111 protein-coding genes and 3 pseudogenes (2 of these 114 only partly in view) are annotated in these 115,343 nt (G+C 56.8%); 55 read left to right on the top strand and 59 right to left on the bottom strand.

Annotated elements, in window-relative coordinates:
- From I6L58_RS20305 to I6L58_RS20265, 9 genes are all read left to right on the top strand, one after another.
- Positions 1-224, top strand: partial view of a gp16 family protein gene (locus tag I6L58_RS20305; RefSeq protein WP_088208058.1) — the 3' portion only. The gene continues 172 nt to the left of window position 1, outside the view; 224 of the gene's 396 nt are visible here — the last part of the coding sequence; its start codon lies beyond the left edge, outside the window; the stop codon is at positions 222-224.
- Position 225: 1 nt separating this feature from the next.
- The gene (locus I6L58_RS20300; protein WP_088208057.1) at positions 226-675 is read left to right on the top strand and encodes a hypothetical protein; all 450 of its coding nucleotides are present in this window, start codon (positions 226-228) and stop codon (positions 673-675) included.
- An 84-nt stretch (positions 676-759) separates the two neighbouring features.
- Positions 760-1,158, top strand: a complete 399-nt coding sequence (locus I6L58_RS20295; RefSeq protein WP_088208056.1) for a M15 family metallopeptidase — start codon at positions 760-762, stop codon at positions 1,156-1,158.
- A gap of 20 nt (positions 1,159-1,178) precedes the next feature.
- A complete protein-coding gene (locus I6L58_RS20290) occupies positions 1,179-1,427 on the top strand; it encodes a DUF2644 domain-containing protein (protein ID WP_254082134.1) in 249 nt (82 codons plus the stop codon).
- Positions 1,420-1,899 carry a hypothetical protein gene (locus I6L58_RS20285; RefSeq protein ID WP_088208054.1) on the top strand — a complete coding sequence of 160 codons (480 nt, stop codon included), beginning with the start codon at positions 1,420-1,422 and terminating at the stop codon, positions 1,897-1,899. Before I6L58_RS20290 ends, I6L58_RS20285 begins: the two co-directional genes overlap by 8 nt.
- 31 nt (positions 1,900-1,930) lie before the next feature.
- Positions 1,931-2,092 (top strand): hypothetical protein, encoded by a 162-nt coding sequence (locus I6L58_RS20280; protein ID WP_254082133.1) that lies wholly within the window; start codon positions 1,931-1,933, stop codon positions 2,090-2,092.
- Between the two features lie 2 nt (positions 2,093-2,094).
- Entirely contained in the window at positions 2,095-2,361 is a 267-nt protein-coding gene (locus I6L58_RS20275) for a hypothetical protein (protein WP_088208052.1), read from the top strand.
- On the top strand, positions 2,361-2,882 hold the full coding sequence (locus I6L58_RS20270; protein WP_088208051.1) for a DUF1804 family protein: 522 nt from the start codon (positions 2,361-2,363) through the stop codon (positions 2,880-2,882). Before I6L58_RS20275 ends, I6L58_RS20270 begins: the two co-directional genes overlap by 1 nt.
- Positions 2,875-3,312 (top strand): hypothetical protein, encoded by a 438-nt coding sequence (locus I6L58_RS20265; RefSeq protein WP_088208050.1) that lies wholly within the window; start codon positions 2,875-2,877, stop codon positions 3,310-3,312. Before I6L58_RS20270 ends, I6L58_RS20265 begins: the two co-directional genes overlap by 8 nt.
- Here I6L58_RS20265 and I6L58_RS20260 read toward each other — a convergent pair.
- Complete coding sequence (locus I6L58_RS20260) at positions 3,284-3,541, bottom strand: hypothetical protein (RefSeq protein ID WP_088208049.1); 258 nt, start codon at positions 3,539-3,541, stop codon at positions 3,284-3,286. The two genes, I6L58_RS20265 and I6L58_RS20260, sit on opposite strands and share 29 nt — an antisense overlap.
- 81 nt (positions 3,542-3,622) lie before the next feature.
- Here I6L58_RS20260 and terL point away from each other — a divergent pair, with 81 nt between their 5' ends.
- From terL to I6L58_RS20145, 23 genes are all read left to right on the top strand, one after another.
- Positions 3,623-5,311, top strand: coding sequence for a phage terminase large subunit (terL, locus tag I6L58_RS20255; RefSeq protein WP_088208048.1), 1,689 nt, complete (start codon positions 3,623-3,625; stop codon positions 5,309-5,311).
- Positions 5,312-6,871: a DUF935 domain-containing protein gene (locus tag I6L58_RS20250; RefSeq protein ID WP_088208047.1), complete on the top strand. Its 1,560-nt coding sequence runs from the start codon at positions 5,312-5,314 to the stop codon at positions 6,869-6,871.
- On the top strand, positions 6,864-8,120 hold the full coding sequence (locus I6L58_RS20245; protein WP_088208046.1) for a phage head morphogenesis protein: 1,257 nt from the start codon (positions 6,864-6,866) through the stop codon (positions 8,118-8,120). The genes I6L58_RS20250 and I6L58_RS20245 overlap by 8 nt, the downstream gene beginning before the upstream one ends.
- Complete coding sequence (locus I6L58_RS20240) at positions 8,117-8,593, top strand: phage virion morphogenesis protein (protein WP_088208045.1); 477 nt, start codon at positions 8,117-8,119, stop codon at positions 8,591-8,593. Before I6L58_RS20245 ends, I6L58_RS20240 begins: the two co-directional genes overlap by 4 nt.
- Before the next feature lie 250 nt (positions 8,594-8,843).
- Positions 8,844-9,923: a phage protease gene (locus I6L58_RS20235; RefSeq protein ID WP_088208044.1), complete on the top strand. Its 1,080-nt coding sequence runs from the start codon at positions 8,844-8,846 to the stop codon at positions 9,921-9,923.
- Positions 9,920-10,351 carry a hypothetical protein gene (locus I6L58_RS20230; RefSeq protein ID WP_088208043.1) on the top strand — a complete coding sequence of 144 codons (432 nt, stop codon included), beginning with the start codon at positions 9,920-9,922 and terminating at the stop codon, positions 10,349-10,351. The genes I6L58_RS20235 and I6L58_RS20230 overlap by 4 nt, the downstream gene beginning before the upstream one ends.
- Before the next feature lie 17 nt (positions 10,352-10,368).
- Entirely contained in the window at positions 10,369-11,280 is a 912-nt protein-coding gene (locus I6L58_RS20225) for a Mu-like prophage major head subunit gpT family protein (RefSeq protein WP_088208042.1), read from the top strand.
- Positions 11,281-11,282: 2 nt separating this feature from the next.
- Positions 11,283-11,723 carry a gp436 family protein gene (locus I6L58_RS20220; RefSeq protein WP_088208041.1) on the top strand — a complete coding sequence of 147 codons (441 nt, stop codon included), beginning with the start codon at positions 11,283-11,285 and terminating at the stop codon, positions 11,721-11,723.
- Positions 11,723-12,373 (top strand): phage protein Gp37, encoded by a 651-nt coding sequence (locus tag I6L58_RS20215; RefSeq protein WP_088208040.1) that lies wholly within the window; start codon positions 11,723-11,725, stop codon positions 12,371-12,373. The genes I6L58_RS20220 and I6L58_RS20215 overlap by 1 nt, the downstream gene beginning before the upstream one ends.
- Positions 12,366-12,611: a DUF2635 domain-containing protein gene (locus tag I6L58_RS20210; RefSeq protein WP_088208039.1), complete on the top strand. Its 246-nt coding sequence runs from the start codon at positions 12,366-12,368 to the stop codon at positions 12,609-12,611. Before I6L58_RS20215 ends, I6L58_RS20210 begins: the two co-directional genes overlap by 8 nt.
- Positions 12,608-14,050 (top strand): phage tail sheath C-terminal domain-containing protein, encoded by a 1,443-nt coding sequence (locus I6L58_RS20205; protein ID WP_088208038.1) that lies wholly within the window; start codon positions 12,608-12,610, stop codon positions 14,048-14,050. Before I6L58_RS20210 ends, I6L58_RS20205 begins: the two co-directional genes overlap by 4 nt.
- 10 nt (positions 14,051-14,060) lie before the next feature.
- Complete coding sequence (locus I6L58_RS20200) at positions 14,061-14,429, top strand: phage tail protein (RefSeq protein ID WP_070135268.1); 369 nt, start codon at positions 14,061-14,063, stop codon at positions 14,427-14,429.
- A complete protein-coding gene (locus tag I6L58_RS20195; RefSeq protein WP_088208037.1) occupies positions 14,429-14,818 on the top strand; it encodes a hypothetical protein in 390 nt (129 codons plus the stop codon). The genes I6L58_RS20200 and I6L58_RS20195 overlap by 1 nt, the downstream gene beginning before the upstream one ends.
- 134 nt (positions 14,819-14,952) lie before the next feature.
- Positions 14,953-17,184, top strand: coding sequence for a phage tail tape measure protein (locus I6L58_RS20190; protein ID WP_088208036.1), 2,232 nt, complete (start codon positions 14,953-14,955; stop codon positions 17,182-17,184).
- Positions 17,184-18,503, top strand: coding sequence for a DNA circularization protein (locus I6L58_RS20185; protein WP_088208035.1), 1,320 nt, complete (start codon positions 17,184-17,186; stop codon positions 18,501-18,503). The genes I6L58_RS20190 and I6L58_RS20185 overlap by 1 nt, the downstream gene beginning before the upstream one ends.
- Positions 18,487-19,605, top strand: a complete 1,119-nt coding sequence (locus I6L58_RS20180) for a phage baseplate assembly protein (RefSeq protein WP_088208034.1) — start codon at positions 18,487-18,489, stop codon at positions 19,603-19,605. Before I6L58_RS20185 ends, I6L58_RS20180 begins: the two co-directional genes overlap by 17 nt.
- Entirely contained in the window at positions 19,598-20,260 is a 663-nt protein-coding gene (locus I6L58_RS20175) for a phage baseplate assembly protein V (protein WP_088208033.1), read from the top strand. The genes I6L58_RS20180 and I6L58_RS20175 overlap by 8 nt, the downstream gene beginning before the upstream one ends.
- Before the next feature lie 88 nt (positions 20,261-20,348).
- Complete coding sequence (locus I6L58_RS20170; protein WP_088208032.1) at positions 20,349-20,699, top strand: phage GP46 family protein; 351 nt, start codon at positions 20,349-20,351, stop codon at positions 20,697-20,699.
- 10 nt (positions 20,700-20,709) lie between these two features.
- Positions 20,710-21,780, top strand: a complete 1,071-nt coding sequence (locus tag I6L58_RS20165) for a baseplate J/gp47 family protein (RefSeq protein ID WP_088208031.1) — start codon at positions 20,710-20,712, stop codon at positions 21,778-21,780.
- Positions 21,777-22,358, top strand: a complete 582-nt coding sequence (locus I6L58_RS20160; protein ID WP_088208030.1) for a YmfQ family protein — start codon at positions 21,777-21,779, stop codon at positions 22,356-22,358. The genes I6L58_RS20165 and I6L58_RS20160 overlap by 4 nt, the downstream gene beginning before the upstream one ends.
- Positions 22,358-23,278 carry a phage tail protein gene (locus I6L58_RS20155; RefSeq protein WP_088208029.1) on the top strand — a complete coding sequence of 307 codons (921 nt, stop codon included), beginning with the start codon at positions 22,358-22,360 and terminating at the stop codon, positions 23,276-23,278. Before I6L58_RS20160 ends, I6L58_RS20155 begins: the two co-directional genes overlap by 1 nt.
- A complete protein-coding gene (locus I6L58_RS20150; RefSeq protein WP_088208028.1) occupies positions 23,275-23,847 on the top strand; it encodes a tail fiber assembly protein in 573 nt (190 codons plus the stop codon). Before I6L58_RS20155 ends, I6L58_RS20150 begins: the two co-directional genes overlap by 4 nt.
- Before the next feature lie 61 nt (positions 23,848-23,908).
- Complete coding sequence (locus tag I6L58_RS20145; protein ID WP_088208027.1) at positions 23,909-24,061, top strand: DUF1378 family protein; 153 nt, start codon at positions 23,909-23,911, stop codon at positions 24,059-24,061.
- Positions 24,062-24,123: 62 nt separating this feature from the next.
- Here the strand turns inward: I6L58_RS20145 and I6L58_RS20140 are convergent, their stop codons facing one another.
- From I6L58_RS20140 to I6L58_RS20120, 5 genes and pseudogenes are all read right to left on the bottom strand, one after another.
- Positions 24,124-25,221, bottom strand: coding sequence for an acyltransferase family protein (locus I6L58_RS20140; protein WP_088208026.1), 1,098 nt, complete (start codon positions 25,219-25,221; stop codon positions 24,124-24,126).
- A 234-nt stretch (positions 25,222-25,455) separates the two neighbouring features.
- Positions 25,456-25,719 carry a hypothetical protein gene (locus I6L58_RS20135; RefSeq protein WP_088208025.1) on the bottom strand — a complete coding sequence of 88 codons (264 nt, stop codon included), beginning with the start codon at positions 25,717-25,719 and terminating at the stop codon, positions 25,456-25,458.
- Positions 25,720-26,607: 888 nt separating this feature from the next.
- Positions 26,608-26,982, bottom strand: a pseudogene (locus I6L58_RS20130) (Ada metal-binding domain-containing protein); the annotation flags it as partial.
- 72 nt (positions 26,983-27,054) lie between these two features.
- Complete coding sequence (gene apbE / locus I6L58_RS20125; RefSeq protein ID WP_088208024.1) at positions 27,055-28,110, bottom strand: FAD:protein FMN transferase ApbE; 1,056 nt, start codon at positions 28,108-28,110, stop codon at positions 27,055-27,057.
- Between the two features lie 115 nt (positions 28,111-28,225).
- On the bottom strand, positions 28,226-29,332 hold the full coding sequence (locus I6L58_RS20120) for a porin OmpC (protein WP_058609847.1): 1,107 nt from the start codon (positions 29,330-29,332) through the stop codon (positions 28,226-28,228).
- Between the two features lie 742 nt (positions 29,333-30,074).
- Here I6L58_RS20120 and rcsD point away from each other — a divergent pair.
- On the top strand, positions 30,075-32,750 hold the full coding sequence (gene rcsD / locus I6L58_RS20115) for a phosphotransferase RcsD (protein ID WP_006176467.1): 2,676 nt from the start codon (positions 30,075-30,077) through the stop codon (positions 32,748-32,750).
- Positions 32,751-32,766: 16 nt separating this feature from the next.
- Positions 32,767-33,417 carry a response regulator transcription factor RcsB gene (rcsB, locus tag I6L58_RS20110; protein WP_006176468.1) on the top strand — a complete coding sequence of 217 codons (651 nt, stop codon included), beginning with the start codon at positions 32,767-32,769 and terminating at the stop codon, positions 33,415-33,417.
- Between the two features lie 110 nt (positions 33,418-33,527).
- Here rcsB and rcsC read toward each other — a convergent pair whose 3' ends face one another.
- Together rcsC and gyrA are read right to left on the bottom strand one after the other, a co-directional pair.
- On the bottom strand, positions 33,528-36,374 hold the full coding sequence (gene rcsC / locus I6L58_RS20105; RefSeq protein WP_088208023.1) for a two-component system sensor histidine kinase RcsC: 2,847 nt from the start codon (positions 36,372-36,374) through the stop codon (positions 33,528-33,530).
- Between the two features lie 140 nt (positions 36,375-36,514).
- Positions 36,515-39,151, bottom strand: coding sequence for a DNA topoisomerase (ATP-hydrolyzing) subunit A (gyrA, locus tag I6L58_RS20100; protein WP_088208022.1), 2,637 nt, complete (start codon positions 39,149-39,151; stop codon positions 36,515-36,517).
- A 146-nt stretch (positions 39,152-39,297) separates the two neighbouring features.
- On the opposite strand from gyrA, the gene ubiG reads away from it, so the two are divergent.
- From ubiG to yfaE, 4 genes are all read left to right on the top strand, one after another.
- A complete protein-coding gene (gene ubiG, locus I6L58_RS20095; RefSeq protein ID WP_006176471.1) occupies positions 39,298-40,026 on the top strand; it encodes a bifunctional 2-polyprenyl-6-hydroxyphenol methylase/3-demethylubiquinol 3-O-methyltransferase UbiG in 729 nt (242 codons plus the stop codon).
- A 332-nt stretch (positions 40,027-40,358) separates the two neighbouring features.
- Positions 40,359-42,644, top strand: a complete 2,286-nt coding sequence (nrdA, locus tag I6L58_RS20090; RefSeq protein WP_006176472.1) for a class 1a ribonucleoside-diphosphate reductase subunit alpha — start codon at positions 40,359-40,361, stop codon at positions 42,642-42,644.
- Between the two features lie 100 nt (positions 42,645-42,744).
- Positions 42,745-43,875: a class Ia ribonucleoside-diphosphate reductase subunit beta gene (gene nrdB / locus I6L58_RS20085; protein ID WP_042320295.1), complete on the top strand. Its 1,131-nt coding sequence runs from the start codon at positions 42,745-42,747 to the stop codon at positions 43,873-43,875.
- Positions 43,875-44,129, top strand: a complete 255-nt coding sequence (yfaE, locus tag I6L58_RS20080; RefSeq protein WP_042320298.1) for a class I ribonucleotide reductase maintenance protein YfaE — start codon at positions 43,875-43,877, stop codon at positions 44,127-44,129. Before nrdB ends, yfaE begins: the two co-directional genes overlap by 1 nt.
- Before the next feature lie 33 nt (positions 44,130-44,162).
- Here yfaE and I6L58_RS20075 read toward each other — a convergent pair whose 3' ends face one another.
- From I6L58_RS20075 to glpT, 4 genes and pseudogenes are all read right to left on the bottom strand, one after another.
- Positions 44,163-45,089, bottom strand: a complete 927-nt coding sequence (locus tag I6L58_RS20075) for a LysR family transcriptional regulator (protein ID WP_088208021.1) — start codon at positions 45,087-45,089, stop codon at positions 44,163-44,165.
- A gap of 29 nt (positions 45,090-45,118) precedes the next feature.
- A complete protein-coding gene (locus tag I6L58_RS20070; RefSeq protein ID WP_088208020.1) occupies positions 45,119-46,660 on the bottom strand; it encodes a GMC family oxidoreductase in 1,542 nt (513 codons plus the stop codon).
- Between the two features lie 165 nt (positions 46,661-46,825).
- Positions 46,826-47,886, bottom strand: a pseudogene (gene glpQ, locus I6L58_RS20065) (glycerophosphodiester phosphodiesterase).
- A gap of 11 nt (positions 47,887-47,897) precedes the next feature.
- Positions 47,898-49,250: a glycerol-3-phosphate transporter gene (glpT, locus tag I6L58_RS20060; protein WP_006176478.1), complete on the bottom strand. Its 1,353-nt coding sequence runs from the start codon at positions 49,248-49,250 to the stop codon at positions 47,898-47,900.
- 251 nt (positions 49,251-49,501) lie between these two features.
- Between glpT and glpA the strand changes: the two genes are divergently transcribed.
- The 3 genes from glpA to glpC are packed head-to-tail and all read left to right on the top strand — an operon-like array spanning position 49,502 to position 53,524.
- A complete protein-coding gene (gene glpA / locus I6L58_RS20055; protein ID WP_088208019.1) occupies positions 49,502-51,130 on the top strand; it encodes an anaerobic glycerol-3-phosphate dehydrogenase subunit A in 1,629 nt (542 codons plus the stop codon).
- Positions 51,120-52,337: a glycerol-3-phosphate dehydrogenase subunit GlpB gene (gene glpB, locus I6L58_RS20050; protein ID WP_088208018.1), complete on the top strand. Its 1,218-nt coding sequence runs from the start codon at positions 51,120-51,122 to the stop codon at positions 52,335-52,337. Before glpA ends, glpB begins: the two co-directional genes overlap by 11 nt.
- Entirely contained in the window at positions 52,334-53,524 is a 1,191-nt protein-coding gene (gene glpC, locus I6L58_RS20045) for an anaerobic glycerol-3-phosphate dehydrogenase subunit GlpC (RefSeq protein WP_088208017.1), read from the top strand. The genes glpB and glpC overlap by 4 nt, the downstream gene beginning before the upstream one ends.
- A gap of 33 nt (positions 53,525-53,557) precedes the next feature.
- Here the strand turns inward: glpC and I6L58_RS20040 are convergent, their stop codons facing one another.
- The 4 genes from I6L58_RS20040 to tctD all read right to left on the bottom strand — a co-directional run bounded on the left by I6L58_RS20040 (position 53,558) and on the right by tctD (position 57,589).
- Positions 53,558-54,757, bottom strand: a complete 1,200-nt coding sequence (locus I6L58_RS20040; RefSeq protein WP_058609857.1) for a nicotinamide mononucleotide deamidase-related protein YfaY — start codon at positions 54,755-54,757, stop codon at positions 53,558-53,560.
- A 94-nt stretch (positions 54,758-54,851) separates the two neighbouring features.
- Entirely contained in the window at positions 54,852-55,391 is a 540-nt protein-coding gene (locus I6L58_RS20035; protein WP_042320303.1) for a YfaZ family outer membrane protein, read from the bottom strand.
- 127 nt (positions 55,392-55,518) lie between these two features.
- Entirely contained in the window at positions 55,519-56,928 is a 1,410-nt protein-coding gene (locus I6L58_RS20030) for a sensor histidine kinase (protein WP_088208016.1), read from the bottom strand.
- Entirely contained in the window at positions 56,915-57,589 is a 675-nt protein-coding gene (gene tctD, locus I6L58_RS20025; protein ID WP_088208015.1) for a transcriptional regulator TctD, read from the bottom strand. The genes I6L58_RS20030 and tctD overlap by 14 nt, the downstream gene beginning before the upstream one ends.
- Before the next feature lie 152 nt (positions 57,590-57,741).
- On the opposite strand from tctD, the pseudogene I6L58_RS20020 reads away from it, so the two are divergent.
- The 3 genes and pseudogenes from I6L58_RS20020 to I6L58_RS20010 all read left to right on the top strand — a co-directional run bounded on the left by I6L58_RS20020 (position 57,742) and on the right by I6L58_RS20010 (position 60,690).
- Positions 57,742-58,721: pseudogene (locus I6L58_RS20020) on the top strand (Bug family tripartite tricarboxylate transporter substrate binding protein).
- A gap of 11 nt (positions 58,722-58,732) precedes the next feature.
- Positions 58,733-59,164 carry a tripartite tricarboxylate transporter TctB family protein gene (locus I6L58_RS20015; RefSeq protein WP_006176488.1) on the top strand — a complete coding sequence of 144 codons (432 nt, stop codon included), beginning with the start codon at positions 58,733-58,735 and terminating at the stop codon, positions 59,162-59,164.
- An 11-nt stretch (positions 59,165-59,175) separates the two neighbouring features.
- On the top strand, positions 59,176-60,690 hold the full coding sequence (locus tag I6L58_RS20010; RefSeq protein ID WP_058609861.1) for a tripartite tricarboxylate transporter permease: 1,515 nt from the start codon (positions 59,176-59,178) through the stop codon (positions 60,688-60,690).
- Here the strand turns inward: I6L58_RS20010 and menE are convergent, their stop codons facing one another.
- The 8 genes from menE to I6L58_RS19970 form a co-directional block, all read right to left on the bottom strand.
- Complete coding sequence (menE, locus tag I6L58_RS20005; protein WP_006176490.1) at positions 60,691-62,052, bottom strand: o-succinylbenzoate--CoA ligase; 1,362 nt, start codon at positions 62,050-62,052, stop codon at positions 60,691-60,693.
- On the bottom strand, positions 62,049-63,014 hold the full coding sequence (menC, locus tag I6L58_RS20000) for an o-succinylbenzoate synthase (protein WP_006176491.1): 966 nt from the start codon (positions 63,012-63,014) through the stop codon (positions 62,049-62,051). Before menC ends, menE begins: the two co-directional genes overlap by 4 nt.
- Complete coding sequence (menB, locus tag I6L58_RS19995) at positions 63,014-63,871, bottom strand: 1,4-dihydroxy-2-naphthoyl-CoA synthase (RefSeq protein ID WP_088208014.1); 858 nt, start codon at positions 63,869-63,871, stop codon at positions 63,014-63,016. Before menB ends, menC begins: the two co-directional genes overlap by 1 nt.
- On the bottom strand, positions 63,868-64,644 hold the full coding sequence (gene menH, locus I6L58_RS19990) for a 2-succinyl-6-hydroxy-2,4-cyclohexadiene-1-carboxylate synthase (protein WP_088208013.1): 777 nt from the start codon (positions 64,642-64,644) through the stop codon (positions 63,868-63,870). The genes menB and menH overlap by 4 nt, the downstream gene beginning before the upstream one ends.
- Positions 64,641-66,311, bottom strand: coding sequence for a 2-succinyl-5-enolpyruvyl-6-hydroxy-3-cyclohexene-1-carboxylic-acid synthase (gene menD, locus I6L58_RS19985; RefSeq protein ID WP_088208012.1), 1,671 nt, complete (start codon positions 66,309-66,311; stop codon positions 64,641-64,643). Before menD ends, menH begins: the two co-directional genes overlap by 4 nt.
- Before the next feature lie 88 nt (positions 66,312-66,399).
- Positions 66,400-67,686: an isochorismate synthase MenF gene (gene menF / locus I6L58_RS19980; RefSeq protein WP_390881733.1), complete on the bottom strand. Its 1,287-nt coding sequence runs from the start codon at positions 67,684-67,686 to the stop codon at positions 66,400-66,402.
- Between the two features lie 96 nt (positions 67,687-67,782).
- On the bottom strand, positions 67,783-68,088 hold the full coding sequence (elaB, locus tag I6L58_RS19975; RefSeq protein ID WP_042320308.1) for a stress response protein ElaB: 306 nt from the start codon (positions 68,086-68,088) through the stop codon (positions 67,783-67,785).
- A 53-nt stretch (positions 68,089-68,141) separates the two neighbouring features.
- The gene (locus tag I6L58_RS19970) at positions 68,142-68,603 is read right to left on the bottom strand and encodes a GNAT family N-acetyltransferase (protein WP_042320312.1); all 462 of its coding nucleotides are present in this window, start codon (positions 68,601-68,603) and stop codon (positions 68,142-68,144) included.
- Between the two features lie 72 nt (positions 68,604-68,675).
- On the opposite strand from I6L58_RS19970, the gene rbn reads away from it, so the two are divergent.
- A complete protein-coding gene (rbn, locus tag I6L58_RS19965; protein WP_088208010.1) occupies positions 68,676-69,593 on the top strand; it encodes a ribonuclease BN in 918 nt (305 codons plus the stop codon).
- A 64-nt stretch (positions 69,594-69,657) separates the two neighbouring features.
- Positions 69,658-70,662, top strand: coding sequence for a chemotaxis protein (locus I6L58_RS19960; RefSeq protein ID WP_006176501.1), 1,005 nt, complete (start codon positions 69,658-69,660; stop codon positions 70,660-70,662).
- A 99-nt stretch (positions 70,663-70,761) separates the two neighbouring features.
- On the opposite strand, the gene nuoN is transcribed toward I6L58_RS19960, so the two are convergent.
- The 14 genes from nuoN to lrhA all read right to left on the bottom strand — a co-directional run bounded on the left by nuoN (position 70,762) and on the right by lrhA (position 87,425).
- Positions 70,762-72,219 (bottom strand): NADH-quinone oxidoreductase subunit NuoN, encoded by a 1,458-nt coding sequence (gene nuoN, locus I6L58_RS19955; protein WP_088208009.1) that lies wholly within the window; start codon positions 72,217-72,219, stop codon positions 70,762-70,764.
- 6 nt (positions 72,220-72,225) lie between these two features.
- Positions 72,226-73,755: an NADH-quinone oxidoreductase subunit M gene (gene nuoM, locus I6L58_RS19950; RefSeq protein WP_006176504.1), complete on the bottom strand. Its 1,530-nt coding sequence runs from the start codon at positions 73,753-73,755 to the stop codon at positions 72,226-72,228.
- A gap of 175 nt (positions 73,756-73,930) precedes the next feature.
- Positions 73,931-75,772 (bottom strand): NADH-quinone oxidoreductase subunit L, encoded by a 1,842-nt coding sequence (nuoL, locus tag I6L58_RS19945; RefSeq protein WP_006176505.1) that lies wholly within the window; start codon positions 75,770-75,772, stop codon positions 73,931-73,933.
- Positions 75,769-76,071 (bottom strand): NADH-quinone oxidoreductase subunit NuoK, encoded by a 303-nt coding sequence (gene nuoK / locus I6L58_RS19940; RefSeq protein ID WP_006176506.1) that lies wholly within the window; start codon positions 76,069-76,071, stop codon positions 75,769-75,771. Before nuoK ends, nuoL begins: the two co-directional genes overlap by 4 nt.
- Complete coding sequence (nuoJ, locus tag I6L58_RS19935; protein WP_006176507.1) at positions 76,068-76,622, bottom strand: NADH-quinone oxidoreductase subunit J; 555 nt, start codon at positions 76,620-76,622, stop codon at positions 76,068-76,070. Before nuoJ ends, nuoK begins: the two co-directional genes overlap by 4 nt.
- A gap of 10 nt (positions 76,623-76,632) precedes the next feature.
- Complete coding sequence (gene nuoI, locus I6L58_RS19930) at positions 76,633-77,175, bottom strand: NADH-quinone oxidoreductase subunit NuoI (RefSeq protein WP_003861491.1); 543 nt, start codon at positions 77,173-77,175, stop codon at positions 76,633-76,635.
- A 13-nt stretch (positions 77,176-77,188) separates the two neighbouring features.
- Positions 77,189-78,166: an NADH-quinone oxidoreductase subunit NuoH gene (nuoH, locus tag I6L58_RS19925; protein WP_006176509.1), complete on the bottom strand. Its 978-nt coding sequence runs from the start codon at positions 78,164-78,166 to the stop codon at positions 77,189-77,191.
- Positions 78,163-80,886: an NADH-quinone oxidoreductase subunit NuoG gene (gene nuoG / locus I6L58_RS19920; protein WP_137272295.1), complete on the bottom strand. Its 2,724-nt coding sequence runs from the start codon at positions 80,884-80,886 to the stop codon at positions 78,163-78,165. Before nuoG ends, nuoH begins: the two co-directional genes overlap by 4 nt.
- Positions 80,887-80,992: 106 nt before the next feature.
- On the bottom strand, positions 80,993-82,330 hold the full coding sequence (gene nuoF / locus I6L58_RS19915) for an NADH-quinone oxidoreductase subunit NuoF (protein WP_088208007.1): 1,338 nt from the start codon (positions 82,328-82,330) through the stop codon (positions 80,993-80,995).
- Positions 82,330-82,830 carry an NADH-quinone oxidoreductase subunit NuoE gene (nuoE, locus tag I6L58_RS19910; RefSeq protein WP_006176513.1) on the bottom strand — a complete coding sequence of 167 codons (501 nt, stop codon included), beginning with the start codon at positions 82,828-82,830 and terminating at the stop codon, positions 82,330-82,332. Before nuoE ends, nuoF begins: the two co-directional genes overlap by 1 nt.
- 2 nt (positions 82,831-82,832) lie before the next feature.
- The gene (gene nuoC, locus I6L58_RS19905) at positions 82,833-84,635 is read right to left on the bottom strand and encodes an NADH-quinone oxidoreductase subunit C/D (protein WP_006176514.1); all 1,803 of its coding nucleotides are present in this window, start codon (positions 84,633-84,635) and stop codon (positions 82,833-82,835) included.
- Between the two features lie 89 nt (positions 84,636-84,724).
- Positions 84,725-85,399 carry an NADH-quinone oxidoreductase subunit NuoB gene (nuoB, locus tag I6L58_RS19900; RefSeq protein WP_006176515.1) on the bottom strand — a complete coding sequence of 225 codons (675 nt, stop codon included), beginning with the start codon at positions 85,397-85,399 and terminating at the stop codon, positions 84,725-84,727.
- A 15-nt stretch (positions 85,400-85,414) separates the two neighbouring features.
- On the bottom strand, positions 85,415-85,855 hold the full coding sequence (nuoA, locus tag I6L58_RS19895; RefSeq protein WP_006176516.1) for an NADH-quinone oxidoreductase subunit NuoA: 441 nt from the start codon (positions 85,853-85,855) through the stop codon (positions 85,415-85,417).
- Positions 85,856-86,486: 631 nt separating this feature from the next.
- A complete protein-coding gene (lrhA, locus tag I6L58_RS19890; RefSeq protein WP_042320321.1) occupies positions 86,487-87,425 on the bottom strand; it encodes a transcriptional regulator LrhA in 939 nt (312 codons plus the stop codon).
- 945 nt (positions 87,426-88,370) lie between these two features.
- On the opposite strand from lrhA, the gene alaA reads away from it, so the two are divergent.
- Positions 88,371-89,585 (top strand): alanine transaminase AlaA, encoded by a 1,215-nt coding sequence (gene alaA / locus I6L58_RS19885; protein ID WP_006176518.1) that lies wholly within the window; start codon positions 88,371-88,373, stop codon positions 89,583-89,585.
- 117 nt (positions 89,586-89,702) lie between these two features.
- Positions 89,703-90,302, top strand: coding sequence for a 5'-deoxynucleotidase (gene yfbR, locus I6L58_RS19880; protein WP_058609873.1), 600 nt, complete (start codon positions 89,703-89,705; stop codon positions 90,300-90,302).
- 65 nt (positions 90,303-90,367) lie between these two features.
- Here the strand turns inward: yfbR and I6L58_RS19875 are convergent, their stop codons facing one another.
- The 4 genes from I6L58_RS19875 to yfbV all read right to left on the bottom strand — a co-directional run bounded on the left by I6L58_RS19875 (position 90,368) and on the right by yfbV (position 93,990).
- Positions 90,368-92,200 carry an SLC13 family permease gene (locus I6L58_RS19875; RefSeq protein WP_088208006.1) on the bottom strand — a complete coding sequence of 611 codons (1,833 nt, stop codon included), beginning with the start codon at positions 92,198-92,200 and terminating at the stop codon, positions 90,368-90,370.
- Between the two features lie 77 nt (positions 92,201-92,277).
- Positions 92,278-92,937, bottom strand: coding sequence for a sugar phosphatase (locus tag I6L58_RS19870; RefSeq protein ID WP_088208005.1), 660 nt, complete (start codon positions 92,935-92,937; stop codon positions 92,278-92,280).
- 11 nt (positions 92,938-92,948) lie between these two features.
- Positions 92,949-93,443: a YfbU family protein gene (locus I6L58_RS19865; protein ID WP_006176522.1), complete on the bottom strand. Its 495-nt coding sequence runs from the start codon at positions 93,441-93,443 to the stop codon at positions 92,949-92,951.
- Positions 93,444-93,534: 91 nt separating this feature from the next.
- Positions 93,535-93,990, bottom strand: a complete 456-nt coding sequence (gene yfbV / locus I6L58_RS19860) for a terminus macrodomain insulation protein YfbV (protein WP_006176523.1) — start codon at positions 93,988-93,990, stop codon at positions 93,535-93,537.
- Between the two features lie 337 nt (positions 93,991-94,327).
- Between yfbV and ackA the strand changes: the two genes are divergently transcribed.
- Both ackA and pta read left to right on the top strand, forming a co-directional pair.
- Positions 94,328-95,530 (top strand): acetate kinase, encoded by a 1,203-nt coding sequence (ackA, locus tag I6L58_RS19855; RefSeq protein WP_006176525.1) that lies wholly within the window; start codon positions 94,328-94,330, stop codon positions 95,528-95,530.
- Between the two features lie 76 nt (positions 95,531-95,606).
- On the top strand, positions 95,607-97,748 hold the full coding sequence (gene pta / locus I6L58_RS19850; protein ID WP_058609876.1) for a phosphate acetyltransferase: 2,142 nt from the start codon (positions 95,607-95,609) through the stop codon (positions 97,746-97,748).
- Between the two features lie 116 nt (positions 97,749-97,864).
- Here the strand turns inward: pta and I6L58_RS19845 are convergent, their stop codons facing one another.
- From I6L58_RS19845 to I6L58_RS19825, 5 genes are all read right to left on the bottom strand, one after another.
- Positions 97,865-98,818 (bottom strand): transketolase family protein, encoded by a 954-nt coding sequence (locus tag I6L58_RS19845; protein WP_006176527.1) that lies wholly within the window; start codon positions 98,816-98,818, stop codon positions 97,865-97,867.
- Positions 98,811-99,641 carry a transketolase gene (locus I6L58_RS19840; RefSeq protein WP_088208004.1) on the bottom strand — a complete coding sequence of 277 codons (831 nt, stop codon included), beginning with the start codon at positions 99,639-99,641 and terminating at the stop codon, positions 98,811-98,813. Before I6L58_RS19840 ends, I6L58_RS19845 begins: the two co-directional genes overlap by 8 nt.
- Positions 99,638-101,029 (bottom strand): PTS ascorbate transporter subunit IIC, encoded by a 1,392-nt coding sequence (locus tag I6L58_RS19835; RefSeq protein WP_006176529.1) that lies wholly within the window; start codon positions 101,027-101,029, stop codon positions 99,638-99,640. The genes I6L58_RS19840 and I6L58_RS19835 overlap by 4 nt, the downstream gene beginning before the upstream one ends.
- Positions 101,030-101,050: 21 nt before the next feature.
- Entirely contained in the window at positions 101,051-101,323 is a 273-nt protein-coding gene (locus tag I6L58_RS19830) for a PTS sugar transporter subunit IIB (protein ID WP_006176530.1), read from the bottom strand.
- Positions 101,324-101,403: 80 nt separating this feature from the next.
- Positions 101,404-101,847 (bottom strand): PTS sugar transporter subunit IIA, encoded by a 444-nt coding sequence (locus I6L58_RS19825; protein ID WP_042320324.1) that lies wholly within the window; start codon positions 101,845-101,847, stop codon positions 101,404-101,406.
- A 237-nt stretch (positions 101,848-102,084) separates the two neighbouring features.
- On the opposite strand from I6L58_RS19825, the gene I6L58_RS19820 reads away from it, so the two are divergent.
- Positions 102,085-103,104 (top strand): LacI family DNA-binding transcriptional regulator, encoded by a 1,020-nt coding sequence (locus I6L58_RS19820; protein WP_088208002.1) that lies wholly within the window; start codon positions 102,085-102,087, stop codon positions 103,102-103,104.
- Positions 103,105-103,107: 3 nt separating this feature from the next.
- On the opposite strand, the gene yfcD is transcribed toward I6L58_RS19820, so the two are convergent.
- Genes yfcD through yfcF form a run of 3 tightly spaced genes read right to left on the bottom strand, consistent with a single transcriptional unit; the run spans position 103,108 to position 104,971 of the window.
- On the bottom strand, positions 103,108-103,662 hold the full coding sequence (yfcD, locus tag I6L58_RS19815) for an NUDIX hydrolase YfcD (RefSeq protein ID WP_006176534.1): 555 nt from the start codon (positions 103,660-103,662) through the stop codon (positions 103,108-103,110).
- 55 nt (positions 103,663-103,717) lie between these two features.
- A complete protein-coding gene (gene yfcE / locus I6L58_RS19810; protein WP_140418800.1) occupies positions 103,718-104,269 on the bottom strand; it encodes a phosphodiesterase in 552 nt (183 codons plus the stop codon).
- Between the two features lie 57 nt (positions 104,270-104,326).
- On the bottom strand, positions 104,327-104,971 hold the full coding sequence (gene yfcF, locus I6L58_RS19805) for a glutathione transferase (RefSeq protein ID WP_088208000.1): 645 nt from the start codon (positions 104,969-104,971) through the stop codon (positions 104,327-104,329).
- A gap of 138 nt (positions 104,972-105,109) precedes the next feature.
- Here yfcF and yfcG point away from each other — a divergent pair, with 138 nt between their 5' ends.
- From yfcG to I6L58_RS19785, 4 genes are all read left to right on the top strand, one after another.
- Positions 105,110-105,739: a GSH-dependent disulfide bond oxidoreductase gene (yfcG, locus tag I6L58_RS19800; RefSeq protein WP_088207999.1), complete on the top strand. Its 630-nt coding sequence runs from the start codon at positions 105,110-105,112 to the stop codon at positions 105,737-105,739.
- A gap of 75 nt (positions 105,740-105,814) precedes the next feature.
- Positions 105,815-106,183, top strand: coding sequence for a dihydroneopterin triphosphate 2'-epimerase (gene folX, locus I6L58_RS19795; protein WP_088207998.1), 369 nt, complete (start codon positions 105,815-105,817; stop codon positions 106,181-106,183).
- 13 nt (positions 106,184-106,196) lie between these two features.
- Positions 106,197-107,090 carry a TIGR01777 family oxidoreductase gene (locus I6L58_RS19790; RefSeq protein WP_058609882.1) on the top strand — a complete coding sequence of 298 codons (894 nt, stop codon included), beginning with the start codon at positions 106,197-106,199 and terminating at the stop codon, positions 107,088-107,090.
- 43 nt (positions 107,091-107,133) lie between these two features.
- Positions 107,134-107,643 (top strand): GNAT family N-acetyltransferase, encoded by a 510-nt coding sequence (locus I6L58_RS19785; RefSeq protein WP_088207997.1) that lies wholly within the window; start codon positions 107,134-107,136, stop codon positions 107,641-107,643.
- A 120-nt stretch (positions 107,644-107,763) separates the two neighbouring features.
- Here I6L58_RS19785 and hisP read toward each other — a convergent pair whose 3' ends face one another.
- The 9 genes from hisP to dedD form a co-directional block, all read right to left on the bottom strand.
- Positions 107,764-108,537 carry a histidine ABC transporter ATP-binding protein HisP gene (hisP, locus tag I6L58_RS19780; RefSeq protein ID WP_042320620.1) on the bottom strand — a complete coding sequence of 258 codons (774 nt, stop codon included), beginning with the start codon at positions 108,535-108,537 and terminating at the stop codon, positions 107,764-107,766.
- 8 nt (positions 108,538-108,545) lie between these two features.
- The gene (locus I6L58_RS19775) at positions 108,546-109,262 is read right to left on the bottom strand and encodes an ABC transporter permease (protein WP_006176542.1); all 717 of its coding nucleotides are present in this window, start codon (positions 109,260-109,262) and stop codon (positions 108,546-108,548) included.
- Positions 109,259-109,945, bottom strand: a complete 687-nt coding sequence (locus I6L58_RS19770) for a histidine ABC transporter permease HisQ (RefSeq protein ID WP_006176543.1) — start codon at positions 109,943-109,945, stop codon at positions 109,259-109,261. The genes I6L58_RS19775 and I6L58_RS19770 overlap by 4 nt, the downstream gene beginning before the upstream one ends.
- Before the next feature lie 88 nt (positions 109,946-110,033).
- Complete coding sequence (hisJ, locus tag I6L58_RS19765) at positions 110,034-110,816, bottom strand: histidine ABC transporter substrate-binding protein HisJ (RefSeq protein WP_006176544.1); 783 nt, start codon at positions 110,814-110,816, stop codon at positions 110,034-110,036.
- Positions 110,817-111,042: 226 nt separating this feature from the next.
- Entirely contained in the window at positions 111,043-111,825 is a 783-nt protein-coding gene (gene argT / locus I6L58_RS19760) for a lysine/arginine/ornithine ABC transporter substrate-binding protein ArgT (protein WP_088207996.1), read from the bottom strand.
- A gap of 290 nt (positions 111,826-112,115) precedes the next feature.
- Positions 112,116-112,685, bottom strand: coding sequence for a UbiX family flavin prenyltransferase (locus I6L58_RS19755; RefSeq protein WP_058609885.1), 570 nt, complete (start codon positions 112,683-112,685; stop codon positions 112,116-112,118).
- 89 nt (positions 112,686-112,774) lie between these two features.
- Complete coding sequence (gene purF, locus I6L58_RS19750; RefSeq protein ID WP_006176547.1) at positions 112,775-114,292, bottom strand: amidophosphoribosyltransferase; 1,518 nt, start codon at positions 114,290-114,292, stop codon at positions 112,775-112,777.
- Positions 114,293-114,328: 36 nt separating this feature from the next.
- Entirely contained in the window at positions 114,329-114,817 is a 489-nt protein-coding gene (gene cvpA / locus I6L58_RS19745) for a colicin V production protein (RefSeq protein WP_000262116.1), read from the bottom strand.
- 253 nt (positions 114,818-115,070) lie between these two features.
- Positions 115,071-115,343, bottom strand: partial view of a cell division protein DedD gene (gene dedD / locus I6L58_RS19740; protein ID WP_058609886.1) — the 3' portion only. It continues 423 nt past the right edge of the window; the window shows 273 of its 696 coding nt (coding positions 424-696); its start codon lies beyond the right edge, outside the window; the stop codon is at positions 115,071-115,073.

Genomic DNA, 115,343 nt, shown 5'->3' with positions numbered 1-115,343 from the left:
CGTCCTCTCGTGGACGCCGCCCCCGTGTGGCAACAGGCCGTAAAGCCATGCTGGGCAAGATTGAGGCCATGCTGGCGGAGGCGAACCGCCCGTGGAGTTATCTGGATGGGATCGTGGAGCGCATGCTGGGCGAGAAAAAGCCGGTTGAGTGGCTGAATGACGATCAGGTGCGTAAGCTGATGCAAATGCTGATTGTTGACGCGAAGCGTCACGGGAGGCTGTAATATGCGCGAGTTCGACCTTGAATCCCTCGAAGAGCTGCTGCCGGATACCGCCCGCCAGATAGCCGATGTGATTGGCTTCCCCGCCACGCAGCGGCTGATTGAGCGCTTTGGTGGTGCCTGTTTCCCGGTTGGTCGTGGGCTGCGCGGCACTGGCGAGCGCCGTCTGGCCATGCTGCGGGAGGTTATCGGCGAAGAGAACACCCGCCAGCTTGTTAAGCGTTTCGGCGGTGACAGCTCGCTGGTGATCCCCCGCTGTGCCGACGCGCTGCGCGAGTGGCGCAACCGCTGTTTTCTCGCCGAGGTTGACAGCATGCTGGCCGATGGCGAATCATTGCGTATGGCGCTCACGGTGCTCGGCCCCAAATACGGCATCGGTAACACCCGTGCATGGGCCATTGTGGCAAGCCGCCGTCAGGCTGTTTCTCCCCCGGCACAGGGGGCACTGTTCTGATGGTATACCGCTTCACCCCCGTATCATGCCCTGAGTTACGCCACCCATCACAATAACCCTCACAAACTTTGTGAGGGTTTTTTTATGTCTTCTTTCCGCTTCAGTCAGCGCAGCGAGTCCCGCCTGCAGGGTGTTCACCCTGACCTGGTGAAAGTGACCCGCCGTGCGCTGGAACTGTCTCCCGTTGATTTTGGTATCACCGAAGGTCTCCGCTCTCAGGAACGCCAGAAACAGATGGTTGCTCAGGGCAGCAGCCAGACCATGAACAGCCGCCACCTTACCGGGCATGCGGTCGACGTTGTGGCGTATGTCGGTAGTGATATTTCGTGGGATATGCCGCTCTATCAGCAGATTGCGCAGGCGTTCAAACAGGCTTCAGTTGAGCTTTCCATCCCCGTTGAGTGGGGTGGCGACTGGAAAACGCTGAAAGATGGCCCGCACTTCCAGCTTCCCTTTGCACAGTATCCGGCTACAGCCGCGTGATGTTCCGGGGGATCGTACTGATGGCGCTCCTTAACCGTCTCGCTGAGTTAATCACTAATCCGCAGGGACGACTGTCCACCACCGATACGGCCACCATGGTGGCGTTGGTTGTCAGCTCGCTGGCGCTGCTTATCTGCGTGGTGATGGACAGGCAACCTGATGCTGCGTTGGGCCTGTATCTCGGTGCCTGGGTAACACATGCAGGCGTGCAGGTTCACCAGAAGCTGAAGGTGCCTGTTGCCCGGCCTGCGGGAGGCAAGGATGAATAGCGCAGCTAAATGGCTGTTAACCCGTCTTTTACCCGGCGTCGTGCTTTGCGCGGCGCTGGCCGGAGCGGGATGGTGGCTGCACAGCACCGGCTATGACTCCGGGCATAAAGACGCTAAGGCGGATGGCGATACGGCGCTGGCCAAAGAGAAACAGGCCCGTGCGGATGAACGCCAGCAGCTGGCTCAGGCCGGACAGCAGGCACTGCTGCAGGCAAGAGATGGCGAGCGCCAGCAGCGTGAGCGGGCTGACCGGCTCGCCCTGCAGCTGGCTGATAAAGAATTTGAGCTGAAGCAGACCAGCAGTCTGCTGCAGCTGAATATCAGTAAGGTGGTCAGCGATGACAATCAGGACAAGCAGGCTTCTGGCTGTGGTTATAACGGGCTTGGGCCTCACAGCCTGCAGCTCTACACCAAAGCCCTCGGATACGCCGGTGGTGGTAACGCCAGCGCCGGTGATAGTTCAGGGCAGTAAACCTCCGCGAGCGATGGTCACGGTGGCCCCGATGCCACCCGCGCCCGGCGCGTATGCCGGTAACACTCCGGGCCTCTCCCCGGACGCCCTGCTGCGGCATGCAACCGACTACGGCGCCTGGTGTCAGGCGAACGCCGCGAAACTTCACGCCCTTGAGGCATTTTTCTGGCCAGTGCCGGATAAGGACAAATAGAAATGGATGCAGCCCATCTTGCCGAGTTCTGGCAGACCGCTCTGCTGGGGTTGTTCTCGTTTGGGTTCACCTTCTGGATCAAGAACCTTCACGCGACGATTGAGCGCCTGCGCGAGGATAACCGCCAGATGTATACCGTGTTTCAGCTTAAATCGGATGCCCTGCGCGATCAGGAAAAAATCATGAGCATGCTTGGGGAAATCAAGCAGTCGATGGAGCGCACCGGAGAGCGTATTGACCGCCTGATTGATGGTCAGGGGGCACGCTAATGGCGCACCCGAAAGCGGTAAGGGATGCCATCAGGCGCGATTACATTGCGCAGGGGATGGCCCCCGAAGTGCTGGGGCCGATGCACGGGGTCAGTGTGGCGTCGGTTATCCGCTGGCGGCGTGAGTCGCGGGAGAACGGCGACGACTGGGACAAACAGCGTGCGGCCCGCCGCCTGTCGTCCGGTGTGCCGGAGGATATCACCCGTGACCTGCTGCTGGAGTTCCTTGAGCACCATAAGCATGCGATGGAACAGCTGCGCAAGGCCCGTGAAGGTGCAGACGGTCAGGCCGCACTGCCAGCCGATGATTACGCCAGCCTGCTGGCAAAGCTGCAGGACGGCTTTAACAAGATGATAGCCGCCAGTAAGCGCATTTTGCCGGAGACCGACCGTCTGATCGTCGCGGCGGGCGTGGTGGAGGATTTAGCCGCCTTTCTCAGCGATAAGCACCCGGCGCTGATGGCGGGCTTTCTGGACGTATTACCTGAGTTTCAGCAGATAGTGGAGAAAAAATATGGCTAACCCAATGATTGAGCTTGATGATCGCCTTTCGGTTCGCGCCGGAGATATCACCCGCCTCATGCTCTCAGGGGCAAATGTTATCGTCACTCTCAATGGTTGTAGTGATTATTTCGTCTGTACGAAGGATGAAGCCGCTGCCCGTAAGGTGAAGTCCGGGATTATTGAAGCACTTAACCGCTGCCAGCCCCGAGAAATAGCATCAACCACCGTGGCCGATATGAAATGCGCCGCCAGAGCCTGCACAGAAAAAGCGCCGCTGGCCTATGGTCAGGCTCAGGTTAACCGGATTGTCGATTTGCTCCGGCAGGAGTTTGGCGACGGCCTGAAGCACTCGGGGTTTATGGATGACCTGTGGGTGGCACTGCAGGTGGTATACGGCCCCGGTGGAGCCGTAGATTTCATTACCGATCGTCTGAATTACCGGCGATAGCCGTTTCCAGTGTTTGATAAATGTGCTGAAAGTCAGTCCGTATGTCGTGCAACTTTTGCTTCTCGACGGCGATTTCCAGCACATCGCTCGACATCTGGTTTGTTTCGGCTCTGCTTAGTTTTGCCGCTGAGTGATTATGCCCGGACTGGTATTCCGTCATATAAATCTCGGTCGCCAGACGGGCAATTTCAATCTTCTGTTCGATGGTGATTTTTTCTGTATCAGACATAAAGCCTCTCTGTTTAAAGGGTCATTGTTGGCAGCAGTATCCTGGCACAGAGGGGCTTTATTTTTAAGAGGTTAGTTATCTGTGGCATCAAAAACTTCGCTTAAAGCCTTTCGCGAGAAGATTGCCCGCATTCAGGGGGAACTGCGCGACCGCATAGAGAGCGCAAGCTGTGGTCTGGACAGCAGCCCGGAGGCGATACAGGCTCGCCGGTTACAGGTCAGCCATCCGGTGACCGGGTTTCGCTTCTTTGTAAACACCTACTTTAAGCATCACCTCCATCACCCGGAAACCAGTGCGCTGCACGAGTATCTGTATGAGCGCCTGCCGCAGATTGTCACCAGCCCTGAGAGTGAGAATGACGTTATTGCCGCCCCGCGTGGTGAAGCCAAAACCACCCTCGGTCAGCAGCTGTTCGACCTGTGGTGCGTCGTTCTTGAGCTGAAGAAATTTATCATAATCGCCTTCGACACGTCCGCTCAGTCGGCAGAGTCTCTTGAGGTGATTAAGGCCGAGCTGCTCTATAACGCCGGTCTGGCGCTGGACTTCCCGGAGGCCTGCGGACAGGGACGGGTGTGGCGTATCGGCTGCATTTTGACTGCGTCGGGCATCAAAATTGAATCGGCTGGTCAGGGACAGAGTCTGCGTGGCCGTAAGCACGGCGCATATCGTCCTGACCTGGTTCACCTCGATGACCTCGAAAACGACGAGAACGTGGTGACACCAAAGCAGCGTGACAAGCTGGAGAAGTGGCTGAACAGCACGGTGCTGCCGCTGGGCGGGGCCGGGGTGAAGCTCGATGTTATCTACGTCGGGTCAATCCTGCACTACGATTCCGTGCTGGCCCGCACCATGAAAAACCCGCTGTGGAACGCGAAGCGTTTCCAGGCAATCCTCGCGTGGCCTGAGAATCTGGCGCTGTGGGATGAGTGGGAAGCGGTGCTGCGTGGTAAGGGTAAAAATGCTGCGAAGGCGTTCTATAACCGTCATGAAAAAGCGCTGCTGAAAGGCTCCCGCGTTTCCTGGGCCGCTCGCCCACTGCTGGCGCTGATGTTGATCCGCGTGCGCGTAGGCACCCGCGCTTTCGATGCGGAATACCAGAATGACCCGGTCAGCGGCGAGCATGCCATCTTCCACGGCTGTATCCATGAGTGGCGGGAGCTGGAGCCTGACCTGATTTACTTCGGTGCCTGCGACCCGTCGCTCGGCAAGCACAACAGCCGGGGTAACGACCCCAGCGCGTTGCTGATTGGCGGATGGCACCGCATCAAAAAAGTGCTGAAGGTCGTCCGTGCCGATATTCGCGTGCGCCGCCCTAAAAAGATTATTACCGATGTTATCCAGCTGCAGCGTGAGTTTGGCTGCGTAGCGTGGGCGTTTGAGTCGGTGCAGTTCCAGGACTTCCTGCGCGAGACGCTGATAGAAGAATCCCTGAAGGCGGGGGTCCCCGTTCCGGCCCGCTCGGTGATCCCTTCTACCGACAAGGCCGGACGTATTGAATCCCTGCAGCCCTTTATGGAGAGCGAGCACATTCTGATCGCCCGTGCGCTCGCCACGTTGCGTGAACAACTGATGCATTTCCCGATGGCTGACCACGATGACGGCCCGGATGCGCTGCATATGCTGTTTGCCATCGCGTCGACCAGCGTGGGTAACTTTGAATTTATTCCCGTCAGCCAGCTGGAGGCGGTGGAGTCGGATTCTCCCTCGCGCCGCAGGCATGACGATGACGACGATTATGGCTCTGACGGGTTCGGGTCTGGAGGATGGTAAATGGACATTAAAACCGCGTTTAAACGTTTTTTTTCCCGCGATAACACACAGGCCATGCAGAGCAGTGGCGATGATTTTCTTTATGGTGATACTGCTACGCACCCCTCTACGGGGCTGGATATTCAGCGGGTGTATGCCCTGTTCAGCGCTGCCGAACAGGGCGACATTCAGGCACAGAGCGACCTGTTTACCGATATGGAAGAGCGCGACGGCCACCTGTTCGCCGAGCTGTCAAAGCGTAAGCGTGCGCTGCTGACGCTGCCGTTTTCCGTCAAACCGCCCCCGGATGCGACCGAGGCGGAGAAGAAAGTCGCGGCGGAGGCCGACTGGTGGCTGCGCCATTTGCCGGGCTTCCGCGAGATGCTGATGGATATGCTGGATGCCATCGGCCACGGCTTTTCGTGCATTGAGATCGAATGGGGCCGCAAAGGGTCACTCTGGCTTCCGTCAGCGTTCCACAAGCGACCGGCGCGGGCCTTCACGATGCCGCAGAACGACCTTGACAGTATCCGCCTGAACCGTGGCGGCGTGGGCGGCGAGGAACTGTGGAATATGGGCTGGATCGTGCATAAGCACAAGTCAAAATCCGGCCCGGTGGCGCAGAGTGGCCTGTTCCGCGTGCTGGTCTGGACGTACCTGTTCAAGAATCTGTCTGCCCGCGACTGGGCGCAGTTCCTGAACCTCTACGGCCTGCCATTCCGTATCGGTAAGTATGATGCCTCCATGACCGACAGGGAGCGGCTGAACCTGCTTCGCGGTATCCGCATGCTGGCCCGCGAAGGCGGCGGCATCATTCCGTCTAATGCTGAAATTTCGCTGGTCTCTCCGTCTGCAGGCCAGAGTGCGCCTTTCCTGGATATGGTGAGCTGGTGCGAGAAGGTACAGTCAAAGGTCATTCTCGGCGGGACGCTGACCAGCCAGGCTGACGGCAAATCGTCGACCAATGCGCTAGGAAATGTGCATAACGAAATCCGTCACGATCTCCTCGTCGGTGATGCATGGATGTCGGCGGAGACGCTGACCCAACAGCTGCTGTGGCCAGTGCTGGCGATAAACGGGCGTTTTAACCCGGAGCGGGCACCGTATCTGGAATTTGATGCCCGCGAGTCCGTTGACCTTGAGCGTCTGATGACGGTAGTGAACACTGCCCAGCAGGCGGGCTTTGACATTACCGCTGACTGGGTCTCGGAGAAAAGCGGTATCCCGCTGCCTCAGGAGGGACAGACCATCCTGAAACCGCTGGCCCGCCAGCAGGCCGGTGACGCCGCACTGTCTCAGGTCATGCAGGCCCGTCTTGCAGCCCTCTCTGTGCCGCAGAGTGGAACTGACAACGTACAGCTACAGCTGGATGCCGCTCCGCAGCTTCTGGCCATTCAGGCCACTGCCGCTGCTGAAGCAATGTTGAAACCGCTAATTACGAAGGTAAAAGCCGCCCGAAGCCCGGATGAGGTTTACGAGCTTCTTGCAGCCAGCTATCCAGCGCTGGACGATATGGCCCTGCGCGAGCTGGTCGGTCAGGCGGTCTTTGTCGCAGACTTCATGGGGCAGCAGAATGCCTGAGATTAATGCAGGTTTTGCCATGACCCTGCCACCGGCGCGGGCGATAGCTTACTTCCAGTCAAAAGGGTTAGCGCCCACCATGAGCTGGAAGGATATGCAGGACGAGGCTCACGCGGTGGAGTTTGCGGTGGCCGGTATCACGAAGCTGGACGTCCTCAGCGATATCCAGAACAGCCTGACGCGCTCGCTCACGGAGGGGATGAGTTTCCGTCAGTTCCAGGATGAACTGGAGCCGCTGTTGCAGCGTAAGGGCTGGCTGGGACGCGGGCTGGTTGCCGATGACGATGGCGTGCTGCAGGGCAAAAAGCTGATGCCGTACCGCCTTGATACGATTTTTCGCACCAATATTCAGTCGGCGTATGCTGCAGGCCGGTATCAGCAGCAGATGCGCAATGTCGCCGACCGCCCTTACTGGGAATATAACGCGGTCATGGATAACCGCACCCGCCCAACGCATGCGGCGCTTAATGGCCGGGTATTCCGCTGGGACGACCCGATATGGCAGACCATCTACCCGCCGAACGGTTACAACTGCCGCTGCTGGGTTCGCGCTCTGACCGAAGCACAGATGAAAAATCACCCACTGGGCGCTGAAAGCAGTGACGACCGGCTGGTGACCGTGCAGCAGCCTTATGGTCTGGATGGCGAGATGCGTCCCGTTAAAGCATATCGTGATCCTAAGACCGGGCAACTGCTGGTGCCGGACGCGGGCTTTCACCTTAATCCGGGGCGTGGGTATCTGGCCGGGCTGGGTCAGTCCCTCCTGGAGAAAAGCGTTGATGCCCCTCCACGCCTTGCCGCGCAGGCAGTGTATGAAACGCTGCGCAATAACCGGCTGGCCACGGCAATGAACCGCGATCTTGATAGCTGGGTGCGCTCGCTGCCTGCGCGACCCGGCAGGGATTTTCGCCGCGCCGGTGCATTATCACCGCTGGTGCTGGCTGCAATCAGTGACAGTGCGACTCTGCCGTCGCCGGTTATCACCTTACCGGCGCAAACGGCTGTCAGCCTGCGGGAAGCCGGTGCGTCGTGGCTTGGACGTCTGGCATCGGCATTTCGTTACCCGGTGGCCGTGCTGCAGCGCGGCGAGGCTCTGCTGATGGTGGTGGAGGATTTAGCCGGTTACAGCGTGGTCACGCTTGCCCGCAGCGCTGATAGCTTTGAACCTGTATCCTCGGTGCCGTGGTCACCTGCAGCCGTCGCACGCGCCCGACTGATTGACGGTACGCTGCCGGAGGGGAATGCATGAAGCTCGATATCGATATTTCTGACGAGTTCCGCGACTGGCTCGACAAGCTGGCCGCACGTTGCCAGCACCGTGAGCCGCTGATGAATAAGGTCGCGGGTATCATGCTCGATGCGGTGGATGAGAACTTTGTTCAGGGCGGGCGTCCGGCGTGGAAGCCGCTTAAATATCGAGACGGCAAGCCGCTGATGAATACCGGACGCCTGCACGGCTCAATTGAGCCGTTCGCCGATAACGATCAGGCGGTGGTGGGCACCAATGTGGTCTATGCCCGAATCCACCAGATGGGAGGGAAAACGCGCCCTCACATCATCCGCCCCCGCAACAAAAAAGCGCTGTACTTTAACGGACGCTTTGCGAGTCAGGTCAACCACCCTGGTTCAGATATTCCGGCCCGTCCTTTCCTCAGCCTGACGGATGATGATAACGACGCCATCCGCCAGGCGGTCATTGACCATCTTGGCGGGGAAGACTGATAAGCCCACAAAAGGCCGTTGTGGCGTTTTTTCGCTTTCGGGGGTAACGTATTACCCCTGCATTGTTTTAACGCCATTCTGCGCGATTTAAACGGGTTTTAAACGGGGTTGCGCCATGCAGCCACGGTGTTACTGTCTTAATCCCCTGATTCCTCCCCCTGTTATTACCGCTTCACCCCTGTAACTGTCGGGCATTTAGCCTGCCACCTATCCTGTCCTCACTTTGACAGTTTCAGGACGCAATACACCGATGTGGAAGCTCGCCACCGCCTCACTTTCAGGCATCAACAAGGACAACACCGCCCGTATTCAGCTGTTTCCGGCTGGCTGGTTTGGTGCGCCGTCAGGTGGTCAGCGCTGGTTCCTGGACGCCTCACTGGCACAGCGTCTGATTGATGCCGCCAACAGCCGGGTGAATGACTACCAGTTTGACTATGAGCACCAGTCCCTGAATGCCCCACAGGCCAGTGGCCCGGTGCCTGCGTCAGGCTGGTTCAAGTCTCTGACCTGGGTGGAGGGTGAAGGCCTGTTTGCTGACGTCAAGTGGACTGAACGTGCCGCCTCGCTGATTCAGGCTGATGAATACCGCTATGTATCGCCGACCTTCCGCTATGACGAGCAGGGAAACGTGCGGGAGCTGGTCAACGCCGCGCTCACCAATATGCCGGTGCTGGACGGGATGCGTCAGGTGGCGGCGTCCTTAATGTTTTTTGATAACGGAGAAAAACCGATGAACGAAAATTTGCGTCTCGCCCTCTGCGCCATCATGGGGCTGAAGCAGGAGGCTGATGAGGCGGCTATTCAGACCGCACTGGAAGACCTGCAGAACAATCAGCTCAAAGAGGCCAACTGCTCCAGCATCGGTGCGCTGATTGATGCTCACAAGGCACAGCTGACCGCAAAAGACCAGGCCATTCAGGAAGGTCAGACGAAGATTGCCGCCCTGTCTGCCGCGCAGACCGGTGCGCCTGACCCCACCAAATTTGTGCCTGTGGCCGTGGTGGACGATCTCCGTAATGAACTGGCCTCTCTGTCCTCTCAGATTCAGGGCGACAAGGTCGAGACCCTGCTGACCGCCGCCCTGAGTGACGGGCGCGTGATGAAAGGTGCGGATGAAGACAACCTGCGCGAGCTGGGCAAGAGCAACTATGCGCTGATGGAAAAGATGATCAGCACCCGTAAGCCCATCAAGGCTCTGTCACAGCTGCAGTCTGATGGTATGACGTTTGAGGGTGGCCGGGACAATAGCGTCGAACTGAACGCCGAGCAGCTGGCTATCTGCAGCCAGTTCGGTAATACCGCTGAAGACCTGACCGGAGAGAAAAAATGACCGCTATCACTGAACCCCGCGACACGGCATGGCGCGACTGCATTCTGGTGCCGGTGCCCGTTGCCAAAGGCGAAGTTATCCCGATGGGAGCCATCGTCTGTGTAAACGCGACCGGCTTTGCCGTCAATGGCAAGGAGGATGCCACCCTGAAATATGCGGGCTGTGCCGACGAGTCCGTGGATAACAGCGCCGGTGACGATGGTGCGCAGCTTATCAACGTTCGCGCCAATAAGGCATTCAAGTGGGCCAGCGATGGCACCATCACTCAGGCCAGTCTGCTCAGCCGCGCTTACATCGTCGATAACCAGACGCTGTCTGCTGAAAACGGCGGTACGCCTGCTGAAGGCGAGACGCCTGCCGGTGAAGCGACCCGCAGCAGCGCCGGGAAAATCATCCTGATCGAAAGTGACGGCGTCTGGATTTACTGATTTATAAGGAAAATATTATGGCTGCAATCAACAAAGCCAATCTCAGCGTGCTGTTTCTGAACCTTAAAAAGTCGTTTCAGAACGGTCTGACGCTGGGTAAACCCCAGTGGCAGCGCGTGGCAACCCGCATCCCTTCCACGGGAGCGGCGAACTACTACGCGTGGCTTGAGATGTTCCCCAAGATGCGCGAGTGGATTGGTGAGAAGCAACTGACCAAGCTGCTGAAACAGGACTTTACCGTACCGAACAAGGATTTTGAGGCCACGGTTGTCGTCAAGCGCAATCACATCAAGGATGACCAGCTGGGTATCTACGGCATTCAGGCTGCGGGTGCAGGTGAAAGCGCGGCGATGTGGCCACATGAGATTGTGTTTGAGTTACTGACCAAAGGTTTCACCGAGAAGGCTTACGATGGTCAGCCATTCTTCAGCGACAAACACGTTATTGGTGACAAAACCTACAGCAACATGGGTAAGGCACCGCTGTCCGTTGCGTCTCAGGCTGAAGCGAAAGCGTCCTTTGGTGCGGCCCGCACCAGTATGAAAAAGCTGAAAGACCGCCACGACCGTCCGCTGAACATCACTCCGGATGTACTGGTTGTCCCTCCGGCGCTGGAAGATGTCGCCAGGACGCTGATGACCGCTGAACGCCTGGAAGACGGTAAGCCGAACCTCTACAAAGGCTCTGCGGAAGTGCTGGTGATTCAGGATCTGAAAACCGATACCGAGTGGTATCTCCTCGACACCACCAAAGTGCTGAAGCCGCTTATCTTCCAGGAGCGTGAATCCCCGGACTTTGTCTCCCAGACCAATATGGACTCGGACGACGTCTTTATGCGGGCTGAGTATAAATACGGCGTTGAGTCTCGCGGTGCCGCTGCGTTCGGCTACTGGCAGATGGCTTACGGCTCCACCGGTAAAGGGAACTGACCATGAGCTACGCCACCCCGGAGGACTACAAAACCTATTTCACAGAGCGTGATGCGGTCAGCGTGTCAGCGCCATGGAACAGTGATGAGACGGATGATGAGCGTCTCGCCCGCCACCTCCGGTCGGCGAGCGGCAGGATTGATGCGTATATCGGTGCCCGCTATCGCCTGCCGCTGCGGCAGGTGCCCGATGCGCTGCGTGATTACTGCTGTGATATCGCCCGTTACCTGCTGACCGGTAACGAGCATACCTGCAACGAAGTGATCCGCCTGCGCTACGAGGATGCTATCAGCTGGCTGAAGCTGGTTGCCAGCGGCAAAGCCGGTATCGGCTCAAACCCGGAGAACGGCGGCACCGTCGACGCCTCGACGCCGACCGTCGAGTTTTATTCCGGTGGCGACGATCTGTGGAGCCGTAACCGCACGGGTGGAGGGGCGTACTGATGATTACCACCATCGAAAAAGCGCTGTGTGAACGCCTGCAGCAGGGGCTGGGCCGGATGGTCAACAACCCTGTAGTGACATGGAACGTGCTGGCCACAGACATCGGCGCTGCCCTGCGGCAGCTCCCCGGCGTGTGCGTGGTGTTTTCAGGCATCACTAACAGCCGGGCACATGACACCTCCCGCCGCCGCTTCCTCGTCACCGGTCGCTTCAGCGTCTTTGTCGTGGATTACAACCTGCGCAGCAATGAGGCGCTCCGCCACGGCGGGCCGGGGACTGAAGAGCCGGGATGCTATCGCCTCATTCGCAGCGTGCGACGCCTGCTCACCGGGCAGGATTTGGGGCTGAAGATTGATTATCTGAAGCCTGAAGGCGTGCGCCCCGTAGCCGGGCAGGCGTTTAACGAAAAAGGCGTGGCGGTCTACGAGTGCGTATTCAGCACGCAGTGGATGGAGGATGCACTGGATAACGGCCACTGGCCTGCACCGGAGCTGCCGACCGATGACGACGCTGACTTTGTTCGCTGGAAGGGGCGCATCGAAAAACCGCTGCCGTGGCATGAAAGCACCCGCATGGCCTACTTCCAGCCCGGCGTTGCTGACCCGGTCGCCGAAGATATCATGCACAACAGGACTGACAACGATGATTAAGGTAATTGCCCGCCAGGGTATTCAGGTGCCGGTGGAAGGCCGTCCTGACCGTTACATCACGGACAAAGAGGCTGTGAACGTACCGGAGACGGCCTACTGGCAGCGCCGTCTCCGGGATGGCGATCTGTTGCCGTATGCCGGGCCAGCTAAACCCGCTGAAACTGAGGCCGCTGACGCAAAACCGTCCGATATAACCGCAGTTAAACCTGCTGCTCCGGCAGCTAAGGCGGATAAATGACTATGGATATTACAACTATTCCGAACCCGATTTATAAGCCCGGCGCTTATTTCGCGTTCAACACCACGCTGGCCTCACGTGCGCTGGCCACCAACGACCAGAAGCTGCTGATTATTGCCCAGCGTCTGACGCAGACAACGGCTGCTGAAGTCCTCACGCCGGTGAATGTCTTCAGTGACGATGAGGCGGCGCTGTACTTCGGGCGTGGCTCACAGGCGCATCGTATGGCCCGCGCGGCGATCAAGGCAAACCAGTACATTCAGCTGACGGTAGTCGGGCTGGATGATGCTGAAGGCGCACAGGCGGCCAATACCAAACTGACAATCAGCGGAAAGGCCACCGGCTCCGGGCAGGTACGCCTGTCTGTCTGCGGCACATCAATCAATGTGGCAGTCGCCAGCGGTGATACCCCGGATGATATTTACAAAGCCCTGGAGGCGGCAGTCGCTGCTGACCAGAGTCTGCCCGTCACGGCCCAGACCGGTGTTATTCCTCCAGCGGGCGAGGATGACCCTGCTACGCCGATCCTTAATTTTACGGCAGTGAACAAAGGCACATGTGGCAATGAGATTGCGATCACGGCAACCAGTACGGCCAGCGGACTGACACTGGAGATGGCTCCGATGAGCGGTGGTCAGGGTGACCCGTCTCTGGACGCGGCCTTCAGCGCGGTCTGGGCGGCGGGTCATACGATGATTATGCTGCCTTACACTAATGATGATGCGCTGGCGAAGCTGTCCGCGCATCTGGATAACGTCTCCGGGCCGCTTGAGCAGCGCGGGGCTGTAGGTGTTACCGGCTGGAACGGGACGCTTGCCAGCGGCACTACGCTGACCAGCAAGGTCAACGCCCCGCGTATTACCTGCGGCTGGCATGCTGGTTCGGCACTGCCGAACGGCGAGCTGGCGGCAATTTATGGTGCGGTGATGGCCAGTGAATCCGATCCGGCCCGCCCGCTGAACACCCTGACTTTACCGGGGCTGGATATCACGCCGCAGGACAACTGGCCGGGACGTACCGAGCAGGAAAATGCCCTGATGAACGGCCTGACGCCGTTTGAGGTGGACGGCAGCGTGGTGCGTATCGTGCGCGCGGTCAGCACTTATGTGAAGAATGCTGCGGGCGTGACCGACCGGTCGCTTATGGATATCACCATTATCCGCTCGCTCGACTATGTGCGTCTGGCATGCCGTACCCGCTATACCCAGCGTTTCCCGCGAGAAAAGCTCACGGACGCCCGGCTTGCGCGTATCCGCTCCGAACTGCTTGATGTGCTGTATTCGCTGGAGCAGCTGGAGATTGTGGAGAACGTCGACGCGCTTAAAGACCAGCTTACCGTCACCCGCAGCCTTCAGGACGACACGCGGGCGGAGGCCACCATTCCGGCAGCAATCGTGCGGGGTCTGCATGTGTTCGCCGCCGTCATTTATCTGATGTAAGGAGACGACAATGGCCCTTGAATACGTAGGCTCGATTGTCCTGGACGTTAACAGCGTGGAGGTTGAAGTCACTGACTTCAACCCCACCGAGACAACCGGGAAAAAGCTGGTCAAGACCATGAACAGCACTGGCCGCGCGAAAGGTTATACCCAGGGTATCGCCACGTGGGAGCTGGCCATCACGGCAGTGGTGCCAAAGGATACCACCGTCAACTGGGCGCAGATTGCCGGGGCAAAACTGACCCAGACGCCGCTCGGCAGCGGCAAACGCACCACCTATCAGGACGTGTTTGTCACGCAGGTCGGTGAGCAGTACACCGTGGATAACGAGGCGCGTATCAACATCACCGCCTTTGCACTTAACAAAATTGAGGAATAATGATGTCCGGGAACATTACCTGCACAGGTTCACTGCCGGTTGGCATTCTGTTTGATGGCAAGCTCCACCAGGACGTGGAACTGGGTCTGGCAACGGTCGGAGACGAGATTGCCGTGATTGAAGACGGCGTCTCTGACGCTGGCGTGCCGATTGCTGTGCTGGCCCGCACGCTGACGAAGATTGGCGACATTCCCGCTGAGAGCATTACCTATCAGTTGCTCTGCGACAATCTGGTCTCTGAGGATTATGCCTACCTGCGCACCCTGCGCGATGAGGTGAAAAAAAAGCTCAAATCCATGAGCAGCGCTTTACCGAATACCGGTACACAGTCATCCGGCTCGGACGATACGGCATCACAGAAGAGCAAATCCGACGCGCCAGCGCTGTAGAGCTGGCCGGATGGCTGGATGCCATCACCCGCCGGGAAAACCCCAAAGCCTGGCAGAAAAACCGCACCGTTATCAGCCTGCGTCGCCCCCGTAAAAGGGCACGCAGCGCTGCTTCCCGCTAAGAGGACTGCCCCGTGGCCCGTGATTTTGATACTCAGATTAAATTTGGCGTGCAGGATAACGCCACGCCCAAAATCCGGTCGTTATCCGAAGAGTTCCGCCGCATGTCCAGCGCCCGTGAGTCGCTGGGTATCCGTTCAGAGCATAACATCCAGCGGGAAATCAGCCGCACGGTCGCGGCCTATAACCGACTTGAGCGTAGCGGCGTTCTGTCGGTCAGGGAGCAGGAACGGGCTTACCAGCGCATGCAGTCAACGGTCTCCCGTCTGCGACAGGAGATGGGCGAGACGCTGCGTGTACAGGAGAAGATGAACCCGGCCCTGCAGGAGTACCGCCGACAGGCGCAGGCCCGCGAAACGCTGGGTATTCGCTCCGAGCAGTCCATCCGCCGCGAGATTAACCAGACGCTGGCCGCGTACAACCGTCTCTCCCGCAGCGGCACCATGAGCGCCAGCGAACAGACCCGCGTATGGAACCAGACGCAGGCGACCGTTGCCAGGCTCAGACGCGAGCTGGGCGAGACGGAACGCAGCTATCAGCGCCTTGCCCGCGTGGGCAAAACCGTGGGCGCTATCGGGGGCGGTCTGGTTGCCGGTGCAATGGTGATGCGCAAGCCCATCGAGAATCAGATGGAGTACGATTCCGAACTGCGCAAGGTGGCCAACTTCGCCTACAAGCATGACAATCTGGCCGGACGACAGTCGGGGATGGCAGATATCGACAGTGCGATCAAAGCCGCGTTGCGTGACGGTGGCGGCGATATCAATGGCGCTTTTCATGGTCTGGAGGTGATGCTCCGCTCCGGCACCATGACCAGAGAACAGGCCTATCGGGCGTTGCCTGGCGTCATGAAGAACGCCACCGCAACCGAAACCGATGCGGCCTCTGTCGCCAGCCTTCAGTCCAGCGCGTTTAACTTTGGGCTTAACGAAAAGGATGCGCGAGCAGGCCTCAGTGTCACCACCACAATGGCGCAGAACGGCATGGTGGATGTGCCACTGCTGGCCAAAGAGATGCCAAAGGCGCTGGAGTCTGCCAAGTCCATTGGCCTGCACGGTCGCACCGGCTTCTCACAGGTTGCTGCACTTTTTGAGGCGGCTGCACGCGGTGCTGGCTCCCCTGAAGAAGCAGCGACGTTCACCACCAACCTGCTCTCTGAGCTGTCTTCACCGACACTGGCCAACAATTTCAAGCAAATCAAAGTCGGCAAGCGCGGCCTTGATATTCGTGCGCTGATGCGTGCTGACGCGGCGAAGAGGCTGACCCCGCTGGATACTGTCGACCGGGCCATTCGCAGCATGGATGAGCACGATCCTCAGTTCGTGGACCTGAATAAGCAGATTGCCCGGACGGCTCCAGGAGAGGCCAGAGCGCAGCTGGAGGCACGACGCGACCAGATTCACGGCCAGAACGTGGGGAGAATCTTCACCAATGAATATTCCCGTATGGGCTTCCTGAACTGGGAGCGTAACAAGGACTACTACCACAAGCTGGTCGGGGAAGGTAACGAGCAGTTTGATATGCCTGCCGGGAAAACCTCAGCCGACCTTGACTTTGAGCTGGTGAAGGACAGCCCGGCATTTCAGGTCAACAAAGCCAAAAACGAAGCGGCCTTTTCGTCCAATGATACTGCCTCTCCTTTCACTAAGTGGGTTGGGGAGGCGGCTGATAAAGCGGCTGAGCTGGCGAAAGAATTTCCCAAACTGACCACCGCGATCAGCGGGGCTTATTCCGCCATTCAGGGCATCGGGGCCGCAGGTGGTGCCGGGCTGGGGGCACTGGCGCTGGCGGGCGGGCAGAAGCTGTGGAAACGTCTACGGGGTGGTGGCTCAGCCGTAGCTGAAGAAGCCGCCGAAACAGCTGCAAAAAGCGGAGGCCTGCTCAGTAAAGGCGGAAGCCTGCTGGGCAAGGTCGTCCGTGCACCACTGGCTGAAGGCTACATGGCTGCGGGCCAGTTTTACGATCAGTTCCTGGAGCGCGGTGATGATAAGGTTAAGCGGCTGAAAGCAGACGGCTACAACATCCCGGACAACATGCCTAAGCCGGTTGGCTTTCTGGATGCCTTTGATGAAATCAAAAGCTTTTTCTCGCAGAACAATACCGCCAAACCTGCCGCAGCAGGCGCATCTGCGCCTTACGCCCCACAGGGGCCACAGCAACCAATTGTGGCCAATATCTACCTCGACAGCCGCGAAGTCACCGAAACAGTGCTGCGCCGTGTGGACGTGGAATCAAGGAGAAAATAATGGCTGAGACCATCAACGACATTGCCGCAGCTCTGGGCGTTGACCTGCTGATGCCCGCCTCGTTCCGGGGCGTGGAGTTTGACTGTCTGTTTACCCGCGACACGCTGGCAAAGGACACCGTGTCCTACGCTTACCCGTACCGGGACGGCGAAGAGGTGGAAGACCAGGGGCTGAAGGCGGTGAACTTCCGCCTGCAGGCTATCTTCTGGGGCAACCGCTACCAGACGCAGCTTAAAGCCTTTTTAAACGCCCTTAAAACGGCGGGCACCGGCGAGCTGGTTCACCCGGTATACGGCTCGGTGCCGGACGTGCAGTTTCTGGAGGCCGGAGTATTCCATGAGGTGGAGCCGGTTAACGCAGTCACCGTCGATCTGGTCTTTGTGGAGAGCGGTAAGCCCGATGCGCTGTTCGCCACCACCCATTACGAGGCAGACGGCGACAGTATTTTCGACAGCGCGATCGGCTGGTTCGGGGACGCAATGGACCGGCTTCGCGATATTCAGCAGGATATCGCCCGCGTCACCAATATCATCGCCTCAGCCGAGTACGTGGTAAACGCCCTGGCAAACGAGGTGCAGTCCACCATCGGCAGCGCCCTCGACTATCTGGACTACCCGACCGCCTTTATCTCCGACCTGAAGCACCTGACCGGTGCATTCACTGACCGGCTGTCGCTGAGCGAGGCTTCCCGCCTGTCGGACTGGAACGCCCTGACCGGGCTGAAGGACACCATGCTGACGTTACCGGCTCAGCGCACCACCTCGCAGCAAACCATGTCCTCCGGCAGCGTATTCGCTTCCACGCTACGCCGCGCCAGCGTGATGCCGCAGAGCGATACGGAGATGATCAACCAGGCCATCCGACTGGTGGCCGTGAGCGAAATGACCGACACGGCCAGCGATATCTTTGTGAATGAGAACGCCTCCCCGACGCTGTCCTCCAACGATATTGAGCGCATTACCGGCGATGTGCGCACCCTGATTGTGGAGGCGATAGCGGCCCAGCGGGCGTCCGTCTCGGCGCGTATGGCCACTGCCGTTCGCGAGCAGGCCGGTACGCCGGACACCCGTCAGGATCAGGCCATCATTGCCGCGCTGCAGGAAAGCGCCTGGCACCTCCAGGAGCAGGCTCGCGGGTTGATTCTGGCGTTGCCGCCGTTGGTGCAGCGTCAGGTGACGCGCCGCTGTAATCTGCCCCTGCTGGCATTTGAGTGGTACGGCGACGCGTCCCGCGCCACGCAGCTGGCCCGCCTTAATCCATCATTGCGCGAGTCAAATAACCTGAATCCGGGGGATGTGCTGTATGCCTGGGCAAGATGAGCAGCGCCTGACGCTGCGTATCGGGGGGCGGTCGCACGACGACTGGGAGCGCTTTGAGGTGGATTCCGACCTGCTGACTCCTGCGGGCGGCTGGCAGTTGTCGGTCGGCACCGCCGAGCCGGTGTTGCCCGCGAACGTGGAGGCCGGAGCCAGAGCTGAGCTGCGCTACGGCGACAGCACCATAATGACCGGCATGATTGATGAGCTGAGTCACGACGTGAGCCGTGGCCAGCATATGCTGGAGCTGACCGGGCGCGACGCAGCGGCGGTACTGGTTGACTGTTCGGCCCCCATTTTTACCGCACAGGAAATGACGCTGCAGGAGGTTATCTCGCAGGTGATTAAGCCGCTGGGCGTGACCACTATCCGCATGCAGGCTGAGACCCCCGGCAGCGTGAAGAAGGTCAGCATCGAGCCGGGAGACAGCGCGTGGGACGCCCTGAAGCGCGTCGCTGAAATGAGTGGCCTGTGGCCGTGGATGGCCCCGGACGGCACGCTGATTATCGGCGGGCCGGACTACAGTGCCACGCCGGTGGACACGCTCATCATGCACCGTAACGGGCAGAACAATAACCTGCTCAGGCTGGGCAAGCGTACCGATATGAGCGGGCGATACTCTCAGACCACAGTACTGGCGCAGGGTCACGGCACCGGGCATGAAGACGGCAAGGCCAACCGCAAATGCACGGTGAAAGATACCACCATGACGCTCTACCGCCCGCGCATCGTGGTAGAGGGTGACTCACAGAGCGATGAAGAGGTGCAGTTTCGCGCCCGTAAGCTGCAGGCAGATGCCAGGCTGAACGGTTTTGCGCTCTCGGCCACCCTGCGGGGCTTCACCACCGCGAACGGCACGCTGTGGGCGCCGGGCCAGCGGGTTTACGTTAAAAGCGACGTCCATGGAGTCGACGACGTTTACTTCATCATGCGCCGCACCTTCCGGGGCGGTCGTGGCCAGCGGCAGGAAACCTCGCTACTGCTGCGTGAGGACGGTATCTGGCTGCCGGATGCATATCCGAAGTCCGGCCATCGCAAGGGACACCGGCGCGGCAAAAAAGACAAGGGACTGTGGACAACATGGGAGCAGGTCGACAATGCCTGATTTTTCTGGACTGGTAGATAAACGCATCCGTAAGGCGCTCAGCGGCATACGTCTGGCCTTTCGTGGCGTGCTGACCCGTATCACCACCACGGGGGGCGTACAGACCGCGCAGGTGGCCGGACTGGCCCCTGAAGGGCTGGAAGGCATTGAGATGTTCCAGCAGTACGGTTTCACCACCGTACCGCCAGAGGGTGCGATGGCGATTGTGCTGCCGCTGGGCGGACGAACCAGTCACGGGATCGTGATTGCCACCGAACACAGCAGCTACCGTCTGCAGGGGCTGGAGTCCGGCGAGGTGGCCATCTATACCGATGAGGGAGCCAGCATCGTCCTGAAACGTAACCGCATCATTGCTGTCACCTGCGACGACTGGGAGCTGAACTGCAAGCGCATGAAGGTTAACGCCTCGGAGTCTGCAGCGTTCACCACGCCGGAGCTGAGTACCTCGGAGAAGCTGACCGTACAGGGGCTTATCAGCGGCAACGGCGGTATGGTCATTAAAGGCGCTGAAGGTGGCGTGACGGCCTCGTTTGAGGGTAATATCAGCCATACGGGCGGCACCATCACCTCGGTTGCGGTCACCATCAACGGTGTGCAGATTGGGACGCATATCCACGACACCCCGGATGGCCCGTCAGGTAAACCACGCAACTAGGATTATTGCCGGGGCAGCATCGCCCCGGACTTAGCCGCTTCACCCCCGTACCTTCCTGCCTGACCGCCCCTGCGGCATTCTGCCCGCTATGGACGCCTATATCGATCAAACTACCGGCGATTACACCGGAAAACGCTGTACCGACCTGCATAACGCGGTCTGGCTGCGTCTGCGCATCCGCAAGGGCACTTACTGGGCTGACCCGCAGATGGGGTCTCGCCTGCACGAACTGGCCCGCGCGAAGGATACGCCGCAGACCCGCACGCTGGCCCGCCAGTATGCCGAACAGGCGCTGCAGCCGCTGATTGATGACAAAAGGGCAACCGCTGTGAATGTGGACGTCTCCTCGCCGGAAACCGGCTGGCTGTGGCTTTCCATCACGGTCACCAGCGCGGGCGGGGATGTGCTGACCTTCAGGCATCCGGTCAAAGTGGTTTAAACGGGGAATTATGGCTCGCAGCGTACCGGCACTCGCCGACATTACTCAACAACAGCTACGGGATATCCGCAACCAGCTCCCGGATGCGGACGTCTCCGGTGACAGTGATTACGCCATCCGGGCGAACGCCGTCTCCGGCGTGGCGCAGGGTCTGTACAACGACCAGAGCTGGATACTGCGCCAGATATTTCCCGACACCGCCGATCATGACTGGCTGGTAATGCATGCCCGCTCACGTGGTCTTTCCCCTAAACCCGCCAGCGCAGCAAGCGGTCAGGTCACGCTCACCGGCTCTGCGGGCCTGAAGGTGGCCAGCGGTCTGCAGTTCCGTCCGCGCGGCGGCAATGTCCTGTACCAGACCACGGCAGAGGCCACGCTCAGCGATAAAGGCACCGTTACCGTGAGCGCCAGCGCCATGACTCCTGGCGTCGTGGGCAACCTCAGTGACAACACCGCTGCCACGCTGCTCAGTGCCCCGCAGGGTATCGACAGTGCGGTAACGATTAAGACCATGCGCGGTGGCACGGATGCCGAGAGCGACGACTCGCTGCTCTCCCGCCTGCTGGAGCTGATGCGCCGCCCGCCAGCCGGGGGCAACAAATACGACTACCGCCGCTGGGCGATGGAGGTCAGCGGCGTATCAGAGGCGTATGTTTACCCCCTGCGCCGGGGCTATGGCACGGTGGACGTGGTGATTACCGCCAGCGGCGGCCTGCCGTCCGACGAGACTCTCAAGGCGGTGCAGGCCCATATCGACGACCAGCGCCCGGTAACGGCGAAAGACACGCTGGTGATGGCCCCGGAGCCGGTGAGTACCGATATCTCAGTCAAAGTCAGCCTCGACGGGCTGTCGCTTGATGAGGCCAGGACGCAGATAACCCAGGTGCTGACGGACTACTTCAGCCGTCTGGCTCCGGGTGAGATTGCGGTCAGAACCCAGATGGGAGCGCTTATCTCCGATATTACCGGCGTGGTGGACTACGAGCTGACCGCGCCGACCGGTAACGTCGTGCCGGAGGTCAGCGAGAAGACCGTGCAGTGGATACGTCCGGGCACCATCACCGTGGATGAACTCAAATGACCGGGAACGACTGGCGCGAACTGTTGTACCTGCTGCTACCCGATGGCTATGCACGCGATGGTAAGCGGCTGAACGCTGAACTGCAGGCCGAGGGGAATATGCTGGCCAATGTCGAGCGCAGCGCTCAGGAGGTGCTGAACGGCGTGACGCCCTTTACCGCTGTGGCGCTGCTGTCGGACTGGGAGCGCGTGCTGGGGCTTTCAGTGAGCAACGGCATGACCATTCAGGCCCGTCGCCAGCAGATTATGGCGAAGCTGAACGAAACCGGAGGGCTGAGCCGCAGCTACTTTATCCGCCTGGCAAAGTCGCTGGGCTATGACGTCACCATCGACGAGCCGGAGCCGTTCCGCTGTGGCCGTAACCGTTGCGGTGACCGTCTGTGGATACCGGAAATTGTCTGGGTGTGGATTGTGAATATTCAGGATGGTCAGGTGCCGATTTACCGCTTCCGCTGCGGCAGTTCGGCTACGGGTGAGCGCCTGATGTCATTTGGCCAGAATATGCTGGAGAGCATATTCCGCGATTTAAAACCTGCTCATACACAGGTTGTATTTAATTACGTGGAGAATAAAACGTAATGAAAGATATTATCGAGCCGGTTGATACCGACGATGGATTATTTCACGATGGCGACCCGTCAACCGGCGCGGAAGGCACCATCGTTTACGCGAAAATCATGAACGCGCTTCAGGGCGGTATTATTGATGTTCAGACCGAGAGTAAAAATATTCTGGCTGAAGCTAAAATGACGCCTGACCCGTCGAAGAATAACCAGCTGGTGACGGCAATAAAAGCCATTGCTACGGCGATTGCGGCCACCGCTGCGTCTGTGGCTGTCCCCGTTGGCACACCGCTGGCATGGCCAACAACCACGCCACCTGACGGATACGCCATCATGCAAGGGCAGACGTTTGACACCGCCAAATACCCGAAAACCGCTGCGGCCTATCCGTCCGGTAAGCTGCCTGATATGCGCGGACAAACCATTAAAGGTGCGCCTGATGGGCGTGCCTTACTGAGCCTTGAGGCCGATGGCATCAAGTCACACGCGCATACTGCGACGGCGTCAAATACTGACCTCGGCACCAAGACCTCATCCGCTTTTGATTATGGTACGAAAACCACATCAAGTACGAATTTGGGGACTAAGGCCACAACATCTTTTGATTACGGGACAAAGACAACAAACAGTGCTGGTGCTCATACACATAATTACAACGATAACTATGTTGCAGGTGCAGCTGGCCCTGACGGAGCTGGAGATAAAAAGGGGCCACGAGCGACTACATCAGCTGGTGCGCACACACATACCGTTGCTATAGGCGCACATACTCATAACATTGTGCTTGGTGCCCATACCCATACGGTAGCCATTGGTGCACATACTCACGCTATCGTTATGGGAGCACACGGTCATACTATTACGGTCGCCGCAGCCGGTAATGCGGAAAACACCGTTAAAAACATCGCATTTAATTATATTGTGAGGCTAGCATGACTTTTAAAATGTCCGACAACGCACAAACCATCAAAGTTTTTAATTTGCGTGCTGACACTAATGAATTTATCGGTGCCGGTGATGCGTATATTGCACCACATACAGGATTACCCGCCAACTGTACCGAAATAGCGCCACCGGCGATTCCTGTCGACCATGTCGCTATTTTTGATGAAGCGAAGCAGGCGTGGTCGCTCATCGAAGACCATCGCGGCGTCACCGTTTATGATACTGCCTCCGGGGCATCAACTGTCATTGAGGAGCTGGGGCCGCTGCCGGAGAACGTGGTGACGACAGCTCCCTTAGGGAAGTATGAGAAGTGGGACGGGAAAGCCTGGATCAAGGATGAGGAAGCGGAAAAAGATGCACTACTGGCAGAGGCAACAGCCAAACAAAGCCAGTTAATCACTGAAGCCCGCCAGGTTATCGGCGAATGGCAGACCGCACTTATGTTGGGGTCACTCTCTGAAACTAACAAAGCCAAGTTACAGACCTGGCTCAACTATATCGAGGTGCTGAAAAATGTCGACCTCAGCAAGCCAGAGTGGCCGGAAAAACCAGAACAATAAAACCGATATTGACAGGAGGGGACACTTCCCTTTTGCTTAAAAATAAACAAAGGAGTAAGAAATGACGTTGATTCAGACTGTATTACTTTATGGTTGCACTGCTGTTTGTGCGCTCTATCTGATTGCTGGTGGCTATAAAACCATTCGGGCTTATATTCGTAAAAAGATTGACCAGGCTGCTGAGGCAAAAACAGCGGCAGCAAAAGAAGCCTGAACAGTCAAATGTGCCGAATGCGGCACGTTTGGATTGCTGTATTTTGTTTGCTGGTTTCATATCTATAAGGGAGGGGTGACACTGGCTCCGCCCGTTAACCTTTTTTGCAATAACCGCGTTTTAAGCCAGTCTGATAATCTTACCTCAATAATCCTGTGTGTATAGTGTGCGACAATAAACGTTGTGGCTAGGGATAAAACCAATATCAGTATGTCAGGCATTACAAATAAGTGTGCGGCATGTTTTGCAATCTTAATGAAAATGTTCTTAATATTTTCATGTAAAAGATAAATTGAATATGAACATGCCCCCAAATGAAGCAGCGCACGATTGTTGAACCGGAAGCCGCTTTTTTCGAGTTTCAACATGGCTACTAACAGCAAGAGACAAGGGAACCCCCAACCCTGAAGGCCATGCCCGACCCAATGTGGGGCATAGACGTTGTAGAGGAAAATCCCTATAAAACAGAAGTACAGGCATGTTTCGCTTTGCCTTGTAATTACCCGCATTCGAGGGTAATACATCCCCAGCAGAGAACCGGCAAGAAACTCAAAAACGATAGGGTGAGTTATCATTGAAAAGTAAGTATACGGGAATGAAAATCCATAAATTAAATAGTTTTCTGGCAAGGAGTTCAGCATAAGGGGTAAGCCTATAACGCTACTTATCAGCGTTATGGAAAATAGCCATTTGTATTTACCAAAAACAAAGGAAACAGTAACTACCAGATAGAAATACATCTCGTAGTTTAACGTCCATCCCTGGCCGATTTGTGCGCCCCCATAGGCCGGGCCATTGTCACCACCAATAGGGATAAATAGCATCGACTTCAGACTGTGCAACCAGGCTGTGGCATCCGAACCAAAACTCAGCATCGTTAATATGTAATAAAGAGGAAGTATCCTGATTAGTCGGCGCAACAGGTAGTTTGCCCCCGCTCTTGTACCAATACTACTCGGCGATACCGTATAAGCCGCAATAAACCCACTAATCAGGAAGAACAGGTCTACTCCCCAGGAGCCACCAGGTATTATCTTCCCGAACGGAGCATTTGCGGGTAATGGTATAAACGCCTGATGGTGAACCAGCATGACCGCAACAGCGGCTATGCCGCGCAGGATCTGAATTGAGTTAAGCGTACCGTTTTTCTTTTCTGCCATGTGTTGTTCGTTTGTTAACCTATGTAAAGCGCAGATTGTATAGCCTTACATACTATGTGGCTAACTTTTTTGCTACTTTCTCATGAGGTTACGCAGAAATAGCGTTAGGGGCTTCACTGTGAATCAAATCCGTTCAAATCTGTATCAAACTATCTTACGGTTACATAGTCAGCGCCAGATAAGTCTGGCGCTGATGAACTCAGGACGTAGGATGTCACAGCCATGCCAGATAAATCAGGTAGTTCTGGCTTTTTGTAGTGCAATTTTGCTTAGCTTCAACTGCCCTAAAGAAATGAATTTTTCTCCATCACAAACATGAATTGCGGTATCGTCTATCAATCCCTGGCCTATAAGGGCATCCACGTTCGCAAGCATCTGAAACTCATCACAATCACCAAAGCACTCAAAATATTGGTCTGCCGTCATACGATGAGGATGAAAGACTAGAAGGGCATCAAGGATGTCCTTCTGTAATTCAAGAGATAAAAGTTTATTCATGTCGTAGTTTCCTTTTAAATCCGGCTGGCCTGAAGCTCATATTAAATATGAACAATGGCTAACACCTTCAATGTGTTAAAGCATAAGAAAAACCTTTCTGGGTCAACCTCAGGTGACAAAGGTTCAACGTTGCGCATCCCTTTACATCTATAACAGCTCGGCGAGATACAAGGCCTTTTGCTATCAATGACATGACGTTTATCACCATCTGGAACTCATCGCGTTCGCCGAAGCAATTGAAATATTGCTTACCCGTAGGCGCATACGGATGAAAAACGGACAAGGCTCTGAGGATGTCGCCCTGCAGCCTGTGAGAAATGAGTTCATTTTCCATAAATGTCTAAACCTTAGAACAAGTACCCCACCCAAACTGGTGGTTCTTAAACTGTGCAAAAAAATCTCGTTGAAGTTCGCGATCTAAATCAAATTAATAGAATTTGGTGATAGATTAACCGCAATTGATCGGCAAAACAGATCGATACTGATAAGGACATAGAATTACCAACTTCTGGGATTGAAATCATCAGGTGTTGCAAAGGCATGCGTGATGATTATTCAGTCATTTCTTATTCCATTTGTAAGATATTTGCACTCGTTAATGGCATAAATGTTAGTGCAGAATTTCCTACAAATGAGTGCAAATTCGTTTTCAGCGGTACAGTTCATGGTCAATTCCTTCTAAGCGACTAAGAAACCTACAGGCCTGTAGTGCGACGCACACCAAATCTATGGGATCGGGCAGTACAGAGGAAAGAAGCAAGGAAGGTTAGTGATGGTTTGATAGGTTGAAAATTGCGCTGATTTGAAAGGTATTTGATATGCCCCGGTGGGGTATCATCGTGAATCAAATCCAATTCAAATCAGTATCAAACAATTTTCGCGCCTACACATGCCGGTCACGGATTTAAACAGACGATGGAAATGGAACGGGCTGACGGCAACCTGCCGGGCCAGCGCCTCCAGACTCAGGGCCGGATCCTGCTCGAGCAGACGGCAGGCCAGCTCAATTTTTTGCAGCTTTTGCGCCTGCGGATCGGGTTTGTCCGGCATGCAGCGCTTGCAGGGACGAAAGCCAGCCTGCGCAGCGCGTTTTGCATCGGGATAAAAACGAACATTCTGACGCAGCGCGTGGCGGGCGCGGCAGGAAGGACGGCAGAAAATGCCGGTCGTCTCTACCGCAAAGACAAACTGGTTATCGGCGAGCGGATCGCGGGCCAGCACGGCCTGCCAGCGCTCATCATCGGTCATGGTCAGGTTTTTCATCATCGGCTCCTCTTACAAGCATACCCCTACCTTGCCCGAGCGCCAGCGAAGAAAAACCCGCAACCTTGCTTTTTAATTTTGTTCCTTAACCAGAAAGCTGTCGAACTGCGGTGAATGCCAGGTTTTGAATCCATCCGCCTCTTTGGTGATCATGTAAACGGCCAGCCCTTCCTGACGCACTACCTCTTTAGCTTTCTCGGTACCCAGCACCATCAGCCCGGTGTCCCAGGCGTCCGCCTCCAGCGCCGTCGGGGCGATAACCGTGACCGAGACCAGGTTATGCGTGATTGGACGTCCCGTCTGCGGGTCGATCACATGCGAAATCCGTTTACCGTCAAGTTCATAGTAGTTGCGGTAGCTGCCGGAGGTGCTGATGCCGTGACCGTTGATATCCACAATCGCCTGAACCGCGTTCTGCTGGTCGGTTGGCTTTTGGATCGCCACCCGCCACGGTTCACCGCTGGCGTTCATGCCCCGGCTGACCAGCGCACCACCCACTGAAACCAGATACCGTGAAATCCCTTCCTGCGCCATCAGCTTAGCAAGATGGTCCGCTGCATAGCCCTCGCCTACCGTCGAAAGGTCGACAAACAGATCGGGAATATCTTTCTGAAGATACTGCTGACCGTACTGATAGATCGTCGTCAGATGCTGTAACCCCGTGCGGGCGCGGGCGTCATCAATCGCCGCCTGGTCGGGGGTGGTGTCAGGCTGTTTAGTGGGGCCAAAGCCCCAGAGGTTCACCAGCGGCCCGACGGTGACATCCATCGCGCCGTTGGTTTTGTATCCCACGCGCATTGCTTCGGTCACGATGTCGGCCATCGCCTCACTGACTGGCCACAGCGAGGTGCTTCTGGAAAGATTGAAGCGCATCAGCGCGGAGTCATTTTTCCAGGTCGACAGCAGCTGATCGTCAGCATCCAGCTGCGACTGGATTTTTTCGCGGAGTTCGTCGGCGCGCGCGTTGTCTAGGTTCATCACGCTGACGCGCCAGACGGTGCCCATGGTTTTACCATCCAGAACCGTTGGCGCTGGCGCGGTGGTTTTTTCCGGAGGCGTTGATGCGTCGCATGCTGTCAGAAGTAAAAGCGTAGCCAAAAAGCTGGCGCGTAAAAAAGTCATGTCCATTCTTATTATCCTCATGCCAGGGCGGCAAGAGTACACCAAACGGGGGCATTTGTAAGACCCCAATCATTGCATGAAAAAAGGGGCCAAAAGGCCCCTTCAACGTACTGAAACGCGATTAGAACTGGTAAACCAGACCCAGCGCTACGATATCATCAGTACCGATACCCGCCTGACGGGTGAATTCGTTTTCGTCCACGAGGTTGATTTTGTAATCAACGTAGGTAGACATGTTTTTGTTGAAGTAGTAAGTCGCGCCAACATCAACATATTTCAGCAGATCCTGATCGCCGTAACCTTCGATGTCTTTGCCTTTAGACTGCAGGTACGCCACGGATGGACGCAGGCCGAAGTCGAACTGGTACTGAGCAACCACTTCGAAGTTCTGCGCTTTGTTCGCAAAACCGTAGATGTCGCTGGTGCTCTGGGAATTACCGAAACGGGTTGCGTTATAGGTCTGAGAGTACTGCGCGGCCAGGTAGATGTTGTTGGCGTCGTATTTCAGACCACCGGTGTACACTTCTGCGCGATCGCCATCACCCAGTGCTGCGGTGTTGTTCTGGTCAGAGGTACGTTTGGAAGAGGACATCGCACCGCCGATGCTGAAGCCTTCGCCCAGGTTGTAGGACAGGGATGCCCCGTAACCGTCGCCGTTCTGTTTCAGGGTGCTACGACCCGCATCGTTTTCACCGCTGACGCTGCCGTTTTTACCCTGATACTGCAGAGCAAAGTTCAGGCCATCAACCAGACCGAAGAAGTCCTGGTTACGGTAGGTTGCTACGCCGTTGGCACGGGATTGCATGAAGTTGTCTGCGCCGTAAGTGTCGCCGCCAAACTCTGGCAGGACGTCGGTCCAGGAGGTCACGTCGTAGATTACGCCGTAGTTACGACCGTAATCGAAAGAACCCGCGTCAGCGAATTTCAGACCCGCGAACGCCACACGCGTCCAGGACTGGTTGTCGCTTTCATCGGTGTTACCCTGAATCTGGTATTCCCACTGGCCGTAACCGGTCAGCTGGTCGTTAACCTGAGTTTCGCCTTTGAAGCCAAGACGCATGTAGGTCTGGTCGCCGTCAGCGCTCTTGTCATCAGAGAAATAGTGCAGACCATCTACTTTGCCGTACAGATCTAATTTGTTGCCGTCTTTGTTATAAATTTCAGCCGCATTTGCTGCGCCTGCTACCAGCAGAGCTGGTACCAGGAGGGAAAGAACTTTAACTTTCATTTTATTAACCCTCTGTTATATGCCTTATTATTGCCACTGCTTACTGATCAACCCTCTTAATCAGTCGGCGGATTCATTCTCCTTAAAATTACAGAATAATCCAATGGGAATATGATACTAAAACTTTGAAGATGTTTCATTGTTCCATAAAGATGTTTCCATTTGTAAATAAAGAGGAACTTTTACAAAGCACAAACAGTGAAAAAATAGAGCACTTATAATCAAGCTTAAAAATATCAATAATAAAATCAACAGGTTAACTCAAAATTCTTTACAGCACTGAAAGACAAAACAAAATCGCACAACCTCACTAAAATAACTCTTGCTATCATCATTAACTTTATTTATTACCGTCATTCAGCTTTGAATGTCTGTTTATCCCTGATTAGACCGAATGCAAGGCATTCGGTTTTTTTTTACCTATCTTTACGTAAATATAATTTTCTTGTGCTACCCGCGTGAAATTATAACGACTATTAACTAAATCGATTATTTTCCCCTCTAAAATATCCATTCTGGCATAAATTTTTAATTTCTTGTTTATTAGTGCTATTTTCGCCCTCTTATCGCCACTTATTTGTACACTCAGCATGATGTTGTACATCTTTTAAGCTTTATGCGATGAGGGTATTCAGGCAATAAAAAGTCCCTGCTTCACCGATGACGGCGCTGGAAATTCGGTTATTACCCTTTATACTGCCCTATCCCCTTAAAGCGCAGCCACCACGGGTTAAACATATCAATGAGTCAGACTGAAACTACCGCCCCGAGCAAATTTTCCCTTCTTCCCGGGAGCATCACCCGTTTCTTTCTTCTGTTGATCATTGTGCTGTTAGTCACGATGGGGGTGATGATTCAAAGCGCGGTGAATACTTGGCTTAAGGACAAAAGCTATCAGGTCGTCGATATCACCCACGCTATTCATAAGCGTATCGATACCTGGCGCTACGCCACGTGGCAGATTTACGACAATATTGCCGCCGCCCCGGCCACATCGTCCGGCGAAGGACTACAGGAAACGCGTCTTAAGCAGGACGTTTATTACCTCGAAAAACCACAGCGTAAAACAGAAGCCCTGATTTTCGGCTCGCACGACAGCGCCACGCTGGAGATGACCCAGCGCATTTCCAGCTATCTTGATACCCTCTGGGGTGCGGAGACCGTGCCGTGGTCTATGTATTACCTGAACGGCCAGGACAACAGCATGATTCTGGTCTCGACGTTGCCGCTTAAAGATCTCTCCTCCGGCTTTAAAGAGACTACCGTTGGCAGCATCGTTGATTCCCGCCGGGCGGAAATGCTCCAGCAGGCTAACGCCCTGGACGAGCGTGAAAGTTTCTCCTCCCTGCGTCGGCTGGCCTGGCAAAACGGGCATTACTTTACCTTGCGCACCACCTTTAACCAGCCAGGGCATCTGGCGACGGTGGTAGCCTTCGACTTACCCATTAATGACCTGATCCCGCCGGATATGCCGCTGGACAGCTTCCGTCTGGATCCTGACAACAGCACGCAAAACATGCGCACGCCGCCGGATAAAGAAGGGGCAGAGAGCGTCTCGATCTCCTTTAACGGTTCGAAGATTGAAATTTCCTCCTCGCTGAACTCAACCGGCATGCGTCTGGTGTGGCAGGTTCCTTTCGGCACGCTGCTGCTCGACACCCTGCAAAATATCCTGCTGCCGCTGCTCCTGAACATTGGCCTGCTGGCGCTGGCGCTGTTTGGCTACAGCACCTTCCGTTTCCAGCCGGGCCGCCAGAAGGGGGAATCCTCTTCCGTCTCCGTTGGAACAAGTAACGAGCTACGCGTATTGCGCGCCCTTAATGAAGAGATTGTCTCCGTGCTGCCGTTGGGTGTGCTGGTTCACGACCAGGAGGCTAACCGCACGGTAATGAGTAACAAGATTGCCGACCACCTGCTGCCACATCTGAACCTGCAGAACATTACCACCATGGCGGATCAGCATCAGGGGGTGATCCAGGCCACCATTAATAATGAACTCTACGAGATCCGCCAGTTCCGCAGCCAGGTGGCATCGCGCACGCAGATTTTTGTTATTCGCGATCAGGATCGCGAAGTGCTGGTGAATAAAAAGCTGAAGCAGGCGCAGAGGCTGTATGAAAAAAACCAGCAGGGGCGCGCCGCGTTCATGCAAAACATTGGCGAGGCCTTCAAGCAACCGTTAAAAACGCTTGCCGCGAAGGCTGCCGAACTGAGCACGCCTGAAAGCCATCAGCTCGCAGGCCAGGCTGACTCGCTGGTGCAGCTGGTAGATGAAATTCAGCTTGCGAACATGCTGGAAAGCGACAGCTGGAAAGGCAATCCGTCCCTGTTCTCTATTCAGGATCTGATTGATGAAGTGGTGCCTGACGTGCTGCCCGTGATTAAGCGCAAGGGTCTGCAACTGCTCATCAACAACCACTTACCAGCTAACGATAAACGCCACGGCGATCGCGAAGCCCTGCGCCGGATCCTGTTAATGCTTATCCAGTACGCGGTGACCACCACGCAGATCGGCAAGATCACCCTGGAGGTCAGCACCGACGAGTCAACGGACGATCGTCTGACCTTCCGTATCCTCGACACCGGCGAAGGCGTCACCGTGAGTGAAATTGATAACCTGCACTTCCCGTTCCTTAACGATACGCAGGGCGACCGCTACGGCAAGGCAAATGCCCTCACCTTCTGGCTGTGCGATCAGCTGGCGCGCAAGCTGGGTGGGCACCTGAACATCAAGGCGCGTGAATCTCTCGGCACGCGCTATTCATTGCACGTAAAAATGACCGCCAACCCGCGGGAAGAAGATGAAGAACGCCTGCTGGATGATGTGGTGGTGATGGTCGATGTGACCTCAAACGAGATCCGCAATATCGTGGTTCGCCAGCTGGAAAACTGGGGCGCAAGCTGTATCACCCCCGATGAACGGCTCGCGAGTCAAGAATTTGATCTGTTTTTAACTGATAATCCGTCTAATCTTACTGCCTCCGGCTTGCTTTTAAGCGATGATGAGCCAGGCGTGCGAAAAATCGGCCCTGGGCAGATGCGCGTCAACTTTAACATGAGCAATGCGATGCAGGAGGCTGTACTACAACTGATCGAGGAGCAGCTGGCGCAGGAAGATATCCTGGAGTCCCCGTTGGGCGGTGATGAAAATGCCGAACTCCATGCCAGCGGATACTATTCACTGTTTGTTGATACAGTACCAGATGATGTTAAGCGGTTGTATACTGAGTCCGCTGCGAATGATTTTGCAGCGCTGGCGCAGACAGCACACCGGCTTAAAGGCGTGTTTGCCATGCTTAATCTGGTTCCCGGCAAGCAGTTATGTGAAACGCTGGAACATCTAATTCGTGAGAAAGATGCCTCTGGCATTGAAAATTATATCAGCGACATTGACGCCTACGTCAAAAGCTTGCTGTAGCAAGGTAGCCTTATACATGAACAATATGAACGTAATTATTGCCGATGACCATCCGATTGTACTGTTCGGTATTCGCAAATCGCTTGAACAGATCGAGTGGGTGAATGTAGTCGGTGAATTTGAAGACTCTACAGCACTGATCAATAACCTCCCAAAGCTTGATGCACACGTCCTCATCACCGATCTCTCCATGCCTGGGGACAAATACGGTGATGGGATTACGCTCATCAAATATATTAAACGTCACTTCCCTGACATCTCGATCATCGTTCTGACCATGAACAACAACCCGGCTATCCTGAGCGCGGTGTTGGATCTGGATATTGAAGGGATTGTGCTGAAGCAAGGTGCGCCTACCGACCTGCCGAAAGCGCTCGCCGCGCTGCAGAAAGGCAAGAAGTTCACCCCTGAGAGCGTCTCCCGTCTGCTGGAGAAAATCAGCGCGGGTGGCTACGGTGACAAACGCCTGTCACCGAAAGAGAGTGAAGTTCTGCGTCTGTTCGCTGAAGGTTTCCTGGTCACCGAGATTGCCAAGAAGCTGAACCGCAGCATTAAAACCATCAGTAGCCAGAAAAAATCCGCGATGATGAAGCTGGGTGTGGATAACGATATCGCTCTCCTGAACTATCTCTCTTCCGTCACGCTGAGCGCGTCGGACAAGGATTGATCTCCGCTGCCTGTGCCGGGTGGCGCTCGCGCTTACCCGGCACACAGACCCCGTAGGCCCGCGCAAGCGCAGCGCCGCCGGGCAATTAAAAAGGCCCTTACGGGCCTTTTTTATACTCTCGTTTTTCTGACCCTGTCTGCATACACCGACAACGTCTGCTTCAGCACGTCCAGCGTTACCGGTTTTGACAGGCAGCTGTCCATACCCGACTCAAGACAGCGCTGTTTCTCTTCCGCCAGGGCGTTTGCCGTCACGCCTACCACTGGCAGCGTCAGGCCAAGTTGACGAATGCGCTGCGTCAGGCGATACCCGTCCATATTCGGCATGTTCACGTCGCTCAGCACGATATCAATATGGTTTTTGCTGAGAACGTTAAGCGCATCGACGCCATCGTTCGCCGTTTTGCACTGATACCCCAGCGAGCCGAGTTGGTCAGCCAGAAGGCGACGGTTAATCGGATGGTCGTCCACCACCAGGATCATCATGTCGTCATTCAGCGAGGCCAGCGACTCAGGAGAAGGCAGCGCCGATGCGTTATCCCCGTCGTCCAGTTGGATGCTGTAAATGCGCGCCAGCAAGGCTAACAGTTCGTGCGGCGTAGCCACGCTGTGCACCCACTCGCCGGGCGCGCGCTCAACGGGTATGCCGATATGACGTCGGCAGAAGATCACCGCGCCCCTGCCCTGCCACGGCTGCTCCGGCGGGTCATCCGCAATCAGCATGTCGTCCGCATCCGGGGTTTGCCCTTCGTAGAGAGACACCTCGATGCCGTTACTGCTTAACAAGGATCTGAGGTATTCGTTCAGCGATGCGTTATTGACGGCCAGCCAGCAGCGTTTACCGTTCAGGCCGTCCAGCATCGGTTTGGCCGGGTACTGCGCCGAGTAAAGCGGAATACGTATGGTAAACTGGCTCCCCATGCCCGGCTCGGTATCCACGGAGATATCGCCGTCCATCATGCTGATCAGTTTTTCGCAAATCGCCAGCCCCAGCCCGGTGCCCTGGAAGTTGCGCTGTACTCCGGTTCCCACCTGGAAGAAGGGATCAAACAGGCGCACTACTTCTTTCGCCGGGATCCCGACGCCCGTATCGCGCACGCGGATGGTCAAATAGTCGCCAACGAGGCAGACATGCAGCACAATACAGCCCGTGTCGGTGAATTTAATCGCGTTGCTGAGCAGGTTCGAGATGACCTGCTGCAGGCGCATCGGGTCGCCATGCAGCGTCAGCGGCACGTCAGGCTCAATAAAGCAGTACAGCCCCAGCTGTTTACGCACCACCAGCGGCATGTAGTTCGCGCTGATGTGGTTCATCACCTCGCGCGGGGAGAACTCCCGCGGCTCGATTTTGAGCTGTTCGGACTCAATTTTCGAGAAATCGAGAATGTCGCTGATGATCTTCAGCAGCAGACTTGAGGAGTTGTTCATGGCCGTGACCAGCCTGTCGACCCCTTTCGGTAACTCCTTGGTCTGCAACAGATCGAGGTTACCGATAATGCCGTAAAGCGGTGTGCGCAGCTCGTGGCTGACGGTGGCAAGGAACATCGACTTCGACTGGCTGGCCTGCTCCGCCGCCTGCGCCATCTCCTGCAATGACTCTTCCATTTTCACGCGCGCAGAGACATCCACCAGCACGCAGATCGCCACGTTTTCATTACGGTAGCGCGAATGCACAAAGCTGATCTGCAGGTTAGTGTGGGTGCTGGTCAGCACGTCGACAAAGTTAACCTGCTGACCGCAGATGATCTGCGTCAGCCGCTGCCGGTCTTCGTGGGTCAGCATGTTGAGGTAGTTATGTGCCAGCTCATTGCTGAGGATGTTGGTGCCATCCTGGGTGCGCAGAATACAGATCCCCACCGGCGCAGAGGCGACAATCTTGCGGTTGAACTGCTCGTGCTCTTCCAGACGCTGGGCATCACTCTCGGCAGGGATAAATATCCGGCGCTCGTACATCCGCGCCAGCATAAACAGCGCGACGCCGACCAGCACGTTCAGCAGGATGGCATTGAGGATCAGGATACGGATCCGCTCAAGCACCATATCAACAGGCACCGAGTAGACGATGCTGAGCGAGGACGGCGGTAAACTTTTCTTGAGCACCAGCTCGCGGAAGCCCGAGGTGTAGCCAAACCACGAGCGCTCCTGCATCCAGTGCGGATCGATTTTTAAGCGGCTCTCCGGCCCGGTCAGCGAAATCAGCGTATGGCCGTTTTCATCCAGAATGGTCACGCCCATCGGCAGGCTGCCCGGCGTGAAGAAGTTTTCCATACGGATGGTTTGTTCCGTTCCCAGCAGCGCCTGCAGGCGGTTAGCCAGGTAAACAGGGGTAAGGGCATAGAAATAGCCGACGCCCATGCGCGGCCCCTGGCTTATCCAGAAGATGTTATTGCCGCGCTCTTCCTGAGGTGCATTGCGGTACTTAACGATTCGTTCATGCAGGCTTTTCAGCGCATCATCCCGTTCGACGGGCATATCACGCAGGCCAAAGTCGGCCATGCAGAGATTTTCGCTGCCGATAAGGAACACGCGGTTCAGATCGTAGGCGGCGGAAAAATTATCGCGCCAGTAGCGCATAAACCAGGCAAGAGATTCGAGCGAACCGCGCCAGGTGTTACCCATCGCGGAGCAGTCTGAGTCCGGGAACAGTGGCTCGAAATTGGGCACTTCCGTTTTATCTTTGCGTCCACGGATAGCCATGATGCCGTTTTCCGCCGTCAGGCGATTTTCAGCAATGTATTTCAGCTCCTTCATTACATCCGACGTTCGCTGAATGTAACGCTGGGCCTGATCGGAGCTGATACTGAACTCCTGGCGAATTTCAGCTTCTTTCTGGTTAAGCGCGTTAACAATATAAAAGACCGAGATCAGCGCCACCAGCAGCCACAGCAACAGTGCCAGCGCCCGAAACAGATAACGAGAGACTTTCAGCGTAGTACGAAAGGAGACAAGGTATTTCAAAGGGGCGAGGCTCCGCCATCGGGGTCAAAAAAGAATGTGGTTAAGGTAGCGGTAAACGCGCCATGCCGCAACGTTCAGTTATCTGCAACTGCAAAACAAAAGGGCCGGAAACCGGCCCTTTTCTTCACATCAGGTGATGATTACTCGTCTGCGTCATCCGCAGCATCATCGTCGGACTCGGCTTCCGGCGCGATGTCATCATCGCCTTCCGCTACGGTACCGTCGATAGAGTCAAGCTCTTCGTCATCAACTGGCTCAGCAACGCGCTGCAGACCCACCACGTTTTCATCTTCCGCAGTACGGATAAGGATAACGCCCTGGGTGTTACGCCCTACCACGCTGATCTCAGACACGCGTGTACGCACCAGCGTACCGGCATCGGTGATCATCATGATCTGGTCAGCATCGTCTACCTGCACCGCGCCCACAACGGAACCGTTACGCTCGGTCACTTTGATGGAGATAACGCCCTGCGTGCCGCGAGACTTGGTCGGGTATTCGCTTTCTGCCGTACGCTTACCGTAACCGTTCTGCGTGACGGTCAGGATTGCGCCTTCGCCACGTGGAACAATCAGGGAAACCACGGCGTCTTCACCCGCCAGTTTGATCCCGCGAACGCCGGTCGCGGTACGACCCATTGCGCGCACCGCGTTCTCTTTAAAACGCACCACTTTACCGGCGGCAGAGAACAGCATCACTTCGTCAGAACCGGAGGTCAGATCCACGCCAATCAGTTCGTCGCCTTCGTTAAGGTTGACGGCGATGATACCGGCAGAACGCGGACGGCTGAACTCGGTCAGCGCCGTTTTCTTCACGGTACCGCTGGCGGTCGCCATAAAGACGTTAACGCCCTCTTCGTACTCGCGCACCGGCAGGATCGCGGTGATACGTTCGTTCGCTTCCAGCGGCAGCAGGTTGACGATCGGACGACCACGCGCGCCGCGGCTCGCTTCCGGCAGCTGATACACTTTCATCCAGTACAGACGACCCCGGCTTGAGAAGCAGAGGATGGTGTCATGGGTGTTAGCCACCAGCAGGCGGTCGATAAAGTCTTCTTCTTTAATACGTGCGGCAGATTTGCCTTTACCACCACGACGCTGTGCTTCGTAGTCGGTGAGCGGCTGATACTTCACATAGCCCTGGTGAGACAGGGTGACCACCACGTCTTCGCGGTTGATCAGGTCTTCGATGTTGATATCAGAGCTGTTCGCGGTGATTTCGGTGCGGCGCTCGTCGCCAAACTGGTCGCGGACCAGCTCCAGCTCTTCGCGGATCACTTCCATCAGACGATCGGCGCTGCCCAGGATATGCAGCAGCTCAGCAATCTGTTCCAGCAGTTCTTTGTACTCGTCGAGCAGTTTTTCATGCTCAAGGCCGGTCAGTTTCTGCAGACGCAGATCCAGAATCGCCTGAGCCTGCTGTTCAGTCAGGTAGTACTGACCGTCACGCACGCCGAATTCAGGTTCCAGCCATTCAGGACGCGCGGCGTCATCACCGGCACGCTCCAGCATCGCAGATACGTTGCCCAGCGCCCACGGCTGTGCCACTAACGCGGCTTTCGCTTCAGCAGGGGTTGGTGCGCGGCGGATCAGCTCGATAATCGGGTCGATGTTTGCCAGCGCGACGGCCAGTGCTTCAAGGATGTGCGCACGGTCGCGGGCTTTACGCAGTTCGAAGATTGTACGGCGGGTCACCACTTCACGACGGTGACGCACAAACGCGCTCAGGATCTCTTTCAGGTTCATGATCTTCGGCTGACCATGGTGCAGTGCAACCATGTTGATACCGAAGGAGACCTGCAGCTGAGTCTGGGAGTAGAGGTTGTTCAGCACCACTTCACCCACCGCGTCGCGTTTGATTTCAATCACGATGCGCATCCCGTCTTTATCAGACTCGTCACGCAGCGCGCTGATGCCTTCAACGCGTTTTTCTTTTACCAGCTCGGCGATTTTTTCAATCAAACGCGCCTTGTTCACCTGATACGGGATCTCGTGAACAATGATGGTTTCACGGCCCGTTTTGGCGTCGGCTTCCACTTCGGCGCGGGCACGGATGTAAATCTTGCCGCGACCGGTGCGGTAAGCTTCTTCAATACCACGACGACCGTTGATGATCGCTGCGGTCGGGAAGTCTGGCCCCGGGATGTGTTCCATCAGCCCTTCAATGCTGATCTCTTCATCATCGATATAGGCCAGGCAGCCGTTAATCACTTCCGTGATGTTGTGTGGCGGAATATTGGTTGCCATGCCCACCGCGATACCGGATGACCCGTTAACTAACAGGTTCGGGATCTTGGTTGGCATAACATCTGGGATTCGCTCAGTGCCGTCGTAGTTATCGACGAAATCAACGGTCTCTTTTTCCAGGTCGGCCATCAGCTCGTGAGCGATTTTCGACATACGGATTTCCGTATAACGCATCGCCGCCGCGGAGTCGCCGTCAACAGAACCAAAGTTACCCTGACCATCTACCAGCATGTAACGCAAGGAGAATGGCTGCGCCATACGAACGATGGTGTCATAAACGGCGGTATCACCATGCGGGTGATATTTACCGATGACATCACCCACGACACGGGCAGATTTTTTATAGGCTTTATTCCAGTCATTGCCCAATACGTTCATGGCGTATAGTACGCGACGGTGTACCGGCTTCAGGCCATCGCGGACGTCCGGCAGCGCACGGCCAACAATGACCGACATCGCATAGTCCAGATAGGAGCTCTTCAGCTCTTCCTCGATGTTAACCGGTGTAATTTCTCTCGCAAGGTCGCTCATCTAACCGCTATCCCTCTACTGTATCCCGGATTCAAAGGTCGCAAATTATAACACAGCCACGGTGATTGAGGTAAAGCAATACGCTTTATTCACGGGGATTGCCTGATATACTCCTTTGTCTTGCTAAATAAGGAGTAAAAGCGCCCATGAATGCCGAAAAATCCCCGGTAGCTCACAACGTTGACCACGAAGAGATTGCCAAATTTGAAGCCGTGGCGTCCCGCTGGTGGGATCTCGAAGGTGAGTTTAAACCTCTGCATCGCATCAACCCGCTGCGTCTGGGCTATATCGCGGAGCGTTCCGGCGGTCTGTTCGGTAAAAAGGTGCTCGACGTCGGCTGCGGCGGCGGGATCCTGGCAGAAAGCATGGCGCGTGAAGGGGCCACCGTGACCGGCCTTGATATGGGCTTTGAGCCACTGCAGGTGGCGCGTCTGCACGCGCTGGAATCGGGCGTGCAGGTGGAATATGTGCAGGAAACGGTAGAAGCGCACGCGGCAGAACATGCGCACCAGTACGACGTGGTGACCTGCATGGAGATGCTGGAGCACGTTCCCGATCCGCAGTCGGTCGTCAATGCCTGTGCGAAGCTGGTGAAACCGGGCGGCCAGGTGTTCTTTTCCACCATCAACCGTAACGGCAAGGCCTGGCTGATGGCCGTTGTCGGCGCGGAGTATGTCCTGCGGATGGTGCCGAAAGGCACGCACGACGTGAAGAAGTTCATCAAGCCTGCTGAACTGCTGGGCTGGGTGGACCAGACGTGGCTCAAGGAGCAGCACATTACCGGCCTGCACTACAACCCGTTAACCGACAAGTTCAAACTCGCCCCGGGTGTGGATGTTAACTATATGTTGCACACTACGGCAAAAAATAGCTAACGTCATACGAACTTCTTATAAAGATTGCGCGACATTCGTTGCGCAATTTTGACCACTCGTTGAAGAAATCAGCACTCGATCAAATTTTAGATTTTTTTTCTGAAATATTGACATGTCGTCCAGGCCTTACGATACGAGGACTTAGGCTTTTTTACCCTTTCACAACCTCAATTTAACCTCAAAATCAACTCTTGTACTGAAATGATTCGCTACTAGAATACTCACCATCTTGCGTTAATCTTATCGTAAAACCCCTATATGTAGTATTTATCCACAGAGTCCTGTGGATAAGCGGGGGATATTTTTTTATTTCACGGACAGGTAAAACCCACATGAATCAGAGTCTGCTGGTGACAAAGCGCGACGGTACTACCGAGCGTATCAATCTGGACAAAATCCATCGAGTTCTCGACTGGGCAGCAGAAGGGCTGAATAACGTATCTATCTCCCAGGTTGAACTGCGCTCACACATCCAGTTCTACGACGGCATCAAAACGTCTGATATCCACGAAACCATTATTAAAGCAGCGGCAGATCTTATCTCCCGCGACGCACCGGACTATCAGTACCTTGCAGCACGTCTGGCCATTTTCCATCTGCGTAAAAAAGCCTACGGCCAGTTTGAGCCGCCGAAGCTGTACGATCACGTCGTAAAAATGGTTGAACTGGGCAAATACGATACGCATCTGCTGGAAGACTATACGGAAGAAGAGTTCGAGCAGATGAACGGGTTTATCGATCACTGGCGCGACATGAACTTCTCCTACGCGGCGGTGAAGCAGCTCGAAGGCAAATACCTGGTTCAGAACCGTGTGACCGGTGAAATCTACGAGAGCGCCCAGTTCCTCTACATTCTGGTGGCCGCCTGCCTGTTCTCTAACTACCCGCGTGACACCCGTCTGGAATACGTGAAGCGTTTTTACGATGCGGTCTCGACGTTCAAGATTTCGCTGCCAACGCCAATCATGTCCGGCGTACGTACGCCAACCCGCCAGTTCAGCTCCTGCGTGCTGATCGAGTGCGGTGACAGCCTGGATTCCATTAACGCCACCTCCAGCGCAATCGTAAAATACGTCTCCCAGCGCGCCGGTATCGGCATCAACGCGGGTCGTATCCGTGCGCTGGGTAGCCCGATTCGCGGCGGTGAAGCGTTCCACACCGGCTGTATCCCGTTCTACAAGCATTTCCAGACCGCGGTGAAATCCTGCTCTCAGGGCGGCGTTCGCGGCGGTGCAGCCACCCTGTTCTACCCGATGTGGCACCTGGAAGTGGAAAGCCTGCTGGTGCTGAAAAACAACCGTGGCGTGGAAGGCAACCGCGTGCGCCACATGGACTACGGCGTGCAGATCAACAAGCTGATGTACACCCGTCTGCTGAAAGGTGAAGATATCACCCTGTTCAGCCCGTCCGACGTACCGGGCCTGTACGACGCGTTCTTTGCCGATCAGGACGAGTTCGAGCGTCTGTACACCAAATACGAAAAAGACGAGAGCATTCGCAAGCAGCGCGTGAAGGCCGTCGACCTGTTCTCGCTGATGATGCAGGAACGTGCCTCTACTGGCCGTATCTACATCCAGAACGTTGACCACTGCAATACCCACAGCCCGTTCGATCCGGTTGTTGCGCCGGTGCGCCAGTCCAACCTGTGTCTGGAGATCGCCCTGCCGACCAAACCGCTCAATGACGTGAACGATGAGAACGGTGAAATCGCGCTGTGTACGCTGTCTGCCTTCAACCTGGGCGCGATTAAGAGCCTGGACGAGCTGGAAGAGCTGGCGGTGCTGGCGGTTCGCGCACTCGACGCCCTGCTCGACTATCAGGACTACCCAATCCCGGCGGCCAAACGCGGCGCGATGGGTCGTCGTACCCTGGGGATTGGCGTGATTAACTTCGCCTACTGGCTGGCGAAAAACGGTAAGCGTTACTCCGACGGCAGCGCCAACAACCTGACGCACCAGACGTTTGAAGCTATTCAGTATTACCTGATGAAAGCCTCCAACGAGCTGGCAAAAGAGCAAGGCGCGTGCCCGTGGTTCAACGAAACCACCTATGCGAAAGGCATTCTGCCGATCGACACCTATAAGAAAGACCTGGACGGGATCGTCAGCGAACCGCTGCACCTGGACTGGGAAGGCCTGCGCGAGTCCATCAAGACTCACGGCCTGCGTAACTCCACGCTCTCTGCCCTGATGCCGTCCGAGACCTCTTCGCAGATCTCTAACGCCACCAACGGCATCGAGCCACCGCGCGGCCACGTCAGCATCAAAGCGTCGAAAGACGGCGTGCTGCGCCAGGTCGTACCCGATTACGAGACGCTGGGCAACAACTACGAACTGCTGTGGGAAATGCCGAACAACGACGGTTACCTGCAGCTGGTGGGTATCATGCAGAAGTTTATCGACCAGTCGATCTCGGCGAATACCAACTATGACCCGACGCGCTTCCCGTCTGGCAAGGTTCCGATGCAGCAACTGCTGAAAGACCTGCTCACCGCCTATAAATTTGGCGTGAAGACCCTGTACTATCACAACACCCGTGACGGTGCAGAAGACGCGCAGGACGATATGGTGCCGTCAATTCAGGACGATGGCTGCGAAAGCGGCGCATGTAAGATCTAAGCACTTCGCCGGGTGGCGCTACGCTTACCCGGCCTACGGTTTTGTAGGCCCGGCAAACGCAGTGCCGCCGGGCAATAAAATCTCAACAGGACTCACCGCAATGGCATATACCACCTTTTCACAGACGAAAAACGACCAGCTCAAAGAGCCCATGTTCTTCGGCCAGCCGGTCAACGTGGCACGCTACGATCAGCAAAAATATGACATCTTCGAAAAGCTGATTGAAAAGCAACTCTCCTTTTTCTGGCGCCCGGAAGAAGTTGACGTCTCTCGCGACCGTATCGATTTCCAGGCCCTGCCGGAACACGAAAAGCATATCTTCCTTAGCAACCTGAAGTATCAGACGCTGCTGGACTCCATTCAGGGCCGTAGCCCGAACGTGGCGCTGCTGCCGCTGATCTCCATTCCGGAGCTGGAAACCTGGGTTGAGACCTGGGCGTTCTCCGAAACGATCCACTCCCGCTCGTACACCCATATCATCCGCAATATCGTGAACGATCCGGCGGTGGTGTTTGACGATATCGTCACCAACGAGCAGATCCAGAAGCGTGCCGAAGGCATCGCGCACTACTACGACGAGCTGATTGAGATGACCAGCTACTGGCATCTGCTGGGCGAAGGCACCCACAACGTGAACGGCAGAACTGTCACCGTGAACCTGCGCGCGCTGAAAAAGCAGCTGTATCTGTGCCTGATGAGCGTTAACGCGCTGGAAGCGATCCGCTTCTACGTCAGCTTCGCCTGCTCCTTCGCCTTTGCCGAGCGCAAGCTGATGGAAGGCAACGCCAAAATTATTCGTCTGATCGCCCGTGACGAAGCCCTGCACCTGACCGGTACCCAGCACATGCTGAACCTGCTGCGCAGCGGTACGGACGACCCGGAAATGGCGGCTATCGCCGAAGAGTGCAAACAGGAGTGCTACGACCTGTTCGTGCAGGCCGCACAGCAGGAGAAAGAGTGGGCAGATTACCTGTTCCGCGACGGCTCCATGATTGGTCTGAACAAGGACATCCTGTGTCAGTACGTTGAGTACATCACCAACATCCGTATGCAGGCGGTGGGTCTTGATCTGCCGTTCCAGACACGCTCAAACCCTATCCCGTGGATCAACACCTGGCTGGTGTCCGATAACGTGCAGGTCGCGCCTCAGGAAGTGGAAGTCAGCTCTTACCTGGTCGGTCAGATTGATTCTGAAGTCAACACCGACGACCTGAGCGACTTCCAGCTCTGATGAGCCGGGTGACGCTACGCCTTACCGGCACAGAAGTCCTGTGTCGGGAAGAGCACCCTTCCCTGTTGGTCGCCCTTGAGGCCCATCAGGTTGAGGTTGAGTATCAGTGTCGGGAAGGCTATTGCGGCTCGTGCCGCTGTCGCCTGGTCGCAGGCCAGGTGGACTGGCTGACCGAACCGCTGGCCTTTATCAGCGAAGGGGAAATTTTGCCCTGCTGCTGCCGGGCAAAAGGCGATATTGAGATCGAGATGTAACGTCCCTGTGCCCTCTTCCTGTGGGAGAGGGCATCAGGGCAGTTGTCCATTCAGGCGCAATCGTCTTTCCCATTCTGGCTCCGCGCCCAGATGTTCTCCAATGCAGTTCACTAAAGCCTGTATCACCGGTGAATCCCGACGCGTTTTGCGATACAGGGCAACAATATTCCCACCATCCGGACGCCACTCGGGCAGTATCACCTGCAGTTCACCTTTTTCAACAGCCTCTGCGCCTAAAAAAAGCGGCAGCACCATAATACCCAATCCGGCCTTTGCAGCTGCCAGCAGGCTGAAGGCGTTATCCGAACGCAGACGACTGCGGACGCGCCATGGCTGAACCTCCCCCTGATGAACAAGCTGCCAGATGCCGCCCGGCGCGCGGTGGCTGTACAGTAGCCCGTCGTGGTGCGCCAGTTCCTCTGGATGCAGCGGCGTGCCGCAACGCTGGAGATAGGCCGGGCTGGCGCATAAATAGGTCAGGTTACGCGCCAGATGCCGGGCAATCAGGGTGGAATCCGGCAGTGTGCCAAGGCGGATCGCCACGTCAAAGCCGGGCTGATGCATATTGATATGCCGATCTTCAGTGATGATATCCAGCGCGATCTGCGGATAGCGCGCGGCGAAATCGGCCAGAATGGGTGACAGGTGCGTACACATAAAGGTGTGAGAAGTGGTCATTCGCAGCCTGCCACAGACGTCGGTTCGCCCTGGCGTCACCGCCTCTTCCGCAAGGCTTACCTCATCCAGAATGCGTACGCATTCGCGGTAGAACAACAGCCCCTGTTCCGTGAGACTCAGGCTCGTCCCGCGCTCCAGCAGGCTTACGCCCAGGCGCTTCTCCAGCCCCTTGATACGCTGGCTAACCACCGATTTCGTTGTCCCCAGCTTTTGCGACGCGCCGACAACGCTCAGCGCGTCCACCACCGCGACAAAGGTGCTCATCTCCACGAATTTGTTCATCAGATATTCCGTTCGGGCACGTCCTTTTACTATGGCCCACTGGCGGAGGCGGCGAAACGGCTGGCGATATATTCTGCTGCCATGATCACATCCGGGTTGGTGGCCTGAGAGGGCACGTCCGGGAAAATTGACGCATCGGCAACATAAAGTCCCTGGGTACCCAACACGCGGCCCTGCTGATCCACAACGGCCTGCGGATCGCTCTCCAGCCCCATCGGTGCCGTGGCGGAGAGGTGAAGATTGCTCTTGACCGTTGCGTACTGCTCTTTCACCTTTTGCGACTTCGTGACCGCCAGCTTGCCGCCCTTCACACCGGGATATTCCCCGGTGACCAGCTCGCGCAACGATGTTTCCTCCACCAGCGCGCGCGACAGTTCCAACGCCTCCAGCATACGCGCGACGTCCCGCTCATCGTCCAGCAGATTGAGATCGATGTTCGGCTTCAGCAGCGGGTTACGGCTGGTGAGCGTCAGCGTCCCGCGCGACCAGGGGCGTGAAACGGTATAAAACAGCTGAAAGCCTGACCCTTGCGGAAACAGCGCCGGATCAACGAAATGGTTATTACTGATGTAAATATCCAGCTCACCGGGTTCCGCCAGGGTGGAACGGGTCCAGAGCGTCGCGCCGATGGGTGGGCTGTCGCTCTGCGGCGGCAGCGTGCCGAGCATAATACCGTTCACCGGCTGCTCCTGCAGATTCAGCCCTACAGGTAAATCCTGGCAGACGGGAATATCAAGCTGGCGCAAATCACTCCCTGGCCCCACGCCCGAGCGGAGCAGTATAGCGGGCGTTCCCGCCGCGCCAGCGCACAGGAACACCGTATCGGCAAACAGGCGGTTGCCCTCGGCCAGTTGCACGCCCTCGACGCGGCCTTTATTCAACAGAACTTTGTCGACCACCGCCATGCCTGCGATTTCCAGATTAGGCCTGGCGCGAACCTGCGCGTTGAGATAAACCATGCCGGTGTTCTGCCTGACGCCGTTCACGACATTGAGCGGATAGAGGGCAATACCGTGCTGATGCGGCCCGTTCACGTCTGCAATTTCCGCAAAACCATGTGCACGGCAGGCGTGATAAAACGCCTGGCTGGCGGGGCTCAACGATGCCAGCGTCGGCAGCCTGACCGGTACAGGTCCGTGACGCCCGTGCCAGTCATCGTCGCCATAATCGGCGCTCTCCAGCGTCTTGAACCAGGGTAAGACCTTATCGAAAGACCAGTCCGTCAGGCCGCGCTTTACCCAGCGATCGAAATCAGACCTGGGGGCCCTGACGAAGGCCCCGGCATTGATCGCCGATCCGCCGCCCAATACCCTTGCGCGGAGATGCTCTGCGGTGTGATCGGTTCCGGTCGCCGTGCCCCGCTCCCAGATATAGTCGCCACCGCCCACGCTGTGACTCATCGACAGCTCGGGGGGATACTCATCTGGCGCAAAGGCCGGCCCCGCTTCCAGCAGCAGCACGCGCCGGTCCGGATTTTCACTTAGCCTTGCAGCCACCACCGCACCGCCTGAACCGCCCCCGACCACTATCACGTCCCAAACATCGTTGATACCTGCTGTCGTTGCACTCATCTCTTTCTCCTCTGTCGCGCTACCGGCAGAAAACAGCCACGCCGGGGTATAAAAGGAGAATATGTGAGGCCAACCGCGCTGAACAGAGCGCCAAACGCGAACCGGCGTTCATAAAAAATGAACAAAAAAAGACCCGCCGAAGCGGGTCCATACTAGTGCAACGCGTTACTGAGACGTTCGCAGGAACTGCACCGCTTTATCCGGGAAATCCGTAAACAACCCGTCGACGCCCGCCTGGTTATACAGCACGTCATAAAGCTGATTCACATCCGTCGCATAGTCCGGCAACTGGTCTGCACGTACCGTGTATGGATGCACCTGCATCTTGCTGGCGTGCGCCTCTTTCACCATCGCCGTGAAGGTAATGTGTCCCGGCGTGGAGCCTTCCGCCACCAGCATGTGGTAATCCGGACCGATGCCGTCGGCGTGCTGCGCAATCTGCTTCATCGCGCCCGGCTTAAACATCCAGTCGTAGTTGTAGTTAACCCACTTGCCGTCCGGCTGCTTCTCCTGCGTTTCATTCCAGTCGGTATAGGCAATCAGCTGCACCAGGTTGAGATCCATCCCCCGCTTCGGTTCCAGCTCGGTTTTGATACGCTTGAGTTCAGCCGCATCAAAGCACTGGAGGTAGACCTTATCCTTCTTACTGGTGTAGCCGTACTGCTTCAGCACATCCAGCGTTTTTGCCGCAATGTCCTTCCCTTCCTGATGATGGAACCACGGCGCTTTGATCTCCGGGTAGATACCTATGTTTTACCGGTAGAGTGGTTCAGCCCCTGAACAAACTCGATTTCCTCTTCAAAGGTATGAATGCGGAAGTCGGACTTGCCCATCGGGAAACGCCCCGGATAGACCTGTACCTTCTTGCCGTTTTCAATCTCGAAGCCTTCGGTAAATTTCAGCGAGCGGATCTCGTCAAGCGTGAAGTCGATGGCGTAATAACGGCCGTCCTTGCGGGCACGGTCGGGAAAACGGTCGGCGACATCGGTGACGCGGTCAAGATAGTGGTCATGCAGGACGACCAGATGGTCGTCCCTGGTCATCACCAGATCCTGCTCAAGGTAATCCGCCCCCTGCGCGTAAGCCATCGCTTTCGCGGGCAGCGTATGCTCGGGCAGATAGCCGCTGGCGCCACGGTGAGCAATGACAATCTTATCTGCCGCCAGCGCCGAGCCTGTCATGACACCGGCCAGCAGCAGGCCGGTAGCGAGTTGAGTCAGTTTCATCGTAATGCTCCTTATTGACGACGTGCCTGTATTTCGGCGTGATGACGTTTTTCACCAATCATGACAACAATCAGCAGCAGTACCGCCAGTACGCTACCGCCAATCATGACCATGAAGCCGCCATCCCAGCCGAAGAAGTCAACGGTATAGCCGACAATGGCGCTTGCGGCGACTGAGCCACCCAGATAACCAAACAGGCCGGTAAAGCCTGCCGCCGTCCCTGCCGCTTTTTTCGGTGCCAGCTCAAGGGCATGCAGGCCAATCAGCATCACCGGACCGTAGATCAGGAAGCCGATCACAATCATACAGGCCATGTCCACGCCCGGGTTGCCCGGCGGGTTAAGCCAGTAAACGACGGTGGCGATGGTCACCAGGGTCATAAAGAACACACCCGTTGCACCACGGTTGCCGCGGAAGACCTTGTCCGACATCCAGCCACAAATCAGCGTACCCGGGATACCCGCGTATTCATACAGGAAGTAGGCCCAGGACGATTTATCCAGCGCGAAGTGTTTCACCTCTTTCAGGTAGGTTGGTGACCAGTCGAGGATGCCGTAACGCAGCAGGTAAACGAAAACGTTGGCTACCGCGATGTACCACAGCAGTTTGTTGGGCAGCACGTACTTCATGAAGATCTGTTTGGCCGTCAGCTCCTCTTCATGCTGTTCGCTGTAGTCGTCCGGATAATCATTTTTGTACTCTTCAATTGGCGGCAGGCCGCAGGACTGCGGCGTATCGCGCATCAGGGCGAAGGCGATAATCGCCACTACGATCGCGCCAAAAGCCGGCATGTAAAGCGCGGCTTTCCAGTCGTTGAACCATGCCATTCCGAGCAGGAACAGCAGCGGAGGAATACCCCCGCCCACGTTATGCGCGCAGTTCCAGACCGACACAATTCCGCCACGCTCTTTCTGCGACCACCAGTGCACCATGGTGCGTCCGCACGGCGGCCAGCCCATCCCCTGGAACCAGCCGCAGAGGAACAGCAGCACAAACATAATCGCAATACTGGACGTCGCCCACGGCACAAAGCCCATAAACAACATCACCGCAGCCGCCAGAATCAAACCGGCTGGCAGGAACACGCGCGGATTCGAGCGATCCGACACCGACCCCATAATGAATTTGGAAAACCCGTAGGCGATAGAGATCCCCGAGAGCGCAAACCCTAAATCACCGCGCGAAAACCCCTGCTCCACCAGATACGGCATGGCGAGCGCGAAGTTTTTACGTACCAGATAATACGCCGCGTACCCGAAGAAAATCCCCAGGAAGATTTGCCAACGCAGACGGCGGTAAAGCGGATCTATCTCTGCCTCTGGCAGACGCGCCCGATGCGGCGCAGGTTTAAAGATACTGAGCATGACAGCCTCCGTGGCCTTGTAATGAATGAGAAGGTGCCTCGCACCCGATTCCAGAGGCGGCGATGTTAAGAAATCACGGTGATTGTTACTGTGAATCAACGCACAGATTGTTACAGAAATATGACAGAATGCGCAAAAAAGCGCATGGAATCACGTTTCACTTTCGAATAACGCGCGTTTATGTTCGAAATCAAACAAACCACATTTTCAGTGTGGCTAAATGATAAAAAAACGAACATAGAGGGAAGACAATGACGGTTCTCGATCCTCGCTACAGCGATGTGATAATCATTGGCGGCGGCGCAACCGGGGCCGGCATCGCCCGCGACTGTGCCTTACGTGGCCTGAGCGTGACCCTGCTGGAGCGCCATGATATTGCGACAGGTGCCACAGGCCGCAACCACGGCCTGCTGCACAGCGGCGCACGGTACGCGGTGACCGACGATGAGTCGGCGCGGGAGTGTATTGCGGAAAATCAGATCCTGAAACGCATCGCCCGCCACTGCATCGAACCGACCAACGGGCTGTTCATTACCCTTCCCGAAGACGATCTCGCGTTTCAGCAAACCTTTATTTCCGCCTGCACGGCCGCAGGGATCCGGGCCGACGCCATCGACCCGGCGCTGGCGCGTCGGCTGGAGCCGTCTGTCAACCCGACCATCACCGGCGCGGTGAAAGTTCCCGACGGCACGGTCGATCCGTTTCGCCTGACCGCCGCAAATATGCTGGATGCCCGGGAACACGGCGCGCGCATTGTGACCGGGCATGAAGTCACCGGGCTTATTCGCGAAGGCAACACAGTGCGCGGCGTGCGGGTGTTCGACCCGCAATATAACGAGCGCAGCGAACTGTATGCCGCCGTGGTTATTAATGCGGCGGGGATCTGGGGGCAACGCATCGCGGAATACGCCGACTTATCCATCCGCATGTTCCCGGCGAAAGGTTCACTGCTGATCCTCGATCATCGCATCAACAACCACGTCATCAACCGCTGTCGTAAGCCTTCCGACGCCGATATTCTGGTACCGGGCGACACCATTTCGCTTATCGGCACCACCTCCGCCCACGTCGATTACAGCGAGATTGACGTTAACCGGGTGACGACCGAAGAGGTGGATATCCTGCTGCGCGAAGGCGAGAAACTGGCTCCGGTGATGGCGCAAACCCGCATTCTGCGCGCCTATGCGGGTGTGCGACCGCTGGTCGCCAGCGATAACGACCCAAGCGGGCGCAACGTCAGCCGGGGGATCGTCCTGCTCGATCATGCCCAACGTGACGGCATGGAGGGCTTTATCACCATTACCGGCGGCAAGCTCATGACCTACCGCCTGATGGCAGAGTGGGCCACGGATGCGGTCTGCCGCAAACTCGGTAACACAACGCCGTGCGTCACGGCAGAACAGCCCCTGCCCGGATCGCGTCAGTCCACCGAGAAAACGCTGCAGAAAATCATCTCTCTGCCCGCCCCGCTGCGCGGCTCCGCCGTTTATCGCCACGGCGACAGAACCCCGCAGTGGCTTGGCGAGGGGCGGCTTAGCCGCAGCCTGGTGTGCGAGTGCGAAGCGGTGACCGCAGGCGAGGTGCAATATGCCGTCGAGAATCTGACGGTCAATACGCTGCTCGATCTTCGCCGCCGCACGCGCGTCGGCATGGGTACCTGTCAGGGCGAGCTTTGCGCCTGTCGCGCCGCCGGGCTGCTGCAACGCTTTCACGCCACCACCTCAACGCAGTCCCTGACCCAGCTCAGCGATTTCCTCAATGAACGCTGGAAAGGCATTCAGCCCGTTGCCTGGGGCGATGCCCTGCGCGAAAGCGAGTTTACCCGCTGGGTTTATCAGGGACTTTGCGGCCTGGAGAAGGAGCCACATAATGAAATTTAATACCGTTATTGTCGGCGGCGGGCTGGCAGGGCTGCTGTGCGGGATCACGCTCACGCAACGTGGTCTGCGCTGCGCCATCGTCACCCGCGGGCAGAGCGCTTTGCACTTCTCTTCCGGATCGCTGGATCTCCTCGACGATGCCTGTCGCGGCGCACTTGCGCCTGAGCATCCTTACACCCTGATCGGCGAGCACAACATTGCCCGCCTGGCGCAGGAAACCGAAAGGCTGCTGAGCGCCTGTGGCGCGCGGATGCAGGGCAGCGCTGAGAAAAATCACCAGCGCGTGACGCCGCTCGGCACCCTGCGTTCCGCGTGGCTCAGCCCGGAAGAAGTTCCTGTCGCCCCGTTCAGCGCAGAACGCGTAATGGTGGTGGGGATTGGCGGTTTTCTTGATTTTCAGCCGCACCTGGCGGCGGCCTCGCTCTGTCAGCGCGGCATTAACGCGACGGCGGCGGAAATAGACCTTCCCGAACTGGACGTGCTGCGCGAAAACCCCAGCGAGTTTCGGGCAGTGAATATCGCGCGGCTGCTGGATAACGACGATAACTGGCCGCTGCTGTATGACGCGCTCAGGCCGCTCGCTGAACAGTGTGACGCCCTGTTGATGCCTGCGTGCTTTGGCCTCACCGACAATCGACTCTGGCGCTGGCTGTCGGACCGTCTGCCGTGCACGCTCGGCTTGCTGCCGACCCTTCCCCCTTCCGTACCGGGTATTCGGCTGCACACGCAGCTTAAGCAAAAATTTATTGCCCAGGGCGGCGTGTGGATGGCGGGTGACGAGGTGAAAAAGATCACGCTTTCTGATAGCGACCTCAGCGAGGTGTGGACGCGAAACCACGGCGACATTCCGCTGCGCGCACGCGCCGTGGTGCTGGCCAGCGGCAGCTTCTTCAGTAACGGCTTACTGAGTACCCGCGAGGGGATCCGCGAAGCCATTCTGGGGCTGGATGTCCGGCAGAGCGCCTCCCGTTCGGACTGGTATCAGAGTGATTTCTTTACGCCGCAGCCCTGGCAGCAGTTTGGCGTGATTGTCGATAACCACCTGCACCCGCAGCTCAACGGCCGGTCGCTTAACGGCCTCTACGCCGTCGGCTCGATTCTGGGCGGCTACGATCCAATTGCCCAGGGCTGCGGCGGCGGCGTGTGTGCGATCACGGCGCTTCATGCCGCAGAGCAGATTATTCAACGCACGGAGGCAGAACAATGAGCGATAGCCGTTTCGAAAGCTGCATAAAATGCACGGTGTGCACCACGGTCTGCCCGGTCAGCGGCGTGAACCCGCGTTATCCAGGCCCAAAACAGGCCGGGCCTGACGGCGAGCGCTTGCGTCTGAAAGACGCCGCACTCTACGATGATGCGCTGAAATACTGCATTAACTGCAAGCGCTGCGAGGTGGCCTGTCCGTCAGACGTCAAAATCGGCGACATCATCCAGCGCGCCCGGGCGCAGTACAGCACGCAAAAACCGACGCTGCGCGATGCGATCCTCAGCCATACCGACCTGATGGGCAGCGTTTCCACGTCCTTCGCGCCGCTGGTGAATGCCGCCACCTCCCTGAAACCGGTACGCCGGCTGCTCGACGCGACGCTGAAAATTGACCACCACCGCAGCCTGCCGAAATACGCCCACGGCACCTTCCGTCGCTGGTACAAATCGGTGGCGGCAGAGCAGGCCCGCTTTGCCGATCAGGTGGCGTTCTTCCATGGCTGCTACGTGAATTACAACCACCCGCAGTTAGGAAAAGACCTGCTGAAAGTGCTGAACGCGATGGGCACAGGTGTGCAGCTCCTCAGCAAGGAAAAATGCTGCGGCGTGCCGCTGATTGCCAACGGCTTTACGGATAAAGCGCGCAGGCAGGCCCGCAGCAACGTCACCTCCCTGCGCGACGCGATCGTCGGGAAAGGCATGCCGGTTCTTGCCACCTCGTCTACCTGCACCTTCACCCTGCGCGACGAGTACCCTCACCTGCTGGACGTGGATAACACCGATCTGCGCGACCATATTGAACTGGCAACGCGGTTTTTGTGGCGCATGCTGGACAGCGGGAAGACCTTACCGCTGGGCACCCTGCCGCTGAAGGTGGTGTATCACACGCCATGTCATATGGAAAAGATGGGCTGGTCGCTGTATACGCTGGAGTTGCTGCGGCTGATCCCGGGGCTGGAGCTGACGGTGCTGGATTCGCGCTGCTGCGGGATAGCGGGCACCTACGGATTTAAGCGTGAAAACTACGACACGTCGCAGGCGATTGGCGCGCCGCTGTTCAGGCAGATAGAGGAGAGCGGAGCCGACCTGGTAGTGACCGACTGCGAAACCTGCAAATGGCAGATTGAAATGTCCACCAGCAAACGCTGCGAACATCCCATCACCCTGCTGGCAAACGCGCTGGGCTAAGCGATGCCGGGGCGGTTTGCCCCGGCACATTCGTTACTCAACAAACAGGGAATCAACCACATTGATCCAGCCATGCTCGCTGGCGACCGGTTTGCCGTTCAGCCAGCGTCGCAGCATGTTGAGCGCCATCATGGCACACACCTCCTGACGCACCGCCTGGCTGTGGCGGGTGATACTCATTTTTACCTGCAGCGCATGGGTTCCTTCCGGCGTCGCGAGGGCAAAATTAAGGTGCTCGCCCTCCACGCCGCCGACGGCCAGCGCCAGCCCGGCGAAATGCTTAACCCTGCGCTCCGACGCCCAGCGCGCGGTCTGCGCCAGCGTTTCCTGCTGGAACGGCACCACTTCACTGGCCAGAAGCGGCGCATCCGCCCGTGAAAGCTGCAGCGCCAGAAGCCCGCCGGTGAACTGTTCGCTCAGCGTAACGCTCAGCTGACGCGACTTCAGGGTGCGGGCAATCTGCGCAGGCAGCCCTTCCGTTCCCTCAAAGATCAGGCTCTCTCCCGCCACGCGCTGTACCTCAGGCCACAGCGCCAGCATGGCCTCCTTTTGCGTCGCCGGGCCGGTCAGCTTCAGCTCGATAATCGGCATAGAAGAGCGGTAGCCCATCGAGACGCCCGGCGGCAGCGGCAGACTGTCGAGGCTCTGGGCAAGATCGCTTTCAGAGCGGCCAAAGGTAGTCAGACGCAGACACAGCGGCGGCTCAGGCAGGGTGAAACGCGCGCGCAGGCGCGGCAGGATTTGCTGCTCGACCATCACTTTAAATTCAGACGGCACGCCCGGCGTGAAGAACATCAGGCAGCGGTTAAGCTTAACGGCAAAGCCACAGGCGGTACCGACGGGGTTATCCACCAGCTCGGCGCTGGCGGGGATTTCGGCCTGCTTGCGGTTGCTGGGGGCCATGACGCGACCGCGCTCGGAGAAAAAGCGCTCCATCTGCGCCAGCCACGCTTCGTGGAGGACCAGCCCTTCGCCTTTCGCCGTGGCGGCGGCCAGCGCGCTAAGATCGTCGCCGGTTGGGCCAAGGCCGCCGTTCACAATCAGCACGTCAGCGTGCTCGCTGCGTTCGCGCAGAATGTTCACCAGCGACTCAAGGTTGTCGCCTACCGTATTGCGGCGCGTTAACGGTAATCCCTGCTCAAAGAATAAATCGGCGAGCCAGGCCGCATTGGTATCGATGATTTGACCATGCAGCACTTCATCGCCGGTGGATAACATCTCCACGTTAATCATTGTGTTCTCCCGCTTTAATAGTCAAAACACTATAGCGCAATTGGGAGAGGGGGGAAGCGATAAACTGGCGCGGCAGGCCGCCGCGCCGGGGGGATTAGAAGCCTGCGCTCACGCCCACGTACGGGCCGTCGGCCAGCGCGTTGTCGCGGTTGCCGTCTTTACCGGCCAGGTTCAGATAGCGGTAGCCTGCTTCGATGGTAACAGGACGCATGATGGTCCAGCGTGCACCGGCGTTAGCTTCCTGATAGCTGTCGATACCGCTGGAGAGCGAATCCGGAGAGTAGTAATACTCGCCGAACAGGCCGAAGCTGTCGCCAATTTTCCACTGCAGTCCGCCGCCAACGGCCGCCGCGTATCCTTCGTCACCGTCGTTCGGGTTGGTGTAGATACCTTTACCGCCCACGGTTGCCAGGAATGGCCCCAGCGGAACGTTAAGGCCAAGGCCGAGGCTTGCCGCATCGCCGTCGTCGTCGTTATGCGTCCAGCCGCCCGTCATCGCCAGGCCAGAGGTTTCCGTCCCCAGGCCAAAGCCCAGGTGGGTGTAATCCTGACCCGCTGAGCCGTTAAAGGAAATTGCGTTTGCCGCAACTGAAACAAACATCAGGCCTGCGCCCAAAAATGCCACTTTTTTCATTGTCATGTCCCGCACGTAATAATTAGAGATGTCCCAAAACCGCGAGATTTTAACCTGCGTGTCTTTGGGATCAAGCACTCTGCGTGCGTCAGGCAATTAGTTTGTAACGATTTGATAATTTCGGTATTTACACCATCAATAAAAAGCGCATTTTCACGCTCAGCCCGCCCAGATTTTCGCTGCGCGTTAGCTGAAGATGGCTACGATGCAGGCGGGCAATATCATTTGCCAGCGCCAGGCCAATGCCGGACCCGGCGGCGTCGCCCACGTTATCCAGCCGGTGAAACGCCAGCAGCGCCTGCGGGATGAGATCGTCGGCAATCCCCGGCCCGCTGTCCTCCACGCTCAGCTCAACCGCACCGTTGTCCGTACGCAGGTACACCGTCACGATCCCCTGTTCGGGCGTGTATTTGATCGCGTTCTCCAGCAGGTTGGCGCAAAGTTCGCCCAGCAGCACGTCATCGCCCTCAATCATCACCGGCTGCTGAACGCCGTCATAACCCAGATCGATAGCCTTACTGCGCGCCTGCGCCAGCCGGGAGAAACAGCAGTTTTGCACCACCTGCACCAAATCGACCGGGGCAAACTGCCGTTCCCCCTGCTCTTTTCGCTTCACCACCGAAAGCTGTAACAGCCGTTCGGTCAGCACGATGGTGTTATCCAGGGTGACGTTCATCGCCCGCAAGCTCTCCTGCCACAGCGCCGGATCGTTGCGCGTCAGGGCAACGGAAACCTGGGTTTTTAGCACCGCCAGCGGCGTTTTGAGCTGATGAGAGGCATCGGCATTGAAACGCGCCTGGCGCGACAGCACGCCGCGCAGCCGGTCGATGTAACGGTTAAATGCCACGATCAGCAGGCGCGTTTCAGACCAGGGCAACAGCTCCGGCAGCGGGGCCAGCAACCCGGGCTCACGGCGGACCATCAGCGACGAGAGTTGACGCATCGGGCGCAGTACGCGGCGCAGCAGCCAGGCGGTTAAAACCAGCGTCAGCAGCACCAACAGCCCCTGGGACACGAGTGATGAGAACAGAAGCTGAGTCGCCAGATAGCGCCGGGACTGGAGGGTTTCGGCGACGTAGATCTCCGCCATCCCCACCACATTGTCTTCGTTTACGGGCTGGAGCAGCTTCGCCACGCGGATCGCCTGCCCGCGATACCCGGTATGGTAAAACCAGGCCAGCGCGGGATAGAGCCGGGTGCGCGACGTGGAGGGGGGCATTTTCGGCAGATCGTCATAGCCGGAGATCACCCGACCGTCGGGATCGACCACCTTGTAGTAAAGACGATCGTTCATGTTCAGCTCGAAGCTGTCGAGCACCACCCAGGGGACGTTCACCTGGAGCTTACCGTTGTGTACCTCCAGCCGCTCCGACACCGTGCGCGCCGAGGATAACAGCGTGCGGTCATAGGCCTGCGTCGCCGCCTGTAGCGCGCTGACGTAGCTATTGAAGGCTGACAACCCCCATAACAGCAGCAGCGGTAAACCCAGAAAGAGCAAAAGTTGCAGGTAAAGCGACTGCGGCTTAAGCCACTTCATCGCCGCACTCCAGCACGTAGCCCAGCCCTCTGAGCGTGGTGATCCGCACGCCGCTGCTGGTCAGTTTCTTACGCAGGCGATGAACATAAAGGTCGATGCTCTCGGGACTGACGTCATCGTTCAGGCTAAACACCTGGTCGAACAATTGCTGTCGTGAGACGGGGCGGGTCCGGCGGTGCATCAGCACCTTCAGTAAAGAGAGTTCGCGCGGCGTCAGGGAGAGGGGTTCATCGCGCAGCAGGAAAAAGCCTTCATCATCGTATTCAAGCTCCCCCAGGCGCTGGCGCTCCTGGGTCCGCCCTTCACTTCGACGCAGCAGCGCGCGCAGGCGCGCATCAAGCTCTTCCAGCTCGAACGGCTTCGGCAGATAGTCATCCGCCCCGGCATTCAGCCCTTTGACCCTGTCTGCCACGTTGCTGCGCGCGGTTAGAAACAGCACCGGCAGCGTCTGCCCACGTTTTCTCAGACGATGGACCACCTCCAGCCCGTCGAAGCCGGGCATGCCGATATCAAGAATAGCGACAGCGTAGTTTTCGCCCTGCAGAAGGTGATCTGCCGCGCGTCCGTCGTTGACGCAGTCCACGGCAAAACCGTTCTGTACCAGCGCTTTCTCCAGCCAGTGAGCCAGCTCACGATTATCTTCCGCCAGTAAGAGACGCATATCACATCCTGTAAAGTTGGTGCCGCAGTGAAAGGGAAATGAAAGGTTATTGTTTTAACAATCACGCAACGGAACCGCTACAAGGTGGTTCACATAATCAGAAAAAAGACACCCGTACCCGTACTCCCGGTTCTCCGGCGTGAGGATAAATGATGAAAAAACAATTACTTTCTACCCTTGCTGCAAGCGTATTGATGTTGAGTGCCTCTGTTGTCCAGGCGCAGGAAGCGCCCTCCCGCACCGAATGTATCGCCCGGCCAAACCCGGCGGCGGCTTTGACCTGACCTGCAAGCTGATTCAGGTCAGCCTGCTGGAGACGAAGGCCATCGAAAAACCGATGCGCGTCACCTACATGCCCGGCGGCGTAGGCGCGGTGGCCTATAACGCGATTGTCGCGCAGCGCCCTGCCGAAGCGGGTACCGTGGTGGCCTTCTCCGGCGGCTCCCTGCTTAACCTGGCACAAGGAAAATTTGGCCGGTATGACGTGAATGATGTGCGCTGGCTCGCCACCGTGGGCACCGATTACGGCATGATTGCCGTACGCGCAGACTCCCCGTGGAAATCCCTGAACGATTTGCTGGCCGCCATGGAAAAAGACCCCAACAGCGTAGTGATTGGCGCGGGGGCCTCTATCGGCAGTCAGGACTGGATGAAAGCCGCTCTGCTGGCGCAGCAGGCGAAAGTCGATCCACACAAGATGCGCTACGTGGCGTTTGAAGGCGGCGGTGAGCCGGTGACGGCGCTGATGGGTAATCACGTCCAGGCGGTATCGGGCGATCTCAGCGAAATGGTGCCCTACCTGAGCGGGGACAAAATTCGCGTGCTGGCGGTGTTCTCAGAAAACCGTCTGCCGGGCCAGCTGGCAAACGTCCCTACCGCCAAAGAGCAGGGTTATAACCTGGTCTGGCCGATCATTCGCGGCTTCTTCGTCGGGCCGAAAGTGACCGACGCCGAATACCAGTGGTGGGTGGAGACCTTCGCGAAGCTCCAGCAAACCGACGAGTTCAAAAAGCAGCGCGATCTGCGCGGGCTGTTTGAGTTCAATCTGAACGGTAAGCCGCTGGACGAATACGTTAAAAAGCAGGTGAAGGACTACCGCGGGCAGGCGAAAGCCTTTGGTCTGGCGAAATAACCGGAGGCGCTATGAGCGATCGTATTTTTGCCGGAATTTGGCTGCTGCTCTGCATTGGCGGGATGTTCGTCGCCTGGCAGATCCACAGCGAATACAGCTATGAACCCGTGGGACCGCGTCCTTTTCCCATGGGTATTGTCGGCCTGATGCTGCTCTGCTCGGTGGCCCTGCTGCTGCGCCACCCGGACACCGTGGAGTGGCCGCCACGCCGCACCCTGCAACGGCTGCTGGTCATGGTGATTGTCCTGCTGATGTACGCCTGGGGCTTTGAATGGCTCGGCTTCCCGATTGCCACCGCCATTCTGACAATGGTGATTGGCATGCTGTTTAACGCCTCGCTGCCTGCGGCGGGGATCTCCGGGGTCGTACTGGGCATTTTACTCTGGTACGCCTTCGACCGCCTGCTGGACGTGACGCTGCCCCTCGGCGCATGGTTTAACTAACGGAGCACGCTATGGATACCTGGATCTATCTCTCTCAGGGGTTCGCGGTAGCGATGACCCCGGAAAACCTGGTGATCGCCCTGATCGGCTGTTTCGTCGGGACCATTGTCGGCCTGCTGCCCGGCCTTGGTCCTATCAACGGCGTAGCGATTCTGTTACCGCTGGCCTTTGCCCTGCATCTGCCCGCGGAGTCGGCGCTGATCCTGCTGGCGACGGTCTATATCGGCTGCGAGTACGGCGGGCGCATTTCGTCGATACTGCTTAACGTACCCGGCGATGCCGCCGCCATTATGACCGCGCTGGATGGCTACCCGATGGCGCAACAGGGACGCGGCGGTGTGGCGCTCTCGATTTCCGCCGTCAGTTCGTTCTTTGGCTCCCTGATCGCCATTGGCGGCATCATTCTGTTTGCGCCGGCGCTGGCCGAGTGGTCGCTGGCGTTTGGTCCGGCCGAATATTTTGCACTGATGGTGTTTGCCATCGCCTGCCTTGGCAGCATGATGGCGCAAAATCCACTGAAGTCGTTTTTGTCTGCGCTGATTGGCTTAGGGTTAGCCACCGTCGGCGTGGATGCCAACACCGGGGTTTATCGCTTTACCTTCGACAGCGTTCACCTGTCTGACGGCGTGCAGTTTATCGTCGTTGTGATTGGGCTGTTCTCTGTATCGGAAATCTTACTGATGCTGGAACATACCAGCAGCGGGCAGACGCTGGTTCGTAAGACCGGACGTATGCTCTTTAATGCCAAAGAGGGGGCGCAGTGTGTGGGTGCCACCTTACGTTCGTCGGTGATCGGCTTTTTCGTCGGCGTTCTGCCCGGCGCAGGGGCCACCATCGCCAGTGCCATCACCTACATGACCGAGAAAAAGCTGAGCGGTAACAGCGACAGCTTCGGCAAAGGCGATATCCGTGGCGTGGCCGCGCCAGAGGCGGCGAATAACGCCTCGGCCTGCGGCTCGTTTATCCCGATGCTGACCCTCGGTGTGCCCGGCTCCGGCACCACGGCGGTGATGATGGGCGCGCTGACGCTCTACAACATCACACCGGGTCCGGCAATGTTTACCGAACAGCCGGATATCGTCTGGGGTCTGATTGCCGCCCTGCTGATCGCCAACGTGATGCTGCTGGTGATGAACATCCCGCTGATCGGCCTGTTCACGCGAATGCTGACCATCCCCCTGTGGTTCCTGGTTCCTGCTATCGCCGCCGTCTCTGCGGTTGGGGTGTATGCGGTGCACAGCACAACCTTTGACCTGGTCCTGATGGTGCTGCTTGGGGTGCTGGGCTACATCTTGCGCAAGATGCACTTCCCGATGTCGCCGCTGATCCTGGGGTTTGTATTAGGTGAAATGCTGGAGCAGAACCTGCGCCGCGCCCTCTCCATCAGCAACGGCAACATGGCCATTCTGTGGGAGAGTAGCGTGACGAAAGTCCTGCTGGCGCTGGCGATTATGGTAATTGTCGTGCCACCGGTGCTGCGCTGGGTTCGTCGTCGCCAGCACAAACCGCAGCCGGATATCGGCTGATTACCCTCTTAGCAGGGCATTGACCCACTGTTTTAACGCCTGGCGGGAGATCTTTATCCCGCCATTTTTCAGCTCTGGCGGCAGCGCCAGCCAGTGGACCGGCTGCTCAAAGCGCGCCAGCTTACCCTGAACCCACTCCGGTAATTCCGTGATGTCCGTGCCCGGCTCACATTCCACCACCGCGACCGGGCGCTGCCCGAACTCAGCGTCGTCCAGCGGGACGATAAACACCTGGTTTACCTGCGGATGGGTAACGATGACGCGCTCCAGCGATTCCGGTTGGATCCCCTCTCCCCCACTGAAAAAGAGATTGTCCATGCGGCCCAGAATAGTCAGGCGACCGTTGTGCCACTCACCGCGATCGCGGGTGGCAAACCAGCCCTGGTCGTTGACCAGCGGTAAGAGTGCGCCGTCTCGCCAGTAGCCCGCCGCCATGCTTTGCGCCCTGATCCAGACTTCACCGTTCACCACCTGTACGTCTCTGCCCGGCAGCGCGCTGCCCACATCCGGCGCGCCGTCGGCCTCTTTGGCGCAGACGGTGGAGGCGAACTCGGTCAGTCCGTAGCCGCAGAAGGTCCGAATCCCCTGCTCACGCGCGCGCGCAGTCAGTTCAACGGGGATTTCCGCCCCGCCAAGCAGCACGGCTTTCAGTGCGATGCGGCACTCACCATTAAGCAGTCGCCACAGCTGTGTTGGCACCAGCGAGGCGTGGGTGCAGCCCTGTAGCGCCTGCTCCAGCGGCTGTTTCTCACGCACCGTAAGACGCGCCCCGGCCTGAAGCCAGCGCCACAAAATCCCCTGACCGGAGACGTGAAACAGCGGCAGGGAGAGCAGCCAGTCGTCGTCATCGCCGTAAGGCATCAGCGACAACACGCCTGCCGCGCTGGCAAGATGCGCCGCACAGGTGTGTACCGCCGCCTTGGGTAAGCCGGTAGAGCCGGAAGTGAGCGTCATCGACGCCAGACGCTCCGGCTGCCACGGGGCGGCATGCTCACCGGGTTGGTCATCCAGCGCGAGCCGCGAAAGCCCGTCAAACGCGCCGTCAAGCAGCAGCGCGAAGCGCAGCGTCATCTGCGGGAGCAGGACGTCAAGCAGAGGGCGCGGAAGCTGAGGATTGACCGGAAGAATACGCGCGCCGCACTGCAACAGTGCCAGCCACGCCAGCAGCGTTTGAGGATGGTTATGGGCGAGCAGCATCACGCCATCGCCCTCACTCAGCCCCTGACGGTGGAAGCCTGTCGCCAGCCTGTCCACCCGCTCGCACAGCTGCTGCCAGCTCAGCGCGTCGTCGTTTAACCGCAGCGCGGGTTTATCCGCACGCTGCGCGCGCCAGTGTCGCCACGGCCAGTCAGTAAACATCATAACAACGGCTCCAGCGCCTCGACCCCGAGGCACGGCAGGGCACTGTCCGGCCACGTGCGGATCAGCTGGGCCTGCATCAGGTTCAGCGTGTCGAGACCCGGGAGGGTGTCGGGCGTTAACCACGCGGCGAGGCGCGCCAGTTGGGTCAGCCCGAGGCTGGATTCAATGGACGAACTGATCACCGCCGTCAGCCCTAAGGCATGGGCCGCCGCGACCTGCTCGCGCACTTTCTCCAGGCTGCCGGTGAGCGTGGGTTTGATCACCACCGCACTCACGCCAGGCTCGGCGATGAATGCAAAATCCGCCTCGCGCAGGCTTTCATCCCACGCAATTGCAATGCCCGTTTCACGGGCAAAGGCGCGGGAGTCATCGCGGGTTTTGCAGGGCTCTTCAAGGAAGGCGATACGGTTGCGGTATGCGGGATTAACATACTTCGCAAACTGCTGAGCCTTGAGCGGCGTCCAGGCGCGGTTGGCGTCCAGACGCAAATGCAAATCGGGGATCGCTTCGAGCAGCAGGTTCGCCACCATTCCGTCGCGCACCGCTTCGTACAGCCCGACCTTGATTTTCGCCACTTTTTCGCCCGGCATGGCGGAGAGCAGTGCAAACAGCTCGTCCGGATCGCCGGTGCAGAGCGGCGCGGCGCGATAGTTCGCCGCGTTGGGCAAGCGGCCCTCAAGCTCGGCCAGCGCGCAGCTTACGCCGAAGGCAGCGGAGGGGATGTCCGGCAGTGCCGGTTCGGCCCCCTCGCGCCATTCGCGCGCCCAGGCAAGCACTGCAGCCTGCGCCTCCTCCAGCGACTCCTGGCTAAAGCCCGGAAGGGGCGAAACCTCGCCCCACCCTTCGCGCTCGCCCTGCCGGAGATGCACGAACAGCCCGTCACGGGTTTTTAACCGCCGTTCACGCAGCACCACGCCCGCGTCCATGGGTATCTGCCAGCGGTAAACCTGCGCGCGACGCATTACGGGTTCCGTTTGTATTTGCTGAAGTCTGGCTGACGTTTTTCATTGAACGCGTTGCGTCCTTCCTGACCCTCTTCGGTCATGTAGAACAGCATGGTGGCGTTACCCGCCAGCTCCTGCAGACCCGCCTGGCCGTCGCAGTCGGCATTGAGTGCCGCCTTCAGGCAGCGCAGCGCCATTGGGCTGTTTTGCAGCATTTCGCGACACCAGCGGACGGTCTCTTTTTCGAGATCGGCGACAGGTACCACGGTATTCACCAGGCCCATGTCCAGCGCTTCCTGAGCGTTATACTGACGGCACAGGAACCAGATTTCGCGCGCTTTTTTCTGACCGACAATGCGAGCCATGTAGGACGCGCCCCAGCCGCCGTCGAACGAGCCGACTTTCGGGCCGGTCTGGCCGAAGATGGCGTTTTCAGCGGCAATGGTCAGGTCGCACATCATGTGCAGCACGTGGCCGCCGCCGATGGAGTAGCCCGCGACCATGGCAACAACCGGTTTTGGACAGGTGCGGATCTGGCGCTGGAAATCGAGCACGTTCAGGTGGTGCGTACCGGTATCATCCTGGTATCCGCCGTAATCGCCACGCACTTTCTGGTCACCGCCGGAGCAGAAGGCTTTGTCGCCTTCACCGGTCAGGACAATGACGCCGATATTGTCGTCATAGCGTGCATCCGCCAGCGCCTGAATCATCTCTTTTACGGTCAGCGGGCGAAACGCGTTGCGCACCTGCGGGCGGTTGATGGTGATTTTGGCAATCCCATCAGCCGATTTGTGATAACGAATGTCGGTATAGCCTTCGGAGCAGTCTTGCCATTCAACCGGTGCGTAGAGCATGTTTTCATCAGGATAGATCATAGTGTGTCCTTTGTTGGAAGACGCAGAATCTGCGCCAGAGTCGCAGCCACCGCAGCGGGATTTTCCCGATGGGCGTTGTGTCCGGCATGAGGGATAGCATGGCGAACGGCGTTCAGTTCGGCGGCGATGCCACCAAATTTTTCATCACGTTCACCATAGAGATAGTAAAAAGGCACGGGGTTTGCTGCGAACGCAGAACGGAGATCGGGCTGTACGGCGAGCGAGGTCGCCTCGAGCATATCCGCCAGAGCCGCGCCGCTGTTCTGGCTGCGCAGGGTTATCAGCTCGCTGCGCTGTGCCTGCGTGAGCGAGGCGAACACCGGCTGCTGATACCAGTCGGCGAAAACCGTGCCGAGCGGTTCCGTGCGCAGACGCTTCGCCCAGCGGCGATCGGAATCCAACCGGGCGTCGCGCGCGTGCGCATCCTGCAGCCCCGGATGGCCCCCTTCGACCACCACGCCGCGCAGCCCTGTTGGCTGCTGGCAGGCGTGAAACATCGCAATGCGGCCGCCGAGAGAGTACCCCACCAGCCAGTAAGAGAGTATGTTGTAACTAATAAGAGTTGTGGTCAGCAACTGGCTGACCTCATGAAAGCCCGAAACGGAGATACCGGTAGAGCCACCGTGCCCCGGCAGGTCAAGGTACAGCTGCGGGTAGTCGCCGAGTTGCTCCCCAACCGCCCGCCACTCGCGGGCATCGCCGGAAAAACCGTGCAAAAAGACCAGCCAGGGGTAACCTGGTTTCCCGGCCCTTTGCTCGCCCGCGAGGATCACAGCTGGCTCACCTGCGCCAGCAGATTTTGCAGCCGCTGGGCGCCGTCAGAGTCGTTAACCACCAGCTCAATCAGCGTAGCGCCAGGCTGACGCCAGGCCGTGCTCAACGCCGCGTCCAGATCGGCCCAGCTTTCGGGGCGATGGTACGTGAGGCTGAACATCGCTGCCGCATGCTCGAACTGCACGTTCTGCGGCATCAGGTAGAAACGCTCGCGCTCGCTCTGCGGAGTGGGAAGCAGAGAGAAAATTTGTCCGCCGTTGTTATTCACCACAATCAGCACAAACGGTGCGGAAGCCTGACGCAGCAGCGCCAGCGCGTTGAGGTCGTACAGGGCGGAAAGATCGCCAACAATCGCAAGCGTGGATTTTGCACTGGCGCGCTGCACGCCTGCCGCAGTCGAGATCAGCCCGTCAATTCCGCTGGCCCCCCGGTTACTGTACACCGGGTAGCCGGCAGGCAGCTGAGATAAGGCGTCAATCAGACGCACCACCAGGCTGTTGCCGACAAACAGCTGCCCCTGCTCCGGCAGATACTGACGGATCCGGTGCGCCAGTTCCGCCTCGCCAAACCTTTCGCACTGCGCCTGGGTAAGTTCCCACGCCTGGCGGGCAAGGTCCGGGATTGCCGTTGCCCAGGGTTTGCGTTTTTCAGCAGGATGCTGCTCAAGCCAGGCGTCAATCTCGCAGACCAGACGGCGACCACGATGGTGCGCCGGGTCGAGCCGCCCTTCCAGCGGGTCCACCAGCCAGTACTCTTCCGGCTTGCAGGTCGCCTGCCACTGCAGGAGCCGTTTACCGGTCAGGCTGGAGCCAATCTGCACCACGATATCCGCCTGCGCCAGTTCGGTCACCGCTTTGGCGTTCCCCAGCCAGAGATCGGCACAGGGCAGCGGCTGGCCAGTCTGGGAAAGCACGTCGCCAATCAGCGGCCAGCCGAGCGTCTTCGCCCAGTCGGCGACCAGTTTGCCCTCGGCGGCGCTCATGCGCCCGGCAACCACCACGCCGCGCTTCTGCCGCCAGAAAAACCAGTCACGCTGTCTGGCGCTTTCCAGATGGGTGTGTTCACGCAGCCAGGGTTTTTCGCTTTCCCACCACTCGCCAAGCTGCTGCTGCCAGACCCGACCCGTTTCGTTCATTTCGCCATACAGCGGCTCGGCAAACGGGCAGTTGATGTGTAATGCGCCGCTGCGCAGCGATCCCATTGCATGGTCAATGGTCGAGACCAGCCAGGCTGCCGGAATATCCTGCGTCGGGCGCGGTAAAGACAGGGTCTCTGACGGATGGGTCGCAAAGATATTCGGCTGACGAATCGCCTGATTTGCACCGCAGTCAATAAGCTCAGGAGGACGGTCGGCGGTGAGCAGGATCAGCTTTTCGCCCGTCAGCCCGGCCTCAATAATTGCCGGGTAAAGGTTCGCCACCGCCGTACCGGAGGTCACAATCACCGCGACAGGCGCTTTGCTGACTTTCGCCAGGCCCAGCGCCAGATGTCCCAGACCGCGTTCATCAAAATGGGTATGGTGAATAAAGGCCCGGTTCTCTGCTGCCGCAAGGGTCAGCGGAGTGGAACGAGAGCCTGGTGCAATGCACACATGCCTGACGCCATGGCGGGTCAGGGCTTCAAGGATCACCGTCGCCCAGCGTCGGTTGAAAGAACTTACTGACATGAGATTGTCCGGTATCAATAATGCGACACAGTATAAATAATAGAGAAAGTTGTAATTTTGATATGAATCGGGATTGCGAGAATCAGTATTAATCCCTTAGGAGCAGAGATCGCAGTCCGGCAGCTTTATTTTCGATCTCCTGCCACTCCTGCTCCGGGTCCGACCCGCTGACAATACCCGCACCGGCGTACAGGCGCAGGGTGTCATCGTGGATCCGCGCCGAGCGTAGCGCCACGCAGAACTCGCTGCGTTCGGGCGATAAAAAGCCCGCCGACCCGGCATACCACTCCCTGTCGAAGGGTTCGTTATTATCGATAAACTCACGCGCCGGCTGACGCGGCAGGCCGGCGACTGCCGCCGTCGGCTGTAGCACATGCAGACACCGTTCGTCGTCCGCCTGTTTCAGCTCGGTCCAGATGCATCGACGCAAATGCTGGACTTTACGCAAGCGAACCACCTGCGCGGGCAGGACCTCGAGCGTCCGGGTATGATGCTGTAACCGCTGGCAGATATCTTCGACCACCAGCATATTTTCGCGCTGGTTTTTGTCATCGTTCAATAACCATTCACCCAGGCGTTGCGCCTTGCGGTCGTCAGGATGGCCTGCGACCGTTCCCGCCAGCGCTTCGGTACGCAGCAGCGCGCCGCGCCGCCGCCATAACCGCTCCGGCGTGGAGCCGATAAAGGCGTTGTGGGCATCAAACACCATGCAAAAATGGTAGCAACGTAAATTCACCGCCCGGCTCGCCGCCATCAACGCGACGGCGGAAATCGCCCGGTTAAACTGCAAATCGGTAGCCCGCGCGAGCACAACTTTTTCGAAATCGCCCTGGGCAATGGCATCGGTGGCCTGTTGCACCAGACGTAACCACTCGGGCTTTTGCGGGTGGTGGGTTTCATGCAGAACCTGAACCGACAGCGGAGAGATCGATCTGGCCTCACGCAGGGCATCTAAAAACGCCAGCGCGGTACGGGCATCGTCCTGAAGCGAGGTATCACTCCACAGCTGCAGGCGCAGGGTAGCAACCCCGGCATGTCGTCGCCAGAGCAGGCGCGGTAAAAATAACGATCCCTGCTCAGGATTGAAGGCGTTAAGGCCGCAGATCCGGGTATCGGCCTGCTGAGGATGGTTGTGCAAAAACTGTGAGGCAGAAGCCAGAGAGGGGAAGTGGATGACGGCACCGAGCGCGGAAAGCTCCTCGTCGCCGTTTCGCTGCTGCCAGTAAAATTGCGGATAGCACACCTGCACGCCCAGCCAGGCGAGAGGATCAAAGGCATCGTTTAACGGGAAAGAGACGTCAAAATGACGTAAACCGGGTGTAGCGGGTAACGCTTGCGCAAGCTGGCTGCGCAGGCGCTCCAGCGCGATGGACATCGAATGCACGCGAACCTCTCCCTGCTAAAACCTCACATTATACGGGGTACTGGCGATAAAGTGCAGTACCCACGTATAGGGAGTGGTTACACGCGATTAACGACGTGCCAGAAGCAGCCCAAGCACCAGGCCTGCCGCCGCCCCGACGCCGATGCCTTGCCACGGTTTTTCATGCACGTAATCATCGGCACGGTAGACCGCTTTTTTCGCACGGTAGTAGTAATTGTCTGAGGCATGGCTGACGCGGTTTTTAACCTCGTGCAGCGCCTGTTCAGCGCGCGCTTTCAGCTCGATGTATTTTTGATCGGCAGGGTCGCCAGATGAACGTAACACCTCTTCCAGCGTTTCGCTCAGTAACGCCAGGTCGTCGTCAATGCGGGTATCCAGGGATTGATATGACATATTTATCTCCATGTTAGTACACCAGTTCGCTAACTATAGCTAATGACTGACGATTACGCCTGCTTCGCTTCCCGCGCCATACCGATATGGGGAATGCCGTCTTCGTCGTACACCTCCGTCACGGGGGTAAAACCAAAGTGCGCATAGAATGGCTGGAGGTGCGCCTGTGCGCCAAGGTATAACGCCTTGTCCGGCCACTGTTTTTGACAGGCGTCGAGCGTTTTTTCCATCAGCTGATAGCCCAGCTTTTCGCCCCGCGCGTGGCTGCTGACAATCACCCGGCCAATGACCACCGGCTCGACATCGTCTTCGCTTTTCAGAATCCTCGCATACGCCACCAGGACGTTATCTTTCCAGCCGAGGATGTGACGGTTTTCGCCCACCAGATCATCGCCGTCGATGTCCTGATACGGGCAGGTTTGCTCTACCACAAATACTTCGCAGCGCAATTTGAGCAGGGCATAAAGTGCCGTAACGGTCAGCTCGCTATGGTGTAAATCTTGCCACTGGATCATGTCATTCTCCTTCCTGGGGTTCATCACGTTATACTAAACACTTTACCGTTCGGCAAAGGGTCTGACTGCGTTATGGAACTGATTTTTCTGGGGACGTCCGCTGGCGTGCCAACCCGCTCGCGAAACGTGACGGCCATCCTGCTCGATTTGCAGCATCCTACCCGCGGCGGGCTGTGGCTGTTTGACTGTGGAGAAGGGACTCAGCATCAGCTGCTGCACACCCCTTATCACCCGGGAAAGCTGGATAAGATTTTTATCACCCACCTGCATGGCGACCATCTGTTTGGCCTGCCCGGCCTGCTGTGCAGCCGGTCGATGGCGGGGATCGCCAGCCCGTTAACGATTTACGGCCCCGCTGGGGTTCGTGAATTCGTTGATACCGCCCTGCGTCTGAGCGGCTCCTGGACGGATTATCCGCTTGAAATCGTTGAGATTGCCGAAGGGTTAATCTTCGATGATGGGGTATATAAAGTCACTGCCACAGCGCTTAACCATCCCATTACGTGCTACGGCTACCGTATCGAAGAACATGATAAGCCCGGCGCGCTCAACGCGGCTGCGCTGCTGGCAGACGGCGTGAAACCAGGGCCACTGTTCCAGCACCTTAAGCAAGGCGAAACCGTCACGCTGGACGATGGCCGCATCGTCAACGGGCAGCACTATCTCTCGGCTCCTCTGCCGGGCAAAAAACTGGCCATCTTTGGCGACACGGCCCCCTGCCCTTCCGCCCTGCAGCTGGCTCAGGGCGTGGACGTGATGGTGCATGAAGCTACCCTCGAAGCGGCAATGGAGGAGAAGGCCAACAGCCGCGGTCACAGCTCCACGCGTCAGGCCGCGCAGCTTGCCCGTGATGCGGGTGTCGGGAAGTTAATCATCACGCACGTCAGCTCCCGCTACGATGCCCACGGCTGCGAGCGGCTGCTGGCGGAGTGCCGGGATGCGTTCGCACACTGTGAACTGGCCGAAGATTTTACGCAGTTCAGCGTTTAGTCCTTCATTTTTCCCTCAGGATGCCGATAACGATTAAAAGGTCAGCATTTTACTTGAGGGTACAATGGATAATTTCCAGAAAGATATTGATGACAGGGCGAATCTCACGCTGTCGAACCGTTTTGAACTGCTGCTGTTTCGGCTCGGCACCTCGCTGAACGAAAACAAATCCGAGCTGTTCGGCATTAACGTGTTTAAGCTGCGTGAGATCGTGCCGATGCCGGAGTTCACCAAACCTGCGGGAATGAAGTCGCCGCTGATGGGGATGGTGAACATTCGCGATCAGGTGATCCCGGTCATCGACCTCGCCGCCGTGGCTGGCTGTAAGCCGACAACCGGGCTGAACATTCTGCTGATCACCGAATATGCCCGCAGCGTTCAGGCGTTTGCCGTGGAGTCCGTTGAGAACATTATGCGCCTGGACTGGAAGCAGGTTCACGCGGCTGAAACTGCCGTCAGCGGGCGTTACATCACCAGTATTGCGTGCCTGGACGAAAAAACCGACACCAACGACCTGGCGATGGTGCTGGACGTTGAGCAGATCCTGTATGACATCACCCCGGCGAACCACGATCTGCACGCTACCGACCTGAAAACCACCCAATTCAACATCAAGCCAGGGTCCGTTGCGATTGTCGCGGAAGATTCCAAAGTGGCGCGTTCAATGCTGGAGAAAGGTCTGCAGGCAATGCAAATCCCGGCGCAGCTGCATATTACCGGTAAGGACGCGTGGGAGAAGATCGGCGTGCTGGCCGCGCAGGCTCAGGCTGAGGGTGTGCCGATCACCGATAAGATTGCGCTGGTGCTGACGGATCTCGAAATGCCGGAGATGGACGGTTTTACGCTGACGCGCAAGATTAAGTCTGACCCGGTGCTGAAGGATATTCCGGTGGTGATCCACTCATCGCTTTCGGGCAATGCCAACGAAGACCATATCCGCAAGGTGAAAGCCGACGGCTACGTGGCGAAGTTCGAGCTGAACGAGCTGTCGTCGGTAATTGAAGAGGTGCTGGACCGTTCGATGAAGAAGATTGACGGACCGTTGATTAGTCGCAAGCAGCTGGCTTAGTCGGGTGGCGCTACGCTTACCCGACCTACTAAACCCGTAGGCCCTGCAAACGTAGCGCCGCTGGGCAATAAAAAAACCCGCCGAGGCGGGTTTTTGTTTTTACATCAGCGGCATTGCATGCTGCACGATATCAATCAGCGGCTGCGGATAGATACCGAAGATGAGCACCAGCAGCGCGGAGATGAGCACCACGATACCGCCCGCGCTGTACTGCCAGTTAGACGGCGCATCGCGGTTGAGCTGCTGAGGCGCGCTCAGGTAGAGGCTCACGGCAACGCGCAGGTAGTAGTACAGACCAATCGCAGAACCGATAACCACACCGGCGGTCAGCCACCACAGGCCAGCCTGCACACCGACGGCCAGGACGTAGAACTTACCGATAAAGCCCAGGGTCATTGGGATACCCGCCAGGGACAGCATCATCACCGTCATCACCGCAGACAGAATCGGACGGTGCCAGAACAGACCACGGTAAGAGAACAGTGAGTCAGCATCCGGGCCACGGTACGGGCTGGACATCAGGCTCACCACGCCGAACGCGCCGAGGCTGCTGAACAGATAACCGGCCAGATACACGCCCACGGTTTCCATCGACATTTCACCGCTCTGCAGCGCAATCAGCGCCACCAGCAGATAACCCAGATGGGAAATAGACGAGTAGCCCAGCAGACGCTTAATGTTGGTCTGGCTCAGCGCCATCAGGTTACCGAAGATGATGGAGACGAACGCGATAATGCCCAGCACCACGCGAACCGCTTCGCTATCCCCCACTGGCGCGTACAGGAACAGACGCATGACCACACCGAAGATAGCGATTTTGCTCGCCGTCGCCAGGAAGGTCGATACCGGTGCAGGAGCACCCTGGTAAACGTCTGGCGTCCACAGGTGGAACGGAACCAGAGAGAGCTTAAAGCCAAGGCCAACGATCATCATGCCCAGACCCGCCAGCAGCAGCGGCTCGTGCAGCATACCGTCGCCAAGGCTCTTGCCGATAGCCAGGAAGGAGAGGTTACCCGTCTGTGCGTACAGCAGCGCGATACCGAACAGCAGGAACGACGACGCGGCAGCGGACAGGATCGTGTACTTGATCGCCGCTTCCAGCGAGCGTTTCTGACGGAAGGCGTAACCAATCAGGCCAAACAGCGGCAGAGAGATCAGCTCAATACCGAGGAACAGCGCGGCCAGGTGGTTCGCATTCGCCAGCAGAATGCCGCCAAGCGAGGCAATCAGTACCAGCAGGTAAAACTCTTCTTTGTTGTCGTTGTAACCTTCGAGCCACGGGTACGCAAAGGTACAGGTTGCCAGGCTCGCCAGCAGAACCAGACCGGTATACAGCATGGCATAGCCGTCAACGCGCATCAGCGGCGTGACGTCCATCGCGCCCGCCTGGCCAACAAACCAGAGGGACACTAACGCAGCGTTCAGACCCAGAACGGATAGGGTCGCATTCAGGAAGTGATTGCGTCGCCACGCAATGGAGAGCATCACAACCACCACCGTCAATCCGACGATCAGCAGCGGTAGCAGCGCGATCAGTTGTTGTGGAGTTATTGTCATGGCGAATTACGGCCTTGTAGTAGAAGCAGAATTAACAAACCACTGCTGGATGTTACCCATCGCGGAGTGCGAGGTATCCAGAATAGGCTGCGGATAGAAGCCCAGCAGCACCAGCAGTACGACCAGCAACAGGATGATGAACAGCTCACGCAGCGACATCCCCGGCAGTTGTTGTGCAGCAATTTCGCTCTTCGCTTTACCGAAGTAGGCGCGATGCAGCATCGCCAGTGAGTAGACGGAAGCGAACACCAGACCAAAGGTAGAGATCACGGTAATCACCGGAACCACCTTGAAGCTGCCGAACAGAATCATAAATTCGCCGACGAAGTTACCGGTACCCGGCATACCCAGCGTCGCCACTGCGAAGAACATGGAGAGCGCTGGCAGCCATTTCATCTTGCCCCACAGGCCGCCCATCATGCGCATGTCGCGGGTGTGCAGACGTTCATACAGCTGACCACACAGGATGAAGAGACCGGCTGCGGACAGACCGTGCGCAATCATCTGAATCACCGCGCCCTGGTACGCCAGCTGGCTGCCGGTGTAGATAGCAATCAGCACGAAGCCCATGTGGGAAACGGAGGTGTAAGCAATCAGACGCTTGATGTCGTACTGCGTGAAGGCCATCCAGGCACCGTAGAAGATACCAATCACACCCAGCCACATGGCAATCGGCGCGAACTCTGCGGAAGCGTTCGGGAACAGCGGCAGCGCGAAGCGCAGCAGACCGTAGGCCGCGGTTTTCAGCAAGATACCCGCGAGGTCAACGGAACCCGCCGTTGGCGCCTGAGAGTGCGCATCCGGCAGCCAGCCGTGCAGAGGAACCACCGGCATTTTCACCGCGAAGGCGATGAAGAAGCCCAGCATCAGCAGGTATTCAATACCGTGAGACATTGGGGTGTTCAGCAGATCTTCGTAGTTGAAAGTCCAGACGCCGGTCGCCTTGTAATGCACAAACACCAGCGCCAGGATCGCAATCAACATCACCAGACCACTCGCCTGGGTGTAGATGAAGAACTTGGTTGCCGCCGTGATACGCGTTTTACCGTCGGACGCCTTATGGCCCCACAGCGCGATCAGGAAGTACATCGGCACCAGCATCATCTCCCAGAAGAAGAAGAACAGGAACATGTCGATGGCCAGGAACACGCCGATCACGCCGCCCAGGATCCACATCAGGTTCAGGTGGAAGAAGCCCTGGTATTTTTCGATTTCTCGCCAGGAGCAGAGTACCGCCAGAACGCCGAGCAGGCCGGTCAGCACCACCATCAGCAGCGACAGACCGTCAATCGCCAGGTGGATCGTGATACCGAAACGTGGGATCCACGGGAGGATAAACTCAGACTGCCACTGCGGAATGCCCGCAGACTGGGTCAGAGAGTAGCCACCCTGCAACCAGAGTTGCAGACCAAGCGCGAGCGTTAATCCCATGGTGATCAGCGCAATCCAGCGCGGCATCTTCACGCCAAAGCGTTCAGTCTGCCAGCACAAGAAGCCGCCGATGAAGGGAATTAATATTAGCCAGGGTAGTAACATGGCGATTTTTATTCCTTGTTAAAGTCCCTAAGGGACCGATTTTCAACGAATTCGACTACATTCACGATTGAGTGCGGTTTGTTGTGTCGGGTGGCGCTAACGCTTACCCGACCTACGGTCTCGTAGGCCCGGTAAGCGCAACGCCACCGGGCAAAACCGCAATCTCAAATCACAATCAACGCAACACCATCAGCAGCGCCAGCACGACAACCGCACCGATGCTCATGGACGCCACATACCAGCGCAGGTAACCGTTCTCGCTGTACAGCAGGCCTTTACCTGCAAAGCGGGAGAGGATCGCCGGGATATTCATCATGCTGTTCATCGGGTCGCGCTTCAGCAGCCACGCAATGCCCAGGAACGGCTTGACGAAAATCATGTCGTACAGCCAGTCGAAGCCCCACGCGTTGTACCACCAGGTACCCAGCAGACGGCCTGGCGCACTGTTGGCAACGGCAGTCACCAGCGTACGTTTGCCCAGCCACAGCCATGCAGCAATCAGGATGCCCGCAATGGCGACCACACCGGAGGTGATTTCAAGCGTCAGTACGCGACCGTGCTCAAGCTCGGTTGTTGCCGGCAGTACGCCCTGCAGCGGTGGCACAATCATCGCGCCAACGAAGGTGGAGAGTACCAGCAGCACAATCAGCGGCAGGTGGTGGGTAATCCCCTTCCCTGCGTGTGCGTGAATTTGTTCTTTACCGTGGAATACGATGAAAATCATACGGAAGGTATACAGGGAGGTCATAAACGCACCGACCAGACCCGCAACCATCAGATTGATATGTCCATTCGCCATGGCACCCGCAAGGATTTCGTCCTTACTGAAGAAGCCCGCGGTGATCAGCGGCAGTGCCGCCAGCGCCGCGCCGCCCACCAGGAAGCAAGCGTAAACCAGCGGGATGGACTTACGCAGTCCGCCCATCTTGAAGATGTTTTGCTCGTGGTGGCAGGCCAGAATCACCGAACCGGATGACAGGAACAGCAGCGCTTTGAAGAACGCGTGGGTCATCAGGTGGAAAATGGCCGCGTCCCACGCCTGAACGCCCAGCGCCAGGAACATGTAGCCAATCTGGCTCATGGTGGAATACGCGAGAACACGTTTGATGTCGGTCTGCACCAGCGCGGCAAAGCCTGCCAGCACCAGCGTTACCGCACCAACAATACCCACCAGATGCAGAATTTCCGGCGTCATCAGGAACAGGCCATGGGTACGCGCAATCAGGTAAACACCTGCGGTTACCATGGTCGCGGCGTGGATCAGCGCGGAGACAGGGGTTGGACCCGCCATCGCGTCGGCCAGCCACGTTTGAAGAGGAAGCTGCGCGGATTTACCCACGGCGCCGCCCAGCAGCATCAGCGTAGCCCACCACAGCATGTCGTTGCCTGCAGCGAAGTGTGCCGGTGCCAGTTCCACCATTTCGCGGAAGTTCAGCGTGCCCAGTTCGTTGTAAAGAATGAACAGCGCGAAGGCGAGGAAGACGTCACCCACGCGGGTCACGACGAACGCTTTCATGGCCGCTGCGCCATTCTTCGGATCGGTGTAGTAGAAACCGATCAGCAGGTAAGAGCACAGACCCACGCCTTCCCAGCCGAGATACATCAGCAGCAGGTTATCGGCCAGCACCAGAACAACCATGCTGGCGATAAACAGGTTGGTGTAGGCGAAGAAGCGGGAGTAACCCTCTTCACCGCGCATATACCAGGAGGCGAACATGTGGATCAGGAAGCCCACGCCGGTGACCACAGAGAGCATGGTCAGCGACAGCCCGTCCAGCACCAGATTAAAGCCGATGTTGAAATCACCGACCGACATCCAGGTCCACAGTGGAACGCTAAAGGCCTGACGTCCGTTGTTGAAGAAATCGATGCCCGCATAGGCTGTCACCAGCGCAGACAAACCGATAGAGCCGATGCCCACGGTTGCAGACAGATTCTCAGACCAGCGGCCACGAGAAAACGCCAGCAGCACGAAGCCGATCAGCGGAAAAATAATGGTTAAGGCAAGCATGTTCATCCACGCAACTCACTTACTGAATCGATGTTCAGGTTCTGGCGGCGACGATGGAGCTGCAGCAACAGCGCCAGGCCAATACTCGCTTCGGCAGCCGCGAGGCTGATGGCGAGAATGTACATCACCTGACCATCGGCCTGGCCCCAGTAGCTCCCGGCGACCACAAAGGCCAGCGCCGAAGCGTTAATCATGATTTCCAGCCCAATCAGCATAAACAGCAGATTGCGGCGGATAACCAGACCGGTTAAGCCCAGGACGAACAAAATCGCAGCGAGGATCAGTCCATGTGTTAAGGGGATCATGCGCGCTCCTCCGTTTTTCTTTTCGCGCGGTCATCAGTGCGGTTGCTCAGCACCTCGCCGACACGCTCTTCGCGGCCAACGTGGAAGGCAACAACCAGGCCCGCCAGCAGCAGCATTGACGCCAGTTCAACCGCCAGAACGTACGGGCCAAACAGGGCAATACCCACGGCCTTGGCGCTGATCGGCGTGCCGTCGATGCCCTGATCGTTCACGCCCAAAATTGCGTAAACAATTACCACCAGCATGATGGCCGACAAAATTGCCGGGCCAATCCACACCTGCGGTTTTAACCACTGACGTTCCTGCTCAATTTCGGAGCCGCCCAGGTTCAGCATCATCACCACGAAGACGAACAGCACCATGATGGCCCCGGCGTAGACGATGATTTCCAGCGCACCGGCGAAATGCGCGCCCAGCGCAAAGAACACCCCGGAAATGGCCAGCAGCGAGATGATTAAATACAGCAGCGCATGCACCGGGTTGGTGTGCGTAATCACTCGTAGCGTAGCCAGGATGGCGATAAGGCCACAGATATAAAAAGCGAATTCCATTGCCCTCTCCTTACGGTAACAGGCTCTTGACGTCGATAGGCTTAGCTTCGTTCTCTGCTTCGCCCTTATCTTTGCCGTCGATTGCCATACCCGCCATCCGGTAGAAGTTATATTCCGGGTATTTGCCCGGACCGGAAATCAGCAGATCCTCTTTCTCGTACACCAGATCCTGACGCTTGTACTCACCCAGTTCGAAATCTGGAGTCAGCTGAATCGCCGTGGTTGGGCACGCTTCTTCACACAGACCGCAGAAGATGCAGCGTGAGAAGTTAATGCGGAAAAACTCAGGGTACCAGCGGCCGTCTACCGTCTCTGCTTTCTGCAGAGAGATACAGCCTACCGGACAGGCTACCGCACACAGGTTACAGGCAACGCAGCGCTCCGAACCGTCCGGATCGCGCGTCAGCACGATACGGCCACGGTAGCGCGGCGGCAGATATACCGGCTCTTCCGGGTACATCCGGGTTTCGCGTTTGGCAAACGCGTGCAGGCCGATCATCCAGATACTGCGTACCTGGGTGCCGAAGCCTACCAGTAATTCTTTTAAGGTCATGGTCTATAGCCCCTTATGGTTGCTGCCAGAGAATGACAGCCGCCGTTACCAACAAGTTGACGAGCGTCAGCGGCAGGCACACTTTCCAGCCGAAGGACATTACCTGGTCATAACGCGGACGCGGTAAGGACGCACGAATCAAAATGAACATCATCATGAAGAACGCGGTTTTCAGCGCGAACCAGATGAACGGCGGTAAGAACGGGCCATGCCAGCCACCAAAGAACAGCGTTACCATCAACGCGGAAATGGTGACGATACCGATGTACTCGCCCACGAAGAACAGACCGAACTTCATGCCGGAATATTCAATGTGGTAACCGTCGGCCAGTTCCTGTTCGGCTTCTGGCTGGTCAAACGGGTGACGGTGACACACCGCCACGCCCGCGATAGCAAAGGTAACAAAACCAAAGAACTGCGGGATAACGTTCCAGATGTCGGCCTGGTTGTTGACGATGTCGGTCATGTTGAATGAACCGGCCTGCGCCACCACGCCCATCAGGGAGAGACCCAGGAACACTTCGTAGCTCAGCGTCTGCGCGGAAGCACGCATCGCACCCAGCAGCGAGTATTTGTTGTTACTGGACCAGCCGGCGAACAGCACCGCGTAGACCGCGAGGCCTGCCATCATCAGGAAGAACAGGATGCCGATGTTCAGGTCAGCCACAACCCAGGTCGGGCTGACGGGAACGATAGCAAACGCCAGCAGCAGCGAGGTAAAGGCGATCATCGGTGCCAGAGTAAAGATCACGCGATCCGAGAAGCGCGGGATCCAGTCCTCTTTGAAGAACATCTTGATCATGTCCGCGACCAGCTGGAGTGAACCACCCCAGCCCACGCGGTTCGGTCCGTAACGGTTCTGGAACAGACCGAGCAGACGACGTTCACCAAAGCTCATGAACGCACCGCAGGTGACCACCACCAGCAGAATCACAACCGCTTTCAGAATGCTCAGCAGGATGTCGATAAGATCCGGCGTTAACCAACTCATGCTTTTGCCTCCTGCAGGTTATCAAGTCGCGCACCCGCCAGTACCGGCGCGATGCCAGGCATTCCCATCGGCAGACCCACCTGCCCCGCGGACAGACCTTCAGAGATGATCAGCGGCAGGCTGATCGTCTGGCCGTCGTAGCTAAAGGCGATGTTCGCACCCGCGTTAACGCCAAGCTTCGCGGCATCCGCCGGGTTGAGCTTGATGTACGGTTGCGGCATACGGGTCTGGAAGACCGGAGAGCGCTGGGACATTTCGTCGCTACCAAACAGATGGTAGTACGGCGCAATACGCCAGTTGCCTTCCTGAGCCTGGAAACGTTCCGGAACGGTAGTGAAGAAGTCCAGACCGGTTTCGGAGGCTTCAATCAGACGCACGCCCGGGTCGCCGTGGCGCAGAGAACCGCCCACTTCAGCCTGGAACTTGTTCCATGCCTGCGGGGAGTTCCAGCCCGGTGCCCATGCAAACGGAACCTGAGAGCGTGGCGCAGACGGCTGGTTGTTCCCTTCCATGGAGAAGGCGAACATCGTGTCTTTATCCTGCGGCTGACGAGGTTCATGCACGCTGATATTGGCACGCATCGCGGTACGACCGCTGTAGCGGTGCGGCTCACGCGCCAGTTTCTGGCCGCGAATGCGGAAGCTTGCGTCAGGAGCTGCATCTTTGATGCCCGCCAGCTGTGGCAGTTTTTCCACTACCGCGTCGATAACGTGGTCGAGCTGCGTCCAGTCCACTTCACGGCTCTGCACAGTGCTGTGCAGGGAGTGCAGCCAGCGCCAGCTTTCCAGCATCAGCGTATTGCTGTCGTAGTACGCCGGGTCATACACCTGGAAGAAGCGCTGTGCGCGGCCTTCGTTGTTGATGACCGTACCGTCGCTTTCGGCGAAGCTTGCCGCAGAGAGCACCAGGTGCGCTTTGTCCATAATGGCGGTGCGCTGATGGTCAATGACCATCACCAGCGGCGCTTTAGAGAGCGCTGCGTCAACGCGAGCGGCTGAGGCGTGGCGATGCAGGTCGTTTTCCAGCACCACAACGGCGTCAGCAGAACCGGATTCCAGTTCGCTTAACGCTTCTTCCAGCGAGCCGCCGCCAATCATACCCAGACCGATGCTGTTCACCGCACGGGCAATCATAGTGATACCCACGTCCGCGCCGCGGCCTTTCAGGGCTTTAGCAACGTTCGCTGCCGCCTGAACGATCTCGGCGCTACCGGCGTTGGTACCGGAAATAATCAGCGGTTTTTTCGCGCCTGCCAGGGCCTGAACAATCACGTCAACCTTGTTTTGCAGGTCGCGATCCAGTTCAACCGCCGGCGAGCTGTTATCCAGCGCGTGAGCAATCGCGAAGCCAAGACGCGCCTGATCTTCCACCGGTGCGCAGTAGGTCCACGCGGCGATGTCGTCCAGACGGGTGTTGTCGACGTTGGTCACAAACAGCGGATGCTTCGCGCGCTGACCGATGTTCAGGATTGCCGCAATCTGCCAGTCAGCCACTTTCTGGGCCGCTGCCATTTCACGCGCTTTACCTTTCACCGCCTGACGAACCGCCAGAGCTGCACGCGCGCCGGTCTGGGTCAGATCTTCACCCAGCACCAGCACCGCATCATAAGATTCGATTTCGCGCAGCGCAGGAGTATGAATACCGCCTTCGCGCAGCACTTTCAGCACCAGCTGCAGACGTTCCTGCTCACCCTGGGCGATACCGGTGTAGAAGTTTTCTGCCCCAACCAGCTCGCGCAGCGCAAAGTTGCTCTCGATGCTGGCACGCGGGGAGCCGATACCGATCACTTTCTTCGACTGACGCAGAATATCCGCAGCGCCCTGCATCGCCTGCTCGGCGTTCAGGGTGATCAGGTCATCGCCACGGCGCTGAACCGGCTGACGCGGACGGTCTTTCAGGTTTACATAGCCATAGCCGAAACGACCGCGGTCGCAGAGAAAGTAGTGGTTAACGGTACCGTTGTAACGGTTTTCGATACGACGCAGTTCGCCATAACGTTCACCCGGGCTGGTGTTACAACCCAGGGAGCACTGCTGGCAGATGCTTGGCGCAAACTGCATGTCCCATTTACGGTTGTAGCGCTCGGAGTGCGTTTTGTCGGTGAAGACGCCGGTCGGGCAGATTTCTACCAGGTTACCGGAGAATTCGCTTTCCAGAACGCCATCTTCCGGACGGCCGAAGTAGACGTTGTCATGCGCGCCATACACGCCCAGATCCTGACCATCTGCATAGTCTTTGTAGTAACGCACGCAGCGGTAGCAGGCGATGCAGCGGTTCATTTCGTGAGAGATGAACGGCCCCAGATCCTGGTTACGGTGGGTACGCTTGGTAAAGCGATAGCGACGGAAGCTGTGACCGGTCATTACGGTCATATCCTGAAGGTGGCAGTTACCGCCCTCTTCACAAACCGGACAGTCGTGCGGGTGGTTGGTCATCAACCACTCCACCACGCTTTCGCGGAACTGTTTGGCTTCTTCGTCATCAATCGAAATAAAGGTGCCTTCGGTGGCTGGCGTCATACAGGACATCACCAGGCGACCACGCGTGTCTTCCGCGTTCTGATATTGCTTCACCGCACACTGGCGGCAAGCACCGACGCTGCCCAGCGCCGGATGCCAGCAAAAGTACGGAATATCGAGGCCAAGAGACAGACAAGCTTCTAGCAGGTTGTCCGCCCCGTTGACTTCGTATTCTTTGCCGTCTACATGAATCGTAGCCATTAGCATGCTTCCAGTTGGCTCGAATTGCTTCGAGCGTTAATCAAAATTCTTTTATCGCCCTCACCCTCCCCCTCTCCCTGAGGAAGTGGGCCGGAATGAGGGGGAATTACCAGCGTGCTTTTAGCAGGTTCGGCTGAATCCCATTGATGGCATGGGTATTACTGAACGGCTGCTTGATGCCTGCTTCGAATTCTTCGCGGAAATATTTAATCGCGCTTTGCAGTGGCTCGACCGCACCCGGTGCGTGGGCGCAGAAGGTTTTGCCTGGGCCCAGGAATCGACACAGTTGCTCAAGTGTCTCGATATCGCCAGGCTGGCCTTCGCCACGCTCGAGGGCGCGAAGGATCTTCACGCTCCACGGCAGACCATCACGGCACGGTGTACACCAGCCGCAGGACTCACGGGCAAAGAACTCTTCCAGGTTACGCACCAGCGGAACCATGCCGATTTCGTGATCGACGGCCATCGCCAGCGCCGTACCCAGACGGCTGCCTGCTTTACCAATGCTTTCGAATTCCATCGGCAGGTCAAGGTGGGCCTCGGTGAGGAAGTCTGTTCCTGCCCCGCCCGGCTGCCAGGCTTTGAACTTCAGGCCATCACGCATGCCGCCCGCGTAGTCTTCAAGAATTTCACGCGCGGTGGTACCGAACGGCAGTTCCCAGACGCCAGGATTCTTCACGCGCCCGGAGAAGCCCATCAGCTTGGTGCCGGCATCTTTGCTTGAAGAGATGCCCTGATACCACTCCACGCCGTTGGCAAGGATCGCCGGGACGTTACACAGGGTCTCGACGTTGTTAACGCAGGTCGGTTTACCCCACACGCCGGAGCTGGCCGGGAACGGTGGCTTGGAACGCGGGTTCGCACGGCGGCCTTCCAGGGAGTTAATCAGCGCGGTCTCTTCACCGCAGATATAACGCCCTGCGCCGGTGTGCACAAACAGTTCGAAGTCAAAACCGGTGCCCAGAATGTTTTTACCGAGCAGACCGGCTTCGGTCGCTTCGGCAATCGCGCGACGCAGATTTTCTGCCGCTTCGATATATTCGCCACGCAGGAAGATGTAGCCACGCCAGGCTTTCAGCGCAAACGCGGAGATCAGCATGCCTTCCACCAGCAGGTGCGGCAGCTGCTCCATCAGCAGGCGGTCTTTATAGGTGCCCGGCTCCATTTCATCGGCGTTACACAGCAGGTAACGGATGTTCATGGATTCGTCTTTTGGCATCAGGCTCCACTTCAGACCGGTGGAGAAGCCCGCGCCGCCGCGCCCTTTCAGGCCGGCATCTTTAACCGCATTGACGATCTCATCCGGTGCCATACCGCCGAGCGCCTTGCGCGCGCCAGCATAGCCGTTCTTCGCCTGATACTCTTCCAGCCACACCGGCTGCTTGTCGTCGCGAAGACGCCAGGTCAGCGGATGGGTTTCGGGAGTCAGAATAATATTTTTCATTATTTATACTGCTCCAGCAGGTCAGGAATCGCTTCCGGCGTCAGATGGCTGTGAGTGTCCTCATCAATCATCATGGTCGGCCCCTTGTCGCAGTTACCCAGGCAGCAGGTTGGCAGCAGGGTAAAACGCCCGTCGAACGTGGTCTGGCCTGGCTTGATATTGAGTTTCTTCTCAATGGCGGCCTGAATACCCTGGTAACCCGTGATGTGGCAAACCACGCTGTCGCAGTAGCGGATCACGTGACGGCCAACCGGCTGACGGAAGATCTGGCTGTAGAACGTCGCGACGCCTTCGACATCACTGGCCGGGATACCCAGCACTTTTGCGATCTCGTAGATCGCGCCATCCGGCACCCAGCCACGCTGTTTCTGTACGATTTTCAGCGCTTCAATGGACGCCGCACGCGGGTCTTCGTAGTGGTGCATCTCGTGCTCAATGGCGGCACGCTCTGCTTCACTCAGCTCAAAAGCCTCGGTTTGTGGTTGTTGATTCTCGTGCATAATTAGCGGTCCACATCTGACATAACAAAATCGATACTACCCAGATACACAATCAGGTCGGAGACCAGACTGCCGCGAATAGCTGCCGGGATCTGCTGCAGGTGCGCAAAGCTTGGCGTACGCACGCGGGTACGGTAGCTCATGGTGCTGCCGTCACTGGTCAGGTAGTAACTGTTAATACCCTTGGTCGCTTCAACCATCTGGAAGGATTCTTGCGCCGGCATGACCGGACCCCAGGAAACCTGCAGGAAGTGGGTGATCAGGGTTTCGATATGTTGCAGCGTGCGCTCTTTCGGTGGCGGCGTGGTCAGCGGGTGATCCGCCTTGAACGGGCCTTCCGGCATGTTATCGAGGCACTGCTGGAGAATGCGCAGGCTCTGGCGCAGCTCTTCCACTTTCAGCATGACGCGGGTGTAGCAGTCGGAAACCCCGCCGCCAACCGGTACTTCAAAGTCGAAGTTCTCATAGCCAGAGTATGGACGGGCTTTACGCACGTCGAAATCAATACCTGCTGCACGCAGACCTGCACCCGTGGTACCCCACTCCAGCGCTTCTTTCGCGCCGTAAGCGGCGACACCCTGTGAACGGCCCTTGAGGATGGAGTTGCGCAGCGCGGCTTTCTCGTAAGAATCCAGACGCTTCGGCATCCACTCCAGGAACTCGCGCAGCAGACGGTCCCAACCGCGCGGCAGATCGTGCGCCACGCCGCCAATGCGGAACCAGGCCGGGTGCATACGGAAACCGGTAATCGCTTCCACCAGATCGTAGATTTTCTGACGATCGGTAAAGGCGAAGAAGACCGGGGTCATTGCGCCGACGTCCTGAATGAACGTGGAGATGTACAGCAGGTGGCTGTTAATACGGAACAGTTCTGACAGCATGACGCGGATCACGTTAACGCGGTCCGGCGTGGTGATGCCTGCCAGTTTCTCAACGGCCAGCACGTATGGCATTTCGTTCACGCAGCCGCCGAGGTACTCGATACGGTCGGTGTACGGAATGTAGCTGTGCCAGGACTGACGCTCGCCCATCTTCTCAGCACCACGGTGGTGATAGCCGATATCGGGGACGCAGTCGACAATCTCTTCGCCATCAAGCTGAAGAATAATACGGAATGCACCGTGCGCAGACGGGTGGTTTGGACCGAGGTTGAGGAACATGAAGTCCTCGTTGTCGGTACCGCGCTTCATACCCCAGTCTTCCGGCTTGAAGGTCAGCGCTTCCATCTCCAGATCCTGCTTGGCTTTGGTCAGCTCAAACGGGTCGAATTCAGTTGCGCGCGCCGGGTAGTCTTTACGCAGCGGGTGGCCGGTCCAGGTCTGCGGCATCATGATGCGCGTCAGGTGCGGGTGGCCGTCAAAGGTCATGCCGAACATTTCCCAGGTCTCACGCTCGTACCAGTTGGCGTTCGGGAAAAGTTTGGTGATCGTCGGCAGATGCATGTCGTTTTCAGACAATGCCACCTTGAGCATGATATCCGTGTTGCGGTCTATTGAGATCAGGTGGTAGAAAACGGAAAAATCCGCAGCAGGGAGACCCTGGCGGTGCGTACGCAGACGTTCATCCATGCCGTGTAAGTCAAACAGCATGACGTATGGTTTTGGCAATTTCTTAAGGAAATCGACCACTTCCAGTAATTGTTCACGCTTCACCCAAACGACGGGTACGCCGGTGCGGGTGGCCTGAACAGTAAAGGCATCCGGCCCAAAACGGTTGCGCAGTTCGCCAATGACGGGGTCATCAAGATGATCCCTTGTCTGCCAGGCGGCTTCTTGCGCGGTTAAGTCGGTCATATTGTTCACCATTGCAAATGGTCCGTGGTGACTGTTAAGCCTGGCTTCGCGCTATTTGAGTAGTGATATGCGAAGGTTTTCTCCAGGCCCACAGGCGCAAATTAAATTTCGTCAGGCGTACGCAGGTTGGTTACTGCAATACGTTCACCGCGTTTACGCTCGCGCTCAGACGGCATATTGGCGCGGTACACGCCCTGATCGCCAACCACCCACGAGAGCGGGCGACGTTCTTTACCGATAGACTCCTGCAGCAGCATCAGCGCCTGCATGTAAGCTTCCGGACGCGGCGGGCAGCCCGGGATGTACACATCCACAGGAATGAACTTATCAACGCCCTGCACAACAGAATAAATGTCGTACATACCGCCAGAGTTTGCACATGCGCCCATGGAGATAACCCATTTTGGCTCAAGCATCTGGTCATACAGACGTTGAATAACCGGCGCCATTTTGGTGAAGCAGGTGCCCGCCACCACCATCAGGTCAGCCTGACGTGGAGAAGCACGGAGTACCTCTGCCCCAAAACGCGCAACGTCATGCACCGCAGTGAATGACGTCACCATTTCAACGTAGCAGCAAGAAAGGCCAAAGTTATAAGGCCAAATGGAGTTCTTACGACCCCAGTTGACCATATCGTGCATGGCATGTTCGAGCTTGCCCATGTATACGCTTTTATTGACTTCTTGCTCCAGGGGGTCTGTTACGATCTCCTGTTTCTGCAGGGGGTAACGGTCATTCTCACCGTTAGGATCTATGCGGGTGAGCGTATAATCCATCTTGTTGCCTCGCTGTTACTGCTGACGATTAGAGATACTGTTTTCCGGGTTGATGTGTTCACGACGTGAACGCGCAGGCGTCCAGTCAAGCGCGCCAATACGCACCAGATAAACCAGACCGGCCAGTAGCACTAAAATGAAAATTGCGGCCTCGACAAAGCCCACCCAACCACTTTCGCGTATGGACGTTGACCATGCGAAAAGGTAAAGCGCTTCCACGTCGAAGATGACGAAGAACATGGCTACCAGATAGAACTTGGCAGACAGGCGTAAGCGAGCGGTGCCGACTGAATCAATACCTGATTCAAAAGGCGTGTTTTTGTGCCTTGCGCGGGCGCGACCGCCCAGGAACCAGCCGCCGACTAACATCAGGCAGCACAGGCCAATGGCTACAATAAGAAAGATTGCGAATGCCCAGTGATGAGCGATGACTTCTGTGGATGTTGACATACTCATTGCTTACTCATCAAAAGTGATACCTGTGAGACTGCTCTTGCTGGCAGATGGGTATCACATCGATTCATGGGGAGGAACAAAATAACCTTACACTAACTGTCAGAAATGAGACATAGACAGCAAAATGATGGGGTTTTTTACTCCTTTCTATAACCTTTTGTCAACTTTAACAAAGGTTTCTTCACAGTAAATTACATCGAGCGATTCTCATTAACATTTCATGCCCTTTAACCCTGGTGGGTACATGACTATACGTCAAATGCATGCTGTTGAATCGTGTCCGTTTTGGAAGTAAAAAAAATAACCCTCCTATTTTGACAGGATTTGCCAACGATTCCTCCCCCCAAAGAGGAGTATTTTCTTGATCTGAGACACGCTTTTGTTAATTCAATCAAAAAAACAGCAACATATTTCCTGTTTTTTTAACATGGAGGGGAGATGAAGCAGGAGAGAACTGAAATCGTTCGAAGATCAACCAAAACCATTTATCGTAATGATAATTAATGGTTATTTCTTAATCCCATTCTATGAAAGTGGGTATAACTGACAAAAAAAAACCACTCAACGCGAAAACCGCGCGAGTGGTCTTTTTTTACACTTACATTTTGTTACGAGAATTTTGAGTGGTTGATTACTCAAAATCCCCCTCAGCGATCAGGGAGTTATCACCCCCTTCTGGAGTAACATGCTCGAACTGCCACGGATTGTGGTAGTTTTCCATCGCGTCAAACACCACTTTCGCAAGCTCGTTGTTGCTGGAAGCGTTATGGCACAGCATGTACTCCGTATCTGGCAATACAGGCAGGCCATCACTTCTCCCCAATACTCGCAGATCCGGGCTCATCATCTCCACCGGTCGGGCCGTCACACCCAGCCCGGCTTTCACGGCGGCGCGAACGGCGGGCAACGTTGAAGCAACGTAGGCCAGACGCCACGGAATATTGGCTTCATTAAGCGCAGAAAGCACCATATCGCGGAACGGGCTTGGATCATCCAGTAATACCAGAGGAATGGCCTCGCCTTTTTGCAGCACATATTCCGCCGCACAATACCAGTGCGTGGGCGATGTGCGAAGCGTCAGGCAATCAAACGCCCCTGGACGATGGGTGGTGACGACCAGGTCCACTTCGTTCTCTTTCAACATCTCAACCATAAACGCATTGCGTTTTACGCTGACATCTAACGCAAGCTTCGGATAAACCGAACTAATTCGGTTGAGAAGAAACGGTAATATGGTGTCCGCTGACTCATCAGATGCACCTAACGTTAGCACCCCCTGAAGGTTGCTAAACATTAACGACATACATGCTTCATCATTAAAGCGAAGTATTTTTCTGGCGTAACCCAGTAGCTGTATACCGTGTTCGGTTAAGAGCTTATTGCGCCCGTGACGCGCAAAGAGTTCTTTACCCACCAGCTGCTCCAGCCTCTGCATCTGTTGGCTTACGGCAGACTGGGTTCGGCAAACTGCGGCAGCAGCTGCTGCAAAAGTGTTGAGATCGGCGACCGCAACAAACGTTCTCAGCAGATCGAGGTCGAGATTCATTATCGGACGATTTGCATTTATCATATCTATTCACTTTCAGGTTGCTCGTGCGGAGCTGCCCGGGTTGAAGCTGTGTGTAAAAGTTAAGCAATTCCCTCTGAAGGTTTCCCTCGCATCCCGGCCCGGCAGACTGCCTGACAGACAGTTATTGTGCTGCGTTAAACCAACAGTCAGAAACAAGGTTTCATGACGTTATTTTTATTCTCTACAACGTTCAGGTTATTTAGATGTTTGCAGATGTAGGTAAATCCCTTTAAAGGGAAAACATATTTCTGCCATCTTTATCGCAGCGCTGTCAACGTGACAGGATGTGATCCTCACAATCCAGCCAGAGATAACTTTAACAATAACAATCGATTAATTTAGAACAGCGGGTTCAGATGGACGTAACAAGCTTATCTGTCATCTGCTTTCCCGTAAGACATCTTAACTCAAATCCACTATATTTATAAGTCTTATTGTAAAGCTGGAGATTAAACTGCGTTGAAAAACCGCTACTGTAATTTTATTAAAATTAATGAAGTTGCATTTTCGTCGATAATAATAAATAAAGTTTAATTTAGATTAAGGCCATACATTAATAACACTTAACATTTAATTCACACGAGTAACTTTTAGCCCATCAGGCATATTAGTACAACCCTTATGTTAACATTCAGGTTTTACGAAAGGTCGCCTGGGGCAACAGCCCCGCCTGTTCACGCCTGTAGGAAAATCACCTCATTTTTAACAGAATAAAATTCAATTAATTTGCCTTTAACCAGCACATTAATCCTTTCAATGCATTAAAAACGAGATGATAACCACCGTAAAACAATCCATGGCAGCAATATAAATTTAAAGCAAAATTCACCTCTGCACAAAATCTTCTGCTGTATACCCTTCAAAACGCAGCGAGGGGGGAGTACATTGTTCCGTGCTGACTTCCACGGCAGGGAGTGGCAATAATAGCGAAAAGGTTAAAGGTTCATGTCCCCTATCGAAAAATCCAGCAAGCTAGATAACGTCTGTTATGACATTCGAGGCCCGGTACTTAAAGAGGCGAAACGCCTTGAAGAGGAAGGTAATAAGGTTCTCAAACTCAACATTGGCAACCCTGCGCCGTTTGGTTTTGAAGCGCCGGATGAGATCCTGGTTGATGTGATCCGCAACCTGCCTACGGCACAAGGTTACTGCGATTCAAAAGGACTCTACTCTGCACGTAAAGCCATCATGCAGCATTATCAGGCGCGCGGCATGCGTGATGTGACCGTTGAAGACATCTATATTGGTAACGGCGTTTCTGAGCTGATCGTCCAGGCGATGCAGGCGCTGCTGAACAGCGGCGACGAAATGCTGGTACCGGCACCGGATTACCCGCTGTGGACGGCGGCTGTCTCTCTGTCCAGCGGCAAAGCGGTGCATTACCTGTGCGATGAGTCGTCTGACTGGTTCCCGGACCTCGACGATATCCGCGCCAAAATCACGCCGCGCACGCGCGGTATCGTGATCATCAACCCGAATAACCCGACGGGTGCCGTCTATTCCAGAGAGCTGCTGATGGAGATCGTTGAGATCGCCCGCCAGCATAACCTGATTATTTTTGCCGACGAAATCTACGACAAAATTCTTTATGACGCCGCACAGCATCACTCTATCGCCGCGCTGGCACCGGATTTGCTCACCGTCACCTTTAACGGTCTGTCAAAAACCTACCGCGTGGCCGGTTTCCGTCAGGGCTGGATGGTGCTTAACGGGCCGAAGAAACACGCGAAAGGCTATATCGAAGGGCTGGAGATGCTGGCGTCAATGCGCCTGTGCGCCAACGTTCCGGCGCAGCATGCGATCCAGACGGCGCTGGGTGGCTATCAGAGCATCAGTGAATTCATTGCCCCCGGTGGCCGTCTGTACGAACAGCGTAACCGCGCCTGGGAGCTGATTAACGATATTCCCGGAGTCTCCTGCGTGAAGCCTAACGGCGCGCTCTATATGTTCCCGAAAATTGACGCGAAGCGCTTTAATATTCACGACGACCAGAAAATGGTGCTCGATTTCCTGTTACAGGAGAAGGTGCTGCTGGTACAGGGTACCGCGTTTAACTGGCCGTGGCCGGATCACGTCCGTATCGTGACGCTGCCGCGCGAAGACGATCTTGAAATGGCGATCAGCCGCTTCGGGCGATTCCTGTCCGGCTATCATCAGTAATGTAGTCTGTCTGTCGGGTGGCGCGATGCTGACCCGGCAGACACAATCCGCAAATTTGCATCTTGCCTCCCCTCCCCCCACAATGAAGCCTGTCGCAGTGAAGACAAAAGGTAACCTATGAGTCAGAGTCATTTCTTTGCCCACCTCTCCCGCCTGAAACTCATCAACCGCTGGCCGCTGATGCGCAACGTGCGCACCGAGAATGTGTCCGAGCACAGCCTGCAGGTGGCGATGGTCGCTCATGCGCTGGCGGCCATTAAGAATCGTAAGTTCAACGGACGCGTGAATGCGGAACGTATCGCCCTGCTGGCGATGTATCACGACGCGTCAGAAGTCCTGACCGGGGATCTGCCTACGCCTGTGAAATATTTCAACTCGCAGATTGCCCAGGAATATAAAGCCATTGAGAAGATCGCCCAGCAAAAACTGATCGAGATGGTGCCGGAAGAGCTGCGCGATATCTTTGAGCCGCTGATCGACGAACACCAGTACACCGAAGAAGAGACGTCGCTGGTGAAGCAGGCTGATGCGCTGTGCGCTTATCTGAAATGTCTGGAAGAGCTGTCGGCTGGCAATAATGAGTTTTTACTGGCGAAAACGCGTCTGGAAAAAACCCTGGAATCCCGCCGCAGCGAAGAGATGGATTACTTTATGCAGGTGTTCGTACCGAGCTTCCATCTCTCCCTGGATGAAATCAGTCAGGATTCCCCCCTCTGACTTTTCGCCTGTTTTTTGCCGGGTAGCGGCTTCGCCTTACCCGGCCTACGTTTCTGGCCCCACGCTTAAAACGGGAACAGGACCGGGATCAACACCACGCATACCACCATCACCAGCACGGTGAATGGCACCCCAAGCTTCACAAAATCGCTAAATGTATAGTTCCCTGGCCCCAGCACCAGCGTGTTAACCGGTGATGAAACGGGCGTCATAAACGCAGCCGAGGCGGCCATCGCCACCATCATGGCAAACGGATAGGGGGAGACGCCCATAGACTTCGCCATCGCCAGCGCAATCGGCGCCATCAGCACCGCGGTCGCCGTGTTAGAGATAAATAACCCTATCGATGCACACATCACAAACAGGCAAACCAGCATCATATACGGGCTATAACCTCCGCCGATGTCCATCAGCCCTTTGACAACCAAATCCACCCCGCCCGTTTTTTGCAGCGCTAAGGCAAACGGCATCATTCCGACAATCAGGATAATGCTCGGCCAGTGAATGGCTTTATAAGCACTTTCGGCATCAATACAGCGAAATTTTCCCATCAGCAGGCAGGCAATAATCGCCGCCACCGGGTTGGGAATTTCATCGGTGAGCATCAAGGCTACCATCAGCACCAGGCAAAAGATGGCGTGCGGGGCCTGGCTGTGGGCGGGAGAGGCATCGCTCTCTTCGACGGGCATATTCAGCACCACGAAATCACGCCCCATCTGACCGAGCTGGCTAATCAGCTTCCAGTTACCGACCACCAGGAAGATATCCCCCAGCAGGATAGGCTCGTCCACCACCGCGCCTTCCATCGCCACGCCATCGCGCTTGAGGCCCACCACGTTAAGCCCGTAGCGGGTGCGGAATCCCATCTCGCGTACCGTTTTACCCAGCAGTTCCGATTCCGGAATCAAGGAGACTTCTGCCATCCCCACGTCCAGCGCCTGATCGGAGAAGTATTCCCCGCGTAGGACCATCGGTTCCAGCAGCTGTTCGCTGCAGAACTCTCGCAGGTCGACGTCAGCCGTGGACATATCAATGAGCAGCACGTCACGCGCGCGGAATTCCGATACCCCGTTGACGTTGACGATCACCCGGCGAAAGCGCCGCCAGCGCTCGACGCCGATGACGTTTGCCCCGTAGCGTTCGCGCAGCTTGAGATCGTCAAGCCGTTGGCCGATCAGCGGTGAACCGGGACGAATAGCCAGGCGACGTGCGCGTCCGGTTAAACGGTACTCTTTGATCAGGTCGCGAAACGTCCGCCGTTTCCAGCTCTCTTTGCTTTTATCGTGCTTCTCCCCTTTCAGGGCAAAGCGCGTCAGCAGCATATAGACGACGCCCAGCACCAGGATCACCAGCCCAAGCGGGGTGACGCTGAAAAAACTAAATCCCTGCAACCCTTCGCGGAGCAGTTCGCTGTTAACGACCAGGTTCGGCGGCGTGGCCACCAGCGTCATCATGCCGCTGATCAGCCCGGCAAAGCTCAGGGGCATCATCAGGCGCGACGGCGAGGTCTGCATCCGCATCGATACGCTGAGCACGACCGGAATAAAAATGGCGACCACGCCCGTTGAGCTCATGAACGCGCCCAGCCCGGCCACCGTCACCATCAGGTAGATCAGCATTTTGGTTTCGCTACTGCCCGCCACCTTTACCAGCCAGGCGCCCATGATGGTCGCCACGCCGGTGCGCACCAGGCCATCGCCGATGATAAACAGGGCAGCAATCAAAATAACGTTGGGATCGCTAAAACCGGAGAACGCCTCAGACAGCGTGAGCGTACCGCTCAGCACAAAGGCGACAATCACAAACAGGGCGACGGCATCCATGCGCACCTTGCCTGTCGCAAAGAGAATGATGGCGATTAAGAGCAGGCTGAGCACCCAAATCAGTTCACCGTTCACAACATATCCTTGTCAGTGGAAGAAGACGCGATTTTGCCATAAAAAAAGCCCCGACAATGCGGGGCTAAATCATAGGATTACATTTTCAGCGAGACGGTTACACTTCCATCCGGTGTCTTCGCGACGTTTAACGCGGCCAGGGAGTTAACCACATAGTCCGCCTCGTCCAGTCGGGGGGAGCCCGCCGGTACGTTAACGGCGATAACGTGGCTTCCGGCATTCAGCCCGGCTAAAACGCCCGCAGCAGCATCTTCCACCACCACGCACTCGGCTGGCGCAAGGCCCAGCATTTCAGCGCCGAGTAAAAAGGCATCCGGTTCAGGCTTGCCGCGCTTTACGCGTTCAGCCGTAATAAAGATCTCCGGCCTCGGCAGGCCCGCGGCCTGATGACGCGCGTGGGCAACGGGAACAGAGCCTGAGGTCACAATCGCCCAGGGGATCTGCGCTTCGTTGAGGTGTTCAAGCAGCTCGCGCGCGCCGGGCAAGGCGGTGATCCCGTCCGTGTCGTTGGCTTCGATCTGTTCGAGGTAGCGAAATTCCGCCTGGATCTCTTCCTCAGAACGCCCGGCCAGGAAGTGCCGCAATGAGGTAATGGCCTGTTTGCCATGGATGAAATTCAGTACGTCCTGATGGTCGATGCCGTGCCTGTCGGCCCAGTGGCACCATGAACGCTCCACTACCGGCAGCGAATCTACCAGCGTACCGTCCAGATCAAACAGAAAACCTTTACACTGCACACGCACCTCCGTCAGGCATTAATGATTTGTTGAATTTCGTTGCTGCTCAAATGGTACTGGCGCGGGCAGGAGTGCCATACGCTCAGCATACGTTGGTATTTATCCCACATTGGGGTCTGGGCGTTAAAGCCATGCGTACCCGCATCAAAATGGGTGTAACGCCCTTCGGTATTCACCATAAAGCGTACATAGCTGAGATAGCGCGCTTCCGTCGCGGCATCGAACCCGAGGAAGGTCACGCGGCGTTCGTCGATGGACTCACGGTCTTTCAGGTTGGTCCAGGAAACATGCAGCGCGTGATACATCTCCATAATGTCGATCACGAGGCGGCAGGTTTCTTCTTTTAGCTCGCCGAACTCGCGGTCCAGCTCGCGCATCTGCAGGCCAAACCCGCGTTCGACAATGGTCTGTAAGCGGCTGTAGCGCTCAGCGTTGTCGGGATCAAGCATAGTCATCATCTTGTACTGGTTAGACAAAATCAGACGTTGAGCATGGGTCATTTCCATCTTTCGACTCCTGTAGCGCATGGCACTTGAAAAAAAAGACACGGTAACGTTTGTCACTGTGCCTTCTTTTCGTCGTCGTTTCGATGATCAATCACAAGTCATCGAGGAATGTTTTATCAAGTTGTTTGAAAGCCCGCTTAAGGGTATCGGCCAGCGCCTGATAATCTGGCTTGCCTTCGACGGGTGCCAGCGCCTGCCCGGCCTCTTCAAGTTTTCCACGGACTTCATAAAACCAGTGTAAAATTGTAGGCGGGAGCGGCGTAATGGATCGTTTACCGAGCCACCACAGCCCCTGCATCGGCAGACTCAGCGCGAAAAGCGCCGTGGCAACGGCCGGACCGAGCTGGCCGCCGAGCGCAATTTGCCAGCACAGGGTAAAGATGGCGACGGGCGGCATAAAGCGAATCGCGTAGCGCGTGGCGCGGATTGTACGATTCTCAATAAACATTGGCGCAAGGCGCTTTTCCATTGGCCACGTCTTTGCGTAATGCTGCCCCCGGCGAAACAGACTGAAGAAGTTCACGGATGGGATTTCGGGTGTCGACATGGCTTTACCTCAACTTCACGTATAAAAATTAAAATTTTTGTGCAAAACCACAACAGGCTATGACAACGTTCAAAATATTTTGTCATCGCTACCCAGTATCAGGTATTCTGTGCCAGCCTGATGCGGCCTTAGACGAGAAACATTAACTCGTCAAATTATCGCATATTATGCCATTGCCTGAAAAATGTTCAAAATGGCATAAAATCATATGTATTTCTTCCGTCATGCCAGAATGTTCGTTTGGCATGATGTTAATCATAAATGTCTGGGTCAGCATGCGTTACGCTTTTAGACTCACTGACGTTTTTTTAGCCACGTATCAATAATAGGTACTTCCATGTCGAGTAAGTTAGTACTGGTTCTGAACTGCGGTAGTTCTTCCCTCAAATTTGCCATCATCGATGCGCTGAACGGTGAAGAATACCTCTCTGGTTTGTCCGAATGTTTCCATCTGCCTGAAGCACGTATCAAGTGGAAGATGGACGGCAACAAACAAGAAGCGGCTTTAGGTGCAGGCGCCGCTCACAGTGAAGCGCTGAACTTTATCGTTAACACTATTCTGGCACAAAAACCAGAACTGTCTGCTCAGCTGACCGCGATTGGTCACCGTATCGTCCACGGCGGCGAAAAATACACCAAATCCGTGATCATTGACGACACCGTAATCCAGGGTATCAAAGATGCTGCGCCGTTTGCGCCACTGCACAACCCTGCTCACCTGATCGGTATCACTGAAGCGCTGAAATCCTTCCCGAATCTGAAAGACAAGAACGTTGCCGTGTTCGACACCGCGTTCCATCAGACCATGCCGGAAGAGTCTTACCTCTACGCTCTGCCGTACAACCTGTATAAAGAGCACGGCGTACGTCGCTACGGCTTCCACGGTACCAGCCACTACTATGTGACGCAGGAAGCCGCGAAAGTCCTGAACAAGCCGGTTGAAGAGCTGAACATCATCACCTGCCACCTGGGTAACGGTGGTTCCGTTTCGGCTATCCGCAACGGTGAATGTGTTGATACCTCTATGGGTCTGACCCCGCTGGAAGGTCTGGTGATGGGTACCCGTACCGGTGACATCGACCCGGCGATCATCTTCTTCCTGCACGACAACCTGGGCATGAGCGTTGATCAAATCAACAAAATGCTGACCAAAGAGTCTGGCCTGCTGGGTCTGACCGAAGTCACCAGCGACTGCCGTTACGTTGAAGACAACTACGACGCGAAAGAAGACGCTAAACGTGCAATGGACGTTTACTGCCACCGTCTGGCGAAATACATCGGCTCCTACACTGCGCTGATGGACGGTCGTCTGGACGCGGTTATCTTCACCGGTGGTATCGGTGAAAACGCGGCAATGGTGCGTGAACTGTCCCTGGGTAAACTGGGCGTTCTGGGCTTCGAAGTTGATCACGAGCGTAACCTGGCTGCCCGCTTCGGTAAGTCTGGCTTCATCAACAAAGAAGGTACCCGTCCTGCTATCGTTATCCCAACTAACGAAGAGCTGGTCATTGCGCAAGACGCGCATCGCCTGACTGCCTGATTCCACACCGCCAGCCATGCTGGCGGTGCTGTTTTGTAGCCCGCCAAACGTCGGCGGTAACGAAAGAGGATAAACCGTGTCCCGTACTATTATGCTGATCCCTACCGGAACCAGCGTCGGCCTGACCAGCGTCAGCCTTGGCGTGATCCGTGCTATGGAACGCAAAGGCGTTCGTCTGAGCGTCTTTAAACCTATCGCCCAGCCTCGTGCCGGTGGCGATGCGCCAGACCAGACCACCTCCATCGTGCGTAAAAACTCCAATCTTCCAGCGGCTGAACCGCTGAAGATGAGCCACGTTGAGTCTCTGCTCTCCAGCAACCAGAAAGACGTGCTGATGGAAGAGATCATTGCCAACTACCACGCGAACGCGCAGGACGCTGAAGTGGTGCTGGTTGAAGGCCTGGTCCCGACCCGCAAACACCAGTTTGCCCAGTCGCTGAACTTCGAAATTGCCAAAACGCTGAACGCTGAGATCGTCTTCGTGATGTCTCAGGGCACCGACACCCAGGAACAGCTGAAAGAGCGTATCGAACTGACGCGCAGCAGCTTCGGCGGCGCAAAAAACAGCAACATCACCGGCGTTATCGTTAACAAACTGAACGCCCCGGTTGATGAGCAGGGCCGTACTCGCCCTGACCTGTCCGAGATCTTCGACGACTCCTCCAAAGCGAAAGTGGTTAAAGTTGATCCGGCTACGCTGCAGAACTCCAGCCCGCTGCCGGTGCTGGGCGTAGTGCCGTGGAGCTTTGATCTGATTGCGACCCGTGCAATCGACATGGCGCGTCACCTGAACGCAACCGTGATCAACGAAGGCGACATCAATACCCGCCGCGTGAAGTCCGTGACCTTCTGTGCGCGTAGCATTCCGCACATGCTGGAACACTTCCGTGCAGGTTCCCTGCTGGTGACCTCTGCAGACCGTCCGGACGTGCTGGTTGCTGCCTGTCTGGCCGCGATGAACGGCGTTGAAATTGGCGCTATCCTGCTGACCGGTGCATACGAAATGGACCCACGCGTGAGCAAGCTGTGCGAACGCGCCTTTGCTACTGGCCTGCCGGTATTTATGGTCAACACCAACACCTGGCAGACCTCCCTGAGCCTGCAGAGCTTCAACCTCGAAGTGCCGGTTGATGACCACGAGCGCATCGAGAAAGTTCAGGAATACGTCGCAAGCTACATCAACGCAGACTGGATCGAATCCCTGACCGCGACCTCCGAGCGCAGCCGTCGTCTGTCTCCGCCAGCCTTCCGCTACCAGCTGACCGAGCTGGCACGCAAAGCAGGCAAACGCGTGGTTCTGCCAGAAGGCGACGAACCACGTACCGTGAAAGCGGCTGCTATCTGTGCCGAACGCGGCATCGCGACCTGTGTGCTGCTGGGTAACCCAGACGAAATCAACCGCGTTGCGGCGTCTCAGGGCGTTGAGCTGGGTGCTGGCATCGAAATCGTTGACCCGGAAGTGGTTCGCGAAAGCTACGTTGCCCGTCTGGTTGAGCTGCGTAAGAGCAAAGGCATGACCGAAGCCGTTGCGCGCGAGCAGCTGGAAGACAACGTGGTGCTGGGTACGCTGATGCTTGAGCAGGATGAAGTTGACGGTCTGGTTTCCGGTGCGGTTCACACCACCGCCAACACCATCCGTCCACCGCTGCAGCTGATCAAAACCGCACCAGGCAGCTCTCTGGTCTCTTCCGTGTTCTTCATGCTGCTGCCTGAACAGGTTTATGTTTACGGCGACTGTGCGATCAACCCGGACCCAACCGCAGAGCAGCTGGCAGAAATCGCTATCCAGTCCGCAGACTCCGCGATTGCCTTCGGTATCGAACCACGCGTTGCGATGCTCTCCTACTCCACCGGCACCTCTGGTGCAGGTAGCGACGTAGAGAAAGTGCGTGAAGCCACCCGTCTGGCGCAGGAAAAACGTCCTGACCTGATGATCGACGGCCCGCTGCAGTACGATGCGGCCGTGATGGCTGACGTGGCGAAATCCAAAGCGCCGAACTCGCCGGTTGCAGGTCGCGCTACCGTGTTCATCTTCCCGGATCTGAACACCGGTAACACCACCTACAAAGCGGTACAGCGTTCTGCAGACCTGATCTCCATCGGGCCGATGCTGCAAGGCATGCGCAAGCCTGTGAACGACCTCTCCCGTGGTGCGCTGGTAGACGATATCGTCTACACCATCGCGCTGACGGCGATTCAGTCTTCGCAGCAGCAGTAGTAAGCTTAAGGTCTTGCCGGATGGCGCTTCGCTTATCCGGCCTACAGGACCGTAAGCCCGGTAAGCGCCAGCGCCACCGGGCAACAAAAAGGCGACCTCACGGTCGCCTTTTTTATTTACAGCAACTCTCGCGCCGCCGACACAATGTCATGCGCCGTCAGGCCATACTCCTTCTGCAGAAAGTCCTGCGTCCCCACCTGGCCGTAACGCTCCTTCACCCCCACCCGCCGCATCGGTACCGGGCAGGTTTCCACCAGCACTTCGGCCACCGCCGATCCCAGCCCGTTATGAATACTGTGGTTTTCACAGGTCACGATGCGCCCGGTTTTTTCGGCGTAGTTTTTCACCAGCATCCGGTCGATGGGCTTGAGGGTGAACATGTCTATCACCGCCGCGCTCACGCCCTCCTGCTCCAGCTGGCGCGCCGCCTCCAGCGCTTCTGCAACCATAATGCCGTTGGCGATCAGGGTAATATCGCTCCCCTCGCGCAGCACGTTGCCTTTGCCAAGGGTAAAGGTTGACCCCGGGGCATACACGCTCGGTGCCTGCTTGCGAATGGTGCGCACCCAGTAGAACCCCTCAAGGTCGATAAGCTGGCGCAGCACATCCTCAAACATCACCGCGTCGGTCACCTCCAGCACCACCGAATGGGCCAGACCACGCACGATGCCCATATCCTCAAACGACATGTGCGTGCCGCCGTTGTGACAGGCGGTCACGCCCGCGTCCGAGGCGATAACCTTCACATTGTTGCGCTGGTAGTCCAGGGACATAAACAGCTGGTCGAAGCAGCGACGGCTGGCGAAGGCGGTAAACGTATGGACGAACGGCTTGCGCCCGGTCAGCGACAGCCCGGCGGCCGTCCCGATCACGTTCGCCTCCATAATGCCGCAGTTGATCACATGCCGGGGATAATCGCGCGCCACGCCGTCCATCGCCATGGAGCTCATCAGGTCGGCCTCCAGCGCGATGATCTCGCTTCCGGCTTCGATCTGTTTAGCGACAAAACCGGCGTAGACTTTGCGCATCTCGACGGCATCTTTCTGTCCTGCGGGTGCAATCTTAATCATGTGAAGCCTCCAGTTGGCGGATCGTCTCGTTAAGCGCCGCTTTGCTCTCCTCTGTTAAACGCAGGTGGTGCGAATTGCCGAGCTGCTCAAGATACGGCACCCCCTGCCCTTTAATGCTGTCGAGGATCACCACCCGCGGGCGCGCATTGGCCTCCGGCACCCGTGATGTAACCTCCAGCAGCGTCGGGATGTCGTCGCCTTTCACCGTCACCACGTCATACCCGAAGGCGCGGAATTTGCCTTCAAGGTCAAACGCGCAGATGATTTCATCCAGCTCACCGTCAAGCTGCTGCTTGTTCCAGTCCACAAATATCGTCAGGTTGTTCAGGCGATGGTGGGCAATAAACTGGAACGCCTCCCAGCACTGGCCTTCATTAAGTTCACCATCGCCAACAATGCAGAAGACCCGGTTTGGCCTGCCCGCCAGCTTGTGCGACAGCGCCATGCCGCCGGCAATGGAGACCCCTTGTCCCAGCGAGCCGGTGGTGGCATCGACGCCGCGCGTTTTCAGGCGGTCCGGGTGGCTGGGCAAACGCGTCCCGTTGTGGTTCAGCGTGCTCAGCTCTTCTATCGGGAAGTAGCCCTTAATCGCCAGAGTGCTATACAGCGCCGGGCCAGCATGGCCTTTCGACAGCACAAAATAGTCGCGCTCGGGCCAGTCCGGGTCGGCCGGGTCGATCTTCATCACTGCGCCGTACAGCACGGCCAGCGTTTCGACGACCGACATGCTGCCGCCGTAGTGCCCAAAACCGAGCTGCGTCAGCGCCTTCAGGGTTTCGAGGCGGATATCACGCGCCAGTTGGGTGACTTCTTTCACATTCATGATTTAGCTCCGGTATTTTCCTGCGCGCTCTCGCCCGCAGTTTTGTTTTTAGCGAACACGTTGTACGCCACCAGCAGAGCAAACAACGCAACCACAAGTCCGGTGATGGCAAGCGGCGACAGGAAGCGCGCCAGATTGCCCAGCACAATACCGACCGCGCCGAAATCAGCGTCGGAGAAGGTGGTGTTGGCAAAGCCGATAGCGCCCAGCACCGGCAACAGCAGCACCGGCAGGAAAGTGATGAGCAGACCATTGGCAAACGCGCCGATCATCGCTCCGCGACGCCCGCCCGTGGCGTTACCAAACACGCCTGCGGTTGCGCCGGTGAAGAAGTGCGGCACCACGCCCGGCAGGATCAGCACCCAGCTGAACTGGCCGCAGATGAACAACCCGACCAGGCCGCCGAGGAAGCTAAACAGAAAACCAATCAGTACCGCGTTGGGCGCATAGGGGTAAACTACCGGACAGTCCAGCGCGGGACGCGCATTAGGCACCAGTTTTTCGGAGAAGCCGGTAAAGGCCGGCACGATTTCCGCCAGAATCAGACGCACGCCCTGCAGGATGATAAATACCCCGGCAGCGAAGGTGATCGCCATGATGATGGCGTAGACCAGATAGTTCTGGCCGCCGCTGAAGGTGCCCTCAACGTACTCACGACCAGCGCTTACCGCCATGATCAGGTAGATAATCATCATGGTCAGCGAGATGGAGATCGAACTGTCGCGCAGGAAGCTGAGGTTTTTCGGCAGGTTCATCTCTTCCGTCGAGCGCGAGCCTTTGCCGAAGCGGCTGCCAATCCAGCCGGACAACACATATCCCAGCGTGCCGAAGTGGCCGAACGCGATATCATCGGTACCGGTAATCCGCTTCATATAACGCTGGGCGATCGCCGGGAAGAAGGCCATGACCAGGCCGAGGATCAACGAGCCGGTAAAGACCAGCCCCACGCCCTCGAAGCCCGCCACCGTCAGGATCACGCCAATCATGCACGCCATATAGAAAGTGTGGTGTCCGGTCAGGAAGATGTATTTCAGACGGGTAAAGCGGGCAACAATAATATTTGCCACCATCCCGAAGGCCATAATCAGCGCGGTAGAGGCACCGTATTTTTCCAGCGCGATAGAAACAATCGCTTCATTGTTTGGAATAATGCCCTGAATGGTAAAGGCGTGCTCAAACATCCCGCCTAAAGGATTTAACGATCCCACCAGCACGGTGGCCCCACCGCCCAGCACAATAAAACCCAGAATGGTTTTAATTGTCCCTTTGACGACGTCAGAAAAGGCTTTTTTCTGCGCAACCAGACCAATTAACGCAATTAATCCCACCAGCACAGAAGGGACTTTTAAAATATCAACAACGAAATTCAGCGTTTCAAGGATAAACATATCCACCTCGCCTAATCAGGATTATTGTCTGTCGAACCAGGCGCGCAGCTGCGCTTCGAGTTCGTTGATATCGATGATGTTGTTGATCACCACCAGCTGGCTTTCCGGCACGCTGGCGCTGGCCGCGATATCCTTTGCCATCACAAAGAGATCGGCCGCCCCCGGCGTAGCGGAAGAGAGATCGGAGTGCTCTACCTCCGCGTCGATCTCCAGTTTTTTAAGGACTTTTTTAATATTCATTTCGACCATGAAACTGCTGCCCAGGCCAGAACCGCAAATAGCCATGATTTTCATTGTTAGCCCCTTTTTTGGTGTAGAGTACGCCCCATCACGCTGGTGCGTAATGTTGTGAAGAATCGGATGAAATCAGTAAATCAGAAGCGGTCGACGATAATTTTTATCTCCTCCAGCGTATTCGCCCGGTGTAATTTGGCCATGTCATCCTCGCTGGAAAATAATTCAGCCAGCGCGGAGAGTGCGTCGATATGGCTATTTTTGTCCGGTGCCGCCAGCATCACTATCACATCAACCGGGTCGAATTCTCCCGCGCCGAATGAGACGCCCTGATTCAGCTTTAATAATGACAGCCCCAGCCCGTTAGCCCCTTCCTCTGGCCGCGCATGCGGCATCGCCAGTCCTGGTGCCAACACATAGTACGGCCCTAAGGCGTGATGCTGCTCGATGATGGCCGTCACGTATGCTGGCGAAATCACCTGCTGCTCCAGCAGCGGTTGCGCGCACAGCGCCAGCGCCTGCGACCAGCTGTCGACGCTATCCCTGAGCGTGATGGTTGTCTCGTTTAGCCACGTTTTGAGCATTTCTCCTCCCGCCATACCCCAAAAGATGAGCAAACTTTATTCAACGCCTGCGCTATTCGCTGCGATCGCGGTCACAAAGATAGCGCTACCAACGACGAACATGCAGAAGTGTGATAGCGCTATCAAATTGTAATCATCGGGTTAAATCACAGCAAAAAAAGGGATTTAAGGCGTATACTGCGTTTCACGTGAAGCGAAGGATGACAATAAGAACGCGTCTGGTCAGCAGGAAGGTGTATGTCTCTAACCCGAAAACGGCGCAGTACTGGTAAAGTGACACTTGCCGATGTCGCACAGCTTGCCGGTGTAGGCACAATGACCGTGTCCCGTGCGCTCCGCACGCCGGAGCAAGTTTCCGATAAACTGCGTGAAAAAATTGAAGCCGCTGTGCAGGAACTGGGTTATATGCCCAATCTCGCTGCCAGCGCGCTGGCATCGGCCTCGTCATGGACGATTGCGATGGTCGTTCCAAATCTTTCCGAAGCAGGCTGCTCGGAAATGTTCGCCGGGCTACAGCAGGTGCTGCAGCCTGCCGGATATCAAATCATGCTGGCGGAATCTCAGCACCGACTTGAGCAGGAAGAAAAATTGCTGGAAACGCTGCTGGCGTCGAACATTGCCGCGGCGATTTTACTGAGCGTCGAGCATAGCGACACCGTGCGCCACTGGCTGAAAAATGCCTCGATTCCGGTAATTGAGATAGGGGCCATGCGCGCCGATCCCATTGATATGAATATCGGGATTGATAACGTCGCCGCGATGTATGAGCTGACCGAAACGGTGATCCAGCGCGGTTACCAGAATATCGGCCTGCTGTGCGCTAACCAGGAGCAGTGGATTTTCCAGCAGCACCTGCAGGGCTGGTACAAGGCCATGCTTCGCCATCATATGTCGCCCAACCGGGTGATTAACGCCGCCATGCCGCCCGTCTTTTCCACGGGTGCGGCGCAGCTGCCGGAATTTCTGTTGGCGTGGCCGGAGCTGGATGCGCTGGTCTGCGTGTCGGACGAACTGGCCTGCGGTGCGCTCTACGAGTGTCAGCGTCGTCGCATCAAAGTACCGGATGATTTGGCCGTAGTAGGCTTTGGGGATAGCGACGTCAGCCGCGTCTGTCAGCCGCCGCTGACAACCATGGCGGTACCGCATCGGAAAATTGGTGTGGAAGCGGGGAAAGCCTTGCTGGAACGTCTGAATGACGGAGACTGGCGCGAGCATAAACCCATCGCGTCCAGTCTGTGTCTGCGGGAGAGTTGTTAAGGCTTATTCAGCCTCTTCTTCTTTTTCCGGTCGGGTGGATTCATTTTTGGCGTTGCGGGTCATCCACAGCGCCAGCGCTTTTAACGAATCCGGCGTGAACTCATCACAGCGTGCGGTGATCTCTTCTGGCGTCATCCAGCTGACCTCGCTCACCTCTTCTTCCTGCAGCGCGAACGGCCCGTGGGAAACGCAGCTGAACAGCCCGCCCCAGACGCGGCAATGTTCGTCTTCGAAATAGAACTGACCGTGCTCGGCAAACGGCACGCCAGCGATCCCTAACTCTTCTTCCGCTTCACGGCGCGCAGAATCCAGCAGCACTTCGTCTGCCTGTACCACGCCGCCCGCGGTGGCATCCAGCATACCGGGTAGAAAATCTTTGGTGTCCGTGCGGCGCTGGACCAGAATTTTGCCCATACCATCATGCACCACGATATACGTCGCACGGTGACGCAGGCGCTCCGCACGCATTTGTGCGCGGCTGGCCTGCGCGATCACTTCATTTTCTTCGCTGACAATGTCAACCCATTCTGTACTTGCCAAATGACTCTGCTCCACCATCGGTAAACCTTCTCGTCTAAGCGCTCTTTCGGCGCGTTTGCAGTTGAGGTGTAACTTACGGATTAATCTCTACCTGCGCAATAACTTGCTGATCATTAAGTGCGATTACGCGTAATGAATTCTCATCCAGCATGCCATAGCTTGCAGGGTATCCCCCTTTTGGGATGCTAACCGAACCGGGGTTAAAGTGATAAATCTCGCCACGTTTTTCCGCGACCGGAATATGAGTATGGCCGTAAACCAGGACATCGCCAGCCGCCAGCGCGGGAAGCGCATCCGGGCCAAAAAGGTGTCCGTGGGTTAAAAACAGACGGCATTTTTCCAGCAGCACCTGCTGCCAGGGCGCGGTGAGGGGAAAGTGCAGCAGCATCTGGTCCACTTCGCTGTCGCAGTTGCCGCGCACGGCGATAATGCGCGACGCACAGGCATTTAGCTTTTCAGCGACCTGCGCCGGGGCATAGCCTTCCGGCAGCGCGTTTCGCGGGCCGTGATTCAATATGTCGCCCAGAATGATGAGCCACTGCGCCCCGCTTTGGGCGAACAGAGAAAGAACACGTTCGGTCGCGGGCAGCGATCCATGGATATCCGACGCAAACATGAGTTTCATCAGTCATTCCTCAGGAAAATAAAACTGCCCCTATCATACCTTATGCGTCAGGGCTTATCAGCCCGCGCGCTTAGCGGAGAGTGCCACAAAACGCTGCACTGACGCCCGCTGCCACTGGAACGCCGCATAATCCACCATCAGCTGCGGCACGGCATCGCCGTTAAGGATCAGTCGATTGAGCATCAGGGCAAGATCGGTGTCGGCGATGCACCATTCGCCAAAGAGATTTGGATTACCGTGAGCCAGCAGTGACGATGCCGTATCGATCAGCTTTTGCGCGCTGAGCAGCCCCTCTTCACTGAGCGTGGGCTTTTTCACGCCGGCAAACACCACGTCGGTTGAACGTTCGACGCGAACTGGCACCAGATCGCTGCGCAGCCAGGCCTGGATCTGGCGGGCGCGGGCACGTTTTTGCAGATCGTGTGGATAAATGCGTTCCCACTCCGGTGGTGCAAAGCGATCTTCGAGATACTCATCGATCGCCGAGGATTCGCTCAGCGTGAAGCCGTCGATATCCAGCATCGGTACGCGTCGCGTTTGTGCGTACCCCTGCCATTGCGGTTTAAGATGCTCACCGCCGTCCAGATCGACGGTTTTAAGGGTAAAAGAAAGCCCTTTTTCGGCCAGCGCCACGTAAGCGCTCAGAACATAGGGTGAAAAGAAATTCGCATCGGACCACAATGTGATTACGGGCTGGTTCATAACATCCTCATCGGCTGATCGGTTTTCACTCAACATATAATCTCTTTGCTTCGCTGTCACTTGATGAAAACTCACGATTTTCAACATGCACCTATACTCCTTTTATGGCATTACGGTTTGCAATGACAGGAGTTAAGAATGATAGATCTCTATTATGCGCCCACCCCTAACGGCCATAAGATCACCCTTTTTCTCGAAGAGGCCGAACTCGATTACCGGATCATCCGCGTGGATATCAGCAAGGGCGATCAGTTCCGGCCCGTTTTTCTGGCGATTTCGCCAAACAATAAAATCCCGGCCATAATCGATAACCTGCCCGCTGACGGGGGGCGGCCGCTGAGCCTGTTTGAATCCGGCGAGATTTTGCTTTATCTGGCGGAGAAAACCGGCCTGCTGCTGAGCGGGGAGCTGCGCGAGCGCCACCATACGCTGCAATGGCTTTTCTGGCAGACGAGCGGCCTGGGGCCGATGCTCGGGCAAAATCACCATTTCACCGCCTATGCCCCGCAGCCGATCCCTTACGCTATTGAGCGCTATCAGGTGGAAACGCAGCGGCTCTACGGCGTGCTTAACCGTCGGCTGGAGAAATCGCCGTGGCTCGGGGGCGATCACTACAGCATTGCCGATATCGCCTGCTGGCCGTGGGTGAATACCCATGTGCGCCACCGCATCGATTTAGCCTCTTACCCGGCCGTCAATAACTGGTTCGAGCGCATCCGGACTCGCCCTGCGACCGAGCGCGCGATGCAAAAGATCCAGCAGATTTAAGCCTGTGCCCGGTTGGGTGCAGGTCAGGCTCTCATGTATGATGGGGAGGCATGACTGACACGGAGAAGACCTGCAATGTCGCAGCAAGACGCTATTATTCATATAAAAAATTTACGCTTACGCACGTTCATCGGTATTAAAGAGGAAGAAATCGTCAACCGTCAGGATATCGTGGTCAACGTGACCATCCATTACCCGGCGGACAAGGCGCGCGCCAGTGAAGATATTAATGATGCGCTGAACTATCGCACCATTACCAAAGAGATCATCCAGTACGTTGAAAACAACCGTTTCTTCCTGCTGGAAAAATTAACTCAGGATGTGCTCGATATCGCACGCGAACATCACTGGGTCACTTATGCTGAAGTCGAGATCGATAAACTTCACGCTCTGCGCTACGCCGACTCCGTCTCGATGACGCTAGGCTGGCGGCGCGACGCGTAAACCTGGAGGTTATATGAAGATTCTGCTGACCGGCGGTACCGGCCTGATTGGTCGTCATCTCATCCCGCGCCTGCAGGCGTTGCATCACGAAATTACCGTGGTGACGCGCAGCCCGGAGAAAGCGCGTCAGGTGCTCGGTAGCGGCATTGAGGTCTGGAAAGGGCTGGCGGATAAGCAGAATCTGGACGGCTTTGACGCCGTCATTAACCTCGCAGGTGAGCCTATCGCCGACAAGCGCTGGACGCAGGAGCAGAAACAGCGGTTGTGCCACAGCCGGTGGAACATCACCGAAAAGCTGGTCGAGCTTTTCCGCAATAGCGACACGCCGCCGTCGGTGCTGATTTCCGGCTCGGCGGCAGGTTATTATGGCGATCTCGGCGAAGTGGTGGTCACCGAAGAGGAGCCGCCACACAACGAATTTACCCACAAACTTTGCGCGCGCTGGGAGCAGATCGCCTGCGGCGCGCAGAGCGACAAAACCCGCGTCTGTCTGCTGCGCACTGGCGTCGTCCTGGCCCCGAAAGGCGGCATTCTGGGCAAAATGGTCCCTCCCTTTAAGCTCGGTCTCGGTGGCCCCATCGGCAACGGCCGTCAGTATCTCGCCTGGATCCATATCGACGATATGGTCAACGGCATTATCTGGCTGCTGGATAACGACCTGCGCGGGCCGTTTAACATGGTCTCGCCATACCCGGTTCGTAACGAGCAGTTTGCGCACGCGCTGGGACATGCCCTGCATCGTCCGGCGGTGCTGCGCGCCCCTGCCACCGCAATTCGGCTGTTGATGGGCGAATCATCGGTACTGGTGCTGGGTGGTCAGCGCGCGCTGCCAAAACGGCTTGAAGCGTCCGGGTTTACGTTCCGCTGGCATGACCTGGAAGAGGCACTGGGGGATGTGGTGCGGTGAATATGTTACATTTATACGCCTGTTCAGCTGACCGGGCGTAATAATGGCAACCATCACAACCTCCCGACTTTCACTCACTCCTTTCGAACCCTATGACTGGGCATTCTTCCGCAGCCTGCGTGAAGACCGCTCCGTTATGCGCTATATGGCCGCTATCGCACCGGAAAAAGAGACACGACGCGTCTTTGCCGCGCGTCTGACGGCGGGGCATGTGTTTGTCATTCGTCTGCATGACGACGACACCCCGCTCGGCGACATTGGCCTGCAAATTAGCCCTGAAAACCGTGAAGAAGCGGACATCGGCTATACCGTCGTCCCCGCCGCACAGGGGAAAGGCATTGCCAGCGAAGCGCTGCGCGCGGTGTGTGATTATGCGTTTAACCAGACGGGCGTGAAGGCGATTAACGCCTGGGTGCTGGCAGATAACACCGGGTCGGTACGGGTGCTGGAGAAAGCCGGGTTTGTGCGCACGCAGGTGCTTGAGAAGGCATACGAGATTGACGGCGTGCGGTATGACGACTGGGGATATCGGCTGGAGCGCGGTGCGGTTTGAGTATCGTGGGCCCGATTTATCAGGCCCGGTAAGCGAAGCGCCACCGGGCGACTGACTGCGCTGCGGCCTGATGCCCTCACCCCGGCCCTCTCCCCACAGGGAGAGGGAGAAAGGCAAAAATTACTTCAACGATCCTTTCAAAAATTGCTGCAAGCGAGGGCTTTGTGGGTTCGCTAATACCTCGTCCGGGTGTCCCTGCTCCTCAATTTTCCCCTGATGCAGGAAAATGACGTGGTTCGAGACGTTACGGGCAAAGCCCATCTCATGCGTCACCACCACCATCGTTTTACCCTCTTCGGCCAGCTTCTGCATGATGCGCAGCACTTCGCCAACGAGTTCAGGGTCAAGCGCCGAGGTGGGTTCGTCGAACAGCAGCACCTCTGGCTCCATTGCCAGCGCGCGGGCGATAGAGACACGCTGCTGCTGACCGCCGGAGAGATGCACCGGGTATTTGATCTGCTGGCGTTCATCAATACCCACTTTCGCCAGATATTTCACCGCCCGCTCGCGCGCTTCCTGCTTGCTCAACCCCAGCACCTGAATCGGTGCCTCCATCACATTCTCCAGCACCGTCATGTGGCTCCAGAGATTGAAATGCTGAAATACCATGGTCAGGCGTGTGCGTAGCAGCCGCAGCTGGTTTTTATCCGCCACCTTCAGCTGGCCGTCTTTGTCACGGACAAGATTAATGTTCTGTCCGCTCACCACAATCTGGCCTTCACTCGGTTTTTCGAGGAAGTTAATGCAGCGCAGGAAAGTACTTTTACCGGAACCGGATGAGCCGATAATACTGATCACGTCGCCTGCATCAGCCTGCAGCGATACCCCTTTCAGCACTTCGTGTTCGCCGTAGCGTTTGTGCAAATCAATTACGTTTAATTTGTTCTCAGCCATCATCATTCTCAGTGCGTCGAAGAAGGTTTTATATGCTGCAGCCAGCGTTTTTCCGCCTTGCGGAACAGGCTAATCAGGACGTATGAAATAATTAAATAGAGCACCGCTGCAATCCCGAAGGCGGTAAAGGGCTGATAGGTCGCGGAGTTAATATCACGGGCAATCTTCAGCAGGTCCGGGACCGTTGCGGTGAAGGCCAGCGCGGTTGAGTGCAGCATCAAAATCACTTCGTTGCTGTAGGCAGGCAGCGCAATGCGCAGCGCCGACGGCAGAATGATGCAGCGGTAAAGCTTAACCGACGAAAAGCCGTACGCGCGCGCCGCCTCAATTTCACCGTAGGGTACGGAGCGAATGGCGCCAGCGAAGATCTCGGTGGTGTAAGCGCAGGTATTCAGCGTTAACGCCAGCACCGTACAGTTCAAACCGCTGCGAAAGAAGGCGTTAAGCATCTCGGTGCCTTTCACTATCTCCAGCGTATACATGCCTGAATAGAACACCAGCAGCTGCACATACAGCGGCGTACCGCGGAACACGTAGGTGAACAGCCAGATCGGGAAGCGGATGTATTTATTGTTCGACACGCGGCCAATGGCGAGAAAAATGGCCAGAATGCCGCCCATCACCACCGAGGAGATCAGCAGCCACAGCGTAATCGCCACGCCGGTAAAACGGTAGCCATCTGTCCACAGCAGCGCTTTCCAGTATTCCTGAATAATCTCAATCACAGGTCAGCCCTCTTCACACCCACGGAGTAGCGACGTTCAAGCAGAAGCAGCACGCCGTTGGAGGCGGTCGTAAAGACCAGATAGATCACACCGCAGACGACGGCAAAATAGAAGGGTTCCCAGGTGCTCTTGCCCGCCAGCTGGGTCGCTTTCACGACATCTTCCAGGCCGAGCAGGGAAACCAGCGCCGTGGCTTTGAGGATAACCTGCCAGTTGTTACCGATACCCGGAAGCGCATAGCGCATCATGGCCGGGAACATGATCCGGCGAAACGTCTGTGAGGAGGTGAAACCGAATGCGGTCGCCGCTTCGATATGGCCCTTCGGCACCGCCATGTACGCGCCACGGAAGGTTTCGGTGAAGTACGCCCCGTAGATAAAACCGAGAGTAATGATACCGGCCACCATCGGGTCAATATCAATCTGGTCCATGCCGATGGCGTCCGTTACGCCGTTCAGCGCAATCTGCAGACCGTAAAAAATCAGCAGCATCAGGACCAGATCAGGCACGCCGCGAATCAGCGTGGTATAGCCTTCAAAAATCAGCGCGAGCGGTTTATTTGCCGACAGCTTTGCTCCCGCCCCCGCCAGTCCTATCAGCACGGCGAGTACCACGGAGCTAAGAGCCAGCTCCAGGGTGACAAGCGCGCCCTGTAAAATAACGCCAGAAAATCCGTACAGCATACCGCCTGCCCTGTCGTGTCGTGAGTGGTGAAACCGTGTCTTTTCCCCTCCCACACGGGGAGGGGCCGCACGTTATTTGACGGAGCGATTAGCCGCCGTAAACATTAAAATCGAAGTATTTTTTGGCCAGTTTGTCGTACGTGCCGTCAGCACGCATTTCCGCGAACGCTTTGTTCAGCGCTTCACGCAGTTCGTTGTCTTCTTTGCGCAGGCCCATACCGGTGCCGACGCCAAAGAGTTTTTCGTCCTTAATGGACGGGCCGCCGAACTTATAGTCTTTACCCACCGGCTGCTTCAGGAAGCCTTCGCTCGCCGCGACTTCATCCTGGAACGCCGCGTCGATACGGCCTGCCGTCAGGTCAGCGTAGATGTTTTCCTGGCCCTGATAGGAGACAATCTCAATCCCTTTCGGTGCCCAGTGCTCATTGCCGTAGGTTTCCTGCGTCGTGCCCTGCAGAACGCCGACGCGCTTGCCTTTCAGGGAGTCAAGGGTTGGCTGGATATCAGAGGATTTCGCCACCACCAGTCGGGAATCTGCCGCATACAGCTTGTCCGTAAAGGCAATCTCCTGCTGGCGTTTTTCGGTGATGGAGAGAGAAGACATGATAACGTCGATTTTTTTCGCTTTCAGCGATGGGATCAGCGCATCCAGCGGGTTCTCAACGTAGGTACATTGCGCTTTGATGCGTTTGCACAGCTCATTAGCCAGATCGATGTCAAAACCGACCAGTTCACCCTTCGCATTCTTCGATTCGAAGGGAGCATAGGTTGGATCGGTACCGATACGAATTTTTTGCGGGATCGCTGCGAATGCCGCGGTAGCGCTGGAAAAGGCCAGCACCAGAGAAAGGGACAACACCAGTTTTTTCATATCTATCCTCAACAGACTGTCTTCATACGGGATTTTTACGACGACGGGGTGCCGTTAATGTGCCATTAATCCCCTCTGTCAGGCAAAGATTAATGCCTTTCGGGCGGTATTTTTTGCATTATTAGTGCTTAACTATGCACGAACCGAACCAATATGGTGCACGCACTGCACCATATTGGCTCATTCGCGCCCCGAAGCGCACCGTTTCGGGGCATCACCGTCCGTCTTAATCACCGTATACGTTGAAGTCGAAATACTTCTTCGCCAGCTTGTCGTAGGTGCCGTCTTTGCGCAGTTCGGTAAACGCTTTATCAAAGGCGGCTTTCAGCTCGGTGTCGTCCTTACGCAGGCCGATACCGGTTCCGTCACCAAAGTATTTTTTATCTTTAACCGAGGGGCCAGCAAAGGCGTACTCTTTGCCCGCAGGCTGTTTCAGGAAGCCTTCGCTTGCAGCGACTTCATCCTGGAACGCAGCGTCCAGACGCCCGGCAGTCAGATCCGAGTAAATCAGATCCTGGTTCTGATAAGGCACCACGTCCACGCCCTTCTCGCGCCAGTTGGCATTGGCATACCCTTCCTGCGTCGAGCCCTGAAGCACACCCACGTGCTTGCCTTTCAGCGAGTCGATCGTCGGCTGGATCGGCGAGCCTTTGGCTGCAATCAGACGAGAATCCGCCGCATAGAGCTTCTCGGAGAAAGCAATCTCCTGCTGACGTTTCTCGGTAATGGAGAGTGAAGAGATAATGGCGTCGATTTTCTTGGCTTTCAGCGACGGGATCAATGCGTCGAAGTCGCTGCCCACCCATGTGCATTTCACCTGCATGCGTTTGCACATCTCATTTCCCAGGTCGATATCAAAACCGACAAATTCACCTTTCGCATCCTTCGAAGAGAATGGCGCGTAGGTGGCGTCCGTACCGATACGTACCGTCTGTGGAAGCGCTGCGTAGCTGCTCACAGCAGCGCTTAATCCCACCAGCAAAGACAGAGCCAGAACCGTCTTCTTCATACATTTACCCTCAAGTACCGTGATTTTATTATGGTTGTGTTGTGTGTTGTCGTGCAGGGCTTCTCTTGCAGGTCTTATGCCATTTTGACGTCGGGTCAATTTTTCGACGTTAAATATGTTAATAAAACGTTGCGATATTGCCTTAATGGTGAAAGATAGCAGGTCTGCCGAACGAACCGCAGAGAGAAAAAGGGAAAAAACGAATTAAATGTCGAGGATATGATCGCGGTTGCAGTTTTGCCCTGAAACAGGGCAACTTGTCTTCTCATGCACTCAGGCAGTGCAGCGACTCACGCGCCCTGCCAGCGGGTAAAGAGATCTTCAGGCAGGTCAATGTCAAACTGATCCAGCACGCGGTTGACCGTCTGGTTAATCACATCGTCAAGGTTTTTAGGTCGATGATAGAACGCCGGGACCGGAGGCATGATCACCGCACCCAGTTCCGCAGCCGCGGTCATTAACCGCAGGTGGCCCAGGTGCAGAGGCGTTTCACGCACGCACAGCACCAGCGGACGGCGCTCTTTCAGCACAACGTCGGCAGCGCGGGTGACGAGCGTGTCGGTATAACTGTTCACAATGCCCGAGAGGGTTTTGATGGAACACGGCAGGATCACCATGCCCGCCGTTTTAAACGAGCCAGAGGAGATGCTGGCGGCAATATCGCGGGCATCATGCACGACATCAGCCAGCGACTGTACGTCACGCAGGGAGAGATCGGTTTCAAGCGACAGGGTCTGACGCGCCGCCTGGCTCATCACCAGATGCGTTTCTACTTCAGGTACGTCACGCAGCACCTGCAACAGGCGCACGCCGTAAATGGCACCGCTGGCACCGCTAAGCCCGATAATGAGTCGTTTCATGATTTTTGCCCTTGCTGAATTCAGGGCAGACTGTGCAGGATTTTACGGGGAGTTGCAAGTGAGGGCCCCCGCCCTCACCTGCTCAGGCGTTAGCCTTCGTTGTGCATCTCTAAGCTTTCGAGATCGTTTTGCAACTGGACGGCTTTCGCGTCGTCGTTACGCAGCGAATCAAGGTAGTCGAGATATTGCTGATCAACGTCTTTGGTTACGTAGATACCGTTAAACACCGAGCATTCGAACTGCTGAATATCCGGGTTCTCGGCACGTACCGCGTCGATCAGATCGTTGAGATCCTGGAAAATCAGGCCGTCGGCTCCGATGATCTGACGGATTTCATCCACTTCGCGGCCATGGGCGATCAGCTCGTTGGCGGTTGGCATATCAATGCCGTACACGTTCGGGAAGCGAATTTCCGGGGCCGCAGAGGCCAGATACACTTTCTTCGCCCCGGCTTCACGCGCCATCTCGATAATCTGCTCAGACGTCGTGCCCCGCACGATGGAGTCATCCACCAGCAGGACGTTCTTGTCACGGAACTCGGCGCGGTTGGCATTCAGCTTGCGGCGCACGGATTTACGGCGCAGCTGCTGGCCCGGCATGATGAAGGTGCGGCCAACGTAGCGGTTTTTCACAAAACCCTGACGGTACGGCTTGTCCAGAATACGGGCAATTTCCAGCGCGATATCGCAGGAGGTTTCCGGGATGGGGATAACCACGTCGATATCCAGATCGTCCCACTCGCGGGCAATCTTTTCACCCAGTTTGGTTCCCATGTTCACGCGGGCGCTGTACACGGAAATCTTGTCGATGAACGAGTCCGGACGCGCGAAGTAGACGTATTCGAACAGGCACGGGTTGCTGACCGGGTTGTCGGCACACTGGCGGGTAAACAGCTGCCCCTTCTCGGTGATGTACACCGCTTCGCCCGGCGCAACGTCGCGCAGGAATTCAAAGCCCAGGGTATCAAGCGCCACGCTTTCGGAGGCGACCATGTATTCGGTACGACCATCGCCGAGATCGCGTTTGCCGAGCACCAGCGGGCGAATGCCGTTTGGATCGCGGAAGGCCACCATACCGTGACCGATAATCATCGCCACGCAGGCGTACGCGCCGCGGATCAGGCGGTTGGTCGCGGCCACGGCGGCAAAGATGTTATCGGCTTCCAGCGGATAGTGACGGAAGTTATCCAGCTCGCTGGCAAAGATATTGAGCAGGATTTCAGAATCAGAAGTGGTGTTAATGTGGCGACGTTTTTCTTCGAACAGCTTTTTACGCAGCTCGTGGGCATTGGTCAGGTTGCCATTGTGGGCAAGCGTGATGCCGTACGGTGAGTTGACGTAAAAAGGCTGAGCCTCAGAGGCGCTGGAGCTGCCAGCAGTAGGATAACGAACGTGACCAATCCCCATATTACCTTGCAGGCGCTGCATATGGCGGGCTTCAAACACATCGTTTACCAGGCCGTTTGCCTTACGTAAACGGAAGCAGTTGTGTGCATCAATGGTGATGATACCCGCAGCATCCTGACCACGGTGCTGAAGCACCGATAATGCGTCATAAATAGACTGGTTAACCGGCATGAAACCGGCGATACCGACAATACCGCACATTCGTCTTTTCCTCGTTAAGCCACATCTCAGAGCCAGTCAGGCTCTGGGCAAGAAACTCGACGAGCTTTGCAGATAGTCAAAGAACCATCTGATGATGAAGCTGAACTCCGGAATGAGCTGCGATTTTTGCCAGTCTTCGCTTTTTGAGAACCCGGTAAAGGTATCCAGGAAGAACAGTATCGCGGCCACAATCAGCACGCCTCGTAACGCCCCAAAACAGATCCCGAGTACCCTGTCCGTTCCTGACAGACCGGTTTTCTCGACCAGTTGACCTATCACGTAATTGACGATAGCGCCGACAATCAGCGTCGCGATAAACAGCACCGCGATGGCGATTCCGTTTCGGACCAGTTCATCTTCAAAGCCCGTGAACCAGACAGACAGGTAAGTGTAGTAATGACTGGCAACAAAGAAAGCACAACCCCATGTCACCAGCGATAACGCTTCACGAACAAAGCCACGGATCAGGCTAACCAGACAGGAAAAACCAATCACCGCAATGATGGCGTAATCAATCCAGACCATATATGTCCCACGATTTAACGCCCTGTCATCCAGTTCGGGGCGAATTCTAACAGAAAAAGAAAACGTTTGCGTAGGGATTTCCTTTCCCCGCGTAAATAAAAAAGGCGCTGAAAAAAAGCTCAACGCCACGGTCCTTTTGACGTCGCTGTGGACGTCTGTTGCCCCTCCCCCCGGCTCTCTCCCTCAAGGAAGAGGGAGCAAACCCTCCCCTCGCCCCTCTGGAGAGAGGGTCAGGGTGAGGGGAAAGATCTTATCAGTTCGCGCTGTAGTTCATCACCACACCGCTCAGACCGGAAATCTGCTTCAGCTCGCCGAGCGACCCTTTGAGCTTATCTTTCGACGCATCCGGTCCGACGAGGATACGGGTAATTTTACCCTGTACCGGCGTGGAAGGTGAAGTGTAAACACGATATCCCGCGCCGCGCAGCTTACTCACTACCTCATTAACCTTATCGGCATTTTTCAGCGCGCCGAGCTGCACAACGTACGCTTTACCCACAGGGGCTGGCTCTTGCTGGGCAGGTTT

It is taken from the genome of Enterobacter cancerogenus (assembly GCF_019047785.1).
Classification (GTDB): Bacteria; Pseudomonadota; Gammaproteobacteria; order Enterobacterales; family Enterobacteriaceae; genus Enterobacter; species Enterobacter cancerogenus.
The sequence above is the reverse complement of the archived record's forward strand: the minus strand, read 5'-3'. Positions and strand labels throughout refer to the sequence as shown.

Coding starts and splice junctions, on each gene's coding strand:
- I6L58_RS20300 (WP_088208057.1), top strand. CDS start 226: ATGCGCGAGTTCGACCTTGAATCCCTCGAAGAGCTGCTGCCGGATACC.
- I6L58_RS20295 (WP_088208056.1), top strand. CDS start 760: ATGTCTTCTTTCCGCTTCAGTCAGCGCAGCGAGTCCCGCCTGCAGGGT.
- I6L58_RS20290 (WP_254082134.1), top strand. CDS start 1,179: ATGGCGCTCCTTAACCGTCTCGCTGAGTTAATCACTAATCCGCAGGGA.
- I6L58_RS20285 (WP_088208054.1), top strand. CDS start 1,420: ATGAATAGCGCAGCTAAATGGCTGTTAACCCGTCTTTTACCCGGCGTC.
- I6L58_RS20280 (WP_254082133.1), top strand. CDS start 1,931: ATGCCACCCGCGCCCGGCGCGTATGCCGGTAACACTCCGGGCCTCTCC.
- I6L58_RS20275 (WP_088208052.1), top strand. CDS start 2,095: ATGGATGCAGCCCATCTTGCCGAGTTCTGGCAGACCGCTCTGCTGGGG.
- I6L58_RS20270 (WP_088208051.1), top strand. CDS start 2,361: ATGGCGCACCCGAAAGCGGTAAGGGATGCCATCAGGCGCGATTACATT.
- I6L58_RS20265 (WP_088208050.1), top strand. CDS start 2,875: ATGGCTAACCCAATGATTGAGCTTGATGATCGCCTTTCGGTTCGCGCC.
- I6L58_RS20260 (WP_088208049.1), bottom strand. CDS start 3,541: ATGTCTGATACAGAAAAAATCACCATCGAACAGAAGATTGAAATTGCC.
- I6L58_RS20250 (WP_088208047.1), top strand. CDS start 5,312: ATGGACATTAAAACCGCGTTTAAACGTTTTTTTTCCCGCGATAACACA.
- I6L58_RS20245 (WP_088208046.1), top strand. CDS start 6,864: ATGCCTGAGATTAATGCAGGTTTTGCCATGACCCTGCCACCGGCGCGG.
- I6L58_RS20240 (WP_088208045.1), top strand. CDS start 8,117: ATGAAGCTCGATATCGATATTTCTGACGAGTTCCGCGACTGGCTCGAC.
- I6L58_RS20235 (WP_088208044.1), top strand. CDS start 8,844: ATGTGGAAGCTCGCCACCGCCTCACTTTCAGGCATCAACAAGGACAAC.
- I6L58_RS20230 (WP_088208043.1), top strand. CDS start 9,920: ATGACCGCTATCACTGAACCCCGCGACACGGCATGGCGCGACTGCATT.
- I6L58_RS20225 (WP_088208042.1), top strand. CDS start 10,369: ATGGCTGCAATCAACAAAGCCAATCTCAGCGTGCTGTTTCTGAACCTT.
- I6L58_RS20220 (WP_088208041.1), top strand. CDS start 11,283: ATGAGCTACGCCACCCCGGAGGACTACAAAACCTATTTCACAGAGCGT.
- I6L58_RS20215 (WP_088208040.1), top strand. CDS start 11,723: ATGATTACCACCATCGAAAAAGCGCTGTGTGAACGCCTGCAGCAGGGG.
- I6L58_RS20210 (WP_088208039.1), top strand. CDS start 12,366: ATGATTAAGGTAATTGCCCGCCAGGGTATTCAGGTGCCGGTGGAAGGC.
- I6L58_RS20205 (WP_088208038.1), top strand. CDS start 12,608: ATGACTATGGATATTACAACTATTCCGAACCCGATTTATAAGCCCGGC.
- I6L58_RS20200 (WP_070135268.1), top strand. CDS start 14,061: ATGGCCCTTGAATACGTAGGCTCGATTGTCCTGGACGTTAACAGCGTG.
- I6L58_RS20195 (WP_088208037.1), top strand. CDS start 14,429: ATGATGTCCGGGAACATTACCTGCACAGGTTCACTGCCGGTTGGCATT.
- I6L58_RS20185 (WP_088208035.1), top strand. CDS start 17,184: ATGGCTGAGACCATCAACGACATTGCCGCAGCTCTGGGCGTTGACCTG.
- I6L58_RS20180 (WP_088208034.1), top strand. CDS start 18,487: ATGCCTGGGCAAGATGAGCAGCGCCTGACGCTGCGTATCGGGGGGCGG.
- I6L58_RS20175 (WP_088208033.1), top strand. CDS start 19,598: ATGCCTGATTTTTCTGGACTGGTAGATAAACGCATCCGTAAGGCGCTC.
- I6L58_RS20170 (WP_088208032.1), top strand. CDS start 20,349: ATGGACGCCTATATCGATCAAACTACCGGCGATTACACCGGAAAACGC.
- I6L58_RS20165 (WP_088208031.1), top strand. CDS start 20,710: ATGGCTCGCAGCGTACCGGCACTCGCCGACATTACTCAACAACAGCTA.
- I6L58_RS20160 (WP_088208030.1), top strand. CDS start 21,777: ATGACCGGGAACGACTGGCGCGAACTGTTGTACCTGCTGCTACCCGAT.
- I6L58_RS20155 (WP_088208029.1), top strand. CDS start 22,358: ATGAAAGATATTATCGAGCCGGTTGATACCGACGATGGATTATTTCAC.
- I6L58_RS20150 (WP_088208028.1), top strand. CDS start 23,275: ATGACTTTTAAAATGTCCGACAACGCACAAACCATCAAAGTTTTTAAT.
- I6L58_RS20145 (WP_088208027.1), top strand. CDS start 23,909: ATGACGTTGATTCAGACTGTATTACTTTATGGTTGCACTGCTGTTTGT.
- I6L58_RS20140 (WP_088208026.1), bottom strand. CDS start 25,221: ATGGCAGAAAAGAAAAACGGTACGCTTAACTCAATTCAGATCCTGCGC.
- I6L58_RS20135 (WP_088208025.1), bottom strand. CDS start 25,719: ATGAATAAACTTTTATCTCTTGAATTACAGAAGGACATCCTTGATGCC.
- apbE (WP_088208024.1), bottom strand. CDS start 28,110: ATGGACATGACTTTTTTACGCGCCAGCTTTTTGGCTACGCTTTTACTT.
- I6L58_RS20120 (WP_058609847.1), bottom strand. CDS start 29,332: ATGAAAGTTAAAGTTCTTTCCCTCCTGGTACCAGCTCTGCTGGTAGCA.
- rcsD (WP_006176467.1), top strand. CDS start 30,075: ATGAGTCAGACTGAAACTACCGCCCCGAGCAAATTTTCCCTTCTTCCC.
- rcsB (WP_006176468.1), top strand. CDS start 32,767: ATGAACAATATGAACGTAATTATTGCCGATGACCATCCGATTGTACTG.
- gyrA (WP_088208022.1), bottom strand. CDS start 39,151: ATGAGCGACCTTGCGAGAGAAATTACACCGGTTAACATCGAGGAAGAG.
- ubiG (WP_006176471.1), top strand. CDS start 39,298: ATGAATGCCGAAAAATCCCCGGTAGCTCACAACGTTGACCACGAAGAG.
- nrdA (WP_006176472.1), top strand. CDS start 40,359: ATGAATCAGAGTCTGCTGGTGACAAAGCGCGACGGTACTACCGAGCGT.
- nrdB (WP_042320295.1), top strand. CDS start 42,745: ATGGCATATACCACCTTTTCACAGACGAAAAACGACCAGCTCAAAGAG.
- yfaE (WP_042320298.1), top strand. CDS start 43,875: ATGAGCCGGGTGACGCTACGCCTTACCGGCACAGAAGTCCTGTGTCGG.
- I6L58_RS20075 (WP_088208021.1), bottom strand. CDS start 45,089: ATGAACAAATTCGTGGAGATGAGCACCTTTGTCGCGGTGGTGGACGCG.
- I6L58_RS20070 (WP_088208020.1), bottom strand. CDS start 46,660: ATGAGTGCAACGACAGCAGGTATCAACGATGTTTGGGACGTGATAGTG.
- glpT (WP_006176478.1), bottom strand. CDS start 49,250: ATGCTCAGTATCTTTAAACCTGCGCCGCATCGGGCGCGTCTGCCAGAG.
- glpA (WP_088208019.1), top strand. CDS start 49,502: ATGACGGTTCTCGATCCTCGCTACAGCGATGTGATAATCATTGGCGGC.
- glpB (WP_088208018.1), top strand. CDS start 51,120: ATGAAATTTAATACCGTTATTGTCGGCGGCGGGCTGGCAGGGCTGCTG.
- glpC (WP_088208017.1), top strand. CDS start 52,334: ATGAGCGATAGCCGTTTCGAAAGCTGCATAAAATGCACGGTGTGCACC.
- I6L58_RS20040 (WP_058609857.1), bottom strand. CDS start 54,757: ATGATTAACGTGGAGATGTTATCCACCGGCGATGAAGTGCTGCATGGT.
- I6L58_RS20035 (WP_042320303.1), bottom strand. CDS start 55,391: ATGAAAAAAGTGGCATTTTTGGGCGCAGGCCTGATGTTTGTTTCAGTT.
- I6L58_RS20030 (WP_088208016.1), bottom strand. CDS start 56,928: ATGAAGTGGCTTAAGCCGCAGTCGCTTTACCTGCAACTTTTGCTCTTT.
- tctD (WP_088208015.1), bottom strand. CDS start 57,589: ATGCGTCTCTTACTGGCGGAAGATAATCGTGAGCTGGCTCACTGGCTG.
- I6L58_RS20015 (WP_006176488.1), top strand. CDS start 58,733: ATGAGCGATCGTATTTTTGCCGGAATTTGGCTGCTGCTCTGCATTGGC.
- I6L58_RS20010 (WP_058609861.1), top strand. CDS start 59,176: ATGGATACCTGGATCTATCTCTCTCAGGGGTTCGCGGTAGCGATGACC.
- menE (WP_006176490.1), bottom strand. CDS start 62,052: ATGATGTTTACTGACTGGCCGTGGCGACACTGGCGCGCGCAGCGTGCG.
- menC (WP_006176491.1), bottom strand. CDS start 63,014: ATGCGTCGCGCGCAGGTTTACCGCTGGCAGATACCCATGGACGCGGGC.
- menB (WP_088208014.1), bottom strand. CDS start 63,871: ATGATCTATCCTGATGAAAACATGCTCTACGCACCGGTTGAATGGCAA.
- menD (WP_088208012.1), bottom strand. CDS start 66,311: ATGTCAGTAAGTTCTTTCAACCGACGCTGGGCGACGGTGATCCTTGAA.
- menF (WP_390881733.1), bottom strand. CDS start 67,686: ATGTCCATCGCGCTGGAGCGCCTGCGCAGCCAGCTTGCGCAAGCGTTA.
- elaB (WP_042320308.1), bottom strand. CDS start 68,088: ATGTCATATCAATCCCTGGATACCCGCATTGACGACGACCTGGCGTTA.
- I6L58_RS19970 (WP_042320312.1), bottom strand. CDS start 68,603: ATGATCCAGTGGCAAGATTTACACCATAGCGAGCTGACCGTTACGGCA.
- rbn (WP_088208010.1), top strand. CDS start 68,676: ATGGAACTGATTTTTCTGGGGACGTCCGCTGGCGTGCCAACCCGCTCG.
- I6L58_RS19960 (WP_006176501.1), top strand. CDS start 69,658: ATGGATAATTTCCAGAAAGATATTGATGACAGGGCGAATCTCACGCTG.
- nuoN (WP_088208009.1), bottom strand. CDS start 72,219: ATGACAATAACTCCACAACAACTGATCGCGCTGCTACCGCTGCTGATC.
- nuoM (WP_006176504.1), bottom strand. CDS start 73,755: ATGTTACTACCCTGGCTAATATTAATTCCCTTCATCGGCGGCTTCTTG.
- nuoL (WP_006176505.1), bottom strand. CDS start 75,772: ATGAACATGCTTGCCTTAACCATTATTTTTCCGCTGATCGGCTTCGTG.
- nuoK (WP_006176506.1), bottom strand. CDS start 76,071: ATGATCCCCTTAACACATGGACTGATCCTCGCTGCGATTTTGTTCGTC.
- nuoJ (WP_006176507.1), bottom strand. CDS start 76,622: ATGGAATTCGCTTTTTATATCTGTGGCCTTATCGCCATCCTGGCTACG.
- nuoI (WP_003861491.1), bottom strand. CDS start 77,175: ATGACCTTAAAAGAATTACTGGTAGGCTTCGGCACCCAGGTACGCAGT.
- nuoH (WP_006176509.1), bottom strand. CDS start 78,166: ATGAGTTGGTTAACGCCGGATCTTATCGACATCCTGCTGAGCATTCTG.
- nuoG (WP_137272295.1), bottom strand. CDS start 80,886: ATGGCTACGATTCATGTAGACGGCAAAGAATACGAAGTCAACGGGGCG.
- nuoF (WP_088208007.1), bottom strand. CDS start 82,330: ATGAAAAATATTATTCTGACTCCCGAAACCCATCCGCTGACCTGGCGT.
- nuoE (WP_006176513.1), bottom strand. CDS start 82,830: ATGCACGAGAATCAACAACCACAAACCGAGGCTTTTGAGCTGAGTGAA.
- nuoC (WP_006176514.1), bottom strand. CDS start 84,635: ATGGTGAACAATATGACCGACTTAACCGCGCAAGAAGCCGCCTGGCAG.
- nuoB (WP_006176515.1), bottom strand. CDS start 85,399: ATGGATTATACGCTCACCCGCATAGATCCTAACGGTGAGAATGACCGT.
- nuoA (WP_006176516.1), bottom strand. CDS start 85,855: ATGAGTATGTCAACATCCACAGAAGTCATCGCTCATCACTGGGCATTC.
- lrhA (WP_042320321.1), bottom strand. CDS start 87,425: ATGATAAATGCAAATCGTCCGATAATGAATCTCGACCTCGATCTGCTG.
- alaA (WP_006176518.1), top strand. CDS start 88,371: ATGTCCCCTATCGAAAAATCCAGCAAGCTAGATAACGTCTGTTATGAC.
- yfbR (WP_058609873.1), top strand. CDS start 89,703: ATGAGTCAGAGTCATTTCTTTGCCCACCTCTCCCGCCTGAAACTCATC.
- I6L58_RS19865 (WP_006176522.1), bottom strand. CDS start 93,443: ATGGAAATGACCCATGCTCAACGTCTGATTTTGTCTAACCAGTACAAG.
- yfbV (WP_006176523.1), bottom strand. CDS start 93,990: ATGTCGACACCCGAAATCCCATCCGTGAACTTCTTCAGTCTGTTTCGC.
- ackA (WP_006176525.1), top strand. CDS start 94,328: ATGTCGAGTAAGTTAGTACTGGTTCTGAACTGCGGTAGTTCTTCCCTC.
- I6L58_RS19845 (WP_006176527.1), bottom strand. CDS start 98,818: ATGATTAAGATTGCACCCGCAGGACAGAAAGATGCCGTCGAGATGCGC.
- I6L58_RS19840 (WP_088208004.1), bottom strand. CDS start 99,641: ATGAATGTGAAAGAAGTCACCCAACTGGCGCGTGATATCCGCCTCGAA.
- I6L58_RS19835 (WP_006176529.1), bottom strand. CDS start 101,029: ATGTTTATCCTTGAAACGCTGAATTTCGTTGTTGATATTTTAAAAGTC.
- I6L58_RS19830 (WP_006176530.1), bottom strand. CDS start 101,323: ATGAAAATCATGGCTATTTGCGGTTCTGGCCTGGGCAGCAGTTTCATG.
- I6L58_RS19825 (WP_042320324.1), bottom strand. CDS start 101,847: ATGCTCAAAACGTGGCTAAACGAGACAACCATCACGCTCAGGGATAGC.
- I6L58_RS19820 (WP_088208002.1), top strand. CDS start 102,085: ATGTCTCTAACCCGAAAACGGCGCAGTACTGGTAAAGTGACACTTGCC.
- yfcD (WP_006176534.1), bottom strand. CDS start 103,662: ATGGTGGAGCAGAGTCATTTGGCAAGTACAGAATGGGTTGACATTGTC.
- yfcE (WP_140418800.1), bottom strand. CDS start 104,269: ATGAAACTCATGTTTGCGTCGGATATCCATGGATCGCTGCCCGCGACC.
- yfcF (WP_088208000.1), bottom strand. CDS start 104,971: ATGAACCAGCCCGTAATCACATTGTGGTCCGATGCGAATTTCTTTTCA.
- yfcG (WP_088207999.1), top strand. CDS start 105,110: ATGATAGATCTCTATTATGCGCCCACCCCTAACGGCCATAAGATCACC.
- folX (WP_088207998.1), top strand. CDS start 105,815: ATGTCGCAGCAAGACGCTATTATTCATATAAAAAATTTACGCTTACGC.
- I6L58_RS19790 (WP_058609882.1), top strand. CDS start 106,197: ATGAAGATTCTGCTGACCGGCGGTACCGGCCTGATTGGTCGTCATCTC.
- I6L58_RS19785 (WP_088207997.1), top strand. CDS start 107,134: ATGGCAACCATCACAACCTCCCGACTTTCACTCACTCCTTTCGAACCC.
- hisP (WP_042320620.1), bottom strand. CDS start 108,537: ATGGCTGAGAACAAATTAAACGTAATTGATTTGCACAAACGCTACGGC.
- I6L58_RS19770 (WP_006176543.1), bottom strand. CDS start 109,945: ATGCTGTACGGATTTTCTGGCGTTATTTTACAGGGCGCGCTTGTCACC.
- hisJ (WP_006176544.1), bottom strand. CDS start 110,816: ATGAAAAAACTGGTGTTGTCCCTTTCTCTGGTGCTGGCCTTTTCCAGC.
- argT (WP_088207996.1), bottom strand. CDS start 111,825: ATGAAGAAGACGGTTCTGGCTCTGTCTTTGCTGGTGGGATTAAGCGCT.
- I6L58_RS19755 (WP_058609885.1), bottom strand. CDS start 112,685: ATGAAACGACTCATTATCGGGCTTAGCGGTGCCAGCGGTGCCATTTAC.
- purF (WP_006176547.1), bottom strand. CDS start 114,292: ATGTGCGGTATTGTCGGTATCGCCGGTTTCATGCCGGTTAACCAGTCT.
- cvpA (WP_000262116.1), bottom strand. CDS start 114,817: ATGGTCTGGATTGATTACGCCATCATTGCGGTGATTGGTTTTTCCTGT.